This window comes from Saccharopolyspora hordei (assembly GCF_013410345.1).
Lineage (GTDB): Bacteria > Actinomycetota > Actinomycetes > Mycobacteriales > Pseudonocardiaceae > Saccharopolyspora > Saccharopolyspora hordei.
The window spans coordinates 3,062,862-3,178,204 of sequence record NZ_JACCFJ010000001.1; the positions used below are offsets into that span (position 1 = coordinate 3,062,862).

Below are 115,343 nucleotides of genomic sequence, written 5' to 3' on the forward strand. Positions count from 1 at the left end.
TCCGCGGTTCGCAGATGCTGGCGACCGGGGCGGCGATCGCCGACGAGATCTTCGTGTCCTGCATCAAGCCGCTGGGCCCGGACGACCAGGACTTCGCCCTCGGCTTCGTGGTGCCCGCCGCGGCGCCCGGCCTCAAGCTGCTCTGCCGCCGCCCGTACGCCCCGGCGGCGACCAGCGCGTTCGACTACCCGCTGACCAGCCGCTACGACGAGCCCGACGCGCTGGTGGTGTTCGACGACGTGCTGATCCCGTGGGACCGCGTCTTCGTCAACCGGGACACCGCCGGGGTGCGCCGCCAGTTCTTCGACACCGGCGCGCACGTCCTGGGCAACTGGCAGGCGCAGATCCGGTTCGCCACCAAGCTGAAGTTCATCGCCGGGGTCGCGCGCCGGGTCACCCAGGTCAACGGGGTGGACAAGATCCCCAGCGTGCAGGAGAAGCTGGGGGAGCTGGCGGCCCTCGTCTCCGGGGTTGAGTCCGCGGTGCTCGCCGCCGAGTACACCGCCACCGAGGACGACGCCGGGATGTGGCTGCCGGGCAAGCGCGCGCTGTACGGGTCGATGGGGTTGCAGTCGGAGACCTACCCGCGCGTGCTGGCGATCCTCCGCGACCTCGTCGGCGGCGGCGTGCTGCAGCTGCCCTCCAGCGCCCGCGACCTGACGAGCCCGCTCACCTCCGGCGACGTCGAGCGCTACGTGCAGTCCCCGGGGGTTTCCTCGGCGGAGCGGGTGAAGTTGTTCAAGCTCGCCTGGGACATCGTCGGTTCCGAGTTCGGCGGGCGGCACCAGCAGTACGAGCTGTTCTACGCCGGAGCGCCCTTCGTGGTCAAAGGCGCGTACTGCTACCGCAACTACGGCTACGAGGAGGTGCTGCACGACGTCGAGCAGTTCCTGAGCTCCTACCAGATCGAAGAGGATTGAGAGGTCAGCATGGCCAAGCCGGAGCACGAGTTCTTCCCCGTCAGCGACGTCGAGTTCACCGTCTGCCCGGGCGACGACCCGAAGATCACCGAGCGGATCCTGGCCGCGGACCCCGAAACCGGGGTGGCCACCCGCATCCTGCGCTACGAACCCGGTGCGGACTCGACCCCGATGGGCGTCCAGGAGCACGACTTCTGGGAGGAGGTGTACATCCTGGAGGGCTCGTTCACCGACCTCACCCTCGGCGAGACCTTCACCGCCGGGATGTACGCCTGCCGCCCGCCGGGGATGCCGCACGGCCCCTGGCGCACCGACGAGGGCGTGGTCACCTTCGAAGTCCGCTACCGCGGGAAGTAGGGCGTGCCATGGCACTTCCAGCCTTCCGAGCGCCGACGGCGGCGGACATGCGCCGCAGCATGGGGCGCTTCACCACCGGGGTGGCGATCGTGTCCAGCGGGGTCGGCGACAACGCCTGCGGCATGACGATCAGCTCGCTGACCTCGATCTGCCTGGACCCGGCGATCCTGCTGGTGTCCCTGACCGAGGGCTCCCGCACCACCGGCATGGTGGCCGCGACCGGCCGGTTCGCGGTCTCGGTCCTCAGCTCCCGGCAGGAGGCGGTCGCCCGCCGCTTCGCCACCCGCGGCGGCGCGCGGTTCGAGGGCCTGGACTGCGAGCACGGCGAGTTCGGGGTGCCGCTGATCGCCGACGCCCTGGTCCACGCCGAGTGCGACGTGCGCAGCGCGCACGACATCGGCGACCACACGGTGTTCTACGGCCAGGTCCGCAACCTGCGCTGCCGGGAGGGAACGGGATTGGTGTTCTACTCCGGCAGGTTCGGCGACTTCCACGACTTCGGCCACGACGAGGTCCCCTGGGTGTTCTGAACCACCGGTCGCGCGGGCACCCCGCCCGCGCGACCGGCCCGCTCGCCGAAGTCCGCCCGGCCGGTGCCCGTAGGCTGGTAAAGTGGTCAAACCTCTACGGCCCGGGCGAGGAGACACGGCATGAGCGTTGAGGACGATCCCTGGGTACCGCTGCGCCAGGGTTCCGTCTCGGACCTGATCGCGGAGCGGATCCTGCACGCGATCAAGTCCCAGGACCTCCAACCCGGGGACCGGCTTCCCCCGGAGCGCGAGCTGGCCGCGCGCCTGGGCACGAGCAGGCCCTCCCTGCGGGAGGCGCTGCGCTCGCTGCGGGCGAGCGGGCACGTCGAGATCAAGCACGGCAGCGGCGTGTTCGTCGCCGACCCCCGCGGGTCCCACGCGCTGCGGGACGCCATCGCCTCCGAGGAGCTCACGCTCACCGAGCTGTTCGACATGCGCGAAGTGCTGGAGGTCCCCGCCACGGCGTGGGCGGCGCGCAACCAGGACCGCGAGCTGCTGGCCAAGGTGACGGAGGCCTTCCACGCGCTGGACCGCTGCGCCCGTTCCGCCGAGATCGACTGGGCCGAGCTGCGCACGCTGGACTCCGCCTTCCACCTCCGGATCGTCGAGGCGGCGGGGAACCGGTTCCTGACGCGCACCGAGACGGTGCTGCAGGACATCCTCGCGCGAGGCATGCAGACCACCCTGCAGCTGCCCGGGCGGCTGGAACGGTCCCGCCGCGACCACGCGCGCATCCACGAAGCCGTCATCGCGGGCGATCCCGTCGCAGCGCGGCGAGCGGCCAAGGCGCACATCGACGGCGCTCGTCGTGCTGCGCTGAAGCACCTGCACGACGAGCGCTCGGCGAACGACGGATCAGGGCAGCCGGACTGACGGGGTGGCCGAGCCCGTGACGCCCGGGTCGAGCCGCAGCAACCGCCCGGCGAGCGGCTGCTCGGCGAGGTCGGCCTCCGACAGCGGGTCGCGGGCGGTCGTCACGAACAGCTCGGCCAGGTCGGCACCGCCGAAGGCCACGCTCGTCGGGTGCGAGACCGGCAGCGGCACGACGCGGTCGAGGCGCCCCTCCGGTGTGTACCGCAGCAGCTGGGAGCCGCCGATCATGGCCACCCACACGCAGCCGTCGGCGTCGACGGTCAGCCCGTCCGGTCGCCCGCCGAGGTCCGAGACGTCGGCGAACGTCCGGCGACCGCGCGGCATTCCCGCATCGGCGTCGTAGTCGAACACGTCGATGCGCAACGTCGGGCTGTCGGCGTAGTAGAGGAGTCCGCCGTCCGGGCTACAGCCGAGACCGTTCGACACCGTCGCCCCGGTGACGATCGGGACCAGCTCGTCGTCGAGTCGGTAGAGCGCGGCGGTGCCCGGATCCTTGTCGGCGTGCATCGTGCCGATCAGCAGCCTGCCCCGCGGGTCGGGGCCGCCGTCGTTGAACCGCATCCGGGGGTGCGGCGGCACGCTCGCGATCTCGCCGACGACGTCCGGGCCGGACACCTCCAGCAGCGCGCTGTCGCGGGCCACGACCGAGGTCCCGCGGGTGGTCGGGAACACCGCGGAGACCTCACCGCCCAGCGGGCACTGCTCGGTGACCCCGTCGGCGGGGTTGGTCCGGTGCACCGCCCCGCCCGTGATGTCCACCCACAGCAGGGTTTTCGCGTCGGCGTCCCAGCACGGCCCTTCACCGAAGCGGGCGCGGACCTCGCCCACCGGGTCGACGCTCATGACGCGGCTCCGACGGCGCGCAGGAACTCGCCCGTCCGCACCCGCAGCTCGGCGGGGTCGAAGGTGCCGTCCGGGGCGGCCCCGAGCAGGTGGTGCCCGACGGCGACGCACGCCGCGCCCGCCGCCACCACCTCGGCGGCCAGCGCGGGGGTCACGCCACCGCTGGCCATCACCACCAGATCCGGCATCGGGCCGCGCAGCTGGCGGAGGTAGTCGGCGCCGACCGCGTTGATCGGGAAGACCTTCACCACGTCGGCACCGGCCTTGCGCGCCGCCATGATCTCGGTCGGGGTGAACGCCCCCGGCACCGACAGCAGACCTTCCTCGCGGGTGCGCTCGACGACCTCGGCGTCGAAGTGCGGCGACACCGCGAAGCGCGCACCGGCGGCCGCCGACGCCGAGACCTGCTCGGGCGTGCTGACCGTGCCCGCACCGATCAGCGCGTCGCCGGGGAGCTCCCGGCTCAGCAGCTCGATCGTCTCCATCGGGCGCTCCCCGGTCATGGTGACCTCGAAGGAGCGCACCCCGGCCTGGTGCAGCGCTTCGCTCAGCCGGAGCACCTGCTGGGGAGCCATGCCCCGGTAGACGACGGTGAGCGGGGACAGGTCCGGATCGGTCATCGGTTCCTCCCGGTGGTGACGTCGCGGGTGCCGACCGGGTCGGGGCGGCGGCTGAGGTGGCGGCCGCCGTCGACCGGGACGATGGTGCCGGTGATGAACGAGGAGGCGTCGGAGGCGAGGAAGGCCACTGCGTCGGCCACCTCGTCCGAGGTCCCGGCGCGGCCGAGCAGCGTCGGTGGTGCGCCGTCGTCACCCCAGCTCCTGCCGTCGAGAGTGGCCAAAGTGGACGGTGTGTTGACCACGCCCGGTGCCACCGCGTTGACCCGCAGCCCCCACGGCGCGAGCTCCACGGCCAACGCCTTCGTGGCCGCCCGCACCCCGCCCTTGCTGGCGACGTAGGGCCCGTAGCCGGGCACCGGCATGGCCTCCTGGAGGCTGCAGAAGTTCACGATCGAACCGCTGGCCTTGCCCACCGCGTGCAGCCCGCGCGCGACGGCGGTGCTCAGCACGCCCGTGGCGACGACGTTCACCGCGAGCACGCGGGTCCAGTCCGCGATGGACGCCTCGAGGAAACCGCCCTGGGGCGGGTAGGCCGCCGCGCAGTTGACCAGCACGTCGAAGCCGGGTTCTGCGGCGGCGAGGTCGGCGAGCGCCTCGAGTTGCGCCGTGTCGGCGAGGTCGAAGACGGCGCCTTCCAGCCGCGCGGCAACGGAATCCTCGCAGCCCTCGGCGATTTCGGCGACGGTCTCGTCGCGGTCGACGCCGAGCACCTCGGCGCCGCGCCGGGCCAGGTCCTGCGCCACGACCCGGCCGATCCCGGTCGCCGCGCCGGTGACGAGCGCCCTGCGCCCGCTGAGCTCGTTCATGCCTTCGTCCTTCCCTTTCTCGCTGGTGTGCGGGGCGGTCACAGGTGCCGCCGGGGGATCGCGTGCCCGCGCCGTCCGCGCAGGAAGTCGAGGTCGGCGCCGGTGTCGGCCTGCCCGACGTGCTCCCGGTACAACCCGGTCCAACCACCCTGGGCGTCCGCCGGTCGCTCGGCGGCTTCGGACGCGCGCCGGGCCAGCTCCGCGTCGTCGACGAGCATGTTGAGCTGGCGGTTGGCCACGTCGAGGTGCACGCGGTCGCCGGTGCGCAGCAGCGCGAGCGGGCCGCCCGCGGCGGATTCGGGCGCGACGTGCAGGACGATCGTGCCGTAGGAGGTGCCGCTCATCCGGCCGTCGGTGATCCGGACCAGGTCGCGCACCCCCGCGTCGAGCAGCTTCTTCGGGATCGACAGGTTGCCGATCTCGGGCATCCCGGGGTAGCCGCGCGGCCCGGCGCCCCGCACGACGAGCACGGTGTCGGCGTCCACGGGCAGATCGGGATCGTCGCAGCGCGCGTAGTACTCCTCGACGGTGTCGAAGACCAGGGCGGTGCCGGTGTGGTCGATCAGCTCCGGCGAGGCCGCGGACAGCTTGATCACCGCGCCGTTCGGGGCGAGGTTGCCGTGCAGCACCGCGGTGGCCGATCCCGCGGGCTGCACCGGTTCCGCGCAGCTGTGGATGACCTCGCGGTTCCAGTTCTGCGCGCCCTCGCAGTTCTCGGCGAGGGTCCGGCCGGTGACCGTGCGCGCATCGCCGTGCAGGCGTTCGCCGAGCTCGGCCACCACCGCGGGCACCCCGCCCGCGTAGCTGAACTCCTCCATCAGGAACTGGCCGGAGGGCAGCAGGTTCACCAGCAGCGGGATGTCGCGCGCCTGCCGGTCGAACTCCTCGAGCGGGAAGTCGACCTCGGCGCGCCCGGCCAGGGCGCTCAGGTGCACGATGGCGTTGGTGGACCCGCCGATGGCGGCGTTGAGCCGCGCGGCGTTCTCGAACGACCTGCGGTCCAGAATGGACGAAGGTCGCACGTCGTCCTCCACCAGGGACACGATCCGCTTGCCCGACTGCTCGGCCAGCGCGTAGCGGCCCGCGTCCACGGCGGGCACGGCAGCGCTGCCCGGCAGCGAGAGCCCCATGACCTCCACCAGGCAGGCCATCGTGGATGCGGTGCCCATCGTGGTGCAGTGCCCGGCGCTGCGGGACAGGCACGCCTCGGCCCGGCCGAACTCGGCCCGGCTCATCCGCCCGGCCCGGACCTCTTCGGCGAACTGCCACACGTGCGTGCCGGACCCCGCGTCGCAGCCCCGGAACTTCCCGTTGAGCATGGGACCGCCGGTGAGCACGATCGCGGGCAGGTCGGCGCTCAGCGCGCCCATCAGCTGCGCGGGAACGGTCTTGTCGCACCCGCCGAGCAGGACCACGCCGTCGAGCGGGTACGAGCGGAGGTTCTCCTCGACCTCCATCGCCATCAGGTTCCGGTACAGCATCGCCGACGGGCGCATGAGCGTCTCGCCCAGCGACATCGTCGGGAACTCCAGGGGGAAACCGCCCGCCAGCAGCACGCCGCGCTTGACCGCCTCGGCGACGTCGCGCAGGTGCCGGTTGCAGGGCGTGAGCTCCGACCAGCTGTTGCAGATCCCGATGACCGGTCGGCCGTCGAACATCTCCGGCGAGCGGCCCGAGTTGTAGAGCTTCGAGCGGTGGACGAAGCCCATCTTGCCTTCGGCGCCGAACCAGGAGGTGCTGCGCCGGGTGGGTTCGGACGAGGTCATGACCGCGCCTCCTGCGGGGTGTGGCGGACGAGGCTCATCGGCGTCGACGAGCTGGTGGTGAGCTGATCGCCGTTCACCGAGACCGTGAACGGGCGGGAGTTGAAGTCGAGCAGCGTTGCGGTGGTGGGGACTTCTCCGTACGCGTGCAGGGTCCAAGGCGCGTCGAGGAGTTCGTCGGTGCGCCGCACGTGCTCGCCGAGCTCCACGCGGGGCAGCAGCGCTCCGTCCCGCACCAGGACCGGAATGCGTTCGAGCGGTACCGATTCCTCGTGCAGCCCGGGACCCTCGTAGCGCTTTCCGGTCACGAGGTCCGTCCAACCGCCTTCGGGCACGTAGAACCGGCGCCGCACCGGCTCACCGGCATCGTCGAAGACCGGGACGACGAGCAGGTCGGAGCCGAGCAGGAACGCGTCGTCCCTGGTCGTGGCGAGGTCGTCGGCGGGGAACTCCAGCGCCAGCGGGCGCAGCACCGGCCACCCGCGCTCCGCCGACTCGTGGGCGGTCTGCCACAGGTACGGCAGCAGCGAGTAGCGCAGCCGGATCCACTCGCGGGCGATCTCGAACGCGTCCTCGCCGAACGCCCAGGGCTCGCGCGGGCGGAGCCCGTGCGCGCGCATGAGCGGCGACAGCGCGCCGAACTGCGTCCATCGCACGTACAGCTCAGGCGTCAGCTCGGGGCCGAAGAAGCCGCCGATGTCGTGTCCCCACAACCCGGGCATGCTCATGGCGTGGGAGAGCCCACCGCGCAGCGTGGCGCGCATTCCGGACACTGTGGACTCCGCGTCGCCGCCCCACTGCGCGGGGTAGCGGTGCGAACCGGCCCAGCCGGAACGCCCCCACACCAGCGGTGCGCGCCCGGTCCGCTCGGCGATGGCCTCGCTGACGGCGCCGTTGTAGCGCAGCGGGTACAGGTTGTGGGCGTGCTCGGCACCGGTCCCGTCGGCCAGCCGGACGTCGTCGGGCAGGCCTTCGCCGAAGTCGGTCTTGAACACGGCGACGCCGTCGTCCAGGAACGGTGCGTGCATGTCCTGCCACCACCGGCGGGCCTCGGGTGAGGTGAAGTCGACCAGCGCGCGTGGACGGCCGTCCGGGACGGGCGTACCGGCGATCGTGGCGATCTCGCCGTCGGAGTCGGTGACGAGGTGTCCGCGCTCGGCGGCCTCGGCGTAGCGGGGTGAGGCCGGGTCGAGGTAGGGCAGCTCCCACACCGACAGCCGCAGCCCGAGCTGGTCGAGCGCGGCGACGAACTCCGCGCGGTCGCCGAAGCGGTCGGTGTTCCAGATGAAGTCGCAGTTGAGCCGGTCCACGACGAGCCAGTCGGGGTCCAGGTGCAGGACGTCGCAGGGCACGTCGCGCTCCCGCAGCGCGCGGCCGACCTCCGCCATCTCGGCGGCGGAGTGGTACCGGCAGCGGCCGAGCCAGTAGCCGAACGCCCACACCGGGGGGACGGGACCGCGCCCGGTGAGGCGGGTGTAGGTCGTCAGCGCCTGCTTCGGTTCGGGCCCGGCGACCACGTACAGGTCGAGTTCGCCGCACTCCGCCTCGATGCCGAGCACGCCGTTGCGGGAGTGGCCGACGTCGGCGTTGACGGTGGCCCCGGTGTTGACGAGTGCGAGGTAGCCCGCGGTGGAGTACCAGACCGGGGCGGGTTTGTAGGCCATGCCGGTGCCGGTGCCGAGGGCGTCCTCGACGCGCAGGCGCAGGCGCTGGCCGTTCTTGACCAGGCGGCCGAACTGCTCGCCGAAGCCGAGGACCTCCTCGTCGGGGCCGAGTTCGAGGTTGATGGCCGCGGATTCGCCGACGGTGGCGGCGGGGGAGATGGGCAACCCGGCGACCTGGCGCAACTTCCCGGCCGTGGTGAGCAGCGTCGCGCCGGTGGTGATGTCCTGGACGGTCAACGAGAACGGGCGCCGTCCGAGCACGACGCGCAGGCGGCCGCCGGTCAGCACCACGTTGTGCTCGTCCTGCTCGACCGTCGTGCGCGTCTCGACGTAGCGGGGCTCGACGACGATGCCGTGCTCGGTGCCCTCCGGCGCCAAACGCGGCACGTCGGCCGGGCCGATCGTGATGCGGACGGCCTCCGGCCCGGCCCAGCGGACCTGCACCGCGACGTCGCGGGTGCGCAGGGGCGGTGTCGCGAGGTCGGGGAGGTTCGGCATGGTCGTCTCGATGCCCTGCTCGGCGAGGGTTTCGCCGGTGAGGTAACCGAAACCGTCGTCTCCCGGTCTGCAGAGCACGGCGCGCACCCTGGCGGTCGCGCCCGCGGACTCCGGGTCCGTCGTCACCTCCTCGACCTCGCGCAACATGTACCGATCCGTCAACGCTGACATCTCTTCTCCCTGCGACCGCAAATCTTGACGCGATGTCCGCGCTAGCTTAGCTTCTGGCAAGAGGTCTTACCACTGTCACGCAAAGGAACGCTCCATGACAGGCAACGCCGCCGTCGTGCTCCGCAAGCCGGACGACGTCCTGCGCCTGATCGACTCGGGTCGGATCCGTCCGAAGAACCCCGTGCTGGTCAAGATCGTCGCGCTGGGCAGCATCTTCGTCGACGGATGGGATCTGAGCAGCTTCGGTCTCGGGACCGTGCAGATCACCTCCGAGTTCAACCTCACCAACTCGGGCATCAGCCTGCACTCGCTGCCGTTCATCTCCACCGTGATCCTCATCGGCGCCATGGTCGGCGGGCTGTTCGGCGGCTACCTCACCGACCGCGTCGGCCGCACGAAGATGCTGATGATCACGCTCTTCCTGCTCGTGGGCGCCACCGTGCTGTCCGCGACGGCGCCCAACCCGGAGCTGTTCTGCCTGTGGCGGTTCCTGATGGGCGTCGGGGTCGGGCTGGACGTACCGGTGGCGCTGGCCTTCGTCGCCGAGTACAGCGCGATCTCCAACAAGGGCCGCAACGTCACGATGGCCCAGGTGATGTCCACCAGCGCGGCGGCCGTCGCGTTCTTCGCGATCATCCCGTTCCACTTCATGGGAATCGGCGACCAGCTGTGGCGGTGGTCGATCGGGCTCGGCGCGGTGCCCGCGCTGATCGTGCTCGTCCTGCGGTTCATCTACACCGCCGAATCCCCGATGTGGGCGGCCAAGTACGAGGGCCTGGACAAGGCCGCGGAGATCCTGCGCAAGAACTACGGCCTCGAGGTCACTGTCGAGGAGGACGGCGGGCGCGCAGCGCAGCAGAAGGAGCGGTTCCGCCCCGGCAGCCTGCTCGCGCTGTTCCGCTCGCCGTACACCGCGCGGACGGTCCTGGTCAGCATCCTCGTCGTCTGCCAGGCGGCGCAGTACTACGCGATCTCCCTCTACACGCCGAAGATCTTCGACGAGCTGTTCCCCGGGGACATCATCGTCGTGCTGGTGCTCTCCGGCGCGGTCAACGTGATCGGCGCGATCGGCGCGCTCGGGTGCGTCGCGGGGACGCAGCGACTAGGCCTGCGGCGCCTCGGGCTCATCGGCTTCTCCATCACGGCGGGCTGCCTGGCGATCATCAGCGGGGCGTTCCACCTGCTCGCCGCGTCGATCTCGGTGATCCTCATCGCGCTGTTCTCCGCAGCGCACAACTTCGGCGCCGGCTACGTCGGCACCGCGATGGGCACGCTGTCCTACCCGACGGCCATCCGGGGCATCGGCGGCGGCTACACCCAGGCGATCACCCGGGTCGGCGGCATCATCGGCGCCTTCGCGTTCCCGGTGCTGCTGGACGCGCAGGGCATGCGCTTCACGATCGGGGCGATCGTGCTCGCGCCGCTCGTCGCGATCGCCGCGCTGCTGCTCATCCGGTGGGACCCCGTGGGCAAGGACGTCGAGGAGCACGGCGACGAGGACACCACCGCCCCGACCACCGTCGGCGCGGACCGCGCGCCGACCAACTCGAACTGACACACCGAGCACAGGAGAAGGAACCGATGCCGACCCAGCCCACAGTCCTGATCGACGGCCGCTGGACCTCCCGCGAGGCGGGTCTGGACGTCCACGACCCGGCCGACGGCAGCCTCGTCGGCCGACTGGACTGGACCGGTGCCGAGCAGGCGGCCGCCGATGCGGTCGCGGCGGCGGATGCGGCCGCGGCCGCGTTCGCGGGCTGGGCCGGTACCGGGGTCCGCGAGCGCGGCCGACTGCTGTCGGCGGCTGCCGACCTCATCGAAGAGCGCGCCGACGCGCTGGCCGAGCTGCTCGCCCGAGAGGCGGGCAAGCGGCTGCCCGAAGCGCGCGGTGAGATCGCGTTCTCCGCGGAGTACTTCCGCTGGTTCGCCGAGCAGGCGCGACGCCCCCAGGGGGCGGTGGTGCAGGAGGAGGTCGCGGTGCGGCGGCACCTCGTGCGCCGCAAACCGGCCGGGGTGGTCGCGAGCCTGACGCCGTGGAACTTCCCGTGCTCGATCCAGGCGCGCAAGCTCGCCCCAGCGCTCGCCGCGGGCTGCACGGTGGTGGCGAGGGTTTCGGAGAAGGCGCCGCTCGCGGCCACCGAGATGATCCGCTGCCTGACCGATGCCGGACTGCCGCCGGGTGTGGTCAACCTCGTGCACGGGCCCGCTCCCGAGGCCACCGAGGCGCTGCTCGCGCACCGTGCAGTGCGGGTCGTCTCCTTCACCGGTTCCACGCGGGTCGGTCGGCTGGTCATGGCGCAGGCGGCGCGCCGGATCGTGCGGCCGCTGCTGGAACTCGGTGGCAACGCGCCGTTCCTGGTCCTCGACGACGCCGATGTGGACGCCGCGGTCGAGGGCGCGGTGCTGGCCCGCTTCCGCAACACCGGGCAGTCGTGCATCGCGGCGAACCGGTTCTTCGTCCAGGACGGCGTGCACGACGAGTTCGTGGCCAAGCTCGCCGCCCGCATCGAGGCGATGACGGTGGGCAGCGGGCTCGCCGATCCGTGCCCCGACCTCGGCCCGGTGATCGACGACGAGCGCGCCGCCGCCGTTCGCGGCCTCGTGGACGAAGCGGTGGCAGCCGGTGCTCAGCTGCACGGCGGCAAGCAGGAGCTGCCCGGGACCGGGAGCTACGTCGCACCGTGCGTGCTCACCGGTGTTCCCACCGACGTCGGCCTCGCCCGGGAGGAGGTTTTCGGCCCGGCGGCGGGGGTTTTCCGGTTCTCGACCGTCGACGAGGCGCTCACCGCGGCCAACGCCACCGAGATGGGGCTCGCGGGTTACGTGTACGCGGGGGATCTCGGCGCGGGGTGGCGCATCGGCGAGCAGCTGGACGTGGGCATCCTCGGGGTCAACGAGGCCCTGCCCAGCGTCGCCTTCGCGCCGATGGGCGGCACCAAGCAGTCGGGCCTGGGCAGGGAGGGCGCCGACGTCGGGCTCGAGGAGTTCACCGAGGTCCAGTACGCCGCCCTGACCCTGTGACCGCGGCGACGTCGGTCCTGCTGGCGCTGCCCGTGCTGATCGGAGCGCTCACCCAGCGCACGACCGGCTTGGGCTTCGGCCTGGTGGGCGGCCCGCTGATGGTCGCCGCGGTGGGACCGCACATCGGTGTCAGCATGTCGAACGCGCTGTCCATGGTGCTGTGCGCGGTGGTGCTGGCGCGGACGTGGCGCGACACCGACTGGCGGTCCGTGCTGATGCTGGCGGTGCCCGCGATCGCGGTCATCCCGCTCGGGGCCCTGGTGGTCGGTGCCGCGCCGCCCGGGCCGCTGCTCGTCCTCGTCGGGTCGATGGTGGTCCTCGCCGTCGGCATCACCGCGCTGGCGGATCGGCACCGGTTGCTGCGGGGGGTGCCGGGTGCGCTCGTCGCCGGTGCGCTGTCCGGGTTCATGAGCGTGACCGCAGGTGTCGGCGGACCGATGGTGTCGGTCTACGCCCTGTCCGAGCGGTGGACGCGACGCGTGCTCATCCCGACGGCGCAGGCGTACCTGCTCGCGGTGAACGTCGTTTCCCTGCTTTCGAAGGGGATTCCGCCGGTGCCGTGGCTCGGCTGGGCGTGCGCCGGAGCGGCGCTCCTGGTCGGTGCGCTCGCGGGCGAGTGGCTGGACAAGCGGATCGCGGCGAGGACCGGGCGGCGGTTGATCATCGTCGTCGCGCTGCTCGGCGGAGCCGCCGCGGTCGTGCGCGGCCTGCTGATGCTGGGGTGACGGGCTCAGGTGTGCAGGTCGTGCGGTGGGCGGGAGGCGAGGGTGGCGAAGAGGAACTGGAGGAGGCTGAAGAACAGCAGGGCCGTCAGCGCCCAGTCGGCGGTCGCCGAGGCGTCGGTGAGGGCGCCGATCAGGGCCGGGCCGAGGGCGGCGAGCAGGTAGCCGTAGCCCTGCGTCATCGCCGACAGGCGGGTCGTCTCGCCGCTGTCGGTGGTGTGCGCGGGGATCGCGGCCATGGCGGGTGCCAGCGCGGACATGCCCACGCCCAGCAGCCCCGCCCACACGACCGGCGCGGCGCTCGGGGCGATGAGCAGCCCGAACAGGCCGATCCCACCACTGCTGGTGGTCAGCACCATCCAGGTGCCGATGAGCGCGGCGTTGCGGTAGCAGGAGGCGGTGATGACCGCCGAGGCGACGATGCTGACCACGAGGGTGCCCGCGCTGAGCGCGGCGGCGTGCACCGGGCCGACGCCCGTGGTCCGCAGCAGGACCGGCTGCCAGGACAGCAGGGACAGCGCCTGCAACGACTGCAGGCCCATGAACATCGTCAGGTACCAGGCCCGGGCGCTGCGGAGCAGGGAGCCGCGCCGGGGCAGCGCGAGCTGCGGGGCCGCGTTGCTCGTCGTGGTGCGGGAGAGCGGCAACCACAGCAGGAGGGCGAGCGCGACGGGCAGGAGCCAGGCGCCCAGCCCGGTGCGCCAGCCGCCGATCGAGATCAGCCACGGCGTGGTCGCGGTCGCGGTGGCCGACAGGGTGGTGAGCGCGGCGGCGTGCGAACCGCCGAACTGCTGGCAGACGGCGGGCAGCAGGACCTGCAGCCCACCGATCGCGCAGCAGGCCAGGACGGTCCCGGCGAGCAGCGACCACTGGCCGTGGGTGATGCGGACCGCCTGCCCGGCGAGCAGCACGCCGAGGAACAGCACGACGCTGGTCAGCGTTCCTTCGCGCTGGCGGAGGAGCGGGACGAGGAACGTCGTGGCTGCGATGCAGAGGGCGGGCAGCGCGGTGAGCACGGACACCGCTGCGGTGCCCAGCCCCAGCGCGGCGCGGATCTCGGGCAGCGCCGCACCGACCGCGGTCACCGCCGTCCGGGCGTTGAACGCGGCCACCACGATCGCGGCGATCGCCAGGATCCGCCATCGCAGCGGCGGTGCCTGGGGCGCCACGCGGCGGATCGGCAGGGTCTGCTCGGTGGCGAGCGCGACGGAGGTGGACATGCGCCTTTCCCGTGCCTGGCTGGTGGTTTCGGCGTCGGCGCGAGATGTTCGCTGCGCCGGGTGCGACGGCGGAGCGGATGAGCCCCGGTTCAAGATCATGATAGGGGTGCGCGCGGGAGCCGGACCTCCGGCCCGACGATCCACTGTGGAGGAGCTGTGCTACCGGAACCGGCGATCCCGCACGCGCATCCGTTCGGGTCCCGTGCTGGCCACCGGGCGGCCGGACAAGTTAGCCTTGCCTAACGAAGTGGGTTTCCCCGCGCCGGCTAGCCGAGGAGTCCGATTGACGACTTACCTGACCGTGACCAGCGCGGAGCTGGTGACGCCCTGCCTGCGGCGGGTGTGGTTCCGCAGCGACGACCTGTCGGCGTTCGCGGGCAGCGAGTGCACCGACAGGTACGTCAAGCTGATCTTCCCGAAGGCGGGCGTGACCTACCCCGACCCGATCGACGTCCGCGCGCTGCGCGGCGTGATGCCCGCCGAGGACCTGCCGACCGTGCGCACCTTCACGGCGCTGTTCCCGGACGTCGAGAGCGGCACGATGGCCATCGACTTCGTGCTGCACGGCGACGAGGGCGTGGCGGGGCGCTGGGCGGCGACGGCCGCGCCCGGGGACCAGCTGATGGTCAACGGCCCCGGCGGCGCCTACCGGCCCGACCCGACGGCCGACTGGCACCTGCTGGTGGGCGACGAGACGGCGATCCCGGCGATCAGCGCGGCGCTGGCCGACCTGCAGCCGGACGCCGTGGTCCGCGCGATCCTGCTGGTCGACTCCGAGGCCGACGAGCCGAAGCTCGACGTCCCGGCCCGCGGCGAGGTGACCTTCCTGCACCGCCGGGAGATCGGCGCGGACGGTGTGCTCGAAGCGGCGGTCCGAGAACTGGAGTGGCTGCCGGGGCGGGTGCACGCCTTCGTGCACGGTGAGGCGCACGAGGTGATGCGCCGCATCCGCCCGCACCTGTTCCGCGAGCGCGGCCTGACCCGCGACCAGGTGTCGATCTCGGGCTACTGGCGCCGAGGCCGCACCGAGGAGGGCTTCCGCGAGTGGAAGGCCGAACTCGCCCGAGCCGAAGGCCGCTGAGCAAGCCCCGGCTACTCCTCCGCCGACGCGGCGTGCCGGTGGCCGTCGATCACCGCGCGGGCTGCTGCGGTGGACTTCTGGACGACTTGGGCGGGGGAGTAGCCGTGCCTGGTGAAGACGCCGTCGAGCCAGAACATGCCGTAGCCGTGGGCTTGGGTGAACAGCTGCTCCATCAGTTCGAGCGCGTCCTGGGGTGCTGCTGAGACCGCGAGGCAGAGCATCAGGAACTGGTCGGACAGCCTGCGGGTCTGCTCGTGCAGCTCGGTGTGCTTGGGGCCCTGCAGGCCCTCCGCGTAGATGACGTTCATGCCCGCCCGGCGCTCGATCACGTAACCGGTGTAGGCCCCGGCGGCAGCGGCGAGCGCGTCCGCGGGGTCGTCGTGGGCCTCGACCGCGCTCTGCACGCGTTCGGCGAGCTGGCACGCGACCGTGGCCGCCGCTGCTGCCAGGAGGCTCTCCCGCTCCGGGAAGTGCCGGTAGGGAGCGCCCGGGCTCACCTTGGCGCGCCGCGCCACTTCGGCCACCGAGAAGCCGGTCAGCCCGCGTTCGGCGATCAGGTCGAGCGAGACGCGCACGAGCTCCGCGCGCAGGTCGCCGTGGTGGTACTTGCCGCCCATGTCCTGGATCACATCGCCCGGTCGGAATATGTAAGAGCCCTCCCACGTCGTGAATGTAAGAGGTCTCTCACATGATCGGGACCCGCTGCACGGCTTTTCCACGGAGGATTCATGACCACGACCACGCACGCTATCGCCGTTCCGGCTCCGGGGGCACCCCTCGCGCCGACGACGATCGAGCGACGTGATCTGCGGCCGGACGATGTGCTGATCGACATCGCCTACGCCGGCATCTGCCACAGCGACATCCACCAGGCCCACGGGGACTGGGGCGAGGGCATCTTCCCGATGGTCCCCGGGCACGAGATCGCGGGGACCGTCGCCGCGGTCGGCTCGAACGTGACGAAGTTCCAGGTCGGCGACCGGGTCGGGGTCGGCTGCATGGTCGACTCCTGCGGTGAGTGCGAGTACTGCCGGGCGGGCACCGAGCAGTTCTGCGTCAAGGGCAACGTCCCGACCTACAACGGCGTCGGCTACGACGGCGAGAACACCTACGGCGGCTACAGCCAGCAGGTCGTGGTGAAGGACGCCTTCGTGTGCCGCATCCCGGAGGGCATCGGCCTCGACGTCGCCGCGCCGCTGCTGTGCGCGGGCATCACCACCTACTCGCCGCTGCGGCAGTGGGGTGCGGGCCCGGGCAAGAAGGTCGCCGTCGTCGGCCTCGGCGGCCTGGGGCACATGGCGGTCAAGCTCGCCGCCGCGATGGGCGCCGAGGTGACGGTGCTCAGCCAGAGCCTGAAGAAGCGGGAGGACGGGCTCGGGCTGGGCGCGACCGACTACTACGCGACCAGCGACGAGTCGACCTTCGAGACGCTGGGGGGCCGCTTCGACCTGATCCTCAACACGGTCTCGGCGAAGCTGCCGATCGACGCCTACCTCGGCATGCTGCGCGTGGGCGGCGCGATGGTCAACGTCGGCGCCCCGGGCGAACCGCTCAGCTACAACGCGTTCTCGCTGCTGGGCGGCAACAAGGTGCTGGCCGGGTCCATGATCGGCGGCATCCCGGAGACCCAGGAGATGCTGGACTTCTGCGCCGAGCACGGCATCGGCGCGGAGATCGAGCTCATCTCCGCCGACAAGGTCAACGAGGCCTACGAGCGGGTGCAGAACAGCGACGTCCGCTACCGCTTCGTGATCGACACCGCCACCATCGGCAGCTGACCCCGGTTCCGGCGGCGGTGCACGCGTGCGCCGCCGCCGGGGGTGCGGCCGTACCATGCGTCGGCGAGGCAGTCGACGGCGTGCGCAGGTGGTGTGGATGAGCGGGTCCGGGCCACCGAACGGCGGCGTCTCGGTCGAGACCGTGCTGGCGTTGCTCGACCTCGCCTCCACGGGCATGCCCGACGAGCACGACGCCGTGGCGGAGCTGCTGTCGGCCGAGCAGCTCGATGCCGCCGCGGCGGCGCAGGTCGGCCAGCGGGTGCGGGAGCTGCAGGGCGCCGTGGCGCGGCTGCACCGGCGCGGGCAGGAGCTGTCCGCGCTGTTCTCCAGCGCGCGGGAGCTCGCCGCGCTGCACGACGTGGACGAACTCGTCTCCGGACTGGTCCGGCGCGCCCACGACCTCGCCGGGACCGACGTCACCTACCTGTCGGAGTTCGACGAGCGGACCCGGGAACTGCGGGTCCGCTCCACCGCCGGTGTCATCGCGCCGGCGTTCCGGCGGTTGCGGGTGCCGCCGCACACCGGGCTGGCCGGCAAGGTCGCCGAGACCCGCGCTCCACAGTGGACGTCGCACTACGCGCAGCTGCGGGACGTGCCGCACGCCGAGAGCATCGACAGCGCCGTCCAGGCCGAGGGCCTGGTCTCCATCCTCGGCGTCCCGATGGTCGCCGGCGGCCACGTGCTGGGCGTGCTGTTCGCCGCCAACCGCAGTGAGCACGCCTTCTCCCCGGAGGAGGTCGCGCTGCTGTCGGCGTTCGCCGACATCGTCGCCGTGGTGCTGCAGACCGCGCGGCTGCTGTCGCAGGCGCGCGACGCCGCGGACGAGACCCAGCACGCCTACGCCGAGCTGGCCCAGCACGTCGCGGCCATGGAGCGGGCCGGGCAGGTGCACGAGGAGCTGACCGCGGCCGTGCTGCGCGGCGGCGGCGCCACCGACGTCGCCCGCACGCTCGGCGACGCGCTGGAACGCCCGGTGCTCATCGTCGACGAGCACCACGCCCTGGTCGCCGCCTCGGACGGCTCTGCGGCGGTGGTCGACTCCGACCCGGTCCGCTCCGCGCTGGCCGAGAGCCGGCGGTCGGGCCGGTGCACGCTGCTCGACCCGCCGGTGGACGGCTGCAGCGCGGCCGTCGCTGTGCTCGCCGGGGACCTGGTGCTCGGCGGGTTGCTCATCGGCGACGGCGCGGTGGAGCTCGGCGCCGTCGAACTGCGGACCATCGAGCGCGCCGCGCAGATCACCGCGCTGCTGACCCTGAAGCAGGACGCCGTGCGCTACGCGGAGGACCGGGTGCGCGGGGAACTGCTCAACGACGTCCTCAGCCCCGACGTGCGGCGGCACTCCGACCTCGCCGCCCGGTTGCGCGCGCGGCGGGTGCGACCGGAGGACCTGCGCACCGTCGTGGTCGTCGCGGTCGCCCCGGAACACCGCCGGGCCGCGTTGCGCGCGGCCCACGCCCTGGCCTCGGCGTCCGGGCTGTCCGGTGAGGTGGAGGGCGTCGTCACGCTGGTCCTGCCGGGGGCCGACCCGCGGGAGGCGGCGGCCCTCGTGCGGGACCGGGTGCGTGCGGGCGCGGGCACCGACGAGGTCCTCGCCGTGGCCGCGCGCCCCGCCGACACCCTCGGCGAGCTCTCCGCCCGCTTCGCGGCGGTGCGGGACTGCAGCCGCGTCCTGGCCGCGCTCGGTGTGGGGTCCGCGGCCGCCGACGCCGACGAGTACGCGCCCTACACCTCGATGTTCGCCGGTGATCCGACCGCCGCGCTACCGTTCGTCGACCGCGTGCTCGGCCCCGTGCTGCGCTGGGACGCCGACCGCGGCACCGACCTGCTGACCACGCTGCGCCACTTCGTCGACTGCAACGCCAGCCCGGTGCGCGCGGCCCGGCGCATGGAGGTGCACACCAACACCGTGCTGCAGCGGATCGAGCGGATCACCAGCCTGCTCGGCGAGTCCTGGCGCGAGCCGGAACCGTTCTTCCGCGTGTCCGTCGCGGTGCGCCTGGAGGGGCTGCGCCGGCGGCTCCGCGCCGAGCCGTAGCGCTGTGTGCCCGGTTCGCGGCCCACGGTGATCGGCATGTGCGGTCGTCCCACCCACGAGCCGGGCGGGTGGGACGTCGATCCATGTCCCGCCGACGTCGCGCTGCCTACAGTTCCTCGGCGTACGAGAACGGCGACGCGGCCGTGGAGGGCGTGCACCGCGAGGTCGGCCGCCGTTCGCCGAGGCGCAGCACGGGAGGAACGGTGTCGACCAGTCGACTCGCAGGCTTCAAGGACCGCTCGATCAGCCAGCGGCGGTCGTTGGTGGCGGCGCACGCGGGGGTGGACGAGGACCAGCTGGCCGCCTTCGACCCCGGCTCCGGGCTCGGTCTGGAGCAGGCCGACCGGATGGTCGAGAACGTGGTGGGCGTGCTCGGCGTGCCGCTGGGCGTGGCGACCAACTTCACCGTCAACGGCCGCGACGTGCTGGTGCCCATGGCCACCGAGGAACCGTCGGTGGTCGCGGCGGCCAGCAACGCCGCCCGGATCGCCCGGGTGCGCGGCGGGTTCACCACCTCGTCCACCGACCCGCTCATGCAGGCCCAGGTGCAGGTCGTCGACACCGCCGACCCGGAGGCGGCGCGGCTGCGGCTGCTGGAGGCGCGCGACGAGCTGGTCGAGCTGGCCAACCGGCAGGACCCGCGGCTGGTCGAGCTCGGCGGTGGCGTCCGGGACCTGGTGGTGCGGCTGGTGGAGGCCCGCACGCAGCGCTACGTCGTCGCGCACCTCGTGGTCGACGTGCGGGACGCGATGGGTGCCAACGCGGTGAACACGATGGCCGAGGCGATCGCGGACCGCGTCGGGGAGATCGCCGGCGGCCGTCCGCTGCTGCGGATCCTCACCAACAAGGCCGACCTGCGGCTGGCCCGGGCGCGCGCCGTCTTCGACGCCGAGGCGGTGGGCGGGCCCGGCGTGGTCGCCGACATCGTCCACGCCGCCGCGCTGGCGGAGGCCGACCCGTACCGGGCGGCGACGCACAACAAGGGCATCATGAACGGCATCACCGCGGTGGTGCTCGCGACCGGCAACGACACGCGCGCCGTGGAAGCCGGGGCGCACTCGCACGCGGTCAGCGCGCAGGGGCGCTACACGTCGCTGTCCCGGTTCGAGCGGGACGCCGACGGGAACCTGGTCGGCACGCTCGAACTCCCGATGGCGGTGGGCCTGGTCGGGGGTGCCACGAAGGTCCACCCGGTGGCGCAGCGGGCGGTGCAGGTGCTCGGCGTGTCGACCGCCGCCGAGCTGGCGGAGACCATCACCGCGGTCGGCCTGGCGCAGAACTTCGCGGCGCTCCGGGCGCTGGCCACCGAGGGCATCCAGCGCGGGCACATGGCGCTGCACGCCCGCAACGTCGCGGTCGCCGCCGGTGCGACGGAGGAGGAGCTGTCCGCGGTCGTGGCGCGGTTGGTCGCCGACCGGGCGGTCCGCGTCGACCACGCCGAGAAGGTGCTCGGCGAACTGCGTGCGGAGGCCGGGCGGTGACCGGCGACCAGCAGGAGGAGCGGCCGTACGTGCAGGTGTGGGGCGACGCGGTCCACCCCCGGCACCTGTGGCCCGCGGTGCTCATCGGTGTCGTCCTGGGGTTGGGCGGACTGCTCGTGGGTGAGTGGGTGTTCGCCGGGGCGAGCCCGGAACTGCGCGAGGGCTACGCCCTGCTCACCGGGCTCGCCGGGTGCCTGGTGGCGGCCGTGGTCAGCGCGAAGCTGTTCCCGCCCAAGCGGGTCGTGCGCGAGCAGGCGCTGTCCCCCGAGGAGCACCGGGCCGCCATCGCCGAGATCACCGCGGCGGACGGCGTCGGTGGTGCGCTGTCGCCGCACGCGGCCCGGGAACTGCGCTCGGTCGGGCTGCACGACGCGTTCGAGCGGGCGCAGCAGGACCGGGAGGTCAGGCCGTGATCCTCGACGACGTGCTGATCGCCCTGTCGATGGGCCTGGTGGGGGCCGTGGTGTTCGCCGCGATCGGCCTCGTCTCCGGCACCGACGAGACGGCGACGCTGGCGCCGCTGACGCTGCTGGTGGTGGTGCTGGGCGTCCCGCCGGTCGGGGTGTTCACGTTCTTCATCGCCGGCGCGGTCTCCAAGCACATGACCCACGCGATCCCGACGACGCTGCTGGGCATCCCGGGGGACACGATGGCGGTGACGATGCTGCCGGAGGCGAACGCGCTGCGCCGGCTGGGAGTTCCGCACATCGCGCTGCGCAAGGCCATCTCCGGGGCGATCCTGTCCGCGTTCATCGCGGTCCCGGTGGCCGTCGGGCTCGCGGCCCTGCTCGCGCCGCTGGGCGACCACATCACCGCCGTCGCGCCGTACGTGTTCGTCGTGGCCGCGGTGCTGATCGGCTACTTCTCGCCGGGCCGCTGGACCAGCATCGCCTGCATCGTGCCGTTCGTGCTGCTGGTGACCGCGGTCAACGCGCTGGCGGAGGACGTGGTGGGGGAGACGCTGAGCATCAGCTTCTTCCTCGGCATCGCGGTCGGGCCGCTGGTCGCCGACCTGCTGCAGCTGGGTTCCCGCTCGGGGCGCGCGACGCTGCCGCGCAGCGGCCGCAAGGCGTTCTGGCTGGGCCCGGAGGTCAAGGACTGGAGCGGGTACCTGCCCAACCCGGCGAAGGTGCTCAGCCCGCGGCAGCTCGCGCTGACCTCGGCCGCGGCCGGGATCAGCTCGACCACCTTCGTGTTCAGCCCGGTGGCCACCACGGTGCTGGCCGGGGAGATCGTCGGCTCGCGCGCCAAGCACGTCTACGAGCGGTTGACCTCGGTGATCGCGGTCAAGAACGGCACCACGGAGTCGACCTACCTGGCCGAGACGCTCATCCCGCTGGTCGCGTTCGGCCTGCCGCTGAGCCCGGTCGCGGCGGGCCCGGCGGCACCGCTGTTCAACGCCCCACCGGTGTACGGGGTGGACGAGGCCACCGGCCAGGTGCACAACCTGCACACCCTGGTGCCGACCTGGCAGTTCCTGGTGTTCGGGTTGGTCGGCGTGGCGCTGGCCGCGGTCGTGGCCTACCCGCTGAGCATGAACTTCGCCCGGTCGGCGAGCCTGTGGGTCATGCGCAAGGTCAGCCACGAGGCGCTGATCGGGGCGTTCGCCGGGCTCGTCGTGGTGATCTCCTGGTACGAGGGCGGCGCGTTCGGCGTCGCCGCGACGCTGCTCATCGCCACCTTCGCGGGCGTGGCCAACCGCGTGTTCGGCATGCACGCCGGCGCCCAGTTCATGGCGTACTACGTCGCGGTCCTCTTCGTCCCCCAAGTCCTGCACCTGACCTGACCGTCCACTCACGACGGTGGAGCGACACGGTGCCCGCCGGCGGCACGACCGGCGGGCTCCGGCCTCGGTCGGGTGCGGTTCCCGTGGGAACCAGGTGTCCGACCTCCGTTGCGATCGCGTCACCCCGGGCGGAGGCTGGGCCGTGGTCAGATCCGTCGACGGGAAGGAGTGCGGTGGTGGCGCTGACCGATCGGAAGCCGCGTGGGCTGCTGCGCCTCCTGCTGCGTGCGCCGATCCACCTCTACCGCCTGGGGCTCGGCCGGCTGGCCGGGTACCGGTTCGTCTACCTCGCCCACCGCGGGCGGCGGACCGGTGCGCGGCGGGAGGTGGTCGTGGAGGTGGTGCGCTACGACCCGGCGGTGCCCGAGGTCGTCGTGGTCGCCGCCTGGGGGAAGAACCCCGACTGGTACCGCAACGTCCGGGCCGCGCCGGCGATCGAGCTGCGGGTGGCCGACCAGCGGTGGCCGGAACCCGAGCACCGCTTCCTCGACGGGTCCGAGGTGCAGCGGCTGCTGGCGGAGTACCAGCAGCGGCACCCGCGGGCGTGGCGTCGCCTGGCGCCGCTGCTGGGCTTCCCGGCGGACCCGTCCGATCCCCGCTGGCCGGACGTCGCCGCCCGCACGCGAGCGATCGCGTTCCGGCCACGCCGCTGAGCCGGCCGAGACGTCCGTCCGCACGATCGTCCCGTGTGGACAGGAGAGGTCGTGCACCCCCTGTCCAGAACGCGCGTTCGACGGGGGCCGGGCGGCCACGCTCCGGCTCTGCCTGTGGTGCGATCACCGGGCGGGTCTGCTAGCTTGCTGCCCCTCGTCCGGAGAGGAGCGGGCAGATGAGAGCCGCCACCGTGGTGCCAGGCAGACCGGAGCGGTCTGCGGTCAGCGAGCTGCCCGATCCCACCGCCCGGCCTGGCCAGCTGCTCGTGCGGGGGCTGCTGGCCGGGTACTGCCGCGTCGACCGCGACGTCACCGAACGAGGACTGGGGATGCTGCCGCCGGGACAGGACCGGATGGTGCTCTTCCACGAGTCCGTCGGCCAGGTGCTGCACGCGCCGGCGATCAGCGGTTTCCGGGACGGCGACCTCGTCGTCGGCGTCGTCCGGCGCCCGGACCCGGAACCGTGCGAGGCCTGCGCCGCGGGGCAGTGGGACTTCTGCCTCAACGGCCGGTACACCGAGCGCGGCATCCGCGGGCTGCACGGCTACGGCGCCCAGCAGTGGACCGTCGAGCCGCAGTTCGCGATCAAGGTGAGCTCCTCGCTCGGCGACCTGGGCGTGCTGACCGAGCCCGCGTCGGTGGTGGCCAAGGCCTGGGAGCAGGTCGACATGATCGGCCGCCGCGCCTACTTCGCCCCGCGCCGCGCGCTGGTCACCAGGGCGGGACCGATCGGCATGCTCGCCGCCCTGATGGGCGTCCAGCGCGGCCTGGAGGTGCACGTGCTCGACGAGGTCACGGCTGGGCCCCGGCCCGACCTGGTCCGGGCGCTCGGCGCCACCTACCACACCGCACTGGACGACCTGCGCTGCCGACCGGACATCGTGATCGAGACGACCGGGTCCGGCCGGCTCGTGCAGGAGGTCTTGCGGCACACCGCGCCCAACGCCATCACCGTGCTGACCGGCCTGGCCGGGCACCACCGGACCGTGCCGTTCCCCGCCAGGACGCTGGTCGACGACGAGGTCGTGCTGGACAACGACGTCATCGTCAGCAGCGTCAACGCCAACCTGCGCCACTACAAGCAGGCGGTGCAGGTGCTGGACGCCGCGGACCGGGACTGGCTGGCCAGGCTCATCACGCGTCGGGTCCCGCTGGACCGCTGGACCGAGGTGTTCGACACCGGCCCCGACGACGTGAAGGTCGTCGTGGACCTCCAGGCCTGACCAAGCCTCGGCGCCGTCACGGAGAGGTCGTCGCCCAGCTGGACGATCGAGCCGTTCACCACGGGGGACCGTCCTGTCTGGAGTGGACACATCAGCGACACCTCGTCGTCGGGTGCCCGGGCTCGGCCCACCTCACTGGCGCGCCACACGCGTCGCGCGAGTGACCGCGCTCGGTGGCAGGTGGGTTCCTCCCGCCTCAGCGACTTCCCGGGGTGTCGAGGGTCCGGCTGAGGGCGTGGGCTTCGTGCAGCAGGAGCGCGCCGAGTTCCGGCTGGCGCTCCGGGCGGAAGCGGGGCTCGATGCCGGTCAGGGTCAACGCCCACGCCGGGTGGCCGGAGCGGTCGAACACCGCCGCCGCCATGCCCCAGCTTCCCTCGACCACCAGGCCCGGGTTCACCGCGTAACCGTCCCGGCGGGTGCGGGCGATGCGGGCGCGCACCTCCTCGGCGGAGTGCGCAGGGCCCCAGCGGTCGGTGAGGTCGGTGCTCGCCAGGTAGGCGTCGATCTCCGCGTCGTCGAGGAAGGCGAGGATCACCAGGCCGGCGGAGACCACGCCGAGCGGGAACCGGGCGCCTTCGTGGAGCACGAACGAGCGGATCGGGAAGTCGCCGTCCTCGCGCAGCAGGCACACCGTCTCCGTCCCGCGCAGGGCCGAGAAGAAGGCGCTCTCGCCGGTCTTCGCGGCCAGCCGGTGCACGCTCGCGCGGGCGTGGTGGGTCACGTCGTAGCGGGTGCCCGCCGTCTGGCCCAGCAGGTACAGCTCGGGGCCGAGGAACCAGCGGCCGGTGCGGCGGTCGCGGTCGACGAACCCCTCCTCGGCCAGCGAGCTGAGCAGCCGGTGCACGGTCGGGCGCGGCAGGCCGGTGGCCCGGGCCAGGTCGCTGGTGGCCGCCCCGGTCTCGTTGCCGGCCGACAGCGCCCGCAGCACGGCGCCGACCCGGCCGACCAGGTGGGCGTTCGAGCGGGTGCTCATGCACCCACCCTAGGGTGTCCGCTCAGTGAACGCCTTCGGCCGGGGCCGCTCGCCGGCCGAACGGTTCTGCCGAGTTCCCCCGTCGTTCCTTGCCTTTTCGACATCACCGACCCTTCACTGGTGCTCGTCCAGCGGACCGAGGGAGAGGGGACGAGGTGTCCAAGCTGCGCTCGAGTGCGGCCGAAGCGCTGGCCGGGGTGCTCGAAGACGGGATGACGATCGCCGTCGGCGGCTTCGGCCTGTGCGGCAACCCGAACGACCTCATCGAGGTCGTCCGCGACAGCGGGGTCACCGGGCTGACGGTGGTGTCCAACAACATGGGCGTGGACGGCAAGGGGCTCGGCCTGCTGCTGGAGAACCACCAGGTCAGCAAGGTGATCGCCTCCTACGTGGGGGAGAACGGGCTGTTCGTCCAGCAGTACCTGGACGGGACGCTGACCGTGGAGTTCGCGCCGCAGGGGACGTTGTCGGAGCGGATGCGCGCCGGTGGCGCGGGGATCGCCGCGTTCTACACCCGCGCGGGCGTCGGCACCCCGATCGCGGAGGGCAAGCCGCTGGCGGAGTTCGACGGCCAGACCCACGTGCAGGAGCGGGCGATCGTGGCCGACCTGGCGCTGGTGCACGCCCACACCGCCGACCCGGCGGGCAACCTCGTCTACCGGGCGAGCGCGCGGAACTTCAACCCGGTCGTGGCGACCTGCGGGAAGGTCACCGTGGTCGAGGTCGAGCACCTCAGCGACGAGCACCTGGACCCGGAGCGGGTGGTGACCCCGGGCATCTACGTGGACCACCTGGTGCAGGCCCGGCCCCGCGTCAAGGACATCGAGAAGCGCACCGTGCGCCCCCGCGTCCCCGAACTCGCCTGAACAGGAGCAGCCCCATGACCTGGACCCGTGACGAGATGGCGGCCGTCGCCGCCGCCGAACTCCGCGACGGCGACTACGTCAACCTCGGCATCGGCATCCCGACGCTGGTCGCCAACCACGTCCCCGACGGTGTGCGGGTGACGCTGCAGAGCGAGAACGGCATCCTCGGCCTCGGGCCGTTCCCGTACGAGGGCGAGGAGGACGCCGACCTCATCAACGCCGGCAAGCAGACGGTCACGGTCACCCCCGGCGCGAGCTTCTTCGACTCGGCGCAGTCGTTCGCGATGATGCGCGGCGGGCACATCGACATCGCCTTCCTCGGTGCGCTGCAGGTCGGCGCGAACGGCGACCTGGCCAACTGGACGATCCCCGGCGCCCTGGTGAAGGGCATGGGCGGCGCCATGGACCTGGTCGTGGGCGCCCGCCGGATCGTGGTGCTCACCGACCACGTCGCCAAGGACGGCACGCCGAAGGTCGTCGAGCGGTGCACCCTGCCGCTGACCGGCGCGGGCGTGGTCGACCGGATCGTGACGGACCTGGCGGTCCTCGACGTGACCCCGGACGGGCTGTGCCTGGTCCGCTGCGCGCCCGGCGTCACCGAGGACGAGGTGCGGGAGAAGACCGGGGCGCCGCTCCGGCTGCCGGTCGCGGCGAGCTGACCGGGGCGGTGCGGTCCCCGAGGGCCGCGCTGCACACGCGCCGTGGTCTGGCAGGCTGGGCAGCGCGTGACGGGCGACGAGAGAGGGGCTGGCGTGCGGGCGTACGGGTTCACCGAGGTGGGCGGTCCGGAGCAGGAGGCGTTCCTGGACGTCGCAGTGCCCGAGCCCGGTCCGGGTGAGTTGCTGGTGCGGGTGCGCGCGGCGGGCGTGAACCCGGGGGACTGGCGGCTCCGCGAGGGCTCCTACGGCGTCGCCGGCCCCGCGGTGCTGGGACGTGAGGTGGCCGGGACGGTGGTGGCCGTCGGCCCCGAGGTGACCGGCTTCGCGGTCGGCGACGAGGTGTTCGGCGGCTGCCCGGGCATGGTCGGCGGGTGGGCGGAACAGGCGCTGGTCACCGCCTCGTTCGCCGCGCACCGCCCGGACGCGCTCGCGCCGGAGGCCGCCGCGGTGCTGCCGGTCGCGGCGGGCACCGCGCACGACGCGCTGAACGACCTCGGCCTGCCCGCGGGCGCGACCCTGGTGGTCAACGGTGCCGGCGGGGGTGTCGGCATCCCGGTCGTGCAGCTGGCGCGGGCCCGGGGGATCACCGTCGTGGGGGTGGCCGGCCCGGCCAAGCACGACCTCGTCGCCCGGTTCGGCGCGGTCCCGGTGGCCTACGGCGACGGGGTCCTCGACCGGGTGCGGGCCGCCGCGCCGGACGGGGTGGACGCCGTCTTCGACCTGGTGGGCGGCGCGGCGTTGCGCACGGTCGCGGAGCTGGTCGAGGACCGGTCGAGGCTGTTGTCGATCGCTGACAAGCCGCTGGTCGCCGAGCTCGGCGGCCGGACGGTCGAGCGGGACCGCAGCACCGCCGTGCTCGACCGGCTGGCGCAGCTGGTCGTCTCGGGGCAGCTGGACCCGCACGTCACGCAGGTCCGGCCGCTCGCCGAGGCCGGGGCGGCGCTGGCCGAGGTCGAGGGCGGGCACGCGGTCGGGAAGGTCGTGCTGGTCCCCTGACCACTTCTGGCGAAACCGGGGCGCACCCGCGCCGGATCTGGTTGGCTGTGACCATGGTCGAGGTGCCGTTCTTCCACGACGTCAAGCCCGTGCGGCGGGTCCGCGACGAGGTCATGGACGTCCACCACCCCGATGGTCCCGGGCCGCACCCGGCGGTGGTCTTCGTGCACGGCGGTCCCGTTCCGGAGGACGCGGTGCCCACACCGCGGGACTGGGAGGGGTTCCTCGGTCACGGCGCCCTGGTGGCGGCGTCCGGGCTGGTCGGGATCACCTTCAACCACCGCCTCCACACCGACCAGCACTACCCGGAGGCCGCCGACGACGTCGCCGCGGTGATCGAGCGGACCCGGGAGCTGGAGGAGGTCGACGCCGACCGCATCGCGCTGTGGTGCTTCTCCGGCGGCGCCCCCTCGCCGCGTCCTACCTGCGCGCCGCGCCGAGCTGGCTGCGCGCCGTCGGGTTCACCTACCCGGTGCTCGCCCCGCCGCCGGACTGGCCCGGGGACAAGCCGCGCTTCAACGCCGTCGAGGCGGTGCCCGAGCACCCCGAGCTGCCGAAGCTGATCGTGCGGGTCGGTGACGAGCACGAGTTCATCGCGTCCACCCAGGACGCGTTCGTGGCGAAGGCCCGCGAGGTCGGCGCCTCGCTCGAAGTCATCGAGATCCCGCACGCCGCGCACGGCTTCGAGGGGCACGGTGCCGATCCGGAGGCCCGGGCGGCGGTCGACCGCGCGGTGAGCTGGTTCGTGCGGGTCCTCGGCCGCTGAGGTTCACCGGTCCTCGCGGTGCTCCCGCGCGTCGACCGAGGGGTGCGCCCGCAGGGAACCGGCGTGCGCCGTGGCCGAGGGATCGCGCCGCGTCTTGACCAGGCTCGCCACGGTCACCACCACCAGCACCACGACGATCACGGCCAGGCTGACCGTGGTGGGGATCTCGGGGACGCGCTCGTCGACGTCGACGTGCAGCCAGTGCAGGATCAGCTTGGCGCCGATGAGCAGCAGGATCAGCGACAGGCCCGTCGAGAGGTAGACCAGGCGCTCCAGCAGGCCCTTGACCAGGAAGAACAGCGCGCGCAGCCCGAGCAGTGCGAAGGCGTTGGCGGTGAACACGACGTAGGGCTCGGCGGTGATGCCGAAGACCGCCGGGATGGAGTCCAGCGCGAACAGCAGGTCCACGCTGCCGATCGCGATGAGCACGATGAACATCGGCGTGACCACCCACCGCCCGTCCAGACGCGCGACGAGCTTGCCGCCGACGTACTCGGACGACACCGGCAGGACCTTGCGGGCCACCTTCACCACGGGGTTGTCGTCGACGTCCGGGTCCTCGTCGCGGTGCCGGAACAGCTGCACGGCGGTGTAGATGAGCAGCAACCCGAAGACCAGGAACATGACGGAGAACAGCGACAGCAGCGCGGCCCCGACCGCGATGAAGATCGCCCGCATGACGAGCGCGAGCACGATGCCGAAGGTCAGCACCTTGTGCTGGTGCTCCTCCGGGACCGCGAAGGTGGCCATGATGATGACGAAGACGAAGAGGTTGTCGACCGACAGGCTCTTCTCGACGATGTAGCCCGCGAAGAACTCGGTGCCGGCGTCGCCGCCGTGCTGGAGGGTGAACCACACGCCGAAGAGCACTGCCACCAGCACGTAACCCACCGACCACGCGCTCGCCTCGGCGAAGCCGACCCGGTGCGGCCGCGCCGCCGCGGCGACCAGGTCCACGGCCAGCAGCGCGATGATCAGGGCGATGGTGAGCACCCAGGTCAGCACGGTCAACTCGAGCACGGCCCCTCCGCTGGCATCCGGGTGCAGCCCGGGCGGTGATCCCGGCCGACCAGGGCAGGCCCGCCGCACCCACCCCCACCCGACGACTGCGCGTCCCCGCAGGGTACCGAGAGCCGGGTGGTTTGTCGGATCGTGCGGAGTGCCGCTGATGGGTGCTCCTGGAGGTGGATCGCACGACGACCGGACGCCCTGGGACCTCGGCTAGTGGGTCGCCGAGTCCCTTGCGTGGTCGAGGTGCGCCAAGTGGTGGGACGTCGCGATCTCGATCCACGTGGGCGGTTCGCCCACCGAGTGCGTGTTCCGGTACCGGCACTCGTGGAGGGCTCGATCGCCCCAGGAGAAGCGGGGGCCGGCGTACTCCTCGTGGTGAACGAGTTCGTCGGCCACTTCGAGGAAGTACCGCTCCGAAGATCCCGGGGGCGGGACGCTGTTCTTCCGGTTCGGGATCTTCCTGCCGATGAAGAGGGAGCGGTTCGGCACTGTGCAGTGGATGTAGGGGTTCGGCCATCCGAACCCGCCTTCGCCGGTGGGGAGGGGATGGACGACGCCGTAGTCCCCGTCGCGGATGGGATGTGAGCACCTCTCGCTCACCGCCCGCCACAGCGAGAGTTCTGCGCGATCGCGGAACCGTGTTTCGAGGTCCTTGCGTTGATTGGGGGCCGAGCCGGCCATCAAGACGATCGAGGCCAGTTCGAAGCGCTGGCTGACATCGTCGACCACGTCGACGAGTTCCCGGACTCGCCGCTCGTCCACGTGCTCGACGTACTGCTCGTCGAGGATCAGGTGCACCTCGTCGCTGCTGACCCCGAGTCCCCTCACGATGCGGGCGATCCGATCGGCGGTTCCGTTCCGTGAAGCGTGCTGGCCCCGTAGGACGACCTGTCGGGGCGCGTGCTCGCGGAGCATCCGCACCTGTCCCAACTGCTGGTCGTCAGCGTTGACCGAGATGACGGGCGTGAGCACTGGGACGTCGGTGTTCCACAGGTCCAGTCCGTCTTCGAGCTCTTCCTCGATCCTTGCGTCGAGGTACGCGAAGGCGCCGCCGGCGATGGAGTCGAAGGGGTTCGACGAAAGAGAGCCACGTCGTGTCCACCCACAGCGACCGTCCTGCCCACGCAGCCGCGACACCAGCGCGCACGATGTCCTTCGTGATGGTCCCGTCGATCTCGAGGCTGTTGAGGAGCTCCACCATCACGATCGTGGATCCGCCCCGGCTCGCGTCCTTCAGGAGTGCGCCGATCTCGCCCTCCTTGCTCTTCAGCGCCAGCACCGGATCGAGCGAAGGTCCTCCCACCTGTGCGCCTCCTCGTGTTCGCGCCTGCCCTCGAAGGGCGACTGGTCGCATGCGCACGCGTGACCGATCTTCATGGTCAAGGTTGCCGGAGCGAGGAACGTGATTCATGAGCCGAACGAGTGGATGAGCGCGCCGGGGCGAGGCGCGGTCGAATGCGAGAGCAGCACGCCGGGAACCGCGTCGGGAACTGGTCAGCAGATCGACCGCCTCCGCCATGGCCGAGGCTGTCGAGGAACCCCTCATCGCGCCCCAGCACGCTCCCGCACCTCGTGTTCGGCCAGGGTGCGGCTCGAGGTAGAGCGCTGATGCCGATCAGCCCGGTTTCCGGGCGGGTGGTGGTGTGGCGGTCAGGTCGTTGTCCTTGGTCTCTCGGGTGCGGAGGAGGACGACACCGCTGAGGAGGGCGAGCGCGATGATGAACCCGCTCACCGGGACGGTGGAGCTGCCCGAGGACGCGTACAGGGACGCCAGCACGACCGGGGTGAAGCCACCGCCGAGCACGGTGGCGAGCTGGTAGCCGAGGGACGCCCCCGTGTAGCGCGTGCGGGTGCCGAACTGCTCGGCGATGTAGGCCGCCATCGGCCCGTAGGTGGCGCCGTGGCACAGCGTGTACAGCGTGAACGCGGCGGTGACCACCGCGAAGCTGTCCGCGGCGAGCATGCTGAACATCGGGTGCACCAGCACGGCCGTCGCGGCGAGGCCGCACAGCATCACCGGGCGGCGGCCGACCCGGTCGGACAGCCGGGCGAAGCCGAGGATGAAGAAGATCGCGAAGAACTGGCCGAGCGCGAAGGCCAGCAGGGCGTCGGGCCGGGCCGTGCCGCGCTCGACGGCGTAGGTGATGCCGAAGGTGGTGAACGCGGTCTGCAGCGCGAAGCTCGCCAGGCAGGCGAGCGCGGCCAGCACCACGGTCCCGGGGCGCCGCAGCACGTCGACGATCGGCGGGGAGTCCTCCTGCTCGGCCCGCTCGGCGGCGGCCCGGAAGATCGGGCTCTCCGACACCCGCGCGCGGACGAACAGCCCGACGGCGAGCATGACCGCGGAGAGCAGGAACGGGACGCGCCAGCCCCACCGCAGGAACTCGTCCTCGGGCAGCAGGGTGAACAGCGTCATCACCAGCGTGCCCAGGACAGCACCGGTCGGCGCGCCGGCGTTCGTGAACGCGGCGAGGAAGCCCCGCCGCCGCGGTTCGGCGTGCTCGAGCGCCATCAGCGCGGCCCCGCCCCACTCGCCCCCGATCGCGATGCCCTGGAGGACGCGCAGCGTGACCAGGACGATCGCGCCCCACGGGCCGATGGCGGAGGCGGGTGGGACGAGACCGATGAGGATCGACGCCACGCCCATGACGGTCATGGCGAGGACGAGCATCGCCTTCCGCCCGGCCCGGTCGCCGAAGTGGCCGAAGACGACGCCGCCGAGCGGACGGGCCACGTACCCGGCCGCGAACGTGCCGAGCGACGCGATCGTGCTCGCAGCGGGGGAGAGCCCGGAGAAGAACACCGGGCCGAACACGAGCGAGGCGGCCGTGCCGTAGAGCAGGAAGTCGTAGTACTCGAGGGCGCTGCCGAGGTAGCTCGACAGCACCACGCGGCGCACTTCCCCTGGAGGCGCCGGGACGTTCTGCGTCGCACCGGTCATGGTGCTCCTCGGGAGCCGGGGCGGCGGGCCGTGCTCGCCGCCGGGGGAGTGGGTCAGGTGAAGCGGCGGCGGAGTTCGTCCTTGCGGATCTTGCCCGTGGCGTTGCGGGGGATCGCGTCCAGCACCACGAGGCTCTTGGGGATCTTGTACTTGGCCAGCCGCGGTTCGAGGAACGCGACGAGCTGGTCGTGGTCGAGGTCGTGGCCGTCCTCCAGCGCCACGGCGGCGCAGCCCACCTCGCCCCACTTCTCGTCCGGCACGCCGAAGACCGCGCACTCGGTGATGCCCGGCATCTCCAGCACCGCGGCCTCGACCTCGGCGGGGTAGACGTTCTCCCCGCCGGAGATGATGACGTCCTTGATCCGGTCGACGATGGTGACGAACCCGTCCTCGTCGGCGACCCCGACGTCACCGGACCGGAACCAGCGCCCGTCGGTGAACGCCTCGGCGGTGGCGTCCGGCCGGTTCCAGTACTCGCGCATGACGTTGGGGCCGCAGATCTGGATCTCGCCGCGCTCGCCCGGCCCCACCGGGCGCCCGTCGGGGTCGACGATCCGCACGTCGGTGAAGAAGTGCGGGACACCCGCCGTGCCGAGCTTGCGCTCGACGTCGTCCGGCGTGAGGATCAGCGCCCCCGGGCCGGTCTCCGTCAGCCCGTAGCCCTGGCAGATCTTGATGCCGCGCGCGGTGAAGGTGCGCAGTGTGCGCGGCGGGACGGGAGCCGCGGCGACGATCACCCGCTTGATCGCGGACAGGTCGGTGGTCTCCCACGCGGGGTGCGCGCTGAGCGCGTCGCACATGGTGGGCACGCCGAAGGTGTAGGTGACGCGCTCGCGTTCGAGCACCTGCAAGACGCGCCCCGCGTCGAAGCCCTCCTCGATGACCACGGTGCCGCCCTTGAGGATGGTGGGCAGCGCCACGACGTCGAGCGCGGCGGTGTGGAACAGCGGGGCGCACACCAGCGCCACCTCGTGACTGTCCAGGTCGAGGTCGATGACCGCGTTCATCACGGAGAACACGAGGTTGCCGTGGGTGAGCACCACGCCCTTGGGGCGTCCGGTGGTGCCGGAGGTGTACATGATGAAGCACGGGTCGTCGTGCGACACCGGATCGTCGATGCGGGAGGTGTCACCGGTGGCGATCAGCTCCTCGTAGCCGACCGTCCCCGGCTCCGCGCCGTCGAGCACCACGCGGGTCGCCGCACCGGCGGCGGACCGCGCGACGTCCCCGAGCGCAGCGGAGTGGATGAGCACCGCGGCACCGGAGTCCTGCACCGCGTACTCCACCTCCGGGGCGGTGAGCCGGGCGTTGAGCGGCACGAAGACCGCGCCGAGCAACCCCGCCGCGAACAGCGCCTCCAGGTAGGCCGGGTGGTTGGTGCTCAGCAACGCGACCCGGTCGCCGCGGCCGACGCCGAGCGAGCGCAACCCGTGCGCCAGTCGGGTCACCCGGTCGTCGAGCTCGCGGTAGGTGGTGGCGTGCCCGCGGAAGACGAGCGCGATCGTGTCGGACGAGAGACGAGCGCGGCGGTACGGCCAGCTGCCGGTGCCTTCGTTGCGCATGCGGTCCTCCTTCAGGATGTCCGGGATCGGTCGGGTGCTGGCGGGTCCGGTTCAGGAGGGTCGGTGGACCGGGACTGGGTCCCTGCGACGACCCCGGTGGCGCTGCGCGTGGGCGACCGGGATCCACAGTGGACCCCGGTCGCCGCGGGCTACTCGAAGAAGCGGTAGATCGCCTCCGCCACCACGGCCGGCCGGTCGGACCCCTCGAGCTCGATCTGGCCGTCGACGGTCAGCTGCACGCCGCCCTTCGGCAGGTCTTCGACCCGCTTCAGCGCGGCGTTCAACCGCACCCGGCTGCCTGCGGGCACGGGAGCGGTGAAGCGGACCTTGTTCAGCCCGTAGTTCACCGCCATGGTCACGCTGTCGACCACGAGCACCTCGGCCCACATCGGGATGATCAGCGACAGCGTCAGGTAGCCGTGCGCGATCGGCCCGCCGAAGGGGCTCTCGGCCCGGGCGCGCTCGGGGTCGACGTGGATCCACTGGTGGTCGCCGGTGGCGTCGGCGAAGGTGTTGATGCGCTCCTGGGGCAGCTCGAACCACGAGCTGGTGCCCAAGGGCTCGCCCTCCAGCTCCTTGAGCTCGGCGAGCGTCGCGACGCGCGTGGTGGTCATGGGTGCTCCTGTCCGTGTGCGGTCAGCGTTCGATGCCGAGGACGCGCAGCGCGTTGTCCTTGAAGACCAGCGGTGCCACCTCGGGCTTGATGTCCAGCGCGGCGAAGTCCCGGCGCCAGCGGTCCACCTGGATCACCGGGAAGTCGGAGCCGAACAGCGCCTTCTCGCGCAGCACGGTGTTCACCGCCCGGACCAGCTGGGGCGGGAAGTACTTCGGGGCCCAGCCGGAGAGGTCGAGGTAGACGTTGGCCTTGTGGGTGGCGATGGAGATCTGGGCGTCCACCCACGGCACCGCGGGGTGGGCCAGCACGATCGTCAGGTCCGGGAAGTCGGCGGCGACGTCGTCGAGCAGCATCGGGTCGGAGTAGCGGAGCTTGATGCCGTGCCCGCCCGGCAACCCGGCGCCGATGCCCGTCTGTCCGGTGTGGAACAGCGCGGGCACGCCGGCCTCCGCGATGGCCTCGTAGAGCGGGTAGAACCGCCGGTCGTTCGGCTCGAAGCCCTGCAGGCTCGGGTGGAACTTGAAGCCCCGCACGCCGAAGTCCGCCACCAGCGCGCGGGCGCGCCGCACCGCGGCCCGGCCGTGCCAGGGGTCGACCGAGCCGAACGGGATGAGCACGTCGTTGTGCGCGGCGGCCCGCTCCGCGATCTCCTCCACCGAGTTCGGCGGGTGCCCGGTGGTCGAGCTCGCGTCGACGGTGAACACGACGGCGGCCATGTTCCGCTCGCGGTAGTGCTCGGCGACGGAGTCGATGCTCGGCGTGCGCTCGGCGCCCGACTTGAAGTACTTCTCGGAGGCGGTCATCAGCTCGTCGTCGAGCGACCGGTGCCCGCTGCTGTCGATCTCCACGTGGGTGTGGATGTCGATGGCCTCGACGGCGCTGAAGTCGATGCCGTACTCGTAGCGACTCATCGCGGCAGGACCTCCTCCGGGAACTCCTCGCCCACCGACTCGACCGCGTCCCCGAAGGTCCGCTCCCAGGCGGCGGCGATGTCCTCGGCCGACCACCCGCCGTCCTGGAAGGCGGTGGTGGTCAGCTGCGGGTGGGACCACAGCGCCAGGCGGTCGCCGCCGATCGAGATGGCCTGTCCGGTGATCCCGGACGCCGCGTCGGAGGCGAGGAAGGAGACGACGCCCGCGGCGTCCTCGGGGGTGCCCATGCCGACCTCGCGGCGCAGGACCGGTGGCAGCGGCTCGCCGCGCCGCATCGCCTCGACGTGCGGCGCCAGGAACGGGATCGTCTCGGTCATCGCGGTCGCCGCGACCGGGCACACCGCGTTGACCGTGATGCCGGCGCGCTGCAGCTCCATGGCCCAGGTGCGGACCATGCCGACGATGCCCGCCTTGGCCGCCGAGTAGTTGGTCTGGCCGAAGTTGCCGCGCTGGCCGGCGGGGGAGCCGACGCAGATGATGCGGCCGCCCTCGCCCTGCTCGCGGAACCGCAGCACGGCTTCGCGCACGCAGGTGAAGGTGCCGCGCAGGTGCACGTCGATCACCGCGTCGAAGTCGGCGTCGGTCATCTTCCACAGCACCTTGTCGCGCAGGATGCCCGCGTTGGTGACCATCACGTCCAGCCGGCCGAAGGACTCGACCGCGGTGTCCACCAGGGCCTGCGCCGTCGCTGCCGGGCCGACCGGCGCGACGACGGCGGTGGCTCGGCCGCCGGCCGCGGTGATCTCGGCGACGGCCGCGTCGGCGCTGTCCCGGTCGACGTCGTTGACCACCACCGCCGCGCCGTGGCGGGCGAGCTCCTGGGCGTACGCGAGGCCGAGTCCGCGCCCGCTGCCGGTGACGATGGCGACCTTGTTGCTCAGATCCATCGGTGCCCTTCCTGTCGTCTGGATCACAGGCAAGCATCCATCGTTGAGAAAGTCAATGATTGCGGTTTGCTACGATTGCGGGGTAGTCGGAGGAGGGTGCATGGCACAGACCCAGCCGCAGCCGCTGGCAGACGACATCGGGTTCCTGCTCTCCCGCGCCGGTGGGATGGTCCTCGGTGCGGTGAACAAGGCGCTGGTCCCGCTCGGGCTGAAGGTGCGCGCCTACTCGGTGCTCGTGCTGGCGTGCGAGCACGCGGCGGGCGTCAACCAGCGCACCGTCGCGACCACGTTGGGACTCGACCCCAGCCAGATCGTGGGCCTGGTGGACGAGCTGGAGGAGCGGGGACTCGTCCGGCGCACCCCGGACCCGGCGGACCGGCGGAACAGGCTGATCGCCGCCACCGAGGAGGGGCGCCGGGTGCAGGAAGAGGCGCAGGGGCTGGTGGACCAGGCGCACCGCGGGTACTTCGAGGGGCTGTCGCCCGAGGCCGTCGACGAGCTGCGCACCGCGCTGAAGCGGATCGTCTTCCCGCGGTCATGAGCGCCTGAGGCGTCCGCGGAGCGAGGTCTGCGGCCCCTACGTCCGGTCGTGAGTGGTCGTGAGTGCGACAACCGGCTGCAACCGGCGTTCGCGCTCACGACACCTGGGCTACCTAGCACTTGCTTGGTAGCCTGGTGCCTGCTCGGGTTCTCGGCCACCGGAGGGGCGCATGGCGGTGCAGCTGGACATGGCGGGACGGGTCGTGCTGGTCACCGGGGGGACGAGGGGCATCGGCCGCGCCATCGCCGCCGCCTTCGTCAGCGCCGGTGCGCGGGTGGTCACCTGCGCGCGGTCCGACGTGGACGAACCCGCGCCGGGCACGACGCACGTGCGGTGCGACGTGCGGGACGCGGAGTCGGTCCGGGCGCTCGTGGACCGCGTGCTCGACCAGCACGGACGGCTCGACGTGGCGGTGAACAACGCCGGGGGCGCGCCGTACGCGAAGGCGGCGGAGGCCTCACCGCGCTTCCACGGCAAGGTCCTCGACCTCAACCTCACCGGGCCGCTGCTGGTCGCCCAAGCCGCCAACGCCGCGATGCAGCAGCAGGACACCGGCGGCGCGATCGTGAACATCTCCTCGATCAGCGCGCTGCGGCCCTCGCCCGGCACGGCGGTGTACGGCGCGGCGAAGGCCGGTGTGGACTCGCTGACCCGGTCGCTGGCCGTGGAGTGGGCTCCGAAGGTGCGGGTGAACTCCATCAACGTGGGCCTGTGCCGCACGGAGCTGACCGACGACCACTACGGCGGCGACGAGGGCGTGGCGGCGATCGAGCGCACCATCCCGATGGGGCGCATGGCGAACCCGGAGGAGATCGCGCACGTGGCGCTCTTCCTCGCCTCCGACCTGGCGTCCTACGTCAGCGGCGCGGCGATCGAGTGCCACGGCGGCGGCGAACCCCCGGCCTTCCTGTTCGCTCGCGAGCGCAGGTGACGTCCTGCGCGGCGCCGGAGGGCGGTAGGGTCCACGACCGTGGCCCCGCGCGGCGACTTCGAGCTGACGGTGGACGAGCTGCGGCTCGTGGCCCGCTACGTCGTGCAGCACGCGGAGGACGTCCTGCCCGTCTTCGAGCGGGCGGCTCCCGACGATCCGCGTCCCCGCTCGGCGATCGAGGCCGCGTGGGCGTTCGTCGACGGCGCCGCCCGCTCCCGGTGGCAGCGGACCGCGTCCCTCGACGCGCACCGGGCCGCCCGGTCCGCGCCCACGGAAGCCGCACGGCTGGCCGCCCGGTGCGCCGGGGACGCCGCCTCGGCCGCCTACCTGCACCCGATCGCCCGGGCCACCCAGGTCGGGCACATCCTGCGGGCGCCTGCGAGCGCGGCGCGCATCGCGGAGCTGGCCGCGGGCGACCCCGCGGCCGGGGATGCACTGCTGGAGGAGGCGCGGCGGCGCGCGACACCCGGGCTCGTCGACGTCCTCCGCCGCTACCCGCCCGCGCCGAGCGGCACCAGCCGCGTCGCTCGCCTCATGAGCGCGCTGGACCACTCCCTGCGCCACGGGCCACCGCGCACCGGGACGTCCGAGCGGTGATGCCGACGACGTCCGCCGCCCGGCGTGCGCGGGCCGGCCGCGCCCCGCACGCGGATCAGGACGTCGGCTCGTCCTCGCGGGATCCCGCGGCCTTCTTGGCCTTGCGCTGCTCGGCTTCCAGCCGCTCCGCCTCTTCACCGCCGATCGCCTCGCCCCGGGCGACCAGCCCCGCGACGTCGGACAGCGGGATCTGCTTGAGCACGAGGGCGAGCAGGAAGGCGATGCCGATGAACGGCAGCAGGTACCAGAAGACCGGCGCGAGCGCGTCGGCGTAGGCCGTCACCACCCCGTCGCGGATCGGTCCGGGCAGCTGGCTCAGCGTCTTCGGGTCGATCGTCGCGGTGGCCTTCGACGCGTCGGCCGCCGAGGCGCCCGCCGAGGTGAAGACGGCGGTGAGGTTGTCGGTGAGGCGGGTGGTGAAGATCGTGCCGAACACCGCCACGCCGAGCGAGGCGCCGACCTCGCGGAAGTAGTTGTTGGTGCTCGTCGCGGTGCCGATCATGGCGGGCGGGACCGCGTTCTGCACCACCAGCACGACCACCTGCATGATCAGGCCGAGGCCCGCGCCGAAGACGAACAGGAAGACGCAGATCAGCCAGATCGGCGTGTCCGCGGTCAGCGAGGTCATCATGACCATGGCCGCCCCGGTGACGACGGTGCCGAGGATCGGGTAGATCCGGTACCGCCCGGTCTTGGTGATCATCGCGCCGGACGTGATGGAGGTGAGGAGCAGACCGCCCATCATCGGCAGCAGCAACAGACCGGAGGCGGCCGCCGAGGTCCCGGAGGACATCTGCAGGAACGTCGGCAGGAAGCCGATCGCGGCGAACATGCCGAGCCCCAGCGTGAGCCCGATCGCGGTGGCGTTGATGAAGATCGCGTTGCGGAACAGGCTCAGCGGGATGATCGGGTCCGCGGCGCGGGACTCGGTGATGACGAACGCGACCGCCGCCGCCACCATGCCGGCGCCCCAGGCCCACGTCTCGACGGCGTCCCAGCCGTGCGCCTTGTCGCCGCCGAAGTCGGTGAAGAAGATCAGGCACGTGGTGGCCACCGAGAGGAACACGACGCCGAGCACGTCGACCGGCTGGGTGGCCTTCTTGTTCGGCAGGGTCAGCGCGAGCAGTGCGATGACGAACGCGGCGATGCCGATCGGGATGTTGATGTAGAACGCCCACTGCCAGGTGAGGTGGTCGACGAAGAAGCCGCCGAGCAGCGGGCCGCCGACGGCCGACAGGCCGAAGATGCCGCCGAGCGGGCCGAGGTACTTGCCGCGCTCGTTGGCCGGGACGATGTCGGCGATGATCGCTTGCGACAGGATCATCAGCCCGCCGCCACCGAGGCCCTGCATCGCGCGGAACACGACGAACGCCCAGAAGTCGGTGGCGAAGGCGCACCCGACCGAGGCGAGGGTGAACAGCGCGATCGCCACCAGGAACAGCCGCCGCCGGCCGAGGACGTCGCCGAACTTGCCGTAGATCGGCATCACGATCGTGGTCGCCAGCAGGTAGGCGGTGGTGATCCACACCTGGTGCTCGACGCCGCCGAGGTCGCCGACGATGGTCGGCAGCGCGGTCGAGACGATCGTCTGGTCGAGGCTGGCCAGCAGCATGCCCGCGATGAGGGCGCTGAAGATGATCCAGATCCGCCGTTGCGTGAGCAGCAGCGGCGCGGGAGCGGTGGTGGTCATGGCTTCCGTTCGGGGTCGTGGGTCGGTGCCAGGAGATCGCGGGCGGCGGCGAGCCGGCGCGCCAGGATCTCGGCGAAGGTGTCGGTGCAGTCCGAGGCGAGGAAGTCCCACGCGGTCGCCCGGACCAGGGCGTGGACGATCTGCACGGCGGCGGCCGCCCGCAGGTCCCCGGGGGCCAGGCCCTCCCGCCGCTCGACGAGCTCGACGTCGGAGCGCTCGTCCCGCAGCAGTCGCTCGAAACCCTTGGTGAGCAACCGGGGTTCGCGCTCGAACGCGGCTCGCGCGTCCTCGACGCTCTCCGCGGTCATGCCGGAGGCCTCGCAGCGCTGGACCGCCAGTGCAGCGAGGTCGTCGAGCAGGGTCGCGGAGACGCCGGGGCCGTCCGGGTCGCCGCGGGCGGTGAACCAGGCGGTGAGCTCGTCGTCGTCCCTGCGCGCGGGGACCCCCAGGACCGCGTCGTCCTTCGAGGCGAAGTAGTTGAAGAAGCTGCGCCGCGAGATCCCGACCCGCTCGCAGACCTCCTCGACGGTGAACCCGGTCAGTCCGCGTTCCGCGGTCAGCTTGCGGCAGATCGACGTCACCTGCGCCGCGGTGGCCGCCATCCGCCGCTTGCGCACGTCCTTTGCACTATCCATCGCAGAGTGCATTGTTGCACCCTCAACGGGTGGAGTGCATCGAGTTCCCCTGTGATCTCGGCCGCACCGGAGCGCTCCGGCGGTCCCGGCGGGGGAGTCGTGCCGAGCACGCGAAGCGTGGAATGGTGCCGGGAATGCGCCATAGAAGCTCTCTATGGATTTCATTCGAAATGCGTCTTCCCCTCCTCGACGTGCCCGGTGACCTGCCCGGACGTCGGCTTTCCCGTGCCGCGCGCAGTTGTTCCAGAGGGTGGACGGCTTGGTCACCGCAATTGGCGTTGGCTAGGGTTCCGGTGTCGCCGAGGACGAGTGGTGGCGATTCCCCCCACGTTTCCGCCGGACGCTGCGCTGCCCGGCGGGCTCCACGCTGCCAGGAGGTTTTGGATGAGCGATGCGGTCCGTTCTCGCGAGCGGCTCCCGATCCCGGACCCGGTCCTCCCGCCGGCCACCGCGGTGGACGTGCGCGACCAGCAGCCGCAGTACGAACCGGTGCAGCCGGTGCGGCCGCCGGAGTCGTCGCCGAACGTGGTGATCGTGCTCATCGACGACATGGGCTTCGGCGCGCCCAGCGCCTTCGGCGGCCCGTGCCAGATGCCGACCGCCGAGCGCCTCGCGGACAACGGGCTGCGCTACAGCCGGTTCCACGTCACCGCCATCTGCTCGCCCACCCGGCAGGCGCTGCTGACCGGCCGCAACCACCACTCCGTGGGCATGGGCGTGACGACCGAGATGGCCAGCGCCGTGCCCGGCTACAACGGCATCCGCCCGCGCAGCGCCGCCACGCTGGCGCAGGTGCTGCGCGGCAACGGCTACAACACCGCGGCGTTCGGCAAGTGGCACCAGACGCCCGCCCGTGACGTCAGCGCGGCCGGCCCGTTCGACCGGTGGCCCACCGGGGAGGGCTTCGAGAAGTTCTACGGGTTCCTGTGCGCCGAGATGAACCACTGGTACCCGCTGCTGTTCGACGGCACGACGCCGGTGGAGCCCTCGCGCCGCCCGGAGGACGGCTACCACCTGTCGGAGGACCTGGTCGACCACGCCATCGACTGGGTGCGCGACCAGCGGTCCCTCAAGCCCGACCACCCGTTCTTCATCTACCTGCCCTTCGGCGCCACCCACGCGCCCTACCACGTGCCCCGCGAGTACCGGGAGAAGTACCGCGGCAAGTTCGACCACGGCTGGGACCGCCAGCGCGAGATCACGTTGCAGCGCCAGAAGGAACTCGGCGTGGTGCCCCCGGACGCCGAGCTGGCGCCGTGGGCGGAGGGCGTCCCGCACTGGGACGAGCTGTCGCCCACCGAGCAGCGCGCGGCCGCGTCGCTGATGGAGCTCTACGCGGGCTTCGCCGAGCACACCGACGACCAGGTCGGCCGCCTCGTGGACACGCTGGAGGAGCTCGGCGAGCTGGACAACACGCTGTTCCTCTACATCCTCGGCGACAACGGGGCCTCCGCCGAGGGCGGTCTCGGCGGCACGCTCAACGAGCACCGCTTCGCCAGCGGCATCCCGGACAGCGCCGAGTTCATCCTGGAGAACGAGGACGCCCTCGGCGACGCCACCACGCACGCGCACTACCCGGTCGGCTGGGCGCTGGCGATGAACACGCCCTACCAGTGGACCAAGCAGGTCGCCTCGCACTTCGGCGGCACCCGCGACGGGATGGTGGTGCACTGGCCGCGCGGGATCGCCGAGCGCGGCGGCGTGCGGCACCAGTTCCACCACGTCATCGACGTGGTGCCCACCGTGCTGGAGGCCGCGGGCATCCCGCACCCGGTCGAGGTGGACGGCGTCGCGCAGAAGCCGATCGAGGGCACCAGCATGCTCTACAGCTTCAACGACGCCGATGCCCCCGACCGGCACACGCTGCAGTACTTCGAGATGGTCGGCAACCGCGGCATCTACCACGACGGCTGGATGGCGGTGACCCGCCACGGGACGCCGTGGGAGATGGTCCAGGGCGACCAGCGCCGCTACTTCGACGACGACGAGTGGGAGCTCTACGACACCAGGGTCGACTGGACGCAGGCGCACGACATCTCCGCCGAGCACCCGGGCAAGCTCAACGAGCTCAAGCAGCTGTTCCTCATCGAGGCCAGCCGCTACGGCGTGTTCCCGCTCGACGACCGGATGACCGAGCGGGAGAACCCCAAGGAGTCCGGTCGGCTCGACCTCATGGGCGACCGGCGGTCCATCACCTTCCACGCGGGTGCGAAGCGGCTGACCGAGGAGACCGCGCCGAACGTCAAGAACCGCTCGCACAGCGTCACCGCCGTGGTGGACAGCGACGGTGCGCCGGAAGGCGTCATCGTCGCCCAGGGCGGCCGGTTCGGCGGCTGGTCGGTGTACTTCCACGAGGGACGGCTCTGCTACGCCTACAACTACTTCGGCCTGGAGGTGCACACGGCGCGGGCGAGCGCTCCGCTGCCGCCCGGGCGCCACGAGGTCCGGGTGGACTTCGCCTACCACGGTGGCGGGGTCGGCAAGGGCGGTGACGTGACGCTGCACGTCGACGGCGAGAAGGTCGGCGAGGTCGAGGTGCCGAAGACCATCCCGTACTACTTCGCCTTCGACGAGACCTTCGACATCGGGGTCGACCGCGCCACGCCGGTCACCGACGACTACCCCGTGGTCGACAACGCCTTCACCGGAACGCTGGAGTGGGTCCGCGTCGACCTCGGTGACGACCTGCACCACGACGCCGCGGTGGACCGGGACCGCGCCCGCTTCAAGGCCGCCCATGACTGAGCGGGCCTGCTGCGCACCCTCGGCGGGACGGCCGCAGGCCGCCGCGCACGACGTCGAGCCCGCCGCCGCCCAGCGGACGGCGGGCATGGTGCGGCTCGACGGCGGTTCGTTCCTCATGGGCAGCGAGGACGCGCTGGCCTACCCGGAGGACGGCGAAGGACCGGTCCGCGAGGTGCGGGTCGAGCCGTTCTGGATCAGCCGCACCGCCGTCTCCAACGCGGAGTTCGCCGAGTTCGTCGAGGCGACCGGCTACCGCACCGAGGCCGAGCGGTGGGGCTGGTCCTTCGTGTTCGCCGGGCTGCTGCCCGACGACTTCCCGCCGACCCGCGGCGTGGCGGCGGCACCGTGGTGGCGCCAGGTGATGGGCGCCGACTGGCGCCACCCGGAAGGGCCCCAGTCCGATGTGGACGACCGGCCCGACCACCCCGTGGTGCACGTGTCGTGGACCGACGCGCAGGCGTACTGCACCTGGGCGGGGCTGCGGCTGCCGACCGAGGCGGAGTGGGAGTACGCCGCCCGCGGCGGGTTGTCCGGCTGCGCCTTCCCGTGGGGCGACGAGCTCGAACCCGGCGGCGAGCACCGGATGAACGTCTGGCAGGGCGTCTTCCCCCGGCACAACGAGCAGTCCGACGGCTGGTACGGGACCTGCCCGGTCACCGAGTTCGAGCCGAACGGCTACGGTCTGCACAACACCACCGGCAACGTCTGGGAGTGGAGTGCCGACCCGTTCGGGCCCGGCGACCCGCGCCGCAGCGTCCGCGGCGGCTCGTACCTGTGCCACGAGTCGTACTGCCGGCGCTACCGGGTGTCGGCCCGCCAGGGGTTGACCCCCGACACCTCCACCGGCAACACCGGGTTCCGCTGCGCTCGCGACGTGTGAGGAGGAGGGTGTGGAGCGCCGGGAGCTGGAGTACTTCCTCGCGATCGCCGAGTGCGGGAGCTTCACCGGCGCGGCCCAGGCGCTGCGCGTCGCGCAGCCGTCGCTGTCGCACGCGATCAGCTCGCTGGAGCAGGAGCTGGGCGGCAAGGTCTTCCACCGCCTCCCGCACGGGGTCGCGCTGACCCCGGCCGGGGAGGCGCTGGTCGAACCCGCCCGGCAGGTGATGCGCGACCTCAGCACCGCCGCGGACTCGGTGCGCCGGGTGCTCGGGCTGGCCGAGGGACGGTTGGACATCGTCGCCCAGACCACGCTCGCGGTGGACCCGCTCGCCGACCTGCTCGGCGCGTTCCTGCGCGAGCACCCGAACATCGTGGTCAACGTGTCCGACCACGAGCTGGGGTTGGGTGCCACCAGCGCGGTGCGCAGCGGGGAGGCCGAGCTCGGCATGGCCGACTCCGAAGCGGACGGGGTCGCGGAGCTGGAGCACGTCGTGCTCGAGGGGCGCGAGATCTTCGCGGTGCTGCCACCGGAGTCCGACAAGGCCGACCGCCTCGGCCGGGCCGAGCTGGCCGAGCTGAGCTGGGTGACGACCCCGCGCGGGACGGCGACGCGCGAGGTCATCGAGGACGTCGTCCGCGCGCAGGGGGCGAGGCCGCGGGTCGCGGTGGAGACGGCGCACCAGGCGATGGTCGTGCCGCTGGTGCTGGCCGGGGCCGGGGCGACGCTGCTGCCGAGGTCGCTGGCCCGTGAAGCGGGGGAGCGCGGTGCGGTCGTGCTGGCGCTGCGGCCGCGGGTGGTGCGCCGCGGCGCCCTGTTCTGGCGTCGCGGGCCGCTCTCCCCGGCGGCGGGGGAGTTCGTCCGCGCGGTCCGCGCCCGCGCCGTCGGCGCTCGACCCGCCGGCCGGCGGCGCCGCCGCTGAGCTCCTGGCACGGGTGTGGTCGGGGAGCGCTGCCTCGCGGGACGAGGTGCCCGCACGCCCGGTTGGCCGGCTACGGGTCGGGGACGGTCACTGCTCAGTGACGGCCGGTTCGTCCAGCCTGATGGTCGGGATCGGGCCGTTGCCCTCCGGCCCGACGCCCTCCAGCGCTGCGGCGATCGCCGCCCGGAGCCGCTTCGCGAGGTCCAAGGCCCCGTCGGGCTTGTGGAGGCGCTTGCTCCGCAACCTGGAGGTGTACCGGTCGTAGGCGGCCGTGACGTCGAGGACGTTCACCAGGAGGGGCCCGGACAGCTCGACCTGGACCAGGCGCCCCTCGAGGTGAGTGATCCGGTCCGCGGCCAGCTCGTCGAGCCTGAACGCAGGAACCTGGGTGAGCACGGACCAGGTGTCCTCGTGGCACACCAGGGAAGCCGACGTCACTTCGGTCGCCCGGTCGATCAGGCGGAAGTGCTTGTCGACCGCGTCGGTGTGACTGCCACGGATGCGACCCCACAGCCCCACGAACAACCCCTCCGTCGTCGGTGATCAACTGCCGCTCTCCGTGGTAGCACTCACGGCACCGCCGGTGGGGTGGCAAACGGGTGATCACCACGTCACCCGCTGTAGTCGCTCGGGTCTCGAGTCCCGAATGCCGCGCGTTCTCCGGGCGTCGCGGTGTCGCGGCGCGGGCTCGGTCGGCTGCGGTCGGTGGGGTGCGCTCGCGGGTTGTCTCGGTGCAGGAGTGACCCACCAGCCGGGTCACTCCTCACGCGATCCACGCCGCTGCGCAGCGGGTGTGGTGCAGGACGTGCGGGGCCGACCTCCTGGCCGATGCGGGGCACGCGGCGGCGGAGCCCTGCAGGCGCCGGCCGTCGCGGCCCGCGCCGAGCCGCTGCGCCAGCACGTCCACCGCGGCGGTCGGGTGCGCGTCGATGGTCTCCGGCTCGCGCTCGGGCGCACGGACGGTGCTCTGTTCGGCTCATGACAGGGCAGTCCGAGCCCGGGCAGCGTGGTCACCTCGTGCCGTGGGGGAGCCCTCCAGAAGCAGCGACCCCGGGGCCACTTCCTGTCGGTGGTCCGACAGGCCGAACCGGACACAGTTCGGGGCCCCGGGGTCGGGTAGCTGCCTGGTATTCGCCGACCGCTCACCCGCGCCGGGTCTCCCGAAGGGACCTCCGCGCGTCGGGTCGGCTCGTGAGCCGTGGGCGGTCCTAGCGGACAGCCACCTCACAAGTCCTCGCTGTCTTCACCGTTGGACCACCTCCTTTCCTGTGTGCTCACGAGGCTAGGCGCCGCTCTCCCGCAGGGGCAAAGCATTTTTTCGGCCATCCCGGTCATCGCCGGGCGGGAGGACGGTCGGCACCGGCGCGGCGCCTGCCGGGCCCGGACCGCTTCGCCGGCGCCAGCGGTGAACGCCGGGAGCGGCGCCCGGTGTGCTCGGGGCGTGCTCCCGGCCTCGGCGCCTCGGGCGGGACGGGTTCGGAGCGCAGGCGCGGCACCCCGCCCCGGCGCCCGGCGGGCGCGGTGGGCCTCGGGCGCCGACGGTGGCTGACCACGACGACCGCGCAGGCGACGGGGACGAGCGCGGCTGCCACGGCGGTGACCCAGGAGGTCGCGGTGGACAGCGGGCGTCCGAGCGTGACGAGCCCGACGGCGATGGCGGGGAGCCCGGCGCCCAGGTAGAAGGCGAGGTTCAGCGCTCCCGTGGTGGCACCGCGCTCGCCCGCCGGGGCGACCGCGTCCACGGCGGCGGCCGAACCCCCGTAGGCCAGCCCGTGCCCGGCGCCGGCCACGACGGCCGCGAGCAGCGTGACCGGGACCGAGCCACCGGCGGTCCAGGCCAGCAACAGGAGGCTGACCAGCAGAGCGCCGAGCCCGGTGAGCTGCGCGCGCCGGGTCCCGAGCCGGGGCACCAGCGGCTGGGTCAGCACCGAGCAGAGCAGCACCGCGCTGAGGATGCCGCCGATCACCGCCTGGTCGCGCTGGCCGCTGCGGGCGAGGAGCGCCGGGATGACCGCCAGGAACAGGCCCGCGACCGTCCAGGCGAGGGCGCCGGTCATCGCGGCGGCGGTGAAGGGCAGCCGGGTGCCGCGCGGGATCCGCGGTCGGGTCGGCCTCCACCGGCCGCGCGGTGCGAGGTCCGCCAGGTGGGTGACGCGCTGCCAGCAGATCCCGAGCAGCACCAGGTGCACGACGAACGGCAGGACCCGCGGGGCCGGCGCGTGCTCGGCGAGCACACCACCCGCGACCGGCCCGGCCGCGGTCCCGGCCACGAACGCCGTGCTGGCCAGCACCGCGCCGTCGAGCCGGGTGAGACCGCGAGCCCGTTCGCTGATCAGCGCCGTGGCCGCCCCGGTCGCCGCGCCCAGGGCCAGCCCCTGTGCCGCGCGACCCGCCAGCAGCCACGCCACACCAGGAGCGAGGGCGAAGCAGGCGGAGCCGAGCGCGGCCAGCCCGATGCTGGCGCGCAGCACCGACCGCGGCCCGAGCGCGTCGGACGCCGAGCCGAACAGCAGCAGTGCGGGCGCGCTGACCAGCGCGAACGTCGCGTAGACCAGCGTCATGGTGAGGTCGCTGATCGCGAAGGCGCTCTGGTAGGCGGGGTACAGCGGGCTGGGCAGGTAGGCGCCGCAGGTGAGCACGACCAGCACGGACAGACCGGTGCGCACCTCGCGCGCTCGTGCGCGGGGCGGGAGTCCGGGCACGACCGGGTCGGGGTCAGAGGAGTGGGAGACCGTCACGCCGTCCAGGTTGCCCACGCCGACTGGGAAGGGGAATCAAACGGTTCTCGACGTCATCGTGCAAGATGGTTGCATGATCGACCCGCGGCTCAAGGTGCTCCAGCTGGTGGCCCACCACGGCACGGTCACCGCCGCGGCCGCCGCGCTGCACTACACGCCGTCGGCGGTCTCGTACCAGCTCCGCCAGCTGGCCGAGGAGCTCGGCGTCGAGCTGGTGACCCAGCGGGGCCGCGGCATCCAGCTGACCGCCGCGGCCCGGACGCTGCTGCGCCACGTGGAGGTGCTGCAGGCCCAGGTCGAGCGCGCCCGCGCCGAGCTCGCGGCGATCTCCGAGGAACCCAGCGGCCCGTTCACCCTGTGCGGCTTCTCCACCGCGGCCACCCACCTGCTGCCGCCGGCCGCGGCGGCGCTGCGCGAGCGGTACGCCGACCTGCGGGTGCGGGTGATCGAGGCGGAACCGGCGCGCTGCTTCGACCTGCTGCTCGCTGGGGACGCCGACCTCGCCCTCGTGATCAACTCCGCGGACACACCGTCCACCGCGGACGAACGGTTCGACCAGCAACCGCTGCTCGACGACCCGCTGGACCTGGTGGTCCCCGCGGAGCACCGCCTGACGGAGCTGCGCCGCGTCACCCTCGCCGACGCCGCCGACGAGCCGTGGATCGTGGCGCTGCCCGGAGGCGCCTACCACGACCTGGTCCGAACGGCTTGTGCGGCAGCGGGTTTCAGTCCCCACATCGCCCACTACGCCAACGAGTGGGACACCGGCGCGGCGCTGGTGGCGCACGGCTTCGGCATCATCCTGGTGCCGCGCCTGGCCCGCCTGAACGAGGAGTGGCCCGTCGTCCGCCTCCCGTTGCACGGCGAACCGGCCCCAGCTCGCCGGATCATCGCCGCCACCCGCCAGGGCCGCCGCGACCACCCCGCGGTCGCGGCCTCCCTGGACGCGATCAGCACCACGGCCGCTACCCTCCTCCCACAACGCCGCTGAACCGCAGTCAGTCCTCTGTGGACACCTGTGGTCGCGGCGACCGGTTCCCGCGAGAGGCGACGCAGGTCCCGCGTCTTCGCTAACCTGGTCGGCAGACGACTGATCTTCGGTGGGGAGCGCGTGTGGGACTCTTCGGTGGGATGATGGGCAACGCTTCGCGGGTCGATCCTCGTGCGGCGGTCAAGGAGTACGGGCGGCTGCTCGCGCAGGGGGAGGAGCTGCAGGCCGCCTACCAGTTGATCCGGGACTCGTTCCTGTTCACCGACCGGCGCCTGATCCTCGTGGACAAGCAGGGCGTGACCGGGCGCAAGGTGGAGTACCACTCGATCCCGTACCGCAGCATCACCCACTTCTCGGTGGAGACCGCGGGCACCTTCGACCTCGACGCCGAGCTGAAGATCTGGCTGTCCGGCACGATCGAGCCGATCGTCAAGCAGTTCGGCAAGGGTGTCGACGTGTACGAGGTCCAGGCCCTGTTGAGCACCTACGTCGGCCGCTGACCCGCCTGGTCGCGCGATGGCGCGGGGAGCGCCGTGGCCACGGCGGCCACCACGACGAGCACCGCGGCGATCATCAGGAACGCGCGGCCGTGCTCGGCGGCGAGCGCCTGGGGGGTGGCGAGGTCGCCGGCGGAGGCGGTGACGAGGACGGCGAGGCCGAGCGCGGCACCGAACTGCTTGGTGGTGTTCATGAGCCCGGAGGCCGCGCCCGCGTCGGCGGCACCGACCCCGGCGGTGACGGTCGTGGTGATCGGCGTGTTGAGCAGCCCGCTGCCGAGGGAGAACACGACCGCCGGTCCCAGGACGCCCTCGAGGTAACCGCTGTCCGCGGTGATCCGGCTCTGCCACCAGAACCCGGCGGCGGCGACCAGGGCGCCCGCGACGACGAGCGTGCGGCTGCCCACCCGGCCCATCAGCCACGGGGTCACGAGCGCGGTGACCACGATCGTCACCACGGTGTGCGGGAGGAAGCCGAGTCCGGTCAGCAGCGGGCTGTAGTGCAGCGACTGCTGCATGACGAGCGTCAGGAAGTACCACATCGGGTTCAGGGCGGCCCCGGCCAGCAGCACCGCCGCGTTGCCCACCGAGACCGCGCGAACCCGGAACAACCGCAGCGGGACCAGCGGTTCCCGCGCGAAGCGCGCCTCGACCACGAGGAACGCCAGGAGGGCGGCGAGCCCGACGAGCAGGGCGGAGGTCGTGGTGGTCGCGCCCCAGCCGTGCGTGCGGGCGTGGTCGACGCCGAAGGTCAGCGAGGTGAGCGCGCCGGTCGCCAGGACCGCGCCGGGCACGTCCAGCGGGCGCACGGGCCCGTTCCCCGCGCCCCGGCCCGGGAAACGCTGCGCGAGCAGTGCGGCGACCACGCCGATCGGGACGTTGACCAGCAGGACCGCCCGCCACGACAGGTACTCGGTGAGCACGCCGCCGAGCAGGTTCCCGGCCGTGCCCCCGGCCATGCCGACCGCGGTCCAGGCGGCCAGCGCGCGCGTGCGCCGCGGCCCCTCCGGGAAGGTCGTGGTCAGGGCCGTCAGGCTGGCGGGTGCCAGCACCGCCGCTCCCAAGCCCTGCGCGGCCCGCGCGGCGACCAGCAGCTCGGCTGAGGTCGCCAGTCCGCCGACCAGGCTGGCGCCGGAGAAGAGCGCCAAGCCGAGCGGGACAACGCGCCGCAGCCCGACGAGGTCCGGCAGCCTCCCGCCGAGCAGCAGGAAACCGGCGAAGGGCAGGACGTAGGCGTTGACCACCCACTGCTGGCTGCCGTCGTCGAACCCCAGCGCCCGCTGGATCGAGGGCAGCGCCACGTTCACCACCGAGACGTCGAGGACGACCATGAACTGCACCGCGCACGCCAGCGCGAGCACCGCCGAACTCGCCCGCCCGCTCGCGGAGTCCACGCCGTGCCCCGGTGTCATCCCTCGACCCCCACGTCGTGATACAGACGTATCATATACAGCTGTACCACAACGGCGGGGAAGGAGTGAGCGGGTGCCGAGGACGGTCGACCACGCCGAACGACGCGCGCAGATCGCCGAGGCCCTGGTGCGGGTCGCGGGCCGCGAGGGGTTGCACGCCGTGACGATGCGCTCGGTCGCCGCCGAGGCCGGGGTGTCGCTGCGGCTGGTGCAGTACTACTTCGAGACCAAGGCGCAGCTGGTCGTCGCGGCGGTGCGCCACCTCGAGCAGCAGAGCCGACAGCGGTGGCGGGAGCGGCTGGCCGCGCTGCCCGACCCCGTGCCGCCGCGGGCGTTCGTCGAGGCGTTCTTCGCGGAGGCCCTGCCGACCGACCCGCAGAGCCGGCTGTTCCACCTGGTCGGCACCTCCTACGCGGTGCTGGCGATGACCGATCCCGAGCTCGCCCGGGAACCCTTCGTGGCCGGGGTGGACGACCTCGAACGCCGTCTCGCCGACGCGCTGGAGCGCGCCGAGCGCGCCGGGCAGCTCCGGGACGGCGTGGACGTGGCCACCGAGGTGGCGCACCTGCTGGCGCTCAACCACGGCCTCGGCACGAGCGTCCTGGTCGGCCAGCGCACCGTCGAGGAGGCGCGGGCGGTCGTGCGCGCCCACCTCGACCGCGTCTTCGTCGCGTAGCGGCTCTCCGCCCCGGCGTCGGGGTGCCGACGGGTGCCCGTGACCTGCGCGTCTGGCTGGACCAGCGGTTGCGGACCCCGGGGAGCGAGCCGACGATGGACCCGTCGCCCCGGGAGCGCCGCTCGGTGCCCGCGCGGACGACGAGCGACTTCGGCGAAGTCGGGCACGACGACGGGTCCAGCCGCACGACGCAACGGTGCGCGGCCCCCGTGGCGGCGGTCGCACAGCACGGACCACCACTGCGGTGGGCAGATCCGACGCACGAGGGTTGATCGAGCATGAGCGTGCCGCTGGACCGGGAGACGGCCGAGCGAGCCCGCACCCCGAGGGTGCGGGACGGTGAAGCGGTGCGCGGACCCCTCGACGACGCCAGGCGCGCGGTTCCCGCTGCTGGTCGAACCGGCCGCCCAGCTCCCCTGCCTCCCGCGCACCGCGCGGCGAGCACCAGGCGAACGCCCGACGGTCGGGCGGTCCGCACCGCCTGCACCGAGAGTCCACAGTGCACGGTCACGCCGACGTCACCACCGCGAGGAGGCCCACGATGACCACCACGACCACCGCTGTCCCCGGCCTGGACGAGGCCCCGACCCGTCACCAGGGCCTCCTGGCGTGGGTGCGCGACGTCGCCGAGCTGACCACCCCGGACCGAGTGGTGTGGTGCGACGGCTCGGACGCGGAGTGGCAGCGGCTGACCACCGAGCTCGTCGACGCGGGCACGCTCGTGCGGTTGACCGGCAAGCCGAACTCGTTCTGGGCCGCCTCCGACCCCGAGGACGTCGCGCGGGTGGAGGACCGCACCTTCATCTGCTCCCGCGACGAGGACGACGCGGGTCCGACCAACAACTGGATGGACCCGGTCGACATGAAGATCATCATGACCGAGCTCTACCGGGGTTGCATGGCGGGCCGGACCATGTACGTCCTCCCGTTCTGCATGGGCCCGCTGGGCGCTGCGGACCCCGACCTCGGTGTGGAGATCACCGACTCCGCCTACGTGGTGCTGTCGATGCGCGTGATGACCCGCATGGGCGCCCGCGCGCTGGACGAGTTCATCGCCCCCGACGGCACCGAGCGCGAGTTCGTCAAGGCGCTGCACTCGGTGGGGGCGCCGCTGCGTCCCGGGCAGCAGGACGTGCCGTGGCCCTGCAACCCGACCAAGTACATCACCCACTTCCCCGAGGAGCGCACGATCTGGAGCTACGGCTCCGGCTACGGCGGGAACTCGTTGCTGGGCAAGAAGTGCTACTCGCTGCGCATCGCCTCGGTGATGGCCCGCGACGAGGGCTGGCTGGCCGAGCACATGCTCATCCTCAAGCTCATCTCGCCGCACGGCACGGTGCACTACGTCGCGGCGGCGTTCCCCAGCGCCTGCGGCAAGACGAACCTGGCGATGCTGCAACCCACCGTGCCCGGCTGGAAGGCCGAGACCATCGGCGACGACATCGCCTGGATGCGCTTCGGTGAGGACGGCAGGTTGTACGCGGTCAACCCCGAGTTCGGCTTCTTCGGCGTCGCCCCCGGCACCGGCTACCGCACCAACCCGGTGGCGATGCGCACCATCGAGCAGGGCAACACGATCTTCACCAACGTTGCGCTCACCGACGACGGCGACGTCTGGTGGGAGGGCATGACCGCCGAGCCGCCGCAGCACCTCACCGACTGGAAGCGCGGTGACTGGACGCCGGAGTCGCCGGAACCGGCCGCCCACCCCAACTCCCGGTTCTGCACCCCCATCGGCCAGTGCCCGACCATCGCGCCGGAGTGGGACGACCCGCGCGGGGTGCCGATCTCGGCGATCCTCTTCGGCGGCCGGCGCGCCACCACCGTCCCGCTCGTCGCCGAGGCCCGCGACTGGCAGCACGGGGTGTTCATGGGAGCCACCCTGTCCTCGGAGACGACGGCCGCGGCCGCCGGTGCGGTGGGGGTCGTGCGTCGGGACCCGATGGCCATGCTGCCGTTCGCCGGCTACCACATGGGGGACTACTTCGCGCACTGGCTGCGCGTCGCCGAGCGCACCGACCCCGCCACGTTGCCGAAGATCTTCCAGGTCAACTGGTTCCGCCGCGGCGCGGACCGCCGGTTCCTGTGGCCCGGCTTCGGCGAGAACTCCCGTGTGCTCAAGTGGATCGTCGAGCGCGTCGAGGGCACCGCAGACGCCACCGAAACTCCGGTCGGGCTCGTGCCCACCGCGGCCGACCTCGACCTGACCGGGCTCGACGTGGACCCGGCGGAGGTCGACGCGGCGCTGGCCGTCGACCCCGCCGAGTGGCAGGACGAACTGCCGCGCATCGAGGAGTGGTTCGCGCGCATCGGCAGCAAGGTCCCCGCCGCTCTCCGGTCGGAGCTCGACGGCCTGCGCCAGCGCTTGGGAGCCGGCGGCGTCCCGCACCAGCGGACCTGACGACACCGCTGCGGCGCTCGACCGCCGGCGGGAACGTCGGTCGAGCGCCGCGACGTGTGACCGGCCACCGAGGCTGCGCCCTCGGTGGCCGGTGAATGCGAACGTCACTCGCACCACAACGCTAAGGGCGGGTTCGGCATATACCAAACAGATCCCGTGGTTCCCACCCGGTCGAGCGACATCCGGCGCAGCCTGGTGGCGCGGGATTCCGCAGACGAGCGGTCGTGCGTGCCCGCGCTGGAGTCCGCCGGGTACGTGCTGCGGGTCCGCGAACCGGGGACTGGTGCGAGCACCGGTTGCTGCGGGGCCGGACCCCGACGTCACCCCGCACGTGTCCGGCGCGGGCGGACCCGAGGTCGACCACCTGCGGACCGACGCCGCGGACCGCGAGCGGTACGCGCGCGCCGAGCGCGCACTGGCGCACCGGGAGTGGCACCACGTGCAGGACAGCGCCGACGCCAAGACCGCTGTCGTCGAGGAGATCGTGCGGCGAGCCCAGCGCAGGTGAGGGCGCGGGAGTCGGTCGTGGCGCTGATGACGGAGAGTGATACACGGACGTGCTGATCTCGCACTGACTGCGGGCACGATCACCGTGGTAGGCCACGTGCCATGGCTACGGAGACCGATCGCGGAACACTTCCGCTGACGGCGGCTCAGACCGGGGTGTGGTTCGCCCAGCGGTTCGACCCGACGAACCCGCTGTACCGGGCTGCGGAGGCGTTGGAGATCGACGGCCCGGTGGACGTCGCGCTGCTGGAAGCCGCGCTGCGGCAGACCGTCGACGAGGCGGAAGCGGTGCGGGCCCGGTTCCACGACGACGGCCGCGGGCGGGTCTGGCAGACCATCGAACCGCTGCCGGACTGGCCGCTGCCGGTGGTGGACCTCAGCGACGCCGCCGACCCGGAGGCGGCCGCCGAGGAGTGGATGTGGGCCGACCTCCGCCGCGCGGTGGACCTGCGCAGCGCACCGCTGTTCACCTTCGCGGTGCTGCGCACCAGCCCGGACCGGTGCACCGTCTACATGGCACTGCACCACATCGTCCTGGACGGCTACGGCATGTCGCTGTTCGTCCAGCGGCTCGCCGACCTCTACACCGCGGCCGAGCGAGGCGTGCCCGCGCCGCCGTGCCCGTTCGGCTCACTGGCGCAGATCCTGGCCGAGGAGGCCGAGTACGAGGCCTCCGAGCGCTACACCCGCGACCGGGAGCACTGGGCGCGGCAGCTGGCGGACTGGCCGACCGCGCACCGCACGCGCGAGCTGTCGTCGGCCGTGCCGCACACCTTCCTGCGGGAGACCGGCTTCGTCACGCCGGACGACGCCCGGGGGCTGCGGGCGCTGGCGCGGCAGGCGCGCACCAGCCTGCCCACGGTCGCGATGGCGGCGCTGGCGCTGTACGTGCACCGGCTCGCGGGCCGGGACGAGGTGACGCTGGACCTGACCGTGACCGGGAGGGCGGGCAGCGTCGCGCGCACCGTGCCGTCGATGGTGGCCAGCGTGCTCCCGCTGCGCACCCGGATGACACCGTCGACCACGGTGGCGGAACTGCTGCGCACCACCGCGGGCAGCGCCAAGGACCTGCTGCGCCACCAGCGGTACTCCTCGACGCACCTGGTGCGGGACCTGCGGATCGCGCACCACCGCGGCGGGTACCTCGACGACTGGGGCATCAACATCATGACCCACGACGGGCGGCTGCAGTTCGGTCGCCACCCGGCGGTGCTGCGCAACCTCTCCAACGGCCCGGTGACCGGCCTCGGCGTCAACGTCTACGACCGGCCGACCGACGGCTCGCTGCAGATCGACTTCAACGCGGACCCGGCGAAGTACGACGCCGCGACCACGGCGGCGCACCACCGCCGGTTCCTCGCCCTGCTGCACGAGCTGGCCGGCATCGACCCGGACCGGCCGATCGGCTCGATCGACCTGCTCTCCGCGGCGGAACGCGAGCTCGTGCTGCACACCTGGAACGACACCCGGCACGAGACGGGCACCGAGACGGTGCCGGACCTGTTCGAGGCGCACGTGCGCACCGATCCCGACGCCACCGCGTTGGTCTGCGGTCCGGTGCGGTTGTCCGCGGCCGAGCTCAACACCCGCGCCAACCGGCTGGCGCACGCGCTGCTCGCCCACGGCGCGGGCCCGGAGCGGCGGGTCGCGCTGGCGCTGCCGCGCACCGCGGACTACCTGGTGGCGGTCCTCGCGGTGCTCAAGTCCGGCGCGGCGTGCGTGCCGCTCGACCTGACCCACCCGCCGGCCCGCATCCGGACACTGCTGGAGCGGGCCCGGCCCTGGCGGGTGCTCACCACCGCGGAGACCGGCGCCACCCTCCCGGCCGAGCACCCGCTGCTGCTGGTGGAGGACGCCGAGCACCAGCTGGGCACCGACCCGGCCGTCACCCGGCGCCCGGAGCACGCGGCGTACGTCAGCTTCACCTCCGGCTCGACCGGCACCCCGAAGGGCGTGGTGGTGGAGCACCGCAACCTGGCCACGCTCTTCCACGACCACCAGCGCGAGCTGATCGCGGGACGTCGGCTGCGCGCCGCGCTGACCGCGTCGTTCTCCTTCGACACCGCGTGGGAAGCGCTGCTGTTCCTGGCCGCGGGGCAGGAGGTCCACCTGGTCGAGGACGCGGTGCGCCTCGACCCGCGCGCGCTGGTGCGCCACTTCGCCCAGCAGCGCATCGACTTCGCCGACCTCACCCCGTCGTTCCTGCGCCGCCTGCTGGCCGAGGGCCTGCTGTCGGGGGAGCAACCGAACCCGTGGCTGCTCATGGTCGGCGGCGAGGCGATCGACGCCGAGCTGTGGGCGCGGTTGCGCGACCACCCCGGGGTGGAGGCGTGGAACTTCTACGGGCCAACCGAGTCCACAGTGGACGCGGTGTACTGCCGTGTCGAGGGCGACCGCCCGGTCATCGGCCGCCCGGGCCACAACGTCCGCGCCTACGTCCTCGACGGCGCGCAGCAGCCGCAACCGCCCCTGGTGCCCGGTGAGCTGTACCTGGCGGGCGACCAGGTCGCCCGCGGGTACCTCGACGAGCCGGAGCTGACCGCGCGGTCGTTCCTGCCGGACCCCTTCGGACCGCCCGGCGCGCGCATGTACCGCACCGGCGACCGGGTGCGGTGGACCGAGGACGGCCGGCTGGAGTACCTCGGCCGCACCGACGACCAGGTCAAGGTCCGCGGCGTGCGCATCGAGCCGGGCGAGGTCGCGGCCGTGCTCACCGCCCACCCGCGCGTCGCCGAGGCGGTGGTGACGGCGACCGGGAGCACCGAGCCGCAGCTGGTCGCGCACGTGGTGCCGACCGGGCGCGCGGTCGACGCGGCCGAGCTCCGGTCCTGGGCGGCGCACCGGCTGCCCACGTCGATGGTGCCCTCGTCGTTCGTGCTGCTCGACGAACTGCCCTTGACGGTGCACGGCAAGCTCGACCGCGAGGCCCTGCCCGCCGCGGAGGTGCGCACCGGCCGACCGCCCCGCACCGCCCGGGAGCGGCAGCTGTGCGCCCTGTTCGCCGAGGTGCTCGGGGTCGCCGAGGTGACCGTCGACGACGACTTCTTCGAGCTGGGCGGGCAGTCGCTGCTCGCCGCCGAGCTGGTCACGCGCCTGCGCACGGACCTGGGTGTCGAGGTGCCCCTCGGCACGGTCTACGCGGCCCCGACCGTGGCCGACCTGGCACCGCTCCTGGAGCGCGAGACCTCGTCGACCGCGTTCGAGCCGCTGCTGCCGCTGCGCGCCGGCGGTGACCGGCCGCCGCTGTTCTGCGTGCACCCGGTGGGCGGCCTGAGCTGGTGCTACGCGGGTCTGCCGAGCCACTTGCCCGAGGACGTGCCGGTCTACGGCCTGCAGCCGGGCGGCCTGACCAGGCCCGAGGAGCTGCCGACGACGTTCGCGGAGATGGTCGACGGCTACGTGCGGCGCATCCGCACCACCCAGCCGACCGGCCCCTACCACCTGCTGGGGTGGTCGCTCGGCGGGGCGCTGGCGCACGCGATCGCGGCGCGCCTGCAGTCCGACGGCGACGACGTGGCGCTGCTGGCGCTCCTCGACGCCCACCCGATCGACCCGTCGGCGCACCACGAAGTGCCCGACCGAGCCCAGGTCCGCGCCCTGCTGTTCGAAGCAGCGGGCCTGTCCCCGGAGGCGGAGGAACACCCGGCGTTGAGCGAGGAGCGGCTGACCGCGCTCACGACCGTCCTGGCCCGCGCGGCCGAGCTGGTGCCCACCTACGCGGAGTCGTTCTTCCACGGCGACGTGCTGTGCTTCCGCGCGGCGCGGAGTGACCACCCGTCCGACCCCGAGGCCTGGCGGTCGCGGATCTCCGGGCAGGTGGTCGCGCACGACGTCGACTGCTGCCACCACACGATCACCCAGCCCGGACCGCTGGCCACCATCGGCGCGGTGCTCACGCGGCACCTCCAGCGCACCGCGGTCCCGGCCGCGGTCCGCTGACCGGAGGGGGCGCGTGCCGGAGGACGAGGCGCAGCGGCTGCGGGACAGCGCCAGCGAGCGGGAGCTCCCGACGAGCCGGTGGAGGGTGTCCGCGCCGCGTCAGTCCGGTCCGTGCCACCGTTCCGTGTGGGTGGCGTGGGTCGGCAGGTAGGCGCCCGGCTTGAAGAAGCGGTCGTCGAAGTCGAGGTCCAGGTGGTGCGCCTGCACGTAGTTCAGGATGAACACGGTGGGCACCGTGCCCGGGAACTTGCCGAAGGTGTCGTGGACGTACTGGGCCTGCAGCGAGACGCACGCCTTGACGGTGCTGTCGTGGACCTGCGCGCTGCCGCGGAAACCGGGGCTGTCGGTCCAGGCGCCGGGCGTGTCGCGGTGGTACGGGCCGCCGGGGCCGAACTTGCGCTCGGCGAGCGCTTCCACCGCCGCGGCCATGTCCGGGTGGTGCGGTGGGCAGAACGCCTCGAACACGCCTTCGCGGCCGGTCGGGTTCGGCGTCGACCAGCGTTCGTCCTCGTCGTAGCGGACCCGAGTCCCGGGACCTCGGGGTCGCCGGACGCCCCGAGCATGGTGGAGCGGTCGATGCCGTCGAACATCCAGCCGCCCAGCCCGAGCGCCTGGAGCATGAGCACGCCCGCGTGGCAGGCGGTGGCCAGCTCCGCCGTCGACTCGGTCAGCGCGTACTGCTCGGTGAAGGTCAGCGGGAGGGGCTCGTCCACGTCGACCAGCCCGCGGAACTCGTCCAGCCCCGGGATCGCGCGCCCGTGGACGTCGTCGTAGACGGAGAAGCCGTTCTGGGTGAAGAAGCACAGGATGGCGAGCAACTGCTGGGCGATGTCGGCGACCGGGATGACCAGCAACGACCCGGGGACGTGGACGCACCAGGTGTTGTGCCCCTCCATGGAGGGCTCTTCCGGCGGCAGGTGCAGCCGTGCGGGCGCGAGCCGGCGCAGCCGCTCCCGGTGCCGCTGGACCACCAGCTCGGGCGTGACCTCCTCGACGGCCGGGTCCACCAGTGCTCCGGCGTCACGGGTGGGGAAGGAGTACACGCCCGAGTCGTCGGTGCAGAACAGTTCGGCGGTGTGCACTCCCGCGGCGGAGGGGAAGGTGTGGCCGGCGGCCGCGCAGGAGCAGTTCGACACGTGGGGCGCGTAGCGCGCGTGCCGGGTGATCGAGTAGTGCCACCCCGTGGTCCCGCCGATGGCGCTCAGCACGAGCATCCGCTCCAGCTCGCTGAGCGGGTGCGGTTCGTGCGTCGAGCGGTGGGTCAGTGGCCCGTCCGGGATCTCGTCGCCCAGGGCGAAGCGGCGTGACCGGCGGCCGAACAGCGCGTCCACCAAGGGGAAGGTGCTCAGCTCCGCCAACGCCTCGGCCGTGGTGCTCGTCCGTCCGTCACGGCGGCCTCCTGCAGCGTGCGCGAGGCTGGCGTGCACCGTCCGCGACCGGGCCGGTGCGCGGTTTCGCCGTGACGGTCTCGGATGCCGCGGACCGATCAGCAGGGCACAACGACCCACGGTGGCTCCGGCGTGGGTCCGGTCCCGCGGATCACCACCGGTGGCAGCAGCGCTGCGCCCGTGCGTGCCGCAGAGCGCGGTCCAGCGCCGCGGCGAGCCCCGTGGTCCGGCGGCCCATCTGCTCGTAGGTCACCGCGGTCGCGACCCCGAAGGCGAGGTGCGGGACCACGTCCATCAACCAGGAGCTGGCCGGCCACTCGCGCGGGTCGGTGACGCCCAGCGCCACCATGGGCACCGTCCCGATGAGGTTGGCGGCCACTCCCGCGCCGATCGCCAACGCGGTGACGGGGGCGTCGTCCCAGCGCGCGCGCACGAGTCCGTAGAGGACTCCCGAGCCGAGCCCGGCCGCGATGCCGAGGAGGGCCCCGATCCCGCTGCGCCGGTTGGCGGCGATCGCCTCGTCCGACGACACGGTCGTCCCCAAGCGCTTCTCGAACTCCTGCACGGTCTGCTCGGGTGTCTGGCTGGCGGGGCGGCCCCGCACGGCCATGTCCAGGTAGGTGGTGGCGTTGAGCGCGGTGGTCCCCGCTGCACCGGCCAGCAGTCCGCGAAGTACGTGTCCACTCATGCCTGGCGGTTTCCCGCGCGGAGGGCGGGGAACACGCGAGGGGAGGCGGAACCGTCCGCGGTGTCGCGGTGGACGTCGCACGGAGTCCGCTCGCGGTGGTGTCCGGTTCGCGCGGTACCTCCGCAGTGCGGAGCGCGTGTCGACCGCGTTGGGGAAGTTCACTCGATCTGGGCAACGTCGGTCCGCGCGGGATCGTCGCGACGGCGTGACGCTCCAGCGTGGTCGAGTGAGGGATCCCCTTCGGCGCAGGGATTCTCGCGGGGCGTCGGGGAGTCCCGCGCCGCGCCGTCGGGGAGCCGCAGCGTACCTGTTCCTCCCGTGCGCGCAACCTGAACCGCCGCGATCGCCCTCCCGGGTGGACAGCGTGATGTTGAACGGTACGGTGGAGGCGCGCCCTTACCGAACGGCAGCGGAGGAGATCCGCCGGTTCCGTTTCGGGGTTGTTGTCCCGGCACGAGGTCCGGGACAGGGATGCCGCCACGGCGTCGGCGGTCGTTCACCGGCTGTCCTGTCTTGAGGAGGCAGTCCATGGACGCACATGCTCACCAGTCCCCCCGATCGTCCCGGCGGGCGGACCGCGAACCAGGGCGTCAGGCTGGACTGGACCTGCGGTGCTGGCGCCCGACGAGCACCTGCGTGGTGGTGCGCGTCGGCGGGGACCTGGACTGCCGCACCGCGCCGGACCTGCAGGAGCTGCTCACGACCCGGTTGTCCTCGATGGCGGACACCGTCGTGCTGGACCTCTCCGGCCTGCAGTTCATCGGCGTCGCGGGCCTGGAGGTGCTGGTGCGAGCGCGCCGGCAGGCCGGCAGCCGCGGCATCGGGCTGCGGCTGGTCGGCGGCGAGGCCCGGTGCCTGCGGCGAGCGCTGCTCGCCGCGGACCTGACCGACTCGTTCCCCTGCTGCGCCACGTTGCAGGAGGCCTTGGCCACCGTCTCCGGACGCACCCGCGAGCTCCGCGCCGTCGGCTGAGCGAGGCGCGAGCCCGTTTCTGCCTGAGGTGCTCCGGCGCAGGCGGTGACAGTGGTCGTGAGTGCGCAGACCGGCTGGAGCCGGTCCACGCACTCACGACCCCGCGGAGGCAGCACCCGCGCCGGTCCCCGTCAGAAGCCGACGTGGTCCTTGCCCTTGAGGTGGAGGATCTCGCGGGCTTCGTCGGGGGTGGCGATCTCCAGGTTGAGGGCTTCGAGCACGGTGCGGATGCGGCTGACCTGGTCGGCGTTGGTCTTGGCCAGCTCGCCCGGCCCGATCCACAGCGAGTCCTCCAGGCCGACGCGCACGTGCGAGCCCTGGGCCGCGCCGATGGTGGCCAGCGGGATCTGGTTGCGGCCCGCGCCCAGGATCGACCACTCGTAGGAGTCGCCGAGCAGGCGGTCGGCGGTGCGGCGCATGTGCATCAGGTCCTCGGGGTGCGCGCCGATGCCGCCGAGCAGGCCGAACACCGACTGCACGAACAGCGGTCCCTGGACCAGGCCGCGCGAGACGACGTGCGCCAGGTTGTTGAGGTGCGCGATGTCGTAGCACTCGAACTCGAATCGGGTGCCGTTCTCCGCGCCGATGGACAGGATCGTCTCGATGTCGGCGAAGGTGTTCTTGAACACCAGGTCCCGGCTCTTCTCCAGGGCCTCCCTCTCCCAGTCGTACCGGAACTCCTTGAAGCGCTCCAGCATCGGGTACAGGCCGAAGTTCATCGAGCCCATGTTCAGCGACGCCAGCTCGGGCTTGAACACCGCGGCGGGCCGCATCCGCTCCTCGACTGTCATGTGCGGCGAACCGCCGGTGGTGATGTTGACGACCGCGTCGGTGTGCGCCTTCAGCTGCTCCAGGATCGGCTCGAAGTGGGCGGGGTCCTGCGACGGCCTGCCGTCCTCGGGGTCGCGGGCGTGCAGGTGCACGATCGCCGCGCCCGCCTCGGCCGCGCCCAGCGCCGCTTCGGCGATCTCGCTCGGCGAGACGGGCAGGTGCTCCGACATCGACGGGGTGTGGATCGCGCCCGTCACCGCGCACGTGATGATGACCTTGCGAGTGGTGGCCATTCCGCTCATCCCTCCACAGTGGATCGTCAGTAGAGCTTCTCGGTGTTGCCGTCGACCGCCATCGCCTGGCCGTTGACGTTGCGGGCCATCGGACTGGCCAGGAACACCGCCATGCCCGCGATGTCGTCGGCGGTGACCAGCCGGCGCATCGACGACTGGTCCCGGTAGAGGGCGGCGATCTCGTCCACGGGCTTGCCCAGCATCTCGGCCTTCGCCTCGATGACCGCGCGGATGCGGGGACCGTCGACCGCGCCGGGGCAGATCGCGTTCGCCCGGATCCCCTCCGGGCCGAGCTCGATGGCCAGGGTCTTGGTGAACCCGATGACCGCCCACTTCGACGCCGAGTAGGCGCTGCGCCCGGCCATGCCGAGCCGCCCGGCGGCTGAGGACAGGTTCACGATCGAGGCGTCGTCGGACTCCCGCAGCAGCGGCAACCCGTGCTTGACGCAGTAGAACTGGCTGTGCACGTTGACCTCGAAGGTCCGCGCCCACTCGCCGCTGTCCAGGGTCTCCACCGGCCCGGTCGGGCCGGCGATGCCCGCGTTGTTGACCAGCACGTCAAGGCCACCGAGCTCGGCGCGCACCGCGCCCATCAGCTCCGCGACCTGCTCCTCGCTGGAGGCGTCCGAGAGCCGGGCCACCAGGCCCCGATCCTCGGCGGCCCGGACCGCGTCCGGGTTGATGTCGGTGACCACCACGCGCGCACCGAACTCGGTGAAGCGGTGGGCGATGGCCAGTCCGATGCCGCTCGCACCCGCGGTGACGAGCACCCGCTTGCCTGACAGATCCACTCCTCGCACCCTTCCTGTCACGGGCGCTCGTCGCCGTGCCGCAGGAACAGCGACAGCACGGTGCCGACGACGCACACGCCCACCACGAACCACAGACCGGACAGCTCGCTGCCGGTGAGGTCCTCCATCGCGCCCATCACGTACGGGCCGAGGAACCCGCCGAACAGGCCGATGGTGTTGACGAACGCGATGCCGCCGGCCAGCGTGGCCCCGCTCAGCCGGGACGCCGGGAAGGTGAAGATGATCGGCTGCATCGCGAAGAACGAGAACGCGCCGAGGCAGAACCCGATGAGGCCCACCACCGGCCCCGACACCGCGCCCAGGGCGAAGCCGACGCAGACCCCGACCATCGTGGTGGTGACCAGCCTGCGGGAACGGAGGCCGTCGGTGGCCAGCCGCGGCACCAGGAAGGCGCCCAGCCCGGCGAAGATCCACGGCACCGAGGTCAGCAGCCCGATCTGCACCGAGGACAGCTCGCCGTAGGTGCCGATGATCGACGGCAGGAAGTACGACAGCGCGTAGACCGCGATCTGCTGCGTCAGGTAGACGGCGACGACCAGCAGGATCTGCGGGTCCCGCCACACCTGGCGCATGCTGTGCGTGCCGGAGGCCTCCGCGCCCGCCTCGTCCTCGGCGGCGATGCGGCGCTGCAGGTCCTCGGCCTCCGCCGCGGTCAGGAACCTCGCCTGCTCCGGCCGGTCGGGCAGCTTCTTCCACACCACGAAGGCCAGCAGGCACGCCGGCAGCCCCTCCACGAGGAACATCCACTGCCAGCCGTGCATGCCGCCGAGGCCGCCGAGCCCGAGCAGCAGGCCGCCCAGCGGCGGACCGAGGATGTTGGCCGCGGACACCCCGAGCAGGAACAGGCCGTTGGCCTTGGCGCGGTCGGCGCGGGTGAACCACTGCGTCAGGTAGTACATGACGCCCGGGAACAGGCCCGCTTCGGCGGCGCCCAGCAGCATCCGCATGATGTAGAACGACCACTCGCCCTGCACGAAGGCCATCCCGGCGGACACCAGACCCCAAATGATCATGATCCGGGTGATCCAGAACCGCGCCCCGACCCGGTGCAGGACCAGGTTCGACGGGATCTCCGCCAGCGAGTAGGTGATGAAGAACAGCCCGGCGCCGATCCCGTAGGCGGTGGCGGAGATCCCCAGGTCGACCTGCAGCTGCTCCTTGGCGATGCCGATGTTGGTGCGGTCCAGGAAGCTGATGACGTAGGCACCGATCAGCAGGGGGAGCAGCTTGCGGAAGATGACCCCGTTCAGCTCGGCCGGTGGGCGCACCACCGGTTGTGCGGCGTTCTTCGGCATGGCGTGACCTTCTCGTTCCACTCCGGCTCGCCGGATCGTCGGGTGTTCGGTGCTCCGCCGCTCAGCGGCGGGGTGCGGTGGTCGGTGCGCATCCGCAGGTCCGGCCGATGTGCAGCCGGTGCGCGCACACCAGGGACCGGTAGCTGGCGGACGGTTCTTCCATGCGCGCGAGCAGCATCCCGAAGGCCTCGCGGCCCATCTGCTCGAGCGGCTGGATCACGGTGGTGAGCCCGATCAGGGCGGACGTGCTGTGCGGGATGCCGTCGTGCCCGGTCACCGCGACGTCCTCGGGCACCCGGATGCCGTGCTCGGCCGCGTGCTCGAGGATGCCGATCGCGAGCTCGTCGCTGCCGCACACGACGGCGCGCGGCGGGTCGTCGCGGCCGAACAGCCGCTCCGCCGCGCGGCGGCCGCCGTCGCTGCTGAGCTCGGTGCTGATCTTGCGGTCGCCACTGATGTCGACGCCGTGCGCGCGGGCGGTCGCCACGAAGGCCTGTTCCCGGGCCAGGGAGGCGGAGGAGAACCGCGGCCCGATCACGACGGCGATCTCGGTGTGGCCGTGCCCCAGCACGTGCTCCATCAGCGACGTGGCCGCGGCGGCGTCGTCGATGCCGACGAAGTCGCCCTCCAGGTACGGGGACCGCCGCGACAGGTAGACGTAGGGGATCCGGGCGGCGCGCAGCGTCCGCAGCGCGGTGGCGTCCTCCCGGAGCGCGGCGCTGAGCACGACGCCGTCGACGTTGCGCTGCACCAGGCTGCGGGCCACGTTCGCCAGCGTGCGGGGGTCGTCCTGGGTGGTCGCGACGAACACCTCGTACCCGGCCTCCGCGGCCGCGGACACGATGCTCTGCGCGAACCGCGGGTAGGTGGGGTTGATGATGTTGGGCTGCACCAGGCCGATGACGCGGGTGCGGTTCGGGTCGGCCGGCCCGCCCCGGTCCGGCGGGCGGAAGCCGAGCTCGTCGGCGACGGCGAGGATGTGCTCGCGCGTCGCCGCCGCCACCCCGCCCTTGCCGTTCATCACGTAGGACACGGCGGCGGGGGACACCCCGGCGGCGCGAGCCACGGCGGCCGCCGAGACCGTGCCCGGTCGGCGCGAGGAGCGGCGAGTCGCGGTACCCACAGCCGAGTCTCCCTTGACGTGATGCAGGTCTCCGGTGCAGGCAGAACCTAAGTCGCCCGCTGAACGTTAAGCAACATTAAGCTCGCACCCGCTCTGACCAGCGGAGATCGAGCGAGCGCGCCGGATCGTGTGCGGTACGTCACGTGCGCACGCTTCGTGGTTGCGGCGGGGTCGAGGAGGGTGCGCGGAGCGCGGTCGGTCGCCGCGGGCAGTGGGGGAGAGCGCGAGTCGGCGGCGCGACAGGCGCCGTCCCGCGAAACGATACCCGGCGCGACGGAAACCGTCCTCATCAGACGTCTTTTGTGGACAGTCGGGGAAACTTCGCTGCGCGACCGGGAATCCCGTGGAACCCGCCGGGCCGGCACCCGGAACGTGCGCGGCGTTCGGGTGCCGGCCCGGTCGTGGAGGCCCGGCGGGGCGAGCGGTTCAGTCCGTGATCGTGGACGGGTGCGTCGCCAGCGGCGTGACCTGGATCCGCATGTACGGGAACAGCGGCAGGCCGGAGAGCAGGGTGTGCAGCTCGTCGTGGTCGGCGACGTCGAAGATCGAGATGTTGGCGTACTCGCCGGCGATGCGCCACAGGTGCGGCCACCGCCCTTCGCGCTGCAGCCGTTGGCTGTACGCCTTCTCGCGGGTCAGGACGTCGTCGCGCTCCGCCGGGTCCATGTCCGGCGGCAGGTGGACGTCCATGCGGACGTGGTAGAGCATCGGCAACTCCTCGGTGGTGCTCGCCCGCCGCGGTCGGCGGCGGGCGGTTCGTCAGGCCCGTTCCGGGTCGAGGACGAAGTCGTACTCGACCACGTCCCCGTGGCCGTCGGGCGCGGGCTGCGGCGCCAGCACGAGCTCGGGCTTGACCGCCGAGGCGATGTCGTCGTCGTTGTGCTCGTCGCCGGGGAAGTACAGCTGCGCGGTGAGCAGCTCGTGCCCGGGCGCGGACACCTTGACGTGCAGGTGGGCCGGGCGCCAGGCGTGCCAGCCGGCGGCGGCGATCAGCTTGCCGCACGCGCCGTCGGTGGGGATCTGGTACGGCGCCGGGCGGATCGTGCGGATCTCGAACCGGCCCTCGGCGTCGGTGGTGAACGTCCCGCGCAGGTTCCACTCCGGCAGACCGGGCGCGAACTGGGAGTAGAAGCCCTCGGCGTCGGCGTGCCACAGCTCGACCGTGGCGCCCGCCAGCACGGAGCCGTCGGTGGACCGCACCTGCCCGGACCAGGTGAGCGGCGTGCCGGGCTCGTCCGCGCGCATCGGCACGGCCCCGTGGGAGCCCCGCTCCGGGGCGTTCGGGACGTAGTACGGGCCCTCGATGGTGCCCTTGTTGCCCTGCCGGTGCTCGGTGGCGACCTCCTCGACGACGTGCTCGACCCAGACGTCCAGGAACAGCGGCCACTCACCGTCCTCGCCGACCTGGATCAGCCACGCCTTCAGCGCGTTGTACTCGTCGTAGGTGACCTTGTGGCGGCGGATCGTGCTGTGCACGGCCTCGAGCACCTCGCGGGCCAGCAGGCTCACCCGCTCCGGGGGCGTGTCGGCGAGGGCGCCGAGCTTGTCGGTCTTGAACCGCTCGGTCGCGTTCGCGCCGGACGCGGCGGCGGTGGCCTGCTCCTGGGTGGCGGTCATGGGATCCTCCTCGATCCATCGGGGGTTTTCAGCGGTCCAGGCGGTAGCGCTGGAGCTTGTCCGGGTCGATCTCGGCACCGAGCCCGGCGCCGGGGCGGACGGTGAGCTCGCCGTCGGTGATGCGCAGCGGTTCGGCGAGCAGGTCGTCGCTCATGTCGAGGAAGTTCGACAGCTCGCCCGGCCGGCGCGAGGTCAGCTCGTGGGCCGCACCGAAGGCGACCGTGCACAGTGAACCGAGCTGGCCGTCGACCTGGTTGCCCATCACCACTTCCAGGCCGAGCCCCTCAGCGAGGTGGTGGGTGCGCTGTGACTGGGTGAAGCCGGTGCGCGCGGTCTTGATGCTCACCGCGGTGGCCGAGCCGCCGAGGACCTCGCGGGTGACGTCGGCGGGCGTGACGGCGGACTCGTCGGCGATGAAGGGCACGTCCAGCTGGGAGACGAGCCAGCGGCGGCCGAGCACGTCGTCGGCGGGGCAGAGCTCTTCGGCGAACAGCAGACCGAGGTCGGCCATCTCCTTCATGGCCTGAGCGGATTCGGCGGCGGTCCACCCGCGGTTGCCGTCCACGTACAGGTCGACATCCTCGCCCAGGCCCTCGCGCAACGCGCGCACGACCGCGGTGTCCAGCGACACCGGGCGGCGGCCCACCTTGACCTTGAACGTGGTGATGCCGTGGGTGTCGCGCATGCGCTCGGCCTCGGCGACCATCGCGGCCGGTTCGTCGAAACCGAGCATGTGCGACACGCGCATCCGGTCGGTGTACCCGCCGAGCAGGTCGGTGACCGACACGTCGAGGGTGCGTCCGAGCGCGTCCCAGACCGCCATGTCGATCGCGGACTTCGCGGTCGGGTTGCCGACCGTCCGGTTGAGCCGGGCGTGCACGGTCTCCCGGGCGAGCAGGCTCAGGCCGACGACCTGCTCGGCGAAGACGCCGTCGATGACGGCGACGATCCCGGCCTGCGTCTCGCCGTATGTGAACGGTCGCGGCGGGGCCTCGGCGACACCGACGATGCCGTCGTCGGTGTGCACCCGCACGAGGACGTGCTCGGCGGCGTGCACCTCGCCGGAGGCGAACCGCAGCGGCTTGCGGTAGGGGATGGCGAACGGGATCGCCTCGACCTGCGTGATCTTCATCGGTTGACCTCTGAGGTGGAGCCAGGGGACGGGAAGACGTCGTCGAGCGCGGCGAGGGCGCTGGCGACGAGCGGGGAGCGGGTCTCGCGGTGCCAGGCCAGGGCGAGCTCGACCGTGGCCGCGCCGGAGAGGTCGCGGAACACGACGCCGTCCAGCGGCAGCGACCGCGCCGACGCGGGCACCACGCCGACGCCCAGCCCGCCGGCGACCAACGCGAGCAGCGCCGCGGTGCCGGGAGCTTCGTGCTGCTGCTGCGGGGTGAACCCGGCCTCCCGGCAGCTGCGCGCGACCGCCTCGTGCACGACGGACCCGCGCGCGTGGTAGGTCACCAGCGGCTCGGCCCGCAGGTCCGCCATCGACACGACGGGCTCGACGGCCAGCCGGTGGTCGGCCGGGGCGGCCAGGATCAGCGGTTCGACCTCGATGACCCGGAAGTCGATGTCGTCTCCGGTCACCGGCGGCCGCAGCACCCCGAGCCCGAGGGTCCCGGTGCGCAGGTGCTCGCACTGGTCGGCGGTGAGCAGGTCGGCGCGGACCTCCAGCTCCACGTGCGGCACCCGCTGCGACAGCGCCCGGGCCAGCCGCGGCAGGTGGGAGAACGCGGCCGTCCCGGTGAACCCGACCCGGAGCAGGCCGAGCTTGCCCTCGCCGATGCGCTGGACGCCGCGCACCCCGTCCTGCAGGGTGGCCAGCACCCGTCGCGCCTCGGTCAGGAAGAACTCGCCGGCCGGGGTCAGCCGCACCTGCCGCGTCGTCCGGGCCAGCAGGGTGACGTCCAGTTCCTTCTCCAGCTGCCGGACCGCGTGCGACAGCGCCGGCTGGGCGACGTGCAGCTGCTCGGCCGCCCGAGCGAAGTGGCAGGTCTCGGCCACGGTGACGAAGTAGCGCAGGTGACGCAGTTCCACGGTGCCTCCTTCCGGGCCGCTGCCACCGGCCCCTCACGGTAGGGAGCGAACTCATCGAAGACAAAGACATCGTTCGGCGCGATTGATAAGCGACATCGATGAATCACACCCTGGGTCAGGTCTAGGCATCTGCCGGGTGTGACCGGCGACACGAGGTTTCATCGTTCTGGGCCGTGCCACGGCGGCTCGGACCGCCGGAGGCCGATCAACGCCGATCCGCGCCCCCTGGAGGACCGATGAGCGAGAGGCTGGAGCACGTGTCCGCGGTCGTCGCCGACGCCGTGGTCGAGGACCGCGAGGCTGGCGTGCACCGCGCCAACCGGCGGATCTTCACCGACGAGGAGATCTTCGAGCTCGAGATGAAGCACATCTTCGAGGGCAACTGGGTCTACCTCGCCCACGAGAGCCAGCTGCCGAACCCGGGGGACTACTTCACCACCCACATCGGACGCCAGCCGGTCGTGATCACCCGCGACAAGGACGGCGAGCTGCACTGCCTGATCAACGCCTGCGCGCACCGCGGCGCGATGGTCTGCCGCCGCAAGACCGACAACCGCATGACGCTGACCTGCCCGTTCCACGGGTGGACCTTCCGCAACGACGGCAAGCTGCTCAAGGTCAAGGACCCCGACGGGGCCGGCTACCCGGACTCCTTCGACACCGACGGGTCGCACGACATGACCGAGGTCGCGCGTTTCGACTCCTACCGCGGCTTCCTGTTCGGCAGCCTCAACCCCGACGTGCTGCCGCTGGCCGAACACCTCGGTGACACCACGAAGATCATCGACATGCTGGTCGACCAGTCCCCGGAGGGGCTGGAGGTGCTGCACGGCTCGTCGACCTACACCTACGACGGCAACTGGAAGGTGCAGGCGGAGAACGGCGCCGACGGCTACCACGTCACCGCCACGCACTGGAACTACGCGGCCACCACGGCACGGCGGAACACCGGGGAGTCCACGAACGACACCAAGACCCTCGACGCCGGCAGCTGGGGCAAGTCCGGCGGCGGGTACTGGTCGTTCCCGCACGGGCACCTGTGCCTGTGGACCTGGGCGGGCAACCCACAAGACCGTCCACTGTGGCCGAAGATGGAGGAGCTGAAGGAGGAGTACGGCGAGGCCAAGGGCGAGTTCATGGTCCGCGGCTCCCGCAACCTCTGCCTCTACCCGAACGTCTACCTGATGGACCAGTTCTCCACCCAGATCCGGCACTTCCGGCCGATCGCGCCGGACAAGACCGAGGTCACCATCTACTGCATCGCGCCCAAGGGGGAGAGCGCCGAAGCGCGGGCGTGGCGGATCCGCCAGTACGAGGACTTCTTCAACGCCACCGGCATGGCCACCCCGGACGACCTGGAGGAGTTCCGCTCCTGCCAGCTGACCTTCCGCGCGACGGCCGCGCCGTGGAACGACATGAGCCGCGGCGCGCAGCACTGGATCGACGGCCCGGACGAGGTCGCCGAGTCCCTCGGCCTGACGGGCGTCATCTCCGCCGGCCAGAAGAACGAGGACGAGGGCCTCTACCCCGTCCAGCACGGCTACTGGAAGCAGGCCATGGAAGCCGCCATCGCCGCTGAGCGCGCCCGGACCGAGCGTGCCACCGCCACCGCGTGAGGAGATCCCCGATGACCGTCACCACCGACACCTCCGCCACCGGGACCAAGACCATCACCCAGCAGGACATCGAGCAGTTCCTGTACCGGGAGGCGCGCTACCTCGACGACCGCGAGTTCGAGAAGTGGCTGGAGTGCTACGCCGACGACGTCGTCTTCTGGATGCCCTCCTGGGGCGATGACGACATGCTCTCCGCCGACCCGCAGACGTCGATCTCACTGATCTACTACCCGAACAAGGGCGGGCTGGAGGACCGCGTCTTCCGCATCCGCACCGAGCGCTCCAGTGCGACCTCGATCCCGGAACCGCGCACCAGCCACAACATCAGCAACGTCGAGCTGATCGAGCGCCGCGGCGACCTGGTGGACGTGCGGTTCAACTGGCACACCATGTACTTCCGGTACAAGACCGTGGACCCGTACTACGGGACGTCGTTCTACACCATCGACTTCTCCGGCCCGGCACCGCTGATCCGCCGCAAGACCGTGGTGCTGAAGAACGACTACATCCACCACGTCGTCGACGTCTACCACATCTGAGCGGAGGGCGGTCATGGCCTACCAGGTCGCGCTGTCCTTCGAGGACGGCGTCACGAAGTTCATCACCTGCACCGCGGACCAGACCGTCGCCGACGCGTCCTACCGGCAGCGGATCAACATCCCGCTGGACTGCCGCGACGGCGCCTGCGGCACCTGCAAGGCGTTCTGCGAGTCCGGCGACTACGACGGCGGCAGCTACATCGACGACGCGCTCACCGCGGACGAGGCCGCGCGCGGTTACGTGCTGCCCTGCAGCATGAAGCCGAAGTCCGACCTGGTGCTGCGGATCGCGAGCACGTCGGCGGTCGCGAAGACGCAGGCGGCGACCTACCCGGCCACGCTGACGGCGCTCGACCGGCTCTCGCCGACCACCGTGGCGCTGACCCTGGAGACGCCGAAGCGCGACGAGCTGGCGTTCCTGCCCGGCCAGTACGTCAACATCGCGGTCCCCGGCACCGGCGAGTCCCGGTCCTACTCGTTCAGCAGCAGCCCCGACGACGAGCAGCTGACCTTCCTGGTCAAGCTCACGCCCGGCGGCGTGATGTCGGAGTACCTGACCGAGCGGGCGAAGCCGGGCGACGAGCTGAGCTTCACCGGGCCGCACGGCAGCTTCTTCCTCCGCGACACCGACCGGCCCGTGCTGCTGCTGGCCGGCGGCACCGGCCTGGCGCCGATCCTGTCCATCCTGCGCACCATGCGCGACACGGGATCGACCCGCCCGGCGCACCTGGTCTACGGCGTCACCACCGACGACGACCTCGTGGAGACCGAGACCCTGCGCGAGCTCGCCGCGCAGCTGGAGGGCTTCACGTGGGACTACTGCGTCGCCGACCCGGGCAGCGAGGCACCCAACAAGGGTTACGTCACCACGCTCATCCGGGACGAGCACCTGCACGGCGGCGACGTCGCGGTCTACCTCTGCGGTCCGCCGGCGATGGTCGAAGCGGTGCGCGGGCACTTCGCCGCGGACGGCTTCGAGCCGACCGGCTTCTACTACGAGAAGTTCGCCCTCGCCGCCAGCGCCAGCGAGCAGCCGGCCGCCGCCGAACCCCCGGCCGAGCCGGAGGAGACCGAACCCGTGCCGGTCGCCGAGCCGGAGCCCGCGGTCGCCCTCGCCGCGGTCGGGTCGGACGGCCGCGGCATCGCCGGGCAGAGCGTCTTCCCGGCGGCCGAGGTCGCGCCGCTGCACGCGGGTTCCCCGCTGCCGGACGCGGAGGAGATCGCCACCGCGCGCGCGATCGCCGGGCAGCCGATCTGGCCCGCCACCGGCAGCGGCAGCCGCCGCCTCGACCCCGGCGCACCGCTGGTCGGCGACGCCGCGGCCCGGTCGATCGCGGGCCAGGAGGTGCTGCCCGCCCGCGACGACCTCGCGCCGCTGCACGAGCCCGCGCCCGCCCCGGGACGCTACGAGATCGGCGAAGAGCACCCGTCGGTGCACGAGTCGGACGCGCTCTTCGAGGCCCGCGAGGCCCTGGAGCTCGGCGCGCTCGAGATCACCCTGGGGCGGCTCAGCTCCCAGCAGCTCGCCGGCTACCGGCTGCTGGCGGAGGCCACCGTGCCCCACGTCGAGGGGGACCGGTTCCTCGACGCCGCCGCGTACACCGAGGCCAACGCCGCGTTCCACGAGTACCTGTTCACCCTCACCGGCAACGAGCACCTCCTGCAGGCCTACCGGGCGCTCGGCGTCCAGGGCCACGTGGAGACGACCCTGCGCGGCGCCACCTGGTGCCACCCGCGCTGCACCCAGGACCACCTCGACATCGTCGCCGCCTTCGAGGCCGGCGACCGCGCCGAGGCCCGGCGGCTGGTCGCCGAGCACGCCGAGCGGTCCAAGGCCACCACCCGGCGGGCGATGGCCGAAGCCGACGCCGCGAAGCGACCCCGCTTCGTCACGCCGGGCCGGTTCGACGGCAAGGTCGTCGTCGTCACCGGCGCCGCCCAGGGCATCGGCGAGCACACCGCGCGCAGGATCGCCGCCGAAGGCGGGTCGCTGGTGCTGGCCGACCGCTCGGAACTCGTCGAGGAGCTGGCCGGGGAACTGGCGGCCGAGGCGGTGCTGGCGGACCTGGAGACCTGGGAGGGCGCGCAGGCCGTCGTCGACGCGGCGCTCGCGCGGTTCGGGCGGATCGACGTGCTGGTCAACAACGTCGGCGGAGCCATCTGGTTCAAGCCGTTCACCGAGTTCTCCCCGGAGGAGATCGAGGCCGAGGTCCGGCGCTCGCTCATGACGACGCTGCTGTCGTGCCGGTCGGCGCTGCCGTCCATGCGGGAACGGGGCGGCGGCGTGATCGTCAACGTGTCCTCGGCGGCCACCCGCGGCATCCACCGCATCCCCTACTCGGCGGCCAAGGGCGGCATCAACGCCATCACCGCCTCGCTGGCGTTCGAGTGCGCCGACGCGGGGATCCGGGTGGTCGCGACCGCGCCCGGCGGCACCGACGCACCGCCGCGGCGGATCTCCCGCGGTGGCTCGGCGCTGGAGACCGAGCAGGAGCGGGAGTGGTTCCAGGCCCACATCGACCAGACGCTGAGCACGTCGTTGCTGCACCGCTACGGCACGCTCGACGAGCAGGTCGCGGCGATCACCTTCCTCGCCTCCGACGAAGCGTCCTACATCACCGGGACGGTCCTGCCGGTGGCGGGCGGCGACCTCGGGTGACGCCGGACCGCCGAGCGGGTGCGGGGTCGTCGCCGCTCGGGCGGTGCGGCACAGTGGACGGGCGGGCGGTGGTGACCGCGCAGCCCGGCGGCGCCGCGCACCGCCCCGCCCGCGCGGGGACCGACGACGAGGTGGACGTGACCAGAGCAGCAGTGCCGCTGATCGGCCGAGCCGAGCTCGTGGCGGACCTGGAGCAGCGCCTCCGGAGCGGCCGCAACCGGTTCGTGCTGCTCGCCGGTCCGCCCGGGATCGGCACGTCGGCGATCGCCGAGCACCTCCTGCGGCGCCACGAGGGACCGCGCCGGCGGGCCACCGCGGCGGCGTGGGAGTCCCGCTGCCCGTACGCCCTGCTGTCGCAGGCGTTCCCCGGCCTGACCCCGTCCACGCCGCTGGGCACCGCCGGCGAGCTCGCCCGGCTGGCCGCGGGCGCGCTGCTCGTCCTCGACGACGCGCACGTCGCCGACGTGGAGTCGTTGCGCACCCTGGCGTCGGCCCTGCGCCACCACCCCGAGGCCGGGCTGCGGGTGGTGGCCACCGCCACCACCGGTGACCGCCGCACCGACGCCGAGGTGCTCGACCTGCTGCCGCGGATCGCCACCGACGCGCCCCGGGTCCCGCCGCTGGACGCCCGCCAGATCAGCGAACTGGCCGCCGCCCACGGCGTCGCGCTGCACCCCTCGATGGCCGAGCGGCTGCTGCGCCACACCTCCGGCCGCCCCAAACCGGTCGTCGAACTGCTCGCGGAGCTGCCCCGGTCCACCTGGTCCCGGTTCGACCCGACGCTGCCCGCCCCAGCCACGGTCGACGCCCGCACCCGGCGCGCGCTGGCGGAGTGCTCGCCCCCGGTCCAGCGGTTCGTCGAGGCGACCGCGGTGCTGGGCGCCGACGCCCCGGTGCGCGACGTGATGGCCCTGGCCGAGCTCGACACCGACCCGCTGCCGCTGCTCGACGAGGCCGCCGAGGCCGGGCTCGTCGAGCTCGCCCCGCGCGGGCTGACCAGGGTGGGGCCGCCGGACCCCATGGTGCGGGCCGCGGTGCTGACCAGCCTCGGACCGGCGCGGCGCGCCGCCCTGCAGCGCCGCGCCGCGCAGCTGGTGGCCGACCCGGTCCGGTCGCTGCGGCTGCGGGTGGCCGCCAGCCCCGTGCCCGACGCCGAGGTCGCCGAGCGGTTGGACGAGCTGGCCCGCGAACACGCCGCGGAAGGCGCCTGGGGCACCGCCGCCACGCTGCTCAGCGACGCCAGCCGGCTCACCGACGACCCGCAGCGGCAGCAGTCCCGGCTCACCCGCGCCGTCGACGCGTTGATCGGCGCGGGCGACGTCTTCCGCGCGGCGGCGCTGGTCCCGGAGGTGGAGAGCCTGCGCGAGACCCCGCTGCGGGACGCCGTCCTCGGCTACCTCGCCGTGGTGCGCGGCCGGGCCGCGGAGGCCGGGACCCGCCTGCGCCGCGCCTGGGACATCGTCAGCACCGAGCGCGAACCGGAGACCGCGGCGCTGGTCTGCCAGCGCTACGTCCTCGACGCGCTCGCCCGCTACGACGGCAGCGACCTGGTGCGGTGGGCCGACCGCGCCATCGCGCTCGCCGGTGCCGACGCGCCGCCCGCGGTGGAAGCCGCGGCCATCCGCGGTCTCGGGCTCGCCGTGACCGGGCGCGCGGAGCGGGCCCGCCGCGACTACGAGCACCTGACCAGGCGGCTGCGGCACGGGGCCCAGGCGCAGCGCGCGGTGATGGCCCGGGGCTGGCTGAACCTGATCACCGACCGGATCGACGACGCCCGCATCGACTTCGAGAGCGCCGTCCCCACCACCTACCTCGGCGGTTCCGCGCGGATCTCGCTGTGGGCGCGCGCGTGGCTGGCGCGGACGCAGTTCCTCACCGGGGAGTGCGACGCGGCGCTGGCGACCGTCCGCGGGGCCCTGGAACTGCAGGAGAGCACCGGGCTGCTGCTGACCGGACCGCTGCTGCTGTGGACGGCGGCGGCGGTGCACGCGGTGCGCGGGGCCTGGGACGCCGCCGAGAGCGTGCTGCTGCAGTGCGCCACCGGCCCGAACGACTACCAGATCATGCGGATCCCGGGCCGGCTCGCGCGCGCCCACGTCGCCGAGGCCCGCGCCGACTCGGCCGGGGTGCTGCGGGCGCTGTACCCGCTCACCCGCCCGGCCGCGTCCTCGAACGCCGACGAACCCGGCCACTGGCCGTGGCACGACATGTACGCCCAGGCGCTGGTGCTGCTCGGCCGACTCGACGAGGCCGACGCCTTCCTCACCCCGCACGAGGAGCTGGCGGCCGAGCGCGACCACGCGTCGGCCCGCGCCCGGCTGGCGGCCGCCCGCGGTCGGCTCCACGGCGCGCGCGGCGACGTCGCCGCCGCCACCGCGTCGTTCGAGGAAGCGCTGGGGCTGATCGACGCGCTGCCGCTGCGCTACGACCAGGCCCGCATCAACTTCAGCTACGGCCAGGCGTTGCGCCGCCTCGGCCGCCGCGCCCGGGCCGACGTCGCGCTCACCGCGGCCCGCGACGGCTTCGCCGCGATGGGGGCGACGACCTACGTCGAACGCTGCGACCGAGAGCTCAAGGCCGGGGGCGTCCACCTCGCGCGCTCGCACTCGGTGCTGACCCCGCAGGAGGAGGCGGTGACGCGCCTGGTCGCGCGGGGGATGTCCAACAAGGAGGTCGCGGCGGAGCTGTTCCTGTCCAGCAAGACCGTGCAGTACCACCTGACCCGCATCTACGCGAAGTTCGGCATCCGCTCCCGCACGGAGCTCGCCGCTCGCTACCGCGCCACGTCGGAGGAGGCGGAGGACTGAACCGTCCGGTGTGGACGGTGCGGCCGGAGGTCGGCGGCGCCCCCGGGGGGAGCCGTCCTCCCGGTACTCTGCCACGTGCGCCGGCGGCATGCCGCAAGGCCTCGAACCGCGAACTCGACGACCGCACCACCGGGGGGTGCCCCCACCACCCGCACACCCGCGAAACGCGGGTTCCCGCGCCAGACAACCGGTTCTCGGTGGGACGTGGTGGCAACTCCGGGAAACTCGTTGCTGCGGGGGTCCCGCGATCCTTGGGTTCGGCCGGCACCGGCTGCCAGCCGCGGTCGACAGTAATCCCCTGTCATCGGCCGGTTTCCGGCCAAGAGGAGCGACGATGCTTCGACCCACCGTGAACGCCTGCCGGGACCGCGACCGCCTCGACGGGCTGTGGGGGTTCGCGCTCGACCCGGCCGGGGAAGGCCGTGACCAGCGGTGGTGGCGGGACAGGCTGCCCGGTCGCCTCGAAGTCCCGGTCCCCGCCAGCTACAACGACGTCTCCGCCGACGCGGAGGTCCGGGACCACGTCGGCGACGTCTGGTACCAGACCCACCGCTCAAGTGGGCCGCCGCCGCGATCGCGTTCATGGCCGCCTACCCGTTGACCGAAGCGCGGTTCCGCGCGGTCACCGCCGAGGTGGCGCAGCGCCGCGCCCGGCGCGGGGTGACGTGCTCTTGACCCGCGGTACCCCGGGCCCTGCGCCGGGCCCGGGGACCGGGTCGGTCACCAGTCGTGCACGGTGCCGTCGAGCAGCCGGTTCGTCGGCAGGTACGCGGGCTCGTAGGGGTGCTTCGCGGCCAGCTCCTCGTCGAAGTGGATGCCCAGCCCGGGTTCCTCGCTCGGGCGCAGACCACCGTCGGCGAACTCCAGCGTCGGACCGAACACCTCGTTGGTCTGCTCACTGTGGAGCATGTACTCCTGGATGCCGAAGTTGTGCAGCGCCAGTCCCAAGTGGACGGAGGCGGACATGCCGATCGGGGAGACGTCGGTGGGGCCGTGCATGCCGGACTTGACCTGGTACAGCGCGGCGAAGTCCATGATGCGCCGCACCCCGGTGATCCCGCCGGCGTGGGTGACGGGGGAGCGCACGTAGTCGATGAGCTGCTCCTGGATGAGCGACTGGTAGTCCCAGATCGTGTTGAACACCTCGCCGATCGCCAGCGGGGTGGTGGTGTGCTGGCGGACCAGGCGCAGCGCCTCCTGGTTCTCGGCGGGGGTGACGTCCTCCAGCCAGAACAGGTCGTAGGGTTCCAGCGACTTGCCGAGCTTGGCCGCCTGGATCGGGGTCAGCCGGTGGTGCGCGTCGTGCAGCAGCACCAGCTCGGGACCGAACTCGCTGCGCACCGCTTCGAAGACGGTCGGCACGTGGCGCAGGTAGGCGCGGGTGTCCCAGGTCTCCTCGGTCGGCCGCGCGGCCCGGCGTGCGGGTTCGTAGTCGTAGCGCCCGCCGCTGCCCACCGAGGCCGCCGAGCTGGAGGCCACGCCGTACACCGACGGCAGGCCGGGAACGCCGGTCTGGATCCGGATCGCGCGGAAACCGAGCTCCTGGTGGGCGCGGACCGACTCGAACAGCTCCGGCAGGTCCCGGCCGCTGGCGTGGCCGTAGACCAGGCAGCGCTCGCGGCTCTCCCCGCCGAGCAGCTGGTACAGCGGCAGTCCTGCGACCTTGGCCTTGATGTCCCACAGCGCCGTGTCCACCGCGGCGATGGCCGCCATCGTCACCGGGCCCCGGCGCCAGTACCCGCCGCGGTAGAGGTACTGCCAGGTGTCCTCGATGCGGTGCGCATCGCGCCCGACCAGCAGCGGGGCGACGTGGTCGCGCAGGTAGCTGGCCACCGACAGCTCGCGGCCGTTGAGCGTCGCGTCGCCGAAGCCGACGACGCCGTCCGCCGTCGTGATCTTCAGGGTCACGAAGTTGCGGCCCGGGCTGGTGACGATGACATCGGCGCGTTCGATGCGCACAGCGCTCACTCCTTCTGACGGTGCGGGGTCGGTCGAGCGGACCGGCGCGCGGAGCCGGGGGCCGCCGACGGGCTCGAACCTAGGAAGCTGTGACCCTGACGGCAACTGGTTGCCATTTGTTGTTCCCCCGGTGGCACCGTGGTACGAGGAGGACCCGTGGAACACGTCCGGCCGACGATCTACGACGTGGCGCGCCACTGCGGCGTGGCCGCGTCCACGGTGTCACGCGCCTTCAGCAACCCCGCCCGGGTCAGCGCCGCCACCCGGGAACGGGTCCAGGCGGCGGCCCGCGAGATCGGGTACGAGCCGCGGCCGTTGGCGCGGGCGGAAGCGCCGGGGCGGATCCGGACGCTGACCCTGGTGGTCTCCGACATCTCCAACCCGTACTACGTCACCGTGATCAAGGCGGCGCAGGCCCGGGCGATCGAGCGGAACTACACCCTGGCGCTGACCGACAGCGACGAGTCGGCGCAGGTGGAGGCCAGCAACCTGCGGCAACTGCTGGCCACCACCAGCGGCGGCATCCTGGCCACCTCCCGGCTCTCCGACGACGCCGTCCGGCAGCTCGCCGCGCACCGCCCGCTGGTGATGGTCAACCGCCAGATCGACGGCGTGCCGTGCCTGGTGGTCGACACCGCTGCCGGGATGCGCAAGGCCGTCCGGCACCTGGCGGTGCTCGGGCACCGCCGCATCGCGTACCTGTCCGGCCCGCGGAACTCCTGGATCAACGGCCAGCGCTGGCAGGCGGTGAGCGGTGAGGCCGCGACGCTGGGGCTGCACGTGTCGTTCCTCGGGCCGTTCGCGCCGAACCGGCAGAGCGGTCAGGAAGCGGCGGACGCGCTCATGCTCAACGACGTCACGGCCGCGATCGGCTACAACGACCTCATCACCATCGGCGCGCTGCAACGGCTGCAGACGATGGGGGTGCGCGTGCCCGACGACCTCAGCCTCGTCGGCTGCGACGACATCTTCGGTGCCGACCTCACCAGCCCCGGGCTCACCACGATCGCGGGCCCGGCGGACAAGCTCGGCGCCTACGCCGTCGACATCCTGCACGCGCGGCTCTCCGGCCAGGGCGACGGGCCGGGCTCGCGCGTGTTCGACTCGCACATGGTGGTCCGGGGATCGGTGGGGCCGGCGCCGGCCGCGTGACCGCGCGCCGCCGTTCGCCGGACCCGCGAAGGCAACTGATGGCAACTCGTTGCCAGCGGGCGTGGGCAACGATGATGCTGCCGCACATGGACGGTGGTACGACGTCAACCGCACCGGCGGACGCCCCGAACGCCAGCCCCGCGCCGCTGAGCCCGCACCCGGACCGCTTGCTGCCGAGCGACCCGGCGCAGCGGGCGATCGCGCGCCGGCTCTACGAGAGCGTGCGGGACCTCCCGCTGCTGAGCCCGCACGGCCACGTGGACCCGGCCACGCTCGCGGCGGACGACCCGTTCCCCGATCCCGCGGCGCTGCTGGTCACCCCGGACCACTACGTGACCCGGCTGCTGCACGCGCACGGCGTGCCGCTCCACGAACTCGGCCTGCCCGACCGCGACGGCGCCCCGGTCGCCCCGCCGCGCGAGGTGTGGCGCGCGTTCTGCTCGCACTGGCACCACTTCCTCGGCACCGCGTCGCGGCAGTGGATCGAGTCCGAGCTGCACGACGTGCTCGGGGTGCGCGTCCAACCGTCCGCGGCAACGGCCGACGCGCTCTACGACGAACTGGTCGCGAAGCTCGCCGAGCCGGGCATGCGCCCCCGCGCCCTGTACGAGTCGTTCAACCTCGAGGTGCTGGCCACCACCGACGACCCGGCCGACGACCTGCGCCACCACCGCGCGCTGGCCGCCGACCCGAGCTGGTCCGGGCGGGTCATCCCCACCTTCCGCCCGGACCGCTACCTGGACGCGACCAGCAGCGACTGGCCCGCGGCCCTGGACCGCCTCGCGGAGGCCAGCGGCATCGACACCGGCAGCTACCAGGGCCTGGTGCGGGCGCTGGAGGCCCGGCGCGACTTCTTCCGCGAGAACGGGGCCACGGCGACCGACCACAGCGCGCCGGACCCGGAGATGGCGTTCCTCCCGGAAGCCGACGCGGCGCGGCTGTTCGACGCGGTCCGCAAGGGCGAAGCCGCCCCCGAGGGGGCGCGGCTGCTGTCCCGGCAGCTGCTGGGCGAGAACGCCCGCATGGCCGCCGAGGACGGGTTGGTGATGGCGCTGCACACCGGCAGCTGCCGCAACCACCACACGCCCACCTTCGCCCGCTACGGACCCGACACCGGCCACGACATCCCGACGAGCACCGAGTTCACCCGCGCGCTGCGGCCGATGCTGGAGCGGTTCGGCACCCACCCGCGCTTCCAGGCCGTGGTGTTCACCCTCGACGAGACCACGTTCTCGCGAGAACTGGCGCCGCTGGCCGGTTTCTACCCCGCGATGTACCTGGGCGCCCCGTGGTGGTTCCTCGACGCACCGCGGGCGATGCGCCGGTTCCGGGACGCGGTCACCGAGACCGCCGGCTTCCACCGCACCTCCGGCTTCATCGACGACACGCGGGGGTTCTGCTCCATCCCGGCCCGCCACGACACCGCCCGGCGGGTCGACGCCGGCCACCTGGCCGGTCTGGTCGCCGAGCACGTGCTCAGCGAGGAGGACGCGGCGCAGGTGCTGCGCGACCTCAACGACAGCCTCCCGCGGAAGGCGTTCCGGCTGTGACGGGCAGGATCCACCGGACGGCGGCCGGTCTCGGCCCCGCAGCGCCGGTCCGCGCTGTCCACTTGGGACTGGGCGGCTTCCACCGCTCGCACCAGGCCTGGTACACCGCGGGCGACCCGGAGTGGGGGATCGCCGCCTACACCTTCCGCAACACCGAGCTGCCGCGCGCGCTCACCGAGCAGCAGGGCGTCTACACCCTGCTGGTGGCGGGGGAGGAGGCCGAGGTGGTCGGCTCGCTCAGCCGCGCCCACGCGGGCGCCGACCGGGAGAGCTGGCTGGCCGACCTGGCCTCGCCCGACGTCGCGGTGCTCACGCTGACCGTCACCGAGGCGGCCTACGCCGTGCCCGAGCCGGGCCAGGACTCGGCCGTGCAGCGCGTCGTGGCGGGGCTGCGGGCGCGCCACCGCAGCGGTGGCGCGCCGATCACCGTGGTGCCCTGCGACAACGTGCCGGACAACGGTGCGGTGCTGCGTTCGGTCCTGCGCAGCGCGACCCGGGACGACCGCCGGTTCGCCGCGTGGGTCGAGGAGCAGGTCAGCGTCGTCAGCACCGTTGTCGACCGGATCACCCCGGCCCCCACCGACGAGGACGTGGCGGCCGCGCTGCGCGCGACCGGGCTGCGCGACGAAGCCCCCGTGCGCACCGAGCCGTTCACCGAGTGGCTCCTCGCCGGCGACTTCCCGGCCGGGCGCCCGGCGTGGGAGCGGCGCGGAGCGCGGTTCGTGCCCGACGTCGGCGTCTACCAGCAGCGCAAGCTGTGGTTCCTCAACGGCGCGCACTCCCTGCTGGCCTACGCGGGACTGGCCCGGGGGCACACCACCATCCGCGAGGCCGTGGACGACGACGCCCTCGCCGGCACGGTGCAGCAGTGGTGGGACACCGCCGCGCGGCACATCGCGCTCGACCCGGCGGAGGTCGCCGAGTACTGCCGACGGCTCCGGGACCGCTTCGCCGCCCCGGGGATCCGGCACCAGCTGCGGCAGATCGCCACCGACGGCTCGCAGAAGATCCCCGCGCGGTGGCTGCCGGTCCTGCGCGCCGAGCGGGCCGCGGGACGGCTGCCCGGCGCGGTCGTCACCGGGCTCGCCGCCTGGCTGCTCCACCTGCGTGGGGGCGAGGTGCGGGATCCGCGCGCCGCGGAGCTGGTCGAGTCGGCCGGTTCGGTGCGGCGCGCGCTGCTCGCCCTCGACGAGGAGGTCGGGGCGGACGACGAGCTCGTCTCGGCGGTCGAGGCGGAGCTGCACCGCACCTGAGGCCCGCGACGTTCCACCCGAACGCCGCTCCCGCACAACGAAGTGAGCGCCGGCGGAGCCCCGTCCCCGCCGGCCCAGGGGAGGAAGATCCGGTATGCACCTGTTGGACTGGGTGGTCATAGCAGGCTACTTCGTCGTCATGGTCGTCATCGGCGTGTGGGCGCACCGCCAGGTCGCCGGCGCCGCCGACTACTTCACCGCGGGCGGCAAGATGCCGTGGTGGCTGGCGGGCGTCTCGCACCACATGTCCGGGTACAGCGCGGTGGTCTTCGTGGCCTACGCCGGGGTCGCCTACGACCAGGGGATCGTCTCCTACGTGGTGTTCATGTTCCCGCTGGCGGTCGCCACCGGCATCGGCGCGTTCCTGTTCGCGCCGAAGTGGAACCGGCTGCGCGCCCGCTACCACATCGCCTCCCCGCTGGAGTACCTGGCGGCCCGGTTCAACGTGCCCACGCAACAGGTGCTGGCGTGGAGCGGATCGCTGCTGAAGATCTTCGACGTGGCTGCGAAGTGGTCGGCGGTGGCGCTGCTGCTCGACGAGTTCGTCGGCATCCCGATGGTGTGGGGTGTGATCATCACCGCGGGCGTGACGCTGCTGTACTGCACCGCCGGCGGGCTGTGGGCGGACGCGCTCACCGAGCTCGGGCAGTTCGTCATCCAGGGGCTCGCCGCGATCGCCATGCTCGTCGCCGTCGGTGCCGCGCTGTCCGCGCAGGGCTTGGACTACGCGACCTTCTGGGGCGCGCTGCCCGCCGGGCACACCGACCCGACGACGAGCGACTACCCGGCGTACTTCGTCCTCGTCTACATCGTCGTCAAGACCTTCGAGTACAACGGCGGCATGTGGAACCTGGCGCAGCGCTACCTCGCCACGCCGAGCGCCGCGCAGGCGCGGCGCACCGCGCTGCTGTCCAGCGGTCTCTACCTGCTCTGGCCGATCGTGCTCATGCTGCCGATGTTCGCCGCACCGCTGCTGGTCGAGGTGACGGAGTCCGAGGACGTCTACGCGCAGATGGCGCTGCAGTTCCTGCCCGCCGGGCTGCTCGGCCTGGTGCTGGTCGGGGTGTTCTCGCACACGATGGCGATGGCCGCCTCGGACGCCAACGCCATCTCCGCGGTCATGACGCGCGACGTGCTGCCCAACGTCTGGCAGCGCGCCCGGAGCTTCACCGATGCGCAGGCGCTGCGCACCGGCCGGTACCTCACCGTGCTGTTCGTGCTGTTGAGCGTGCTCATCGCGATCAACGCGGAGAACCTCGGCGGGGTGCTGGCGATCATCGTGACCTGGGTCGGCGCGCTGATCGGCCCGATCTCCATCCCGATGATGCTCGGCATGCTGCGCCCGTTCCGCCACGTCGGCCCGACCGCGGCGCTGGTCTCGTGGGGCGGCGGCCTGGTCTCCTACGCCCTGGCGAAGTACGTGTGGCAGCTCGACGACGCGATCACCGTGGTCACCCCGGTCCTCGTCTCGCTGGTCCTGTTCGTGGCCGTCGGCGCAGTGCGCCGGGACGCCCCACCAGCCGCCGCGGAGATCACCGAGGAGCTGGCCCACGACGAGGGACCGGCGGAACCGGCACGAGCCTGACCGCCCCGGTCGTCCCGGACGTCCGGGTGCGGGTGGCCTGCACCACTGCGCGAGCCGTCGGGCGAACTACTCTCTAGGCTGAGGTGGGAGAGCTCGCGGCAGACCGGAGGGTGCAGGCCATGACCGCGGACAGCAGCAGGGCCCGGGTCCAGCGATCCGACGACCACGCGTGCCGGCTGAGCGAGGTCGTCGAGCGGGTGAGCGGCAAGTGGAGCATCGGGGTGCTGCTCGCCGCGTCGCACGGCCGCATCCGGTACACCGAGCTGGAGCGGGCGGTGCCCGGGATCAGCCGGCGGATGCTCACGCTGACGCTGCGCAACCTCGAGCGGGACGGGTTGCTCGCCCGGACCGTGCACCCGACCGTCCCGCCGAAGGTCGAGTACCGCCTCACCGACATCGGCGTGGAGCTGTGCGAGGCGCTGACCGCGCTCACCGACTGGGCGCAGCGGCACGAGGGGGCCATCGAGGCGGCACGCCGGGCCTACGACGGCACGAACGCCACCGCCGAGCCGAAGGCCGGCTAGCGCCCCGGTCACCCGTTGGCGCGGGAAGCCAGCTCGCTGCGGTGGCGGTGGTGCTCCACCAGAGCGGTCTCGACGCCCGCCGTCTCCAGCCAGGCAGCGCAGCGCTGGTGCTTGTCGGCGCGGTCGGAGCGGGGCAGCTGGGAGTATGCGACCTCGCGGACCAGGCTGTGGCGGAACTCGAACTTCACCTCGCGGTTGCGGGAACGCTGCCGGGTGCGCACCAGGAACCCGCGCCGCTCCAGGTAGTTCAGCTGGTCGGCGGTCTCACCGCGGCCGAGTCCGCTGATGGCGGCGATGGGTTCGGCCCACACGACCCGGTCGAACACCGCCGCGTCCTGCAGCACGCTCTTCTCCGCGCGCGACAGGGTGTCCAAGCGCGCGGCGATGATGTTGTACACCGCCTGCGGCAGCCGGACCTGGCAGTCCGCGGACGCGCTCGGGGACGGGGCGGCACCCGAGACCGTCAACGACGGGATCGCCAGTTCGCGGCCGGGGAGGAGCTCGTTGCGCAGCATCCGCACGTGCTCGACGGCGAACAGCGGGTTCCCGCCCACCCGGTCGATCAGCTCGTGCCGGAAGCGGCTCTCGTCGAGGTGCGGTACCCCGTCGGCGATCCGCTGGCACAGTCCGTGCCGGGCGAGCAAGGTCTCCAGCAACCGCCAGGTCTCGTCCCGCGACAGCGGCCCCACCGTGAGCGTCGTGACGTCCCGCTTCCCGCAGCCCCAGGACGGGCGCCGGTGCAGCAGCTCCGGACGGGCGGTCGCGACCACGAGCAGCGGCACCGGACCGAGCCGTTCGTCGAGGTCGGCGACGAAGTTCACCAACCTCTCGTCGGCCGACTGCAGGTCCTCCAGCACGATGACCAGCGGCTCGCGCGCGGCCAGCTCCTCGAGGAAGCGGCGCCACGCCTCGAAGGCCTCGCCGACCGCGTCCGGTCCCCGCGAATCGTCCTGCAGACCGGCGAGCGGACGCAGGTAGGTCAGCAACCACGCGGCGGTCTCCTCGTCGTCGACGAGGTCCTCCACGCACCGCGTCAGCTTCCGCATCGCGATCGCGGTGCTGTCGGTGGACGAGATGCCGCAGGAGGCCTTGACGACGTCCGCCAGCGCGGTCAGCGGCGCGTTCCAGCCGAACCGCGGCGTGCGACCGACGAGGCAGCGCGCTCGACCGGACGCCTCAGCGCTCGTGCGGAACTCGTTGAGCAACCGGGTCTTGCCGATGCCCGGCTCACCGAGCAGCGTGACCAGCTGCGGTGACCGGCGCTCCCGCACGTCGTGCAGCAGCCGGTCCAGCACGGCGAGCTCCCGTTCCCTGGCGACGAACGGCAAGCTGACCGTGGCCGCCTCGTGCTCCGGGCGCACCGCGATGACGTCGCCGGCGGACGGGCCCGACTCGTCGTAGGTGACCGCGCCGCGGCTGGCCAGCCGGGTGGTCTCGCAGACCCGCATCTCCCCGGGGCGCACCGTTGCCAGCAACCGCATGCAGGAGTCCAGCACGTCACCGGAGACTTCCGCCTGACCGCCCTCCGGCGGGTTGGTCACCAGCGCTTCCCCGGTCGCCACCGCCACCCGCGGGGCGACGCCCGGTTGCGCCTCCAGGCGGCGGCGGATCGCGAAACCGGCGCGGATGGCGCGCTCCGCGTCGTCCTCGTAGGTGCGGCGGGCCCCGAACGCGGCGAACCACACCGCCCCGAACGTGCTGTGCAGGGTGCCGCCGAACCGGCTCACCTCCTCGCGGAGGACGGTGGTGAGCTGCCGGAACAACTGGTCGACGTCTTCCGGGTCGGGCCCGCCGTCCGCGGTGCGGGCGGGCTCGGTCTGCACCAGCAGCGCGCTGACCCACTTGCGCTCGGTGACCGGTGGTGCGGCCGGACCGCGTTCGGTGCCGTGGCGGGCGGGGAGCGCGCTGACCTCCTCGCGCGGGCGGGGGACGTGCGGTGCACCGCGCACGGGGTCGGCCGCGCTCCGGTTGAGGCTCGGGTCCTGGTTGAGGATCGCGCGTTCCAGCTGTTGCAGGTGCTGTCCCGGGTCCAGGCCGAACTCGCTGATCAGCCTGGTGCGGGTCCGGCGGTAGACGCTCAACGCGTCGGCCTGGCGACCGCACCGGTACAGCGCGAGCATCAGTTGCCCGCACAACTTCTCGCGCGGGGGCTCGGTCTCGACCGCGGTCTCCAGCTCGCGCACCACCTCGTGGTGTCGCCCGGCAGCCAGCTCGGCCTCGACGTCGTCCTCCAGGGCGGCCAGCCGCGCGTTCTGCAGCGCGGTCAGCTCCGGCCAGTCGATCCCGGTCTCGACCAGGTCGGCCAGTGCTGGTCCCCGCCACAGCTCGAGGGCTCGGCGCAGCGTCCGCGCGGCCGAATCCCAGGAACCGGAGGAGAGTTCGGCCCGACCTTCCTCGACGATCGCGTGGAAGCGGGTGAGGTCGACCGAGTCTTCGCCCACCCGGAGCAGGTAGCCGGGGGCGTGGGTGAGGACTTCCGCATCACCGGTACCGTGCACGGCCAGCGTGGTCCGCAGGCCGGAAACCGCGTTCTGCAGCATCTTCCGGGCGGTCGGCGGGGTGCGGTCGCCCCACAGCGCGCGCAGCAACTGGCTCGTGGCCACCGCCTTGTTCGCGTTCAGCAACAGGTAGCCGAGCGTGGATCGTTGCCTGAGGCCGCCCAGCGGCACCGGTTCGCCCTCGACCAGCAGCTCCAGCGGGCCGAGCACGTTGAAACGCATGGAATCTCCCCAGGATGTCGACTGGATCAACCGATGGGCCGTCGTGGAGGCGTTCGTGGCGCACGGAGCTGGTCAGCGGAACCGGCTGTGACCGAGGTGTTGTGCGCCTCGTCCGCTGCGTGCTGGGGGACTCGTCCTCGTCGACATCGTGCCGCGCTTCCTCCCGCCGCTCGTCTCCGCGCTCACCTCGCTGGGCGGTGCTCACCCCAGTCGCACCCTCGCAAACTACTCGTCCGAGGTGTCCTGAGCGCGCACGTTCCGGTGCGTTCCATTCTCTGGGAAGTCGATCACGTCGGTTCAGCGTGAGTCGGAGCAATCAGCGGGAGTTCTTCCGGGGGCGTCGCGCCGCTGTTCGGCGGTACCCGCGTTGGTCTCCGATGAAGACAGTGCCGTCGTCGCTGTCGCAGAACGAGAAATTACCGTTCTGCGGCGCGGACTGGGGGGAGTAGGGGGAAGGACAAGGGGGTCGGGTGCGGGCCGATCGGGCCACACTGGAGCGGCCGTTCCGGGGCCGCCGTCCAGCGAGCACCACGCGCCGCCGGTGGCCGGGTTCGGCAGGACCCACCGAAGCGGAGGAAGAAGGCCGATGCACGACCGGCGTTCAGTGCTGCGCCTGGCGGCGCTCGGGATGTCCGCGGCGATGGTGTCGGCGTGTTCCAGGCCTGCTCCCCCCGCGGCGGGCGGACCACCGCGCGGCGGCGGCACGCTGACCTACGCCACCGGCGTCGAGAGCGAGGGGTGGGACCCGCACGTCGCCTCGACCGACGTGACCGGGCTGCTCCTGCGCGGTGTCTTCGACTCGCTCGTGGTGCAGCGGCAGGACGGCACCTTCGCGCCGTGGCTGGCCCGGTCCTGGCAGGTTTCGCCGGACGGGCTGCGGTACTCCTTCGAGCTGCGCGACGACGTCACGTTCAGCGACGGGACCCCGTTCGACGCCGAGGCGGTGCGGCTGAACTTCGACCGCATCGTCGCCCCGGAAACGGCGTCCCGCCGCGCTGCTGGGCTGCTCGGGCCCTACGCGGGCACCGAAGTGCTCGGACCGCACTCCCTGGTGGTGCACTTCGAGCGTCCCCACTCGTCGTTCCTGAGCGCCGCGAGCACCACGTTCCTCGGCTTCCACTCGCCGCGCACGGTGCACGAGCACCCCGACGACCTCGCCTCCGGCGGACCGTTCACGGTCAGCACCGGCCCGTTCGTCTTCAGTGCCGTCCAAGCGGGACGGCGTGCGACGTTCCGCCGGCGGGAGGACTACTGGTGGGGGCCGGAGACGGCCGCGCACCAAGGGCCGGCGTACCTGGACCAGCTGGTCGTCGAGATCGTCACCGAGGACTCCTCGCGCACCGGTGCGGTGCTGTCCGGACAGGTGGACGTGGCCGACCAGATCCCGGCGGAACGGCTGCCCGCGGTCCGCGCCCACCAGACCGTGGACCTGGTTCGCTCGGTGTCACCGGGTTCGCCCTACACCTTCTTCCCGAACACCGAGCACCCGCCGTTCGACGAGCTGGAGGTGCGTCGGGCGGTGCAGGCGGCGATCGACGTCGACGCGGTCACGCGCGGTGTGTTCCTGGGCGAGTACGAGCGCGCCTGGTCGCCGCTGACACCCGCGACTCCGGGGTACGACCCGAGCCTGGAGTCGAGCTGGCCGCACGACCCGGTGCTGGCGGGGAAGCTGCTGGACAGGGCCGGGTTCACCGGCCGGGACGCGCAGGGCTACCGGACCCGGGGCGGGAAGCGGCTGTCCGTGGAGATGCCCTACGTGCAGTCCTTCGTGTCGGCCAAGAACCAGACGGTGAACATCGGGGTGCAGGACGAGCTGCGCCGGGTCGGCGTGGAGCTGGTGCTCGTGCCGCTGGACTCCGCGGCGAGCATGCGGCGCACCCGCACCGGTGAGTACGGGATGTTCGCCTTCTCCTGGGGCGGCGGTGACTCCGGCGCGCTGCGCAACCTCTTCCACAGCGCGAAGCAGTTCGCCGACGGCGGGGCCAACGGCGGTCGGGTGCACGACCCGGTGCTGGACCGCTGGCTCGACGAGATCGACGCGACCACCGACCTGGGGCGCATCGCCGAGCTGCAGCGGCTGGTCCAGCGGCGGGTGGTCGAGCAGGCCTACGCCGTGCCGATCTACGTCTCGCCGCGCGACTCGGCGGTGAGCCGCCGGGTGGGCGGGCTGACCTTCGACGTGCACTCCTGGCCGAACTTCTACGACACGTGGGTGAGCGACGACTGATGGTCCTTCGTTTCGTGCTGCGACGGGTCCTCGCCGGGCTGGTCGTCATCTGGGCGGCGGCGACCCTGGCGTTCCTCGCGATCCGGCTGGTGCCGGGCAGCGCGGTGGACGCGGTGCTGGGACCGGGCACCGCAGCCACCCCGCAGCTGCGCCGGCAGATCCTCTCCGAGACGGGCCTGGACCAACCGGTCCACGTGCAGTACTTGCGCTACCTGGGTGACCTGCTGACCGGCGATCTCGGGCACTCCTACCAGCAGAGCCAGCCGGTGTCGCGGCTGCTGGCCGGACAGGTGTGGCCGACCCTCGAACTCGCCCTGTCGGCGCTGGGCACCGCGCTCGTGCTGGCGGTGCTGGCCGCGGTGCTGACCGCCGGGCGCGGCCGGTTCGGCCGGGCCGCGGCGTCCACCGCCGAGCTCGTCGCGGTCTCCACGCCGCCGTTCTGGCTGGGCATGGTGCTGGTCGCGGTGTTCTCCTTCGGCCTGGGGTGGTTCCCGGCGATCGGCGCGCAGGGCGTCGAGGGGCTGGTGCTGCCGACCCTGGCGCTGGCCGTGCCGCTCGCCGGCGTGCTGGCACAGGTCATCCGGCAGGAGCTGGAGGCCACCGAGGGCAAGCCGTTCGTGCTCACCGCGCGAGCCCGGGGGATCTCCGAGGCCGCCCTGCTGCTGCGGCACACGCTGCGGCACGCGTTGCTGCCGGTGACCACGCTGTCCGGCTACGTGCTGGGGAGCCTGTTCGGAGGCGCCGTGCTGGTGGAGAACATCTTCGCCCGTCCTGGGCTGGGGAGGGTGCTGGTGGACGCGGTGTCCTCCCGCGACATCCCGGTGGTGCTGTCCCTGGTGGTCCTCGCGGCGGCGGCGTTCGTCGTGATCAACATCGTGGTGGACCTGCTGCACCCGGTCATCGATCCACGGCTGCGAGGAGGTGCGCCGCGGTGATCCCGAGTCGACCGCGCGGCGGTTCCCGGACGACATCGGTGCTGGGCGTGCTGGCCGGGCTGGTGCTGGTGCTGGTGGTGCTCGTCGTGCTGTTCCCCGACTGGTTCACGCCTTACCCACCGGAACGCACCGACCTGCGCAACGTGCTGCAGGCGCCGAGCGCCGCGCACTGGCTCGGCACCGACCAGCTGGGCCGTGACGTGCTCTCCCGGCTGCTCGACGGCACGCGGTTGTCGGTGGCGATCGCGGTGCTCGCCACGGCCGTCGGCGTGCTGGGCGGGGCGCTGGTCGGACTGCTGTCGGCCATCGCCGGTGAGCGGGTGGACTCGGTGCTCATGCGCGGTGTCGACGTGCTGCTGGCCTTCCCCGAACTGCTGCTGGCGCTGTTGGTGGTGGCCGTGATCGGCGGCGGGGTGGTGAACACCGCGGTCGCCATCGGGATCGCCGCGATCCCGAACTACGCGCGACTGGTCCGCGGGCAAGCCCTGGTGGTGTTGCGCTCCGAGTACGTCGAGTCCGCGCGGATGCTCGGCGAACCGCCGCACCGCTACCTGGTGCGGCACGTGCTGCCGAACGTCAGCGGGCCGGTCGTCGTGCTGGCCTCGATCGGCGCCGGCACCGCGCTGGTCACCGCCTCGGGGTTGAGCCTGCTGGGCTTGGGGCCGCGGCCACCGGAGGCCGACTGGGGCGCGATGGTCGCCGACGGCAAGGACTTCCTGCACATGGCGTGGTGGATCTCCGCGGCCCCCGGCGCGGCGATCGTGCTGCTGGTCGTGGTGGTGACGTTGGTCGGCCGGGGACTCCAGGTGAGGGTGCTGCGATGAGCCTGCTGGACGTGGAAGACCTGACCGTGGGCTTCGGCGGCGGCGCGCCCGTGGTGTCCGGGGTGTCGCTGTCGGTGCGACCGGGGGAGTGCGTGGCCCTGGTCGGCGAGTCGGGGTCGGGCAAGAGCGTCACGGTGCGCTCGCTGCTCGGTCTGGCGGGCCGCGGGGCGCGGGTGACCGCGCGGCGGATGGAGGTGGTCGGGGAGGACGCGACCGCCTTCACCGAGCACCGGTGGCGCGCGGTGCGCGGCCGACAGGTCGCCCTGGTGTCGCAGGACGCTCTGGTGTCGCTGGATCCACTGCGGACAGTGGGCGCCGAGGTCGCCGAAGCGCTGCGCCGCAGCGGGGTGCGGGGCACCGAGGTGGACGAGCGCGTGGTCGATCTGCTCGGCCGGGTCGGTGTGCCCGAACCGGACGCGCACCGCCACCGCTACCCGCACCAGCTCTCCGGAGGCCTGCGGCAGCGCGCGCTCATCGCCTCCGCGTTGGCCGGGCGACCGCGGTTGCTCATCGCGGACGAGCCCACCACCGCCCTCGACGTGGTGGTGCAGGACCAGGTGCTGCGCCTGCTCGCCGACGTCACCCGCGAAGGGCGCGGACTGCTGCTGGTCAGCCACGACATGGGCGTGGTGGCCCGGCTCGCCGACCGGGTGCTGGTCATGAGTGGCGGACGGCTCGTCGACAGCGGGACGCCCGGCGAGCTGCTGCGCGCCCCGTCGCACCCCACGACCCGGAGCTTGGTGGATGCGGTGACCGGGATCCGCGACCGCCCGTCGAGGGAGGTCGCCGAGACCGCGCGGACCGTGCTGCGCGGCCGCGACCTCGTCAAGACCTACCGGGGCCGGCACGGCGAGGTCCGCGCGGTGGACGACGTCTCGTTCTCCGTGCGGGAAGGTGAAGTGCTCGGCGTGGTCGGCCAGTCCGGCTCGGGCAAGAGCACGCTGGCCCGCATCGCGATGGGCTTGGTCGAGCCGGACTCGGGCGCGGTGTCGTTGGACGGGCAGGCCTGGTCGGGGTTGTCCGAGCGCGCTCGTCGCCCGCGCCGCCGCGCGATCCAGCTGGTGCACCAGGACCCGCTCTCCGCCTTCGACCCCCGGTACACCGTCGCCCAGATCATCGGTGAACCGCTGCGGCGGCTGCAGCCGGCCTTCCGCGCCGAACGGGTCCGGCAGCTGCTCGACCAGGTGGGGCTCGAGCCCGGTCTCGCGCGAGCCAGGCCGCACACCCTGTCGGGCGGGCAGCGCCAGCGGGTGGCCATCGCGCGGGCGCTCGCCCCGGGCCCCAGGGTGCTGGTCTGCGACGAACCCGTTTCGGCGCTGGACGTCTCGGTGCAGCAGCAGGTGCTGGACCTGCTGGACCGGCTGCGCTCCGAGACGGCGGTGGCGATGGTGTTCATCACCCACGACCTCGCCGTGGTCCGGCGGATCAGCGATCGAGTCCTGGTGATGCGCGGTGGCCGGATCGTCGAGCAGGGCGCCACCGACGAGGTGCTCACCAGCCCGGCGCACGAGTACACACGCCGGTTGCTCGAGGCGACACCGTCCCTCGGCGCGCTCGACGGCGACGGGGCGAGGTGATCGGGTGTTTCACGAGACGAGGTTGGCATGATGGACATGACTGGGGTCGTCGGTGAGAGCGGCCCGTTCCCGCCGCGGCAGTGGCCGAGCCTGCCCGCTGACCGGGAAGGCGAGCACTGGCGGGCGCGGGCCGCGGAGGTGGCGGCGGTGCTCGCCGTCGGCGCCGCTGAGCGGGACCGTGCCGGAGAGCCCCCGCTCGCCGAGGTCGAGCTGCTCAAGGACGCCGGACTGGTGACCCTGCTCGGGCCGGCCGAACACGGCGGAGGCGGACAGCGCTGGTCGGTGGCGCACGCTGCGGTGCGCGTGATCTCGGCCGCGGACGGGTCGATCGGCCACCTGCTGGCGCACCACTACGTGTGGGTGTGGCTGGCCGAGTTCATCGGCACCGCGGAGAAGATCGAGCACATCGGTGAGGTCGCCGTGCGGGCGCGGTGGTTGTTCGGTGGCCCCTCCCGGGTGCGGGAAGCGACGCTGGACATCGGCGACGCCGGCACGGACATGGTGTTCAACGGCGAGATCCTCGACCCGGTCGGCTGCCGGGTCTGCGACATCGTGATGCTGGAGGGGCGCATCCCGGGCCGGGAGGTGCCGATCAGCGCGCTGGCGATGGCCACCGAACCGGGTTTCGCCTTCTCCGCGGAGCGGGACGGCTTCGGTCTGCGACGTTCGGTGTCCGCGCGGGTCGCGGTGGACGACGTGGCGATCCCGTGGACCGGTGCGCTGGGGCACGTCGACAAGACGTTCCAGCCCCGCTCCTACAACTCGTTCCTGCACCCGACGTTGGAGCTGGCGCTGACCAACGTCTTCCTGGGGCTGGCGCGGGGAGCACTGGACGCGGCCGCCACGCACCTCACGGAGGCCGACACCGGGTGGGCGCCCGGCGCGTTCGGTCCGCTGGTGTCCGAGCTGTGGCAAGCCGAGGCGTTCGCCGACGAGGTCGCGGCCGAGGGCGACGCGCTGCACGACCGCCGCGCGAGCGTGACCGAGCAGGACCTGCGCGTGCACCGGGCGCGGGTGGCCGCAGTGCTGGACCGCGCGTCCGCGGCCGCGTCCGGGATCACCGACCGGGTCTTCGACGCGACCCGCGGTGATGACGCCGCCATGACGGCCGTTTCCCGGTTCTGGCGCGACGTGCGCGCGCTGTCCGCGCGAGTCACGCCCGACACGGGCGCGATCGGGCGGTCCTTCTTGGACGGAACGTGTCGGACCAACGCAGAGGAGCCCGAAGATGACTGACCGCGTCGCGCTCTCCGTTCTCGAACTGGCCCCGGTGGAGCGCGGAGCCCCGGAAGCGGCGGCGGTCGCCGGCGCTCGTGAGGTGGCGAGGTGGGCGGACCGCGCAGGACTGCGCCGGTTCTGGGTGGCCGAGCACCACAACTCGGGCGGCATCGCGAGCTCCGCGCCCGCGGTGCTGCTCGCCGCGGTCGGTGCGGTGACCGAGCGGATCCGGATCGGGTCGGGCGGGGTGATGCTGCCCAACCACCCGCCGCTGGTGGTCGCCGAGTCCTTCCGCACCCTCGGCGCGCTGTACCCCGACCGCGTCGACCTGGGCATCGGTCGGGCGCCGGGGACCGACCCGGCCACCGCCGAAGCGCTGCGCCGCGTCCCGGTGGACCGGTTCGACTCCGAAGTGGACGACCTGCTCGGCTTCCTGCGCGGGACCTTCCCGTCCGAGCACCGCTACGAGCACATCCGGGCCGTGCCGGAGTCCCGGCCACCCCAGGTGTGGATGCTCGGCTCCAGCGTCCAGAGCGCGCAGCTGGCCGCGCTGCTGGGACTGCCCTACGCGTTCGCTCACCACTTCTTCGGCGCGCGCGGGGCTGCGGCCGCGCTCAAGACCTACCGCGAGAGCTTCCGCCCCGGTCCGGCGCTCAGCCGGCCGCACGCGATGGTCACGGCGCACGTGGTCTGCGGCGAGGACGACGAGCACGCCCGTTGGCTCGCGGCACCGGCGGTCATGTCGGCGCTGGGGGTGGGCGGTGCCGGACGCACCGACCCGTTCCCCACGCCGAAGGAGGCCGCTGCGCAGGAGTGGTCCGACGAGGAACGACGGAAGGCCGAGGCGCTCTTCGCCGAGCAGGCCGTCGGTGGGGCGGAGAGGGTCGCGCGGCGGCTCGACGAGCTGCTGGAGGAAACCGGCGCCGACGAGCTGATGCTGACCAACAACGTCACCGACGTCGACGAGCGGATCCGCTCCTACGAGCGCGTGGTCGAGCTGTTCGACCGCGGGTGAGCGCGGGAGGGGTGGTGCGGACCGCGTTCCGCACCACCCCGTGGAGCTCAGCTCTCCGCGGTGACCTTCGACGAAGGCTCGGGAGCCGGGGCCGGCTTGCGCAGCACCAGGGCGCCGAGCACCGCACCCAGCGCGGTGACCACGGCAGCGGTCCACCCGGCCAGCTGGAGGCCGCCGACGACCCCGGCCGTGCCCGCACTGGGTGCCGCACCGGCGGTGGCCACCGCGACGAGCGCCGCGAGACCCACCGCGGAACCGATGTACTGCGCGGTGGAGGCCAGGGCGGAGGCCACGCCCTGCTGCTCCGGGGCCACCCCGGTCGAGACGGCCACGAAGATCGGCGGGAACGACAGGCCCGCGAACGTGCCCCACAGCACCACGCCGGGCAGCACCGCCCAGTAGGTGCCGGTGGTCGCCATGCCCAGGGCCAGCGCGACCATCGAGGCGGCCACGCCGAGCATGCCGGTGACCAGCGTGGTGCGGATCCCGAACCGGTTGAGCATGAGCGGCACCAGCTTGGCCGACGCGGTCATGCTGAACAGGCTCAGCGGCAGGAACGCGAACCCCGCCTGCAGCGGGGTGTAGCCGAGGACGGTCTGCAGGTAGGTGGTGAACAGGTAGTACTGGGTGCCGACCGTGCCCATGAACACGAAGATCACGACGATCGCGGCGGTCACGTTGCGGTTGGCGAACAGGCGCAGCGGGACCAGCGGGTCCTGGACGCGGGACTCGATCAGCAGGAACAGGCCCAGCAGCACCGCGCCGACGAGCACCGCGCCGCCGCCCTGGACCGTGAGCCACCCGGTGTCGGGGCCGCTGACGAGGCCGAAGACCACGAGCGTCGCGCCCGCCGTGGCCACCAGCGCGCCCGGCAGGTCGAACCCGCGTGCTCCCGCGGTCTCGGCGTCGGCCGCCAGCAGCCACGGCGTGGCGACCAGCGCCAGCACGACGACCGGGACGTTGACGAAGAAGACCCACTCCCAGCCGAGCAGGTCGGTGAGCACGCCACCGCCGAGCGCACCCACCGCGGCGCCGGAGGCGCCGGCCGCGCCCCAGATCGCCATCGCGCGGTTGCGGCTCGGTCCTTCCGCGAAGCTGGTGGTGAGCAGCTTGAGCGTGGACGGGGTGAGGAGCGCGGCGCCGAACCCCTGCACGGCACGGGCGACGACGAGCACCGCGGGACCGGACGCCAACCCCGCGGCGAGCGAGGAAGCGCCGAACAGCGCCAGACCGAGCGCGAACACGCGCCGGGCACCCAGCCGGTCGGCAGCGCGACCACCGAGCAGCAGGAAACCGCCGAACACCACGGTGTAGGCGCTGACCACCGCTTGCAGGGACTGCTCGGAGAAGTCCAGTTGGCGGCCGATCTCCGGCAGCGCGACGAAGACGATGTCGAAGTCGATGGCGGTCATGAACTGGGCGAGCGCCAGCAGGGTGAGGATGAGGCCGGGCCGGGGAGCCGACCGGGCGGATGTCTCGTTCACGATGTCCTTTCCTCGGTGGGTCGGGTCTGAGTGGGAGCGGTGACGCTGGACGCCGGTCGACGGCCAGTGTGCGGCGCGGCGCGGACCCGCGGAAGGAGGCACTTGCCTGTGTCCCAGGAACATCGATGTGTCCGTCCGGGAAGCGGGCCCGGACGCCGCGCGGACAGCGACGGTGATCACACGTCGGGGCGGATCACGCGGTGCGGGCCACAGTGCCCCACAGGTCCACCGGCAGGTGCTCGCGCCGCTTGACGCCCAGCTTGCGGAACACCCGCGTGAGGTGCTGCTCCACCGTGCTGGCCGTGACGAACAGCTTCTCGGCGATCTCCCGGTTGGTGTAGCCCATCACCGCCAGCGAGGCGACCCGGCGCTCGGACTCGGTCAGCTGCGCCGCCCGGTCGTCGGCGCTGGCGGCCGCGGTCGACGTCGCCACCTGGCCACCGGCCGACAGCAGCTCGTCGCACAACGCCGCCGCGCCGCACGCGTTGGCCAGGTGCCAGGCGCGGCTGAACATGCGCCGGGCGCGCCGGTTGTCCTTCAGCTCGTGGTGCGCGCGGCCCAGTCCGGCGAGCACCCGCGCCTGCTCGTACCGGTCGCCGACCTGCTCGAGCAGGTCCAGCGCTTCACCGAGCAGTTGCGGGCGCCGGCGGGGCGGGTTGATCTCGGCGACGAGGCGCAGCGCCGTGCCCCGGCTGCGCGAGTTCTCGGTGCCCGCCTGGGCGAGTTCGTCGTAGAGCAGCCGCTTGGCCTCGTCGGTGTTGCCCAGCAGCAGCCACGCTTCCGCCGCGTCGATGCGCCAGGGGACCAGCCCGGACTGCGCCAGCCCCCAGTCACGCGTCAGGTCCCGGCAGGCCAGGAAGTCCGCGAGCGCGGCGTGCCCGTGCCGGGTGGCGAGGTAGTACTGGCCCCGCGCGTGCAAGTAGTGCAGCCCGTACCGGCTGCGGAAGACGGCGTCGGGCACCGGGCGGGCCAGGTGCCGGGCCGCTTCGTCGAACCGGCCGAGCCGGGTGTTGGCCAGCACCAGGGTGCTCACGGGCAACCCGACCGCCACGCCCCACGCCTGCGGCGACATGTGCCGGAGCGCGGTCTCGGCGTGCTCGACCGCCGCGGCGCAATCCCCGCTCCGGGCCGCGATCTCCGCGCGGACAGCGGAGATCATCGCCTTCCAGGGGGGCGTGCAGCGGTGTGCGTCGGACTCGAGCCGGCGGCACCACTCCGCAGCGGTGTCCGCGCGTTCGGCGTGCAGCAGTGCCATGAGGGCGAACGTGGTGGCTTCCTCCGACCAGACCGCGGTGCGGGTGAGGTGGACGTCGCGGAGCACCCGCTCGGCGTGGTCGACGGCTTCGCGGCTGCGCCCGCGCGCCAGCACGTCGGCCAGCACCGCGGTGGAGTGCAGCCACGGGTCGTCACCGGCGGAGTGCGGGACGTCCGGCCGCGTGCAGCGCGTCCGGTCCTGGCGCTGGTGCGCCAGCGCGGGGTGGGAGTAGGCCAGCCACGACTCGACGTCGTGCAGCTGGCCGCACGAGTGGTCGTCGTCGGTGCCACGCAGGTGGCGCAGCACCTGCTCGGCGTCGTCGTTCCTGCCGTGCCAGAGCAGTTGGCGCACGAGCACGACGTGGTCGCCCCGGTCCAGCCGGCCGGCCGCCGCGGCGGCGGTCAGCGGCGCCAGGTGCCGCAGCACCGACGACGGCGTGAGCCGCCACTCCGCCTCGGCCAGCCGCGCCCGGATCGCGGCCCGTTCCCGGGGGTTCCCGGTGGACTCGTGGGCCAGCTCCAGGTACCGCGCCGCGACGTCCGCCGAGCCCTCCAGCAACGCCAGTTCCGCGGCTTCCCGCAGAGCTCGCTGCGCCCACACCGCCTCGGCCGAGCCGGAATCGACCAGTTGCGCCGCGATGAGCGGCGCGTCCGCACCGCGCTCGTGGAGCAGCTCGGCCGTCCGCCAGCGCAACCGGCGCAGCTCGTCGGGACTGACCTCGTGCAGCACCGCGGCGACGGCCTGCGGGCTGCGCAGCCGCCCCTCGTCGAGCAAGCCCGAGGCGGACATGGCGTCGAGCGCTCCCCGCACGTCGGCGGTGTCAGCGTGGACGAGGCGGGCGAGGTCGGCGGGTGCCGGGTCGATGTCGAGCACGGCGAGGGCGCGCGCGACCTCGCGCACCAGGTCACCACCGCGGTGCAGGCAGCTCAGCAGTGCCAGGACGTGGTTGCGGTGCCCGGTCGACTGTTCGTGGTCGTCGATGACTGCGTTGAGCAGCAACGGGTTCCCGCCGGTGAGCGAGTGGAGTTCCGCGCCGAGCCGTTGGGCGCTCACGTCGTCGAGCCGGTGCCGCAGGACAGCTGCGACCCCGGCGGCGGACAGCGGCGCGAGCGAGGTCTGCCGGAAGTGGGCGTGGCGGCGCAGTTCGGTCCGCAATCGCTGGGGCGCGCGCCTGAGCTCGCCGGTGAGCACCACCACCACGCGCGTCGGCTCCGACCGGCGGACCAGCTGGAGCAGCCAGCTCGCGGACGCCTCGTCGAGGTGGTGCGCGTCGTCGACGGACAACAGCACGGGAGCGGTCACCGACAGGTCCAGCACGGTCGCGCACAACTGCTGGAAGAGCCGGGCGGACCCGGGCTCCGCGGTCTGCAGCTCGTCGACGACGCAGGGGTCCAGGTCGCCACTGGACTGGGCTCCGATCCCGCGCACCAGCTGTGCGACCGCACCGCAGGGCAGGTCTCGCTCGTCCTCGTCGCACACCGCCTGCAGCACGCGGAAGCCGGCAGCTTCCGCCCGTTGCGCGGCGATGCGCAGCAGTTCGGTCTTCCCACTGCCCAACGGCCCCTCGACGAGCACCACTGATCCCCGGTTCCGCACGCAGTCCTCCTGCGCCCGCCGCAGGAGGTCGAGTTGCGCGTCGCGTTCCGCGAGGAAGTGTTTCGAGTTCGATAACTCCCTTTCCACTCCGTGCAAGCTCATAGGTGCAGTACCCCGCCACTCAGTTGTCAACCGGAACGTCCGGGAACCGACGTTAGCAACGCGTCGCGCGGATTCTCGGGCTTCGCGCCCACTCGCGGAGAACTGCGCGCCCATCGCCGAATGTTCTCGCAGTGGTGTTACGCGTTCCCGAGTGACGGTCACTACACACTACCGATCGGTGGGCGCTGGATTACCGACCGGTGGGCGCTGGGTGGAAATGGCGGTGCGGTGCGCGCCGATGGTCTCGTTAATCTTCGTGGCGGACGAATCTCGCGAATTCAGGAGTTCTGCGATGCGCATTCTGGTCGGCGTCCTCTCCGTGGTGCTGTCCTTGGTCTTCCTGGGGATCGGGGGATGAAGATCTTCAACACGCAGGTGTTCGTCGCCCAGCTCGGGTTGCCGACCGTGCTGGTGGTGGCCATCGGCGTGCTGGAAGTGGCGGGAGCGCTGGGACTGCTGGTCGGCTTCCGGGTCCGGATCCTCGGTGCGCTGGCGGCGCTCGGCCTGACGCTGCTGCTGATCGGTGCGGTCGGGTTCCACGTCATCCACGGCGACCTGCTGGTGAACGGGCTGCTGCCGGTCGTGCTGCTGGTGCTCGCCGCGGTCACCACCGTGCTGCGCTTCCGCCAGGGCGTGCGCACCGCCCCGGCCGCGGACTGACGGGGAACGCATGAGCTCCTGGGGAATCGACATCGGCGGCACCAAGGTCGCCGTCCGGGTCGAGACCGACACGTCCGAGCCGTACGAGGACGCCATGACCTGGTCGGGGTCCGGCGACGTCCGGGAGGATCTCGCGGTGCTGCGGGCGGCCGTGGCCTCGGCCCGGGACGCGGCCGGCGCACCGCATCGGGTCGGGATCGCCTTCCCGGCCGCGCTGGACGCCGCCGGCCGGGTGACGAGCTGGCCGAACCGTCCCCACTGGACCGGTCTGGACTGGGGCGCCGTGCTCGACGAGCTGTTCCCGGGCGTGGCCGCGCGCACGGCCGACGACGGGGACCTGGCGGCGCTGGCGGAGGCCGAGCGGGCGGGCAGCCCCGACGTCCTCTACTTCGGCGTGGGCACCGGGGTCGGTGGTGGCGTCGTGCTCGGCGGACGGCCGGTCCCCGGCCCGGAGCGCGGCTCCTGCGAACTCGGCCACGCGATCGCGGACCCCGCGGGGCCGCGGTGCGTGTGCGGGCGCCGCGGCTGCTTGCAAGCGGTGGCGTCCGGGCCCGCCGTCCTGCGCGCCGCCGGCCGACTGCGCGGTGCGGACACCGACTTCGACGAGTTGCGCCGGGCCTGGCTGGACGGGCAGGAGTGGGCGGCCGTGGCGGTGGAGTCCGGGTGCGCTGCACTGGCGTCGGTCGCCGTCAGCACGGCCGAGCTGCTGCACCCCGAGCTCGTCCTGATCGGCGGAGGGTTCGCCGCGGGGCTTCCGGGGTTCGCCGACGTGGTGGCGCGGCACGTCACCGGGCTGGCCCGGCCGGGACATCGGGTCCCCCGGGTCCGCCAGGCCCGGCTGGGCGGCCTGTCCTCCTTGCACGGCGCGGTCCTGCTGGGGCGTCAGGACTGAGTCCGGCGGGTGGCGGGGCGCGCCCCACCACCCGCCGCGCACCCGTGGGAGGAGCAGCGCGGGACTGCTCACCCCTCGACCACGCCCAGCAGGGCCCGGGCAGCCAGCCGGTAGCCGGCCGCGCCGAGCCCCGCGATGAGCCCCGTGGCCAGCGGCGCGATGACCGACTCGTGCCGGAAGCTCTCCCGCGCCCACACGTTGGACAGGTGCACCTCGATCCACGGGTTCGGGTAGTTGGCCAGCGCGTCGCGCAAGCTCCACCCCGCGATCATCAGCGCCCCCGGGTTCACGATGGCCCCGACGGTCTCGTAGTTCTCGTGGATGGTGCGAACCAGGGCGCCTTCGCAGTCGTGTTGCACGGAACGGACCCGCCAACCCCGCGGGGCGACTTCTTCGGACACCGCGGCCTCGATGTCGGCCAGGGTTTCGGTGCCGTAGACGTCTGGTTCTCGCTTTCCCAGAATTCCCAAGTTCGGACCGTTCAGCAGGAGCAGTTCTCGCAACGTCCACCTCGGTGGTCAGAACGGATCAGCGCGCGAGTGAGGAGTGCGCGACGCACGGACTCCCTCGTTGTAGCACCGGCCGGAGAACGCGGGCGCGCCGCGCCGCGTTTTAAGGGGACTGTAGGGGGGTGCTAGGGGAGATGACGTGGTAGCGGAGCTGCGGTAGCGTGCTGGACGTTCGCGGGTGACTCAACGCCGACGCCTCACGAGGATCCTCCTCCGAGCGGTTCTGCTGCCGCGATCGGAATTCGTCGGTGAACCGCGATCAGCACTTCGCCTCCTTTTCATCCTTCGGGTCTTGCGCGATCGAATGGAGAACCATGAGCGGTGCACGACGGGCATCCGAACTTCCGGCGTGGCCCCAGTACGACGAAGCGGAACGCGCGGGTCTGGTCCGCGCGCTGGAACAAGGCCAGTGGTGGCGCATGGGCGGCGGCGAGGTCGACGCCTTCGAGCGCGAGTTCGCCGAGCACCACGGTTCCTCCCACGCCCTGGCGGTGACCAACGGGACCCACGCGCTCGAACTGGCGCTGCAGGTGCTCGGCGTCGGCCCGGGCAGCGAGGTGATCGTCCCCGCGTTCACCTTCATCTCCTCGTCCCAGGCAGCGCAACGGCTCGGCGCGGTCGCGGTGCCGGTGGACGTCGACCCCGAGACGTACTGCATCGACGTCGCGGCCACCGGGCGCGCGATCACCGACCGCACCAAGGCGATCATGCCGGTGCACATGGCCGGCCACGTCGCCGACATGACGGCCCTGCGGCAGCTCGCCGAGGACGCGGGAGTGGCGATCCTGCAGGACGCCGCGCACGCGCACGGCGCCCGGTGGGAGGGCCGGCGGATCGGTGAACTGGGTTCGGTCGCCGCGTTCAGCTTCCAGAACGGCAAGCTGATGACCGCCGGGGAAGGCGGCGCGGTGCTGTTCCCCGACGCCGACCTGCACGAGGAAGCGTTCTTGCGGCACAGCTGCGGGCGTCCGCCGACGGACCGCCACTACCTCCACAAGACCTCCGGCTCCAACTTCCGGCTCAACGAGTTCTCCGCGAGCGTGCTGCGCGCCCAGCTGGGGCGCCTGGAGGAGCAGATCGAGACGCGCGAGCAGCGCTGGCCCCTGCTGTCCGGGCTGCTGGCCGAGATCTCCGGCGTGGTGCCCCAGGGCCGGGACAAGCGCTGTGACCGGAACCCGCACTACATGGCGATGTTCCGCATCCCGGGCATCAGCGAGCAGCGGCGCAACGAGCTGGTCGACGCCCTGGTGGAACGCGGCGTGCCGGCGTTCGCGTCGTTCCGCGCCATCTACCGGTGCGACGGGTTCTGGGAGTCCGCCGCCCCGGGCGAGACGGTGGACGCCATCGCACGCCGCTGCCCGAACACCGAGGCCATCAGCCGGGACTGCATCTGGCTGCACCACCGCACGCTGCTGGGCACCGAGCAGCAGATGCACGAGGTCGCCGCCATCGTCGCCGAGGCCGTGGAGGCACCGTGAGCGGCGGAGACGCGCGCGCGGACACCGCCGCCCGCGACGGCCGGATCCGGACGGCGGTGGTCGGGATGGGCTGGGCCGGGCGCTCCATCTGGTTGCCGCGGTTGGCGCAGCACCCGGCGTTCGCGCTGACCGCGGCTGTCGACCCCGACGCCGTGGTGCGGGCCTCGGTGCGGCGCGACCACCCCGACCTGACCGTGCTGCCCACTGTGGACGCTCTGGGTGCGGAGCCGGTCGACCTGGCGGTGGTCGCGGTCCCCAACCACCTGCACGCTCCGGTCGCGTGCGAGCTGCTCGCCCGGGGAACGCCGGTCTTCCTGGAGAAGCCCGTGTGCCTGGACGCGGCGGAGGCGGACCAGCTCGCGGAGGCCGAGCGGTCGGGCGGGACGGTCCTGCTGGCGGGCAGCGCGGCACGCTACCGGGCCGACGTCCGACGACTGGCCGAGCTCGTGCCGAAGCTCGGTACCGTCCGGCACGTCGACCTGTCCTGGGTGCGGTCGCGCGGGGTGCCCAGCGCGGGCGGTTGGTTCACCGACCAGCGCACGGCCGGTGGTGGTGCCCTGGTGGACCTGGGCTGGCACCTGCTGGACGTGCTCACCGGTCTGCTCGGACCGCTCGGCGTGGCGCAGGCGGTCGGAGCGGTGAGCGACGACTTCCTGCACGACGGGGCCTGGCGCGCGGTGTGGCGCAAGGACGCCCCGGTCGCCGCCGGCGGCGACGTCGAGGACACCGCACGGGCGTTCCTGGTGACCGACCACGGGACCTCGGTGTCCCTGCGCGCCAGCTGGGCCTCGCACGAACCCCGGGACGTCACCACGATCCGCGTCGAGGGCAGCGCCGGTTCCGCCGAACTGCGCTGCACCTTCGGGTTCAGCCCGAACCGGGAGGGCGGCCCGGTGCTGACGCTGCTCCGCGACGGCGAACCGGAGCGGATCGAGGTGCCGCGCGAGGCCATCGGTGCCGAGTACCACCAGCAGCTCGACCAGCTGGTGTCGGCGCTCACCGACCCGGCCGCGCCCGGCCGTGCCATCACCGAGGCCAGGAGCACGATCGACGTGATCGACCGGGTGTACGCCTCGGCCGCTCGGAGCCGGGCGTGACCACGTCGGGGACCTGCCGGGAGGAGTCGCCAGTGGACCGGGACACGACACTGCAGCACGTGCGTCCGCGGCTCGGTGGGGAACGCGTCTTCGCCGTGGTGTTCGACCTGGACGGCGTGCTGGTGGACAGCTTCGCCGTCATGCAGGAGGCGTTCGCCGTCGCCTACGCCGAGGTCGTCGGCGACGGCGAGGCGCCGTTCGACGAGTACCGCAAGCACCTGGGCCGCTACTTCCCCGACATCATGCGGATCATGGGCTTGCCGTTGGAGATGGAGGAGCCGTTCGTCCGGGAGAGCTACCGCCGCGCTGGGCAGGTGCAGCTGTTCGACGGGGTCCGCGAGCTGTTGGCCGACCTGAGCGCGCTCGGTGTCCGGATGGCGGTGGCCACCGGCAAGAGCGGCCCGCGGGCCCGCTCGCTGCTGGACGGGCTCGGTGTCCTGCCGCACTTCGACCACGTCATCGGCTCCGACGAGGTCCCGCGGGCGAAACCGGCCCCGGACATCGTGCAGCGCGCGCTGGAGCTGCTGGGCACGCCGCCGCAGCGAGCCGTGATGGTCGGTGACGCGACCACCGACCTGATCGCGGCCCGTGGCGCGGGCGTCACCGCGGTCGCGGCCACCTGGGGAGAGTCCGATGTGGACGCCCTGCTGGCGGAGGACCCGGACGCGGTGGTGGAGTCGCCCGGAGAGGTGCTGGCGCTGGTGTCGAGGTGATGTGCCGGTCGGCCCCGGACCTCGCGCGGGTCCGGGGCCGACTCGCGTTCGGGCTCAGTCGCGCGGCATCGCGGCGAGGGTGTCGGCGACGAGCTGTTCCGGCACGTCGTGCACCAGGTCCGGTCCGTCCGGCCCGTCGAGCACGAACGTCAGGCCGGAGGTGGCCTTCTTGTCCAGACGCATCAGGTCGATCAACCGTTGCGGGGCGACGTCGGCGGGCAGCCGCCACGGCAGGCCGTAGTGCTGGACGACCTCGAGGTGCTCGGCCGCACGCCCCTCGGAGACCCTGCCGAGCGCCGCGGCCAGCCGGCCGGCGAACACCGTGCCGATGGCGACACCTTCGCCGTGGCGCAGCGCGTAGTCGGTCGCGCGTTCCAGCGCGTGCCCCAGCGTGTGGCCGTAGTTGAGCACGTGGCGGCGCCCGGTGTCGCGCTCGTCCGACACCACCACCGAGGCCTTCAACGCCACGCTGGCGGCGATCTGCTCGGGCAGCGCGAGGTGACGCAGGTCGCCCGCGCCGATGAAGTGGCAGCGCGCGATCTCGCCGTAGCCGTTGGTCCACTCGCGGGCGGGGAGCGTGGCGAGCAGGTCGGTGTCGCAGAGCACCGCCTTGGGCTGCCAGTACGCCCCGACGAGGTTCTTGCCCTCCGGGAGGTTGACCGCCGTCTTGCCACCGACGCTCGCGTCGACCTGCGCCAGCAGCGAGCTCGGCAGGTGCACGACCGGGACTCCCCGGTGGTACAGGGCCGCCGCCAGCCCGACCGAGTCGGTGACGGTCCCGCCACCGCAGGAGATCACCACGTCCGTGCGGGTGAGACCGAACTCGGCGAACCGGCGGCACATCGACTCGACCGTGGCGAGGTTCTTGTCGTGCTCGCCGTCCTGGGCGGGCAGCACCAGCGTGGGGACCCCGAGGTCGGGGAGCAGTTCCGGTGGCCGGGCGGTGACCACCGCGGCCCGCTTCGCTCCCAGCCCGGCGACCAGGTGGGGCAAGGTGCCGCGCACCCCGGGACCGATGTGGACGGTGTAGCTGCGCTCCTGCAGGTCCACCTCGATCCGGGTGCCTTCCAGGTCGGTGGGCGCGGTCATGGTCGGGCTCCTTCCAGTGCGAGTTCGACGCGTGCGTGGTCCGGGACCTCGATGCCGTGCTGGAGCGCGGTGCGCAGGGTCCGGGCGGCGAGTGCCTGGACCGGTTCGGGGATGCCGATCCGCAGGTGGGTGCGGCGGGCGTGGTCGAACAGCAGGTAGTTCACCGGAGGTGCCTCGGGAGCCGCTGCGGCCGTGATCGCGTGCACTGCCTCGAGGTAGTGCGGCCACGCGGCCCAGGAGTGCAGTGCGTCGTTGCTGCGTGCATCGGCGAGCACGTCGTCGAGGTGCCGGTCGGCCTGCCGCACCAGGTCGACCCGCTGTTCCGGTGTCAGCGCGGCCGACCAGGTCTGCCAGCACTGGAACAGGAATGCCGCGCGCTGTGGCGCTGCGACGGGGGCGATCAGCCGTCGCAGGTGGGCGGCGCAGAACCGGACCTGGTGCGTGCCGGGCACCCCGCCGTCCCGCAGGACGTGCAGCGCGAGCTCGCTGCCGGCTTCGGCGAGGTCGAGCGCGGCGCCGGACAACGCCGCGGGGTCGGCGTCGACGTCCCCTGGCCGGACGCGGATCCGGTGCTGCCGGGCCGTGGTCTCCCGGACCGCTCCGGTGCGCGCCGGTCCGGTGGTGCGGGTCCACAGGGCGACGACGGGGTCGAGTCGGTGGTGCCGTTCGAAGAACCACCGGCTGCGCGCATCGGCGGCGCGGATGCGCGCCACCAGTGCGTGCAGCGCCGTGACGAGTTCCGCTGCGGAACCCGGTCCAGGTTCGGGGGTTTCGTGCACGAGGAGTACTGACCAGTCGCGCGTCAACGCAAAGCACCTCGGTGATCGTGCGGTCGGGACGGTGGGGAGACGGCGGGGCGGCCGACCGGGAGGACCGGTGGGAGAGCTGGGCCCGCGCGCTCCCGAGCGTAGGTGCGCGTCGATCTCCACCGCCACGGCCAGGGCCGGAAACATCGGCACAGCAGCGATTTAGGGACGTGCTAGGGGGGTGAGCAGGGGGCTGCGGAGGGGCTGCGTGCGGTAGGAATTGGGGCGGTTGGGGTGTTCTCAGCGCAGCGCGGCGCGCGAACGCGCCCGTGTGTTGTGTCCGCGAACCGGCGGGTGGGCACGAGCATGAGCTGCTGCGCCCGTGTCCGGTGGTGACCGAGGATAGGGTGGAACATGCTGCGAACCGAGCTGGTTCGGCCGTTGCCTGAACTGATCCGGGACAACGCCGAGCGATTCGGGGACAAGATCGCCTTCCGCGACTCCCGGCGCGAAGTCAGCTACACCGAGCTGGAGCGCCGCACCGGCCGCCTCGCCGGGCACCTCGCGCGACTGCGCCTCCAGCCCGGTGACCGTGCCGCGATCTACCTGGGCAACCGGGTCGAGACGGTGGAGAGCTACCTGGCGATCGTCCGCGCGAACGCCATCGGCGTGCCGCTGAACCCGCGCTCCTCCGACGACGAGCTGTCGTTCTTCCTCGACGACAGCGGCGCTCGGGTCGTCATCACCGACGGCACCCGGGCCGAGCAGGTGCGGCGGGCGCTCGCCGACCGGGAGGGCGTGCGGCTCGTGGTCGCCGATCCGGACCGCCCGTTCGACGCGCCCGCGGGCGCGTCGGCCTTCGAGGTGCTGGCCACCACCGAACCCCCGGAACCCGCACGTGACGACCTCGGCCTCGACGACCTGGCGTGGATGCTCTACACCTCCGGCACCACCGGCCGGCCGAAGGGCGTGCTGTCCACGCAGCGGAACTGCCTGTGGTCGGTGGCGGCCTGCTACGTCCCGGTTCCCGAGCTGTCGGCGGACGACCGGGTGCTGTGGCCGCTGCCGCTGTTCCACAGCCTGTCGCACATCGCCTGCGTGCTCGCGGTGACGGCGGTCGGCGCGACCGCGCGGATCGTCGACGGCTTCGCCCCGGACGAGGTGCTGGCGGTGCTGCGCGAGGAGCGGTCGACGTTCCTGGCCGGGGTGCCGACGATGTACCACTACCTGGTGCAGGCCGCGCGCCGCGACGGTTTCCAGGCCCCTGAGCTGCGGATGTGCTTGGTCGGTGGGGCGGTGACCACGGCGGCGTTGCGCAACGACTTCGAGGAGGCCTTCGGCGCGCCGCTCGTCGACGCCTACGGCAGCACCGAGACGTGCGGGTCGATCACCATCAACTGGCCGCACGGCGCGCGGGTCGAGGGCTCGTGCGGGCTGCCGGTGCCCGGGGTCAACGTGCGGTTGGTCGACCCGGACACCGGCCAGGACGTGGGCACCGGCCAGGAAGGCGAGGTGTGGGTGAGCGGCCCGAGCGTGATGGTCGGCTACCACAACCAGCCCGACGTCACCGCCTCGGTGCTGCGCGACGGCTGGTACCGCACGGGCGACCTCGCGCGCCGCGACGAGGCGGGGTTCTTCACCATCACCGGGCGCATCAAGGAACTCATCATCCGCGGGGGCGAGAACATCCACCCCGGTGAGATCGAGGCGGTGCTGCGGGAGGTCCCCGGTGTCGCCGACGTCGCGGTCGCCGGCAAGCCGCACGACCTGCTCGGTGAGGTCCCGGTGGCGTTCGTGGTCCCGGCCCCGGGAGGGGTGGACCCGCAGCGGTTGGTCGCGGCCTGCCGCGAGCGGTTGGCCCACTTCAAGGTCCCGGAGGAGTTCTACGAGATCGACCGGGTCCCGCGCACCGCCTCGGGCAAGATCACCCGGCACCTGCTCCTGGAGCGGCCCGCGCGGTTGCGGGTGGCCGGGAGTTCGCACTACGGCAACCTGCTGCGCCTGGACTGGACCCCGCTGCCCTCGGTGTCGACGACGCCGTCGGCCGCGGTGCGGTGGGTCGTCGTCGGCGACGAGCGGCTGTTCGGTGCGGACACCCCGCACCACCCCGATCTGGCCGCGGTGACGGCGTCCGGGGAGCTGGCCGAGGACGACGTGGTCGTGCTCGCGGCACCGCGCACGGCGGACGAGTCCGATGTGGACGCCCTGCTCGTAGAACTGGGTCACTGGTGTGCGGCCACGCGGACGTCCGGCACGCGGATCGCGCTGGTGACCCGTGGCTGTGCGCCCACCACGGGGGCGCGTCGCGACGCACCCCAGTGGTGGGCGTCGGCGGCGCAGGTGCAGCAGGAGCACCCGGGGCGGATCGTGCTGGTCGACCTCGACGGGGACGGCGCGGTCGACCAGCGCGTCTTGACCTCCGTGGTGACCTCCGGCGAGGGGTGCGTCGCGGTCCGGTCCGGGGTCCCGCTGGTGCCGAGGTTGTCCCGCGTGGCGGTGCCGGAGCGGAGCGTCGCCGATCCGTTCGACCCGCGCCGCAGGGTGCTGATCACCGGTGCGGACGGTGCGGAGGCGGCTGCCATCGCGCACCACCTGGTGTCCGGGCACGGGGTCCGGGACCTGCTGCTGGTCAGCCGGCACGGTGAGGACGACGGTGCTGCGCGGGAGCTGGCGGCGGAACTGGCCGACGGCGGTGTCGACGTCACGGTGCTGGCCTGCGACCTCACGGACCGCGACGCTGCCGCCCACGCGCTGCTGGGTGCGTTGCCCGCCTTGGGGGCCGTCGTGCACACGGCGGGACGTCGGGAGCGGGCTGCCTCCGTGGCGGGCGCGCGCACGCTCGCCACGCTGACCGGTGACCTCGACCTGAGCGCTTTCGTCCTGGTCGGCCCGATCACCGCACCGGGGCTGCCCGCGGACCGCGCCGCGGCCGCTGCGGCCGGCGGACTGGAGGAGGTCGCGCGCGGCCGCCGCGAGTCCGGGCGGCCCGCGCTGGTGTTCGCCTGGGACCTGTCCGACGGGGCCGAGATGCCGGGGTTGGCTCGGCTCTCCGCCCAGGACGGTCTCGCCATGTTCGACGCGGCCCTCCAGCAGCCGGAGCTGGTGGTCACCGCGGCCAAGCCCGCCGCCGACTCCGTGGGTGCGCCGGTGCCGTCGGTGCTCAACGGGCTGTTCGATGTCGCGAGCGCCGAGCGGGAAGACGCGGACGAGGAGAAGGCCGAGCGGCTGCGCGACCGCCTCCGTTCGCGTTCGGGCGCCGCCCAGCGTCGGGTGCTCCTCGACCTGGTCAGGTCCGAGGTGGCGCACGTGCTCGGTCTGGAGGTCTCGGCGGTGCGGGCCGACCGCGCGTTCCGGGAACTGGGGTTCACCTCGCTGATGGCGGTCAAGCTCCGCAACGGGCTCGGTGCCGCGACCGGACTGCGCTTGCCGGCGGCCATCGCGTTCGACCACCCGAACCCGGCCGCGCTCGCCGAGCACCTGCGGTCCCACCTGCTCGGGGCGGCGGAACAGCCGTCCGTCCACCGGGCGGCCGTTCGGGACGCCGACGAGCCGGTCGCGATCGTGGGGATGGCGTGTCGGTTGCCGGGTGGGGTGTCGTCGCCGGGGGAGTTGTGGGAGTTGGTGTCTTCCGGTGGGGATGCGATTTCGGAGTTCCCGGCTGATCGTGGCTGGGACGTGGAGGGTCTGTTCGACCCGGATCCGGAGGCGGTGGGGAAGTCCTACGTGCGCACGGGTGGTTTCCTGACCGGTGCGGGGGAGTTCGACCCCGCGTTGTTCGGGATCAGCCCGCGTGAGGCGTTGGCGATGGATCCGCAGCAGCGGTTGCTGCTGGAGACCTCCTGGGAGGCGCTGGAGAACGCGGGCCTGGACCCGTTGTCGCTGCGGGGACGGGACATCGGTGTCTACTCCGGTGTCATGCGCCACGACTACGCGTCCGGTCTGGCCGAAGTCCCCGCGGAAGTCCAGGGCTACCGCAGCACCGGTGCTGCCGGCAGTGTGGCGTCGGGGCGGGTGTCGTACACCTTGGGGCTGGAAGGGCCCGCGCTGACGGTGGACACGGCGTGCTCGTCGTCGCTGGTCGCGTTGCACCTGGCTGCGCAAGCGCTTCGGGCCGGGGAGTGCTCCATGGCGCTCGCCGGTGGCGTCGCCGTCATGGCCACCCCGAGCGACTTCATCGAGTTCTCCCGCCAGCGCGGGCTCGCTCCCGACGGCCGCTGCAAGGCCTTCTCCGACGACGCCGACGGCACCAGCTGGTCCGAAGGTGTTGGGGTTGTGGTGTTGGAGCGGCTGTCGGATGCGCGGCGGGCGGGTCGTCGGGTGTTGGGTGTGGTGGTGGGTTCGGCGGTGAACCAGGACGGTGCGTCGAACGGGCTCACCGCACCGAACGGGCCGTCACAGGAAAGAGTCATCCGCGCTGCCTTGGCGAACGCGGGGCTCTCCGTGTCCGATGTGGATGCCGTGGAAGCCCACGGGACGGGGACGTCGCTTGGTGATCCGATCGAGGCTGGGGCGTTGTTGGCGACCTATGGGCAGCGCAGTGGTGTGCCGCCGCTGTTGGTGGGGTCGTTGAAGTCGAACATCGGTCATGCGCAGGCAGCTGCGGGTGTGGCTGGTGTGATCAAGATGGTGCTGGCGATGCGGCACGGTGTGCTGCCGGCATCGCTGCACGTCGGTACTCCGTCGTCGAAGGTCGACTGGGCTTCAGGTGCGGTGGAGGTGTTGACCGAGCAACGTCCGTGGCCGGAAACCGGTCGGGTGCGCCGGGCCGGGGTGTCGTCGTTCGGCGTCAGCGGCACCAACGCTCACGTCATCCTCGAACAAGCACCGGAAGACCACCCTGCGGTCGAGCGGGACACCACCGGTGTCGTCGTGCCGTGGGTCGTCTCCGGCCACACCCCCGAAGCACTCCACGACCAAGCGCAGCGAATCGGCACCGCGGCGGGTGCAGGCCTCGGCCATGTGGACGTGGGCTGGTCGCTGCTGTCCCGGGCGAAGCTCGAACACCGCGCCGTCGTCATCGCGGGCGACCGCCACGAGGCTGTTGCGGGACTCGGTTCCGTCACGTCAGGATCACCCGCGACCAGCACCGTCACCGGATCCGCCACAGTGGACGGTGAGATCGCGTTCGTGTTCCCGGGTCAGGGTGCGCAGTGGGTCGGCATGGGCGCGGAGCTCCTCGACTCCTCGCGGGTGTTCGCCGAGGCGTTGGCTGAGTGTGACGAGGTCTTGTCGGAGTTCGTCGATTGGTCTTTGTTGGACGTGATCCGGGATCGGTCGTCTCTGGATCGTGTTGATGTGGTGCAGCCTGCGTCGTTCGCGGTGATGGTGGCGCTGGCGAGGTTGTGGCAGGCGCACGGTGTCGTTCCCGATGCGGTGGTGGGGCATTCCCAAGGTGAGATCGCGGCTGCTCATGTTGCGGGTGCGTTGAGCTTGCGTGATGCGGCGCGGGTGGTGGCGTTGCGGAGCAAGCTGATCGCCGCGGAGTTGGCCGGTCGCGGCGGGATGGTGTCGCTGTCGCTGCCCGAAGCGGAGGTGGCGGATCTGATCCGCCGGTGGCCCGGTCTGGAGATCGCGGTGGTCAACGGGCCGAGTTCCGTCGTCGTGGCGGGTGATCCGGGCGCGTGCGACGAGCTGGTCGCCGAGGCCGAGGCCCGTGAGGTTCGGGCGCGCAGGGTGCCGGTGGACTACGCCTCGCACTCCAGCCACGTCGAGCAGATCGAGGAGCAGCTGCTGGACGCGCTGGCCGACATCACACCGAGCGCTCCGGAAGTACCGTTCTTCTCCACTGTGGACCTCAAGTGGATCGAAAGCGGTCATCTGGCTGCCGAGTACTGGTTCCGGAACTTGCGGCAGCGGGTGCGGTTCGCCGAGGCCACGGGTGAGCTGGTCGAGGCCGGGTACCGGGTGTTCGTGGAGGTCAGCGCACATCCGGTGCTGACGATGGCGGTCCAGGAAACCCTCGACCAGCACCCCGGTGTCGACGCGGTGGTGACCGGCACGCTGCGCCGCGAGGAAGGTGGTCTGGCCCGGTTCGCCACGTCGCTGGCGGAGCTGTTCGTCCGCGGCGTCGAGGTCGACTGGGCCCCGTTCTTCGACGGCCTCGACCCCCGCCGGGTCGACCTGCCCACCTACGCCTTCCAACACGAGCACTACTGGCTGGAGTCCGACACGATGGAGACGAGCGTGCGCGAAGAGCCCCAGATCGCCGAACAGGACGAGACCCCGATCGCCGAACAGCTCAGCGGACTGTCCGCCGATGACCGGAGGAACGCGATCGCCGAGATCATCCGGAAGGAGGCCGCCGCGGTGCTCGGCCACGCCTCCGCGGACACGATCGAGGACGACGGGGCGTTCTTCGAGATCGGGTTCAACTCCCTGACCGCCGTGGAGCTGCGAAACCGGCTCGGTGCCGCGTTCGACCTGACGCTGCCCGCGATGCTGCTCTTCGACCACCCCACCCCGGCACTGCTGGCCGACCACGTCCACCAGCTCCTGGAGAACCCCGCGGAGGGATCCGATGTTCGACGTTGACCAGTACCTGAAGGCGATCGGGTTCTCCGGGCATCCCCAGCCGGACGTCGCCACCCTCCGCCGGCTCCACAAGGCGCACCTCATGGCGATCCCCTACGACAGCTCCTGGAACGCCGAGCGGGGCATCTCGATCTGGCGAGACGTGGACATCGACGTCGACACCGTCTTCGACGAGATCGTGGTCGGCGGACGGGGCGGGAACTGCTACGAGCTCAACGGCCTGTTCCGCCGGTTGCTCGACGAGATCGGCTACGACACCGCGGTGCTGTCGGCGGGCATCCGCCAGGTGGACGGCACGTTCGGCCCGGACCTGGAGCACGTGTTCAACCGCGTCGAGCTCGACGGCACGACCTGGCTGGTCGACGTCGGCTTCGTCGGCCCCTCGTACCTGGAGCCGCTGGTGCTCTCGGACGACGAGCAGCCGCAGTTCGGCTCCACGTTCCGGATCACCCGCCAGGACGGCTACCGCGTGTTGGAGCGCAAGGGGCAGGCCGGTGACTGGCAGTCGGTGTACCGGTTCCGCCCGCAGGCGAGGGACTTCCAGGAGTGGAGCGGCGACCAGCGCGAGCTCATCGAGTTCGCCCAGCAGCTCGTCGGCGCCGGGACGGTCATCCGCGGCCGCGCGTTCGACACCGGCCAGATGATCCTGATCGGCCGGCGCTACCTGGAGGTCGACAACGGCCACGACCGGATGAGGGTGCTGGTGGACCAGGACGAACTGGACCGGGTCGTGCGCACGATCCTCCGCACCGACCGGTGACCGAGTCCCCGCACCTGGCGAAGGAGGGAACATGACGGACAGCGACACCTCGTCGGTCGGCCACTCGGACGTGCTGGTCGTCGGGTACGGGCCGGTGGGGCAGGTGCTGGCGGTCCTGCTGGCGCAGCGCGGCTGGCGCGTCACCGTGCTCGAGCGGTGGCCGCAACCCTTCCCGATGCCGCGGGCGGTCTCCTTCGACGGCGAGTCGGCGCGGATCCTCGCCGCCGCTGGGGTCGCGGCGGCCATCCGCGAGCACGGGGAGTCGTCGCGGGAGTACACCTGGACCAACGCCGCGGGCGACGTCCTGCTGCACGTCGACGTCCCCGACCGGGGCTACTTCGGGTGGCCGGACTCCACGTCGATGTACCAACCGGGGATCGAGGCGGCGCTCGCAGCCCGGGGAGCGACCATCCCGAACCTGCGCGTGCTCCGGGGCCACGTGGCCACGCGGCTGGTCAACGGCCCGGAGGGGGTCGAGCTGGTGGTGGAGGGTGCCGACGAGCAGCGGGTGCTCACCGCGGACTGGGTCGTCGGGTGCGACGGGGCGAACAGCTTCGTCCGCACGGAGATCGGTGCGACCAGCACCGACCTCGACTTCTCCAACGACTGGCTGACCTGTGACGTCGTCCTCCACGACGGGCGCGAGTTCCGCCCGAACAACCAGCAGGTGTGCGATCCGCAGCGGCCGACCACGGTGGTCTCCGCCGGCCCGGGCCACCGGCGGTGGGAGTTCATGCGCCTGCCTGGGGAGCCGGTCGACGTGTTGCGCGACACGGCGACGGTGTGGCGCCTGCTGGAGCGGTACTCGGTCACGCCGGACAACGCGACGCTGCTGCGCCACGCCGTCTACACCTTCGAAGCCCGCTGTGCCGACGAGTGGCGCCGCGGCCGGGCGCTGCTGGCCGGGGACGCGGCGCACCTG

The 115,343-nt window shown here is 72.6% G+C and carries 94 protein-coding genes (2 of these 94 cut by a window edge); 57 read left to right on the plus strand and 37 right to left on the minus strand.

What is annotated here, in order from left to right; translation table 11 throughout:
• From HNR68_RS14280 to HNR68_RS14295, 4 genes are all read left to right on the plus strand, one after another.
• Positions 1-920: the 3' portion of a 4-hydroxyphenylacetate 3-hydroxylase family protein gene (locus HNR68_RS14280; protein WP_179721222.1), read on the plus strand. 520 nt of this gene lie to the left of the window's left edge; 920 of the gene's 1,440 nt are visible here — the last part of the coding sequence; its start codon lies beyond the left edge, outside the window; the stop codon is at positions 918-920.
• Positions 921-929: 9 nt separating this feature from the next.
• Entirely contained in the window at positions 930-1,277 is a 348-nt protein-coding gene (locus tag HNR68_RS14285; RefSeq protein ID WP_150069854.1) for a cupin domain-containing protein, read from the plus strand.
• Between the two features lie 8 nt (positions 1,278-1,285).
• Positions 1,286-1,807, plus strand: coding sequence for a flavin reductase family protein (locus tag HNR68_RS14290; protein WP_179721224.1), 522 nt, complete (start codon positions 1,286-1,288; stop codon positions 1,805-1,807).
• Positions 1,808-1,927: 120 nt separating this feature from the next.
• Positions 1,928-2,680, plus strand: coding sequence for a FadR/GntR family transcriptional regulator (locus HNR68_RS14295; RefSeq protein ID WP_150069856.1), 753 nt, complete (start codon positions 1,928-1,930; stop codon positions 2,678-2,680).
• Here the strand turns inward: HNR68_RS14295 and HNR68_RS14300 are convergent.
• From HNR68_RS14300 to HNR68_RS14320, 5 genes are read right to left on the minus strand one after another with little or no spacing between them, the layout of a single operon-like run.
• Entirely contained in the window at positions 2,663-3,523 is an 861-nt protein-coding gene (locus HNR68_RS14300) for an SMP-30/gluconolactonase/LRE family protein (protein WP_150069857.1), read from the minus strand. The two genes, HNR68_RS14295 and HNR68_RS14300, sit on opposite strands and share 18 nt — an antisense overlap.
• Positions 3,520-4,143, minus strand: coding sequence for a bifunctional 4-hydroxy-2-oxoglutarate aldolase/2-dehydro-3-deoxy-phosphogluconate aldolase (locus HNR68_RS14305; protein ID WP_150069858.1), 624 nt, complete (start codon positions 4,141-4,143; stop codon positions 3,520-3,522). The genes HNR68_RS14300 and HNR68_RS14305 overlap by 4 nt, the downstream gene beginning before the upstream one ends.
• Entirely contained in the window at positions 4,140-4,949 is an 810-nt protein-coding gene (locus HNR68_RS14310) for an SDR family NAD(P)-dependent oxidoreductase (protein WP_150069859.1), read from the minus strand. Before HNR68_RS14310 ends, HNR68_RS14305 begins: the two co-directional genes overlap by 4 nt.
• 38 nt (positions 4,950-4,987) lie before the next feature.
• Positions 4,988-6,715 carry an IlvD/Edd family dehydratase gene (locus HNR68_RS14315; RefSeq protein ID WP_150069860.1) on the minus strand — a complete coding sequence of 576 codons (1,728 nt, stop codon included), beginning with the start codon at positions 6,713-6,715 and terminating at the stop codon, positions 4,988-4,990.
• On the minus strand, positions 6,712-9,045 hold the full coding sequence (locus HNR68_RS14320) for a glycoside hydrolase family 31 protein (RefSeq protein WP_179721226.1): 2,334 nt from the start codon (positions 9,043-9,045) through the stop codon (positions 6,712-6,714). Before HNR68_RS14320 ends, HNR68_RS14315 begins: the two co-directional genes overlap by 4 nt.
• Before the next feature lie 94 nt (positions 9,046-9,139).
• On the opposite strand from HNR68_RS14320, the gene HNR68_RS14325 reads away from it, so the two are divergent.
• From HNR68_RS14325 to HNR68_RS14335, 3 genes are read left to right on the plus strand one after another with little or no spacing between them, the layout of a single operon-like run.
• Positions 9,140-10,600 (plus strand): MFS transporter, encoded by a 1,461-nt coding sequence (locus HNR68_RS14325; RefSeq protein ID WP_150069862.1) that lies wholly within the window; start codon positions 9,140-9,142, stop codon positions 10,598-10,600.
• Positions 10,601-10,626: 26 nt separating this feature from the next.
• Complete coding sequence (locus tag HNR68_RS14330) at positions 10,627-12,066, plus strand: NAD-dependent succinate-semialdehyde dehydrogenase (protein WP_150069863.1); 1,440 nt, start codon at positions 10,627-10,629, stop codon at positions 12,064-12,066.
• Complete coding sequence (locus HNR68_RS14335) at positions 12,063-12,791, plus strand: sulfite exporter TauE/SafE family protein (protein ID WP_150069864.1); 729 nt, start codon at positions 12,063-12,065, stop codon at positions 12,789-12,791. Before HNR68_RS14330 ends, HNR68_RS14335 begins: the two co-directional genes overlap by 4 nt.
• A gap of 5 nt (positions 12,792-12,796) precedes the next feature.
• Here HNR68_RS14335 and HNR68_RS14340 read toward each other — a convergent pair whose 3' ends face one another.
• Positions 12,797-14,008, minus strand: a complete 1,212-nt coding sequence (locus HNR68_RS14340) for an MFS transporter (protein WP_179721228.1) — start codon at positions 14,006-14,008, stop codon at positions 12,797-12,799.
• Positions 14,009-14,291: 283 nt separating this feature from the next.
• Between HNR68_RS14340 and HNR68_RS14345 the strand changes: the two genes are divergently transcribed.
• Positions 14,292-15,089: a siderophore-interacting protein gene (locus HNR68_RS14345; protein ID WP_246155364.1), complete on the plus strand. Its 798-nt coding sequence runs from the start codon at positions 14,292-14,294 to the stop codon at positions 15,087-15,089.
• A gap of 11 nt (positions 15,090-15,100) precedes the next feature.
• On the opposite strand, the gene HNR68_RS14350 is transcribed toward HNR68_RS14345, so the two are convergent.
• The gene (locus tag HNR68_RS14350; protein ID WP_218888305.1) at positions 15,101-15,706 is read right to left on the minus strand and encodes a TetR/AcrR family transcriptional regulator; all 606 of its coding nucleotides are present in this window, start codon (positions 15,704-15,706) and stop codon (positions 15,101-15,103) included.
• Positions 15,707-15,817: 111 nt separating this feature from the next.
• Here HNR68_RS14350 and HNR68_RS14355 point away from each other — a divergent pair, with 111 nt between their 5' ends.
• From HNR68_RS14355 to HNR68_RS14385, 7 genes are all read left to right on the plus strand, one after another.
• Positions 15,818-16,867, plus strand: a complete 1,050-nt coding sequence (locus tag HNR68_RS14355) for an NAD(P)-dependent alcohol dehydrogenase (RefSeq protein ID WP_179721232.1) — start codon at positions 15,818-15,820, stop codon at positions 16,865-16,867.
• A 97-nt stretch (positions 16,868-16,964) separates the two neighbouring features.
• Complete coding sequence (locus tag HNR68_RS14360; RefSeq protein ID WP_179721234.1) at positions 16,965-18,902, plus strand: helix-turn-helix domain-containing protein; 1,938 nt, start codon at positions 16,965-16,967, stop codon at positions 18,900-18,902.
• An 83-nt stretch (positions 18,903-18,985) separates the two neighbouring features.
• Positions 18,986-20,383, plus strand: coding sequence for a hydroxymethylglutaryl-CoA reductase, degradative (locus HNR68_RS14365; protein WP_179721236.1), 1,398 nt, complete (start codon positions 18,986-18,988; stop codon positions 20,381-20,383).
• Positions 20,380-20,796 carry a hypothetical protein gene (locus tag HNR68_RS14370; protein WP_179721238.1) on the plus strand — a complete coding sequence of 139 codons (417 nt, stop codon included), beginning with the start codon at positions 20,380-20,382 and terminating at the stop codon, positions 20,794-20,796. Before HNR68_RS14365 ends, HNR68_RS14370 begins: the two co-directional genes overlap by 4 nt.
• Positions 20,793-22,169: a tripartite tricarboxylate transporter permease gene (locus HNR68_RS14375; RefSeq protein ID WP_343050147.1), complete on the plus strand. Its 1,377-nt coding sequence runs from the start codon at positions 20,793-20,795 to the stop codon at positions 22,167-22,169. The genes HNR68_RS14370 and HNR68_RS14375 overlap by 4 nt, the downstream gene beginning before the upstream one ends.
• 176 nt (positions 22,170-22,345) lie before the next feature.
• A complete protein-coding gene (locus HNR68_RS14380; RefSeq protein ID WP_179721240.1) occupies positions 22,346-22,822 on the plus strand; it encodes a nitroreductase family deazaflavin-dependent oxidoreductase in 477 nt (158 codons plus the stop codon).
• A gap of 176 nt (positions 22,823-22,998) precedes the next feature.
• On the plus strand, positions 22,999-24,045 hold the full coding sequence (locus HNR68_RS14385; RefSeq protein ID WP_179721242.1) for a glucose 1-dehydrogenase: 1,047 nt from the start codon (positions 22,999-23,001) through the stop codon (positions 24,043-24,045).
• Positions 24,046-24,241: 196 nt separating this feature from the next.
• On the opposite strand, the gene HNR68_RS14390 is transcribed toward HNR68_RS14385, so the two are convergent.
• Positions 24,242-25,018: an IclR family transcriptional regulator gene (locus HNR68_RS14390; protein ID WP_179721244.1), complete on the minus strand. Its 777-nt coding sequence runs from the start codon at positions 25,016-25,018 to the stop codon at positions 24,242-24,244.
• 155 nt (positions 25,019-25,173) lie between these two features.
• On the opposite strand from HNR68_RS14390, the gene HNR68_RS14395 reads away from it, so the two are divergent.
• From HNR68_RS14395 to HNR68_RS14410, 4 genes are all read left to right on the plus strand, one after another.
• On the plus strand, positions 25,174-25,884 hold the full coding sequence (locus HNR68_RS14395; RefSeq protein WP_179721246.1) for a 3-oxoacid CoA-transferase subunit A: 711 nt from the start codon (positions 25,174-25,176) through the stop codon (positions 25,882-25,884).
• Between the two features lie 14 nt (positions 25,885-25,898).
• The gene (locus HNR68_RS14400; protein ID WP_179721248.1) at positions 25,899-26,543 is read left to right on the plus strand and encodes a CoA transferase subunit B; all 645 of its coding nucleotides are present in this window, start codon (positions 25,899-25,901) and stop codon (positions 26,541-26,543) included.
• A 93-nt stretch (positions 26,544-26,636) separates the two neighbouring features.
• A complete protein-coding gene (locus HNR68_RS14405; protein WP_179721250.1) occupies positions 26,637-27,539 on the plus strand; it encodes an alcohol dehydrogenase catalytic domain-containing protein in 903 nt (300 codons plus the stop codon).
• Positions 27,540-27,924: 385 nt separating this feature from the next.
• Positions 27,925-28,305 carry a hypothetical protein gene (locus HNR68_RS14410; RefSeq protein WP_179721252.1) on the plus strand — a complete coding sequence of 127 codons (381 nt, stop codon included), beginning with the start codon at positions 27,925-27,927 and terminating at the stop codon, positions 28,303-28,305.
• A gap of 3 nt (positions 28,306-28,308) precedes the next feature.
• Here the strand turns inward: HNR68_RS14410 and HNR68_RS14415 are convergent, their stop codons facing one another.
• The 7 genes from HNR68_RS14415 to couN all read right to left on the minus strand — a co-directional run bounded on the left by HNR68_RS14415 (position 28,309) and on the right by couN (position 36,254).
• The gene (locus HNR68_RS14415) at positions 28,309-29,325 is read right to left on the minus strand and encodes a TerC/Alx family metal homeostasis membrane protein (RefSeq protein ID WP_179721260.1); all 1,017 of its coding nucleotides are present in this window, start codon (positions 29,323-29,325) and stop codon (positions 28,309-28,311) included.
• A 201-nt stretch (positions 29,326-29,526) separates the two neighbouring features.
• Positions 29,527-30,453 (minus strand): beta family protein, encoded by a 927-nt coding sequence (locus HNR68_RS14420; RefSeq protein ID WP_179721262.1) that lies wholly within the window; start codon positions 30,451-30,453, stop codon positions 29,527-29,529.
• 478 nt (positions 30,454-30,931) lie between these two features.
• On the minus strand, positions 30,932-32,257 hold the full coding sequence (locus HNR68_RS14425; RefSeq protein WP_179721264.1) for an MFS transporter: 1,326 nt from the start codon (positions 32,255-32,257) through the stop codon (positions 30,932-30,934).
• A 53-nt stretch (positions 32,258-32,310) separates the two neighbouring features.
• A complete protein-coding gene (locus HNR68_RS14430) occupies positions 32,311-33,819 on the minus strand; it encodes an acyl-CoA synthetase (RefSeq protein ID WP_179721266.1) in 1,509 nt (502 codons plus the stop codon).
• 149 nt (positions 33,820-33,968) lie between these two features.
• Complete coding sequence (gene couM / locus HNR68_RS14435; protein WP_179721268.1) at positions 33,969-34,433, minus strand: p-hydroxycinnamoyl-CoA hydratase; 465 nt, start codon at positions 34,431-34,433, stop codon at positions 33,969-33,971.
• 22 nt (positions 34,434-34,455) lie between these two features.
• Complete coding sequence (gene couO, locus HNR68_RS14440) at positions 34,456-35,346, minus strand: 4-hydroxyphenyl-beta-ketoacyl-CoA hydrolase (RefSeq protein WP_179721270.1); 891 nt, start codon at positions 35,344-35,346, stop codon at positions 34,456-34,458.
• Entirely contained in the window at positions 35,343-36,254 is a 912-nt protein-coding gene (gene couN / locus HNR68_RS14445; protein ID WP_179721272.1) for a 4-hydroxyphenyl-beta-hydroxyacyl-CoA dehydrogenase, read from the minus strand. The genes couO and couN overlap by 4 nt, the downstream gene beginning before the upstream one ends.
• A gap of 100 nt (positions 36,255-36,354) precedes the next feature.
• Here couN and HNR68_RS14450 point away from each other — a divergent pair, with 100 nt between their 5' ends.
• From HNR68_RS14450 to HNR68_RS14460, 3 genes are all read left to right on the plus strand, one after another.
• Entirely contained in the window at positions 36,355-36,795 is a 441-nt protein-coding gene (locus HNR68_RS14450; RefSeq protein WP_179721274.1) for a MarR family winged helix-turn-helix transcriptional regulator, read from the plus strand.
• A gap of 169 nt (positions 36,796-36,964) precedes the next feature.
• Positions 36,965-37,726: an SDR family oxidoreductase gene (locus HNR68_RS14455; RefSeq protein ID WP_179721276.1), complete on the plus strand. Its 762-nt coding sequence runs from the start codon at positions 36,965-36,967 to the stop codon at positions 37,724-37,726.
• A gap of 39 nt (positions 37,727-37,765) precedes the next feature.
• On the plus strand, positions 37,766-38,323 hold the full coding sequence (locus HNR68_RS14460; protein ID WP_179721278.1) for a putative immunity protein: 558 nt from the start codon (positions 37,766-37,768) through the stop codon (positions 38,321-38,323).
• Positions 38,324-38,378: 55 nt separating this feature from the next.
• On the opposite strand, the gene HNR68_RS14465 is transcribed toward HNR68_RS14460, so the two are convergent.
• The gene (locus HNR68_RS14465; protein ID WP_179721280.1) at positions 38,379-40,013 is read right to left on the minus strand and encodes an MDR family MFS transporter; all 1,635 of its coding nucleotides are present in this window, start codon (positions 40,011-40,013) and stop codon (positions 38,379-38,381) included.
• On the minus strand, positions 40,010-40,648 hold the full coding sequence (locus tag HNR68_RS14470; protein WP_246330451.1) for a TetR/AcrR family transcriptional regulator: 639 nt from the start codon (positions 40,646-40,648) through the stop codon (positions 40,010-40,012). Before HNR68_RS14470 ends, HNR68_RS14465 begins: the two co-directional genes overlap by 4 nt.
• A 384-nt stretch (positions 40,649-41,032) precedes the next feature.
• Between HNR68_RS14470 and HNR68_RS14475 the strand changes: the two genes are divergently transcribed.
• The 3 genes from HNR68_RS14475 to HNR68_RS14485 are packed head-to-tail and all read left to right on the plus strand — an operon-like array spanning position 41,033 to position 45,192.
• Entirely contained in the window at positions 41,033-43,393 is a 2,361-nt protein-coding gene (locus tag HNR68_RS14475) for an arylsulfatase (protein ID WP_179721282.1), read from the plus strand.
• On the plus strand, positions 43,386-44,273 hold the full coding sequence (locus tag HNR68_RS14480; protein ID WP_179721284.1) for a formylglycine-generating enzyme family protein: 888 nt from the start codon (positions 43,386-43,388) through the stop codon (positions 44,271-44,273). The genes HNR68_RS14475 and HNR68_RS14480 overlap by 8 nt, the downstream gene beginning before the upstream one ends.
• Before the next feature lie 10 nt (positions 44,274-44,283).
• Positions 44,284-45,192, plus strand: a complete 909-nt coding sequence (locus tag HNR68_RS14485; protein WP_179721286.1) for a LysR substrate-binding domain-containing protein — start codon at positions 44,284-44,286, stop codon at positions 45,190-45,192.
• 87 nt (positions 45,193-45,279) lie between these two features.
• On the opposite strand, the gene HNR68_RS14490 is transcribed toward HNR68_RS14485, so the two are convergent.
• Positions 45,280-45,711 (minus strand): hypothetical protein, encoded by a 432-nt coding sequence (locus HNR68_RS14490; RefSeq protein WP_179721288.1) that lies wholly within the window; start codon positions 45,709-45,711, stop codon positions 45,280-45,282.
• Positions 45,712-46,523: 812 nt separating this feature from the next.
• Complete coding sequence (locus tag HNR68_RS14495; RefSeq protein ID WP_343050150.1) at positions 46,524-47,930, minus strand: MFS transporter; 1,407 nt, start codon at positions 47,928-47,930, stop codon at positions 46,524-46,526.
• 73 nt (positions 47,931-48,003) lie between these two features.
• Here HNR68_RS14495 and HNR68_RS14500 point away from each other — a divergent pair, with 73 nt between their 5' ends.
• Both HNR68_RS14500 and HNR68_RS14505 read left to right on the plus strand, forming a co-directional pair.
• Positions 48,004-48,921, plus strand: a complete 918-nt coding sequence (locus tag HNR68_RS14500; RefSeq protein WP_179721290.1) for a LysR substrate-binding domain-containing protein — start codon at positions 48,004-48,006, stop codon at positions 48,919-48,921.
• 122 nt (positions 48,922-49,043) lie between these two features.
• Positions 49,044-49,421, plus strand: a complete 378-nt coding sequence (locus HNR68_RS14505) for a PH domain-containing protein (RefSeq protein ID WP_179721292.1) — start codon at positions 49,044-49,046, stop codon at positions 49,419-49,421.
• Here the strand turns inward: HNR68_RS14505 and HNR68_RS14510 are convergent.
• Positions 49,406-50,830, minus strand: coding sequence for an MFS transporter (locus HNR68_RS14510; RefSeq protein ID WP_179721294.1), 1,425 nt, complete (start codon positions 50,828-50,830; stop codon positions 49,406-49,408). The two genes, HNR68_RS14505 and HNR68_RS14510, sit on opposite strands and share 16 nt — an antisense overlap.
• Positions 50,831-50,903: 73 nt before the next feature.
• Here HNR68_RS14510 and HNR68_RS14515 point away from each other — a divergent pair, with 73 nt between their 5' ends.
• From HNR68_RS14515 to HNR68_RS14530, 4 genes are all read left to right on the plus strand, one after another.
• Complete coding sequence (locus HNR68_RS14515) at positions 50,904-51,506, plus strand: TetR family transcriptional regulator C-terminal domain-containing protein (RefSeq protein ID WP_179721296.1); 603 nt, start codon at positions 50,904-50,906, stop codon at positions 51,504-51,506.
• 541 nt (positions 51,507-52,047) lie between these two features.
• Positions 52,048-53,907, plus strand: coding sequence for a phosphoenolpyruvate carboxykinase (GTP) (locus HNR68_RS14520; protein ID WP_179721298.1), 1,860 nt, complete (start codon positions 52,048-52,050; stop codon positions 53,905-53,907).
• A gap of 283 nt (positions 53,908-54,190) precedes the next feature.
• Positions 54,191-54,415: a GrpB family protein gene (locus HNR68_RS14525; protein ID WP_179721300.1), complete on the plus strand. Its 225-nt coding sequence runs from the start codon at positions 54,191-54,193 to the stop codon at positions 54,413-54,415.
• Between the two features lie 101 nt (positions 54,416-54,516).
• Positions 54,517-58,353, plus strand: coding sequence for a non-ribosomal peptide synthetase (locus tag HNR68_RS14530; RefSeq protein ID WP_179721302.1), 3,837 nt, complete (start codon positions 54,517-54,519; stop codon positions 58,351-58,353).
• 99 nt (positions 58,354-58,452) lie between these two features.
• Here HNR68_RS14530 and HNR68_RS26815 read toward each other — a convergent pair whose 3' ends face one another.
• Positions 58,453-58,818: a hypothetical protein gene (locus tag HNR68_RS26815; RefSeq protein ID WP_246330452.1), complete on the minus strand. Its 366-nt coding sequence runs from the start codon at positions 58,816-58,818 to the stop codon at positions 58,453-58,455.
• Between the two features lie 111 nt (positions 58,819-58,929).
• On the opposite strand from HNR68_RS26815, the gene HNR68_RS26820 reads away from it, so the two are divergent.
• On the plus strand, positions 58,930-59,127 hold the full coding sequence (locus HNR68_RS26820) for a hypothetical protein (protein WP_246330453.1): 198 nt from the start codon (positions 58,930-58,932) through the stop codon (positions 59,125-59,127).
• 765 nt (positions 59,128-59,892) lie between these two features.
• Here HNR68_RS26820 and HNR68_RS14540 read toward each other — a convergent pair.
• Positions 59,893-60,429 (minus strand): hypothetical protein, encoded by a 537-nt coding sequence (locus HNR68_RS14540; RefSeq protein ID WP_218888307.1) that lies wholly within the window; start codon positions 60,427-60,429, stop codon positions 59,893-59,895.
• Positions 60,430-61,065: 636 nt separating this feature from the next.
• On the opposite strand from HNR68_RS14540, the gene HNR68_RS14545 reads away from it, so the two are divergent.
• Positions 61,066-61,401: an anti-sigma factor antagonist gene (locus tag HNR68_RS14545; RefSeq protein WP_179721304.1), complete on the plus strand. Its 336-nt coding sequence runs from the start codon at positions 61,066-61,068 to the stop codon at positions 61,399-61,401.
• Positions 61,402-61,532: 131 nt separating this feature from the next.
• Here HNR68_RS14545 and kce read toward each other — a convergent pair whose 3' ends face one another.
• From kce to HNR68_RS14585, 8 genes are all read right to left on the minus strand, one after another.
• A complete protein-coding gene (gene kce, locus HNR68_RS14550; RefSeq protein WP_179721306.1) occupies positions 61,533-62,465 on the minus strand; it encodes a 3,5-dioxohexanoate:acetyl-CoA acetone transferase in 933 nt (310 codons plus the stop codon).
• Between the two features lie 26 nt (positions 62,466-62,491).
• Entirely contained in the window at positions 62,492-63,256 is a 765-nt protein-coding gene (locus HNR68_RS14555) for a 3-oxoacyl-ACP reductase FabG (RefSeq protein WP_179721308.1), read from the minus strand.
• Positions 63,257-63,273: 17 nt separating this feature from the next.
• Positions 63,274-64,572, minus strand: coding sequence for an MFS transporter (locus HNR68_RS14560; RefSeq protein ID WP_179721310.1), 1,299 nt, complete (start codon positions 64,570-64,572; stop codon positions 63,274-63,276).
• A gap of 61 nt (positions 64,573-64,633) precedes the next feature.
• Entirely contained in the window at positions 64,634-65,695 is a 1,062-nt protein-coding gene (locus HNR68_RS14565; RefSeq protein ID WP_218888308.1) for a substrate-binding domain-containing protein, read from the minus strand.
• Between the two features lie 426 nt (positions 65,696-66,121).
• Entirely contained in the window at positions 66,122-66,403 is a 282-nt protein-coding gene (catC, locus tag HNR68_RS14570) for a muconolactone Delta-isomerase (protein WP_179721312.1), read from the minus strand.
• 51 nt (positions 66,404-66,454) lie between these two features.
• Positions 66,455-67,312: a catechol 1,2-dioxygenase gene (gene catA, locus HNR68_RS14575; RefSeq protein ID WP_179721314.1), complete on the minus strand. Its 858-nt coding sequence runs from the start codon at positions 67,310-67,312 to the stop codon at positions 66,455-66,457.
• A gap of 28 nt (positions 67,313-67,340) precedes the next feature.
• Positions 67,341-68,444 carry a mandelate racemase/muconate lactonizing enzyme family protein gene (locus HNR68_RS14580; RefSeq protein WP_179721316.1) on the minus strand — a complete coding sequence of 368 codons (1,104 nt, stop codon included), beginning with the start codon at positions 68,442-68,444 and terminating at the stop codon, positions 67,341-67,343.
• Entirely contained in the window at positions 68,441-69,349 is a 909-nt protein-coding gene (locus tag HNR68_RS14585) for a LysR substrate-binding domain-containing protein (protein ID WP_179721318.1), read from the minus strand. The genes HNR68_RS14580 and HNR68_RS14585 overlap by 4 nt, the downstream gene beginning before the upstream one ends.
• Positions 69,350-69,585: 236 nt before the next feature.
• Here HNR68_RS14585 and benA point away from each other — a divergent pair, with 236 nt between their 5' ends.
• From benA to HNR68_RS14610, 5 genes are all read left to right on the plus strand, one after another.
• Positions 69,586-70,965, plus strand: a complete 1,380-nt coding sequence (benA, locus tag HNR68_RS14590) for a benzoate 1,2-dioxygenase large subunit (protein WP_179721320.1) — start codon at positions 69,586-69,588, stop codon at positions 70,963-70,965.
• Between the two features lie 11 nt (positions 70,966-70,976).
• Positions 70,977-71,504: a benzoate 1,2-dioxygenase small subunit gene (gene benB / locus HNR68_RS14595; RefSeq protein ID WP_179721322.1), complete on the plus strand. Its 528-nt coding sequence runs from the start codon at positions 70,977-70,979 to the stop codon at positions 71,502-71,504.
• 13 nt (positions 71,505-71,517) lie between these two features.
• Positions 71,518-74,163, plus strand: coding sequence for a benzoate 1,2-dioxygenase electron transfer component BenC (benC, locus tag HNR68_RS14600; protein WP_179721324.1), 2,646 nt, complete (start codon positions 71,518-71,520; stop codon positions 74,161-74,163).
• A 53-nt stretch (positions 74,164-74,216) separates the two neighbouring features.
• A complete protein-coding gene (locus HNR68_RS14605; protein WP_343050151.1) occupies positions 74,217-76,970 on the plus strand; it encodes a helix-turn-helix transcriptional regulator in 2,754 nt (917 codons plus the stop codon).
• 334 nt (positions 76,971-77,304) lie between these two features.
• On the plus strand, positions 77,305-77,571 hold the full coding sequence (locus HNR68_RS14610; protein ID WP_179721326.1) for a sugar-binding domain-containing protein: 267 nt from the start codon (positions 77,305-77,307) through the stop codon (positions 77,569-77,571).
• 119 nt (positions 77,572-77,690) lie between these two features.
• Here the strand turns inward: HNR68_RS14610 and manD are convergent, their stop codons facing one another.
• Entirely contained in the window at positions 77,691-78,929 is a 1,239-nt protein-coding gene (gene manD / locus HNR68_RS14615; RefSeq protein ID WP_179721328.1) for a D-mannonate dehydratase ManD, read from the minus strand.
• Positions 78,930-79,085: 156 nt separating this feature from the next.
• Here manD and HNR68_RS14620 point away from each other — a divergent pair, with 156 nt between their 5' ends.
• From HNR68_RS14620 to HNR68_RS14640, 5 genes are all read left to right on the plus strand, one after another.
• Positions 79,086-80,081 carry a substrate-binding domain-containing protein gene (locus tag HNR68_RS14620; protein ID WP_179721330.1) on the plus strand — a complete coding sequence of 332 codons (996 nt, stop codon included), beginning with the start codon at positions 79,086-79,088 and terminating at the stop codon, positions 80,079-80,081.
• A gap of 86 nt (positions 80,082-80,167) precedes the next feature.
• The gene (gene uxaC, locus HNR68_RS14625) at positions 80,168-81,631 is read left to right on the plus strand and encodes a glucuronate isomerase (protein WP_179721332.1); all 1,464 of its coding nucleotides are present in this window, start codon (positions 80,168-80,170) and stop codon (positions 81,629-81,631) included.
• Positions 81,628-82,884: a mannitol dehydrogenase family protein gene (locus HNR68_RS14630; RefSeq protein ID WP_343050152.1), complete on the plus strand. Its 1,257-nt coding sequence runs from the start codon at positions 81,628-81,630 to the stop codon at positions 82,882-82,884. Before uxaC ends, HNR68_RS14630 begins: the two co-directional genes overlap by 4 nt.
• A 94-nt stretch (positions 82,885-82,978) precedes the next feature.
• Positions 82,979-84,469 carry a sodium:solute symporter family protein gene (locus HNR68_RS14635; protein WP_179721334.1) on the plus strand — a complete coding sequence of 497 codons (1,491 nt, stop codon included), beginning with the start codon at positions 82,979-82,981 and terminating at the stop codon, positions 84,467-84,469.
• Positions 84,470-84,588: 119 nt separating this feature from the next.
• Positions 84,589-84,993, plus strand: a complete 405-nt coding sequence (locus HNR68_RS14640; protein ID WP_179721336.1) for a winged helix-turn-helix transcriptional regulator — start codon at positions 84,589-84,591, stop codon at positions 84,991-84,993.
• 8 nt (positions 84,994-85,001) lie between these two features.
• Here HNR68_RS14640 and HNR68_RS14645 read toward each other — a convergent pair whose 3' ends face one another.
• The gene (locus HNR68_RS14645; RefSeq protein WP_179721338.1) at positions 85,002-87,713 is read right to left on the minus strand and encodes an ATP-binding protein; all 2,712 of its coding nucleotides are present in this window, start codon (positions 87,711-87,713) and stop codon (positions 85,002-85,004) included.
• Positions 87,714-88,299: 586 nt separating this feature from the next.
• On the opposite strand from HNR68_RS14645, the gene HNR68_RS14650 reads away from it, so the two are divergent.
• From HNR68_RS14650 to HNR68_RS14675, 6 genes are read left to right on the plus strand one after another with little or no spacing between them, the layout of a single operon-like run.
• Entirely contained in the window at positions 88,300-89,940 is a 1,641-nt protein-coding gene (locus HNR68_RS14650; protein WP_179721339.1) for an ABC transporter substrate-binding protein, read from the plus strand.
• Positions 89,940-90,875 carry an ABC transporter permease gene (locus HNR68_RS14655; RefSeq protein ID WP_179721341.1) on the plus strand — a complete coding sequence of 312 codons (936 nt, stop codon included), beginning with the start codon at positions 89,940-89,942 and terminating at the stop codon, positions 90,873-90,875. Before HNR68_RS14650 ends, HNR68_RS14655 begins: the two co-directional genes overlap by 1 nt.
• On the plus strand, positions 90,872-91,699 hold the full coding sequence (locus tag HNR68_RS26830; protein WP_179721343.1) for an ABC transporter permease subunit: 828 nt from the start codon (positions 90,872-90,874) through the stop codon (positions 91,697-91,699). Before HNR68_RS14655 ends, HNR68_RS26830 begins: the two co-directional genes overlap by 4 nt.
• Complete coding sequence (locus HNR68_RS14665; RefSeq protein WP_179721345.1) at positions 91,696-93,276, plus strand: dipeptide ABC transporter ATP-binding protein; 1,581 nt, start codon at positions 91,696-91,698, stop codon at positions 93,274-93,276. Before HNR68_RS26830 ends, HNR68_RS14665 begins: the two co-directional genes overlap by 4 nt.
• 27 nt (positions 93,277-93,303) lie before the next feature.
• Positions 93,304-94,512: an acyl-CoA dehydrogenase family protein gene (locus HNR68_RS14670; protein WP_179721347.1), complete on the plus strand. Its 1,209-nt coding sequence runs from the start codon at positions 93,304-93,306 to the stop codon at positions 94,510-94,512.
• Positions 94,505-95,509, plus strand: a complete 1,005-nt coding sequence (locus tag HNR68_RS14675; protein ID WP_179721349.1) for an LLM class flavin-dependent oxidoreductase — start codon at positions 94,505-94,507, stop codon at positions 95,507-95,509. Before HNR68_RS14670 ends, HNR68_RS14675 begins: the two co-directional genes overlap by 8 nt.
• A gap of 47 nt (positions 95,510-95,556) precedes the next feature.
• Here the strand turns inward: HNR68_RS14675 and HNR68_RS14680 are convergent, their stop codons facing one another.
• Positions 95,557-96,993, minus strand: a complete 1,437-nt coding sequence (locus HNR68_RS14680; protein ID WP_343050153.1) for an MFS transporter — start codon at positions 96,991-96,993, stop codon at positions 95,557-95,559.
• 193 nt (positions 96,994-97,186) lie between these two features.
• Positions 97,187-100,060, minus strand: coding sequence for an AAA family ATPase (locus tag HNR68_RS14685; protein ID WP_343050154.1), 2,874 nt, complete (start codon positions 100,058-100,060; stop codon positions 97,187-97,189).
• A 240-nt stretch (positions 100,061-100,300) separates the two neighbouring features.
• On the opposite strand from HNR68_RS14685, the gene HNR68_RS14690 reads away from it, so the two are divergent.
• Together HNR68_RS14690 and HNR68_RS14695 are read left to right on the plus strand one after the other, a co-directional pair.
• The gene (locus HNR68_RS14690; protein WP_179721355.1) at positions 100,301-100,606 is read left to right on the plus strand and encodes a DoxX family protein; all 306 of its coding nucleotides are present in this window, start codon (positions 100,301-100,303) and stop codon (positions 100,604-100,606) included.
• A gap of 10 nt (positions 100,607-100,616) precedes the next feature.
• Positions 100,617-101,498, plus strand: a complete 882-nt coding sequence (locus tag HNR68_RS14695) for an ROK family protein (protein ID WP_179721357.1) — start codon at positions 100,617-100,619, stop codon at positions 101,496-101,498.
• A gap of 68 nt (positions 101,499-101,566) precedes the next feature.
• Here HNR68_RS14695 and HNR68_RS14700 read toward each other — a convergent pair whose 3' ends face one another.
• Entirely contained in the window at positions 101,567-102,001 is a 435-nt protein-coding gene (locus HNR68_RS14700; RefSeq protein WP_179721359.1) for a type II 3-dehydroquinate dehydratase, read from the minus strand.
• A 320-nt stretch (positions 102,002-102,321) separates the two neighbouring features.
• Here HNR68_RS14700 and HNR68_RS14705 point away from each other — a divergent pair, with 320 nt between their 5' ends.
• The 3 genes from HNR68_RS14705 (at position 102,322) to HNR68_RS14715 (ending at position 105,295) form a co-directional block, all read left to right on the plus strand.
• On the plus strand, positions 102,322-103,485 hold the full coding sequence (locus HNR68_RS14705; protein WP_179721361.1) for a DegT/DnrJ/EryC1/StrS family aminotransferase: 1,164 nt from the start codon (positions 102,322-102,324) through the stop codon (positions 103,483-103,485).
• A gap of 65 nt (positions 103,486-103,550) precedes the next feature.
• Positions 103,551-104,582 (plus strand): Gfo/Idh/MocA family protein, encoded by a 1,032-nt coding sequence (locus HNR68_RS14710; protein WP_218889190.1) that lies wholly within the window; start codon positions 103,551-103,553, stop codon positions 104,580-104,582.
• Positions 104,583-104,614: 32 nt separating this feature from the next.
• A complete protein-coding gene (locus HNR68_RS14715) occupies positions 104,615-105,295 on the plus strand; it encodes an HAD-IA family hydrolase (protein WP_343050156.1) in 681 nt (226 codons plus the stop codon).
• 54 nt (positions 105,296-105,349) lie between these two features.
• Here the strand turns inward: HNR68_RS14715 and HNR68_RS14720 are convergent, their stop codons facing one another.
• Positions 105,350-106,384: a 3-dehydroquinate synthase family protein gene (locus HNR68_RS14720; protein ID WP_179721363.1), complete on the minus strand. Its 1,035-nt coding sequence runs from the start codon at positions 106,382-106,384 to the stop codon at positions 105,350-105,352.
• Positions 106,381-107,190, minus strand: a complete 810-nt coding sequence (locus HNR68_RS14725) for a hypothetical protein (RefSeq protein ID WP_179721366.1) — start codon at positions 107,188-107,190, stop codon at positions 106,381-106,383. The genes HNR68_RS14720 and HNR68_RS14725 overlap by 4 nt, the downstream gene beginning before the upstream one ends.
• A gap of 354 nt (positions 107,191-107,544) precedes the next feature.
• Between HNR68_RS14725 and HNR68_RS14730 the strand changes: the two genes are divergently transcribed.
• The 3 genes in view from HNR68_RS14730 to mhpA are tightly spaced (at most 31 nt apart) and all read left to right on the plus strand, a layout consistent with a single transcriptional unit that may run on beyond the window.
• Complete coding sequence (locus HNR68_RS14730) at positions 107,545-113,661, plus strand: type I polyketide synthase (RefSeq protein WP_179721368.1); 6,117 nt, start codon at positions 107,545-107,547, stop codon at positions 113,659-113,661.
• Entirely contained in the window at positions 113,648-114,421 is a 774-nt protein-coding gene (locus HNR68_RS14735) for an arylamine N-acetyltransferase family protein (protein WP_179721369.1), read from the plus strand. The genes HNR68_RS14730 and HNR68_RS14735 overlap by 14 nt, the downstream gene beginning before the upstream one ends.
• Positions 114,422-114,452: 31 nt before the next feature.
• A protein-coding gene (gene mhpA / locus HNR68_RS14740; RefSeq protein ID WP_179721371.1) for a bifunctional 3-(3-hydroxy-phenyl)propionate/3-hydroxycinnamic acid hydroxylase MhpA crosses the window boundary here: on the plus strand, positions 114,453-115,343 show its 5' portion. Its footprint extends 705 nt past the window's final position; 891 of the gene's 1,596 nt are visible here — the first part of the coding sequence; the start codon lies at positions 114,453-114,455; its stop codon lies beyond the right edge, outside the window.

What these genes read in the sequence shown, in the direction of transcription:
- HNR68_RS14465 (WP_179721280.1), bottom strand. Translation starts at nt 40,013, where the DNA reads ATGACCACCACCGCTCCCGCGCCGCTGCTGCTCACGCAACGGCGGATC.
- uxaC (WP_179721332.1), top strand. Translation starts at nt 80,168, where the DNA reads ATGGACGGTGGTACGACGTCAACCGCACCGGCGGACGCCCCGAACGCC.
- HNR68_RS14350 (WP_218888305.1), bottom strand. Translation starts at nt 15,706, where the DNA reads ATGGGCGGCAAGTACCACCACGGCGACCTGCGCGCGGAGCTCGTGCGC.
- HNR68_RS26820 (WP_246330453.1), top strand. Translation starts at nt 58,930, where the DNA reads ATGCCGTCGAACATCCAGCCGCCCAGCCCGAGCGCCTGGAGCATGAGC.
- couO (WP_179721270.1), bottom strand. Translation starts at nt 35,346, where the DNA reads ATGAGTCGCTACGAGTACGGCATCGACTTCAGCGCCGTCGAGGCCATC.
- HNR68_RS14695 (WP_179721357.1), top strand. Translation starts at nt 100,617, where the DNA reads ATGAGCTCCTGGGGAATCGACATCGGCGGCACCAAGGTCGCCGTCCGG.
- HNR68_RS14425 (WP_179721264.1), bottom strand. Translation starts at nt 32,257, where the DNA reads ATGACCGGTGCGACGCAGAACGTCCCGGCGCCTCCAGGGGAAGTGCGC.
- HNR68_RS14480 (WP_179721284.1), top strand. Translation starts at nt 43,386, where the DNA reads ATGACTGAGCGGGCCTGCTGCGCACCCTCGGCGGGACGGCCGCAGGCC.
- HNR68_RS14645 (WP_179721338.1), bottom strand. Translation starts at nt 87,713, where the DNA reads ATGCGTTTCAACGTGCTCGGCCCGCTGGAGCTGCTGGTCGAGGGCGAA.
- HNR68_RS14720 (WP_179721363.1), bottom strand. Translation starts at nt 106,384, where the DNA reads ATGACCGCGCCCACCGACCTGGAAGGCACCCGGATCGAGGTGGACCTG.
- HNR68_RS14675 (WP_179721349.1), top strand. Translation starts at nt 94,505, where the DNA reads ATGACTGACCGCGTCGCGCTCTCCGTTCTCGAACTGGCCCCGGTGGAG.
- HNR68_RS14685 (WP_343050154.1), bottom strand. Translation starts at nt 100,060, where the DNA reads ATGGGCGCGCAGTTCTCCGCGAGTGGGCGCGAAGCCCGAGAATCCGCG.
- HNR68_RS14470 (WP_246330451.1), bottom strand. Translation starts at nt 40,648, where the DNA reads ATGGATAGTGCAAAGGACGTGCGCAAGCGGCGGATGGCGGCCACCGCG.
- HNR68_RS14710 (WP_218889190.1), top strand. Translation starts at nt 103,551, where the DNA reads ATGGGCTGGGCCGGGCGCTCCATCTGGTTGCCGCGGTTGGCGCAGCAC.
- HNR68_RS14390 (WP_179721244.1), bottom strand. Translation starts at nt 25,018, where the DNA reads ATGAGCACCCGCTCGAACGCCCACCTGGTCGGCCGGGTCGGCGCCGTG.
- HNR68_RS14705 (WP_179721361.1), top strand. Translation starts at nt 102,322, where the DNA reads ATGAGCGGTGCACGACGGGCATCCGAACTTCCGGCGTGGCCCCAGTAC.
- HNR68_RS14305 (WP_150069858.1), bottom strand. Translation starts at nt 4,143, where the DNA reads ATGACCGATCCGGACCTGTCCCCGCTCACCGTCGTCTACCGGGGCATG.
- HNR68_RS14290 (WP_179721224.1), top strand. Translation starts at nt 1,286, where the DNA reads ATGGCACTTCCAGCCTTCCGAGCGCCGACGGCGGCGGACATGCGCCGC.
- HNR68_RS14665 (WP_179721345.1), top strand. Translation starts at nt 91,696, where the DNA reads ATGAGCCTGCTGGACGTGGAAGACCTGACCGTGGGCTTCGGCGGCGGC.
- HNR68_RS14400 (WP_179721248.1), top strand. Translation starts at nt 25,899, where the DNA reads ATGACCTGGACCCGTGACGAGATGGCGGCCGTCGCCGCCGCCGAACTC.
- HNR68_RS14540 (WP_218888307.1), bottom strand. Translation starts at nt 60,429, where the DNA reads ATGAGTGGACACGTACTTCGCGGACTGCTGGCCGGTGCAGCGGGGACC.
- catC (WP_179721312.1), bottom strand. Translation starts at nt 66,403, where the DNA reads ATGCTCTACCACGTCCGCATGGACGTCCACCTGCCGCCGGACATGGAC.
- couM (WP_179721268.1), bottom strand. Translation starts at nt 34,433, where the DNA reads ATGACCACCACGCGCGTCGCGACGCTCGCCGAGCTCAAGGAGCTGGAG.
- HNR68_RS14635 (WP_179721334.1), top strand. Translation starts at nt 82,979, where the DNA reads ATGCACCTGTTGGACTGGGTGGTCATAGCAGGCTACTTCGTCGTCATG.
- couN (WP_179721272.1), bottom strand. Translation starts at nt 36,254, where the DNA reads ATGGATCTGAGCAACAAGGTCGCCATCGTCACCGGCAGCGGGCGCGGA.
- HNR68_RS14730 (WP_179721368.1), top strand. Translation starts at nt 107,545, where the DNA reads ATGCTGCGAACCGAGCTGGTTCGGCCGTTGCCTGAACTGATCCGGGAC.
- HNR68_RS14690 (WP_179721355.1), top strand. Translation starts at nt 100,301, where the DNA reads ATGAAGATCTTCAACACGCAGGTGTTCGTCGCCCAGCTCGGGTTGCCG.
- HNR68_RS14455 (WP_179721276.1), top strand. Translation starts at nt 36,965, where the DNA reads ATGGCGGTGCAGCTGGACATGGCGGGACGGGTCGTGCTGGTCACCGGG.
- HNR68_RS14295 (WP_150069856.1), top strand. Translation starts at nt 1,928, where the DNA reads ATGAGCGTTGAGGACGATCCCTGGGTACCGCTGCGCCAGGGTTCCGTC.
- HNR68_RS14670 (WP_179721347.1), top strand. Translation starts at nt 93,304, where the DNA reads ATGATGGACATGACTGGGGTCGTCGGTGAGAGCGGCCCGTTCCCGCCG.
- HNR68_RS14475 (WP_179721282.1), top strand. Translation starts at nt 41,033, where the DNA reads ATGAGCGATGCGGTCCGTTCTCGCGAGCGGCTCCCGATCCCGGACCCG.
- HNR68_RS14650 (WP_179721339.1), top strand. Translation starts at nt 88,300, where the DNA reads ATGCACGACCGGCGTTCAGTGCTGCGCCTGGCGGCGCTCGGGATGTCC.
- benB (WP_179721322.1), top strand. Translation starts at nt 70,977, where the DNA reads ATGACCGTCACCACCGACACCTCCGCCACCGGGACCAAGACCATCACC.
- HNR68_RS14735 (WP_179721369.1), top strand. Translation starts at nt 113,648, where the DNA reads ATGTTCGACGTTGACCAGTACCTGAAGGCGATCGGGTTCTCCGGGCAT.
- HNR68_RS14530 (WP_179721302.1), top strand. Translation starts at nt 54,517, where the DNA reads ATGGCTACGGAGACCGATCGCGGAACACTTCCGCTGACGGCGGCTCAG.
- HNR68_RS14510 (WP_179721294.1), bottom strand. Translation starts at nt 50,830, where the DNA reads ATGACACCGGGGCACGGCGTGGACTCCGCGAGCGGGCGGGCGAGTTCG.
- HNR68_RS14310 (WP_150069859.1), bottom strand. Translation starts at nt 4,949, where the DNA reads ATGAACGAGCTCAGCGGGCGCAGGGCGCTCGTCACCGGCGCGGCGACC.
- HNR68_RS14610 (WP_179721326.1), top strand. Translation starts at nt 77,305, where the DNA reads ATGCTTCGACCCACCGTGAACGCCTGCCGGGACCGCGACCGCCTCGAC.
- catA (WP_179721314.1), bottom strand. Translation starts at nt 67,312, where the DNA reads ATGACCGCCACCCAGGAGCAGGCCACCGCCGCCGCGTCCGGCGCGAAC.
- HNR68_RS14330 (WP_150069863.1), top strand. Translation starts at nt 10,627, where the DNA reads ATGCCGACCCAGCCCACAGTCCTGATCGACGGCCGCTGGACCTCCCGC.
- HNR68_RS14385 (WP_179721242.1), top strand. Translation starts at nt 22,999, where the DNA reads ATGAGAGCCGCCACCGTGGTGCCAGGCAGACCGGAGCGGTCTGCGGTC.
- HNR68_RS14320 (WP_179721226.1), bottom strand. Translation starts at nt 9,045, where the DNA reads ATGTCAGCGTTGACGGATCGGTACATGTTGCGCGAGGTCGAGGAGGTG.
- HNR68_RS14450 (WP_179721274.1), top strand. Translation starts at nt 36,355, where the DNA reads ATGGCACAGACCCAGCCGCAGCCGCTGGCAGACGACATCGGGTTCCTG.
- benA (WP_179721320.1), top strand. Translation starts at nt 69,586, where the DNA reads ATGAGCGAGAGGCTGGAGCACGTGTCCGCGGTCGTCGCCGACGCCGTG.
- HNR68_RS14365 (WP_179721236.1), top strand. Translation starts at nt 18,986, where the DNA reads ATGTCCCGCCGACGTCGCGCTGCCTACAGTTCCTCGGCGTACGAGAAC.
- HNR68_RS14360 (WP_179721234.1), top strand. Translation starts at nt 16,965, where the DNA reads ATGAGCGGGTCCGGGCCACCGAACGGCGGCGTCTCGGTCGAGACCGTG.
- kce (WP_179721306.1), bottom strand. Translation starts at nt 62,465, where the DNA reads ATGGCCACCACTCGCAAGGTCATCATCACGTGCGCGGTGACGGGCGCG.
- HNR68_RS14560 (WP_179721310.1), bottom strand. Translation starts at nt 64,572, where the DNA reads ATGCCGAAGAACGCCGCACAACCGGTGGTGCGCCCACCGGCCGAGCTG.
- HNR68_RS14325 (WP_150069862.1), top strand. Translation starts at nt 9,140, where the DNA reads ATGACAGGCAACGCCGCCGTCGTGCTCCGCAAGCCGGACGACGTCCTG.
- HNR68_RS14500 (WP_179721290.1), top strand. Translation starts at nt 48,004, where the DNA reads ATGATCGACCCGCGGCTCAAGGTGCTCCAGCTGGTGGCCCACCACGGC.
- HNR68_RS14340 (WP_179721228.1), bottom strand. Translation starts at nt 14,008, where the DNA reads ATGTCCACCTCCGTCGCGCTCGCCACCGAGCAGACCCTGCCGATCCGC.
- HNR68_RS14355 (WP_179721232.1), top strand. Translation starts at nt 15,818, where the DNA reads ATGACCACGACCACGCACGCTATCGCCGTTCCGGCTCCGGGGGCACCC.
- HNR68_RS14640 (WP_179721336.1), top strand. Translation starts at nt 84,589, where the DNA reads ATGACCGCGGACAGCAGCAGGGCCCGGGTCCAGCGATCCGACGACCAC.
- benC (WP_179721324.1), top strand. Translation starts at nt 71,518, where the DNA reads ATGGCCTACCAGGTCGCGCTGTCCTTCGAGGACGGCGTCACGAAGTTC.
- HNR68_RS14580 (WP_179721316.1), bottom strand. Translation starts at nt 68,444, where the DNA reads ATGAAGATCACGCAGGTCGAGGCGATCCCGTTCGCCATCCCCTACCGC.
- HNR68_RS14430 (WP_179721266.1), bottom strand. Translation starts at nt 33,819, where the DNA reads ATGCGCAACGAAGGCACCGGCAGCTGGCCGTACCGCCGCGCTCGTCTC.
- HNR68_RS14520 (WP_179721298.1), top strand. Translation starts at nt 52,048, where the DNA reads ATGACCACCACGACCACCGCTGTCCCCGGCCTGGACGAGGCCCCGACC.
- HNR68_RS14315 (WP_150069860.1), bottom strand. Translation starts at nt 6,715, where the DNA reads ATGACCTCGTCCGAACCCACCCGGCGCAGCACCTCCTGGTTCGGCGCC.
- HNR68_RS14300 (WP_150069857.1), bottom strand. Translation starts at nt 3,523, where the DNA reads ATGAGCGTCGACCCGGTGGGCGAGGTCCGCGCCCGCTTCGGTGAAGGG.
- HNR68_RS14655 (WP_179721341.1), top strand. Translation starts at nt 89,940, where the DNA reads ATGGTCCTTCGTTTCGTGCTGCGACGGGTCCTCGCCGGGCTGGTCGTC.
- HNR68_RS14285 (WP_150069854.1), top strand. Translation starts at nt 930, where the DNA reads ATGGCCAAGCCGGAGCACGAGTTCTTCCCCGTCAGCGACGTCGAGTTC.